At 60.0% G+C, this 93,279-nt stretch carries 78 protein-coding genes, 4 tRNA genes and 1 rRNA gene (2 of these 83 cut by a window edge); 44 read left to right on the top strand and 39 right to left on the bottom strand.

What is annotated here, in order from left to right; all coding sequences use genetic code 11:
- Positions 1-608: ribosomal RNA gene (locus K0P33_RS11500) — 16S ribosomal RNA — on the bottom strand (it extends 929 nt beyond the left edge of the window).
- A gap of 701 nt (positions 609-1,309) precedes the next feature.
- Here K0P33_RS11500 and rhtA point away from each other — a divergent pair.
- From rhtA to K0P33_RS11480, 4 genes are all read left to right on the top strand, one after another.
- Positions 1,310-2,197 carry a threonine/homoserine exporter RhtA gene (gene rhtA, locus K0P33_RS11495; protein WP_094953515.1) on the top strand — a complete coding sequence of 296 codons (888 nt, stop codon included), beginning with the start codon at positions 1,310-1,312 and terminating at the stop codon, positions 2,195-2,197.
- A 165-nt stretch (positions 2,198-2,362) separates the two neighbouring features.
- On the top strand, positions 2,363-2,644 hold the full coding sequence (locus tag K0P33_RS11490; protein WP_094953514.1) for a hypothetical protein: 282 nt from the start codon (positions 2,363-2,365) through the stop codon (positions 2,642-2,644).
- Between the two features lie 113 nt (positions 2,645-2,757).
- Entirely contained in the window at positions 2,758-3,489 is a 732-nt protein-coding gene (locus tag K0P33_RS11485) for an SDR family oxidoreductase (RefSeq protein ID WP_094953513.1), read from the top strand.
- A gap of 36 nt (positions 3,490-3,525) precedes the next feature.
- Positions 3,526-4,116, top strand: a complete 591-nt coding sequence (locus tag K0P33_RS11480; RefSeq protein ID WP_094953512.1) for a 2-hydroxychromene-2-carboxylate isomerase — start codon at positions 3,526-3,528, stop codon at positions 4,114-4,116.
- 91 nt (positions 4,117-4,207) lie between these two features.
- Here the strand turns inward: K0P33_RS11480 and K0P33_RS11475 are convergent, their stop codons facing one another.
- From K0P33_RS11475 to K0P33_RS11465, 3 genes are all read right to left on the bottom strand, one after another.
- Complete coding sequence (locus K0P33_RS11475; protein WP_094953511.1) at positions 4,208-6,016, bottom strand: aminopeptidase P family protein; 1,809 nt, start codon at positions 6,014-6,016, stop codon at positions 4,208-4,210.
- 49 nt (positions 6,017-6,065) lie between these two features.
- Positions 6,066-7,226, bottom strand: coding sequence for an aminotransferase class V-fold PLP-dependent enzyme (locus K0P33_RS11470; protein WP_242155273.1), 1,161 nt, complete (start codon positions 7,224-7,226; stop codon positions 6,066-6,068).
- Between the two features lie 233 nt (positions 7,227-7,459).
- On the bottom strand, positions 7,460-7,729 hold the full coding sequence (locus K0P33_RS11465) for a hypothetical protein (protein WP_094953509.1): 270 nt from the start codon (positions 7,727-7,729) through the stop codon (positions 7,460-7,462).
- Between the two features lie 400 nt (positions 7,730-8,129).
- On the opposite strand from K0P33_RS11465, the gene msuE reads away from it, so the two are divergent.
- The 4 genes from msuE (at position 8,130) to K0P33_RS11445 (ending at position 12,327) form a co-directional block, all read left to right on the top strand.
- Positions 8,130-8,693 carry an FMN reductase gene (msuE, locus tag K0P33_RS11460; RefSeq protein ID WP_242155272.1) on the top strand — a complete coding sequence of 188 codons (564 nt, stop codon included), beginning with the start codon at positions 8,130-8,132 and terminating at the stop codon, positions 8,691-8,693.
- A gap of 9 nt (positions 8,694-8,702) precedes the next feature.
- Complete coding sequence (gene ssuD / locus K0P33_RS11455; RefSeq protein WP_094953508.1) at positions 8,703-9,845, top strand: FMNH2-dependent alkanesulfonate monooxygenase; 1,143 nt, start codon at positions 8,703-8,705, stop codon at positions 9,843-9,845.
- 179 nt (positions 9,846-10,024) lie between these two features.
- Positions 10,025-11,212, top strand: a complete 1,188-nt coding sequence (locus K0P33_RS11450; protein ID WP_242155270.1) for an acyl-CoA dehydrogenase family protein — start codon at positions 10,025-10,027, stop codon at positions 11,210-11,212.
- 11 nt (positions 11,213-11,223) lie between these two features.
- Positions 11,224-12,327, top strand: coding sequence for a sigma-54 dependent transcriptional regulator (locus K0P33_RS11445; protein WP_094953506.1), 1,104 nt, complete (start codon positions 11,224-11,226; stop codon positions 12,325-12,327).
- Here the strand turns inward: K0P33_RS11445 and K0P33_RS11440 are convergent.
- Positions 12,316-12,681: an antibiotic biosynthesis monooxygenase gene (locus K0P33_RS11440; RefSeq protein ID WP_242155268.1), complete on the bottom strand. Its 366-nt coding sequence runs from the start codon at positions 12,679-12,681 to the stop codon at positions 12,316-12,318. The two genes, K0P33_RS11445 and K0P33_RS11440, sit on opposite strands and share 12 nt — an antisense overlap.
- Positions 12,682-12,781: 100 nt before the next feature.
- On the opposite strand from K0P33_RS11440, the gene soxR reads away from it, so the two are divergent.
- Both soxR and K0P33_RS11430 read left to right on the top strand, forming a co-directional pair.
- Positions 12,782-13,222: a redox-sensitive transcriptional activator SoxR gene (gene soxR, locus K0P33_RS11435; RefSeq protein ID WP_094953504.1), complete on the top strand. Its 441-nt coding sequence runs from the start codon at positions 12,782-12,784 to the stop codon at positions 13,220-13,222.
- Positions 13,223-14,015: 793 nt separating this feature from the next.
- Positions 14,016-14,804 carry an alpha/beta fold hydrolase gene (locus K0P33_RS11430; protein ID WP_347341852.1) on the top strand — a complete coding sequence of 263 codons (789 nt, stop codon included), beginning with the start codon at positions 14,016-14,018 and terminating at the stop codon, positions 14,802-14,804.
- 113 nt (positions 14,805-14,917) lie between these two features.
- On the opposite strand, the gene K0P33_RS11425 is transcribed toward K0P33_RS11430, so the two are convergent.
- From K0P33_RS11425 to leuC, 10 genes are all read right to left on the bottom strand, one after another.
- Entirely contained in the window at positions 14,918-15,328 is a 411-nt protein-coding gene (locus K0P33_RS11425) for a hypothetical protein (protein WP_242155266.1), read from the bottom strand.
- A gap of 316 nt (positions 15,329-15,644) precedes the next feature.
- Positions 15,645-15,836 (bottom strand): hypothetical protein, encoded by a 192-nt coding sequence (locus tag K0P33_RS11420; RefSeq protein WP_242155265.1) that lies wholly within the window; start codon positions 15,834-15,836, stop codon positions 15,645-15,647.
- A gap of 415 nt (positions 15,837-16,251) precedes the next feature.
- The gene (locus K0P33_RS11415; protein ID WP_242155264.1) at positions 16,252-16,605 is read right to left on the bottom strand and encodes a hypothetical protein; all 354 of its coding nucleotides are present in this window, start codon (positions 16,603-16,605) and stop codon (positions 16,252-16,254) included.
- Position 16,606: 1 nt separating this feature from the next.
- Entirely contained in the window at positions 16,607-21,400 is a 4,794-nt protein-coding gene (locus tag K0P33_RS11410) for an RHS repeat-associated core domain-containing protein (RefSeq protein ID WP_242156031.1), read from the bottom strand.
- A 193-nt stretch (positions 21,401-21,593) separates the two neighbouring features.
- Complete coding sequence (locus K0P33_RS11405) at positions 21,594-22,838, bottom strand: MFS transporter (protein ID WP_242155262.1); 1,245 nt, start codon at positions 22,836-22,838, stop codon at positions 21,594-21,596.
- Entirely contained in the window at positions 22,835-23,560 is a 726-nt protein-coding gene (locus K0P33_RS11400; RefSeq protein ID WP_242155261.1) for a 2OG-Fe dioxygenase family protein, read from the bottom strand. The genes K0P33_RS11405 and K0P33_RS11400 overlap by 4 nt, the downstream gene beginning before the upstream one ends.
- A 4-nt stretch (positions 23,561-23,564) precedes the next feature.
- Positions 23,565-24,926 (bottom strand): ATP-grasp domain-containing protein, encoded by a 1,362-nt coding sequence (locus tag K0P33_RS11395; protein ID WP_242155260.1) that lies wholly within the window; start codon positions 24,924-24,926, stop codon positions 23,565-23,567.
- Positions 24,927-24,956: 30 nt separating this feature from the next.
- A complete protein-coding gene (locus K0P33_RS11390; protein ID WP_242155258.1) occupies positions 24,957-26,111 on the bottom strand; it encodes a radical SAM protein in 1,155 nt (384 codons plus the stop codon).
- 430 nt (positions 26,112-26,541) lie between these two features.
- Entirely contained in the window at positions 26,542-27,156 is a 615-nt protein-coding gene (leuD, locus tag K0P33_RS11385; protein ID WP_094952093.1) for a 3-isopropylmalate dehydratase small subunit, read from the bottom strand.
- Positions 27,153-28,571: a 3-isopropylmalate dehydratase large subunit gene (gene leuC / locus K0P33_RS11380; protein ID WP_242155257.1), complete on the bottom strand. Its 1,419-nt coding sequence runs from the start codon at positions 28,569-28,571 to the stop codon at positions 27,153-27,155. Before leuC ends, leuD begins: the two co-directional genes overlap by 4 nt.
- 287 nt (positions 28,572-28,858) lie before the next feature.
- Between leuC and K0P33_RS11375 the strand changes: the two genes are divergently transcribed.
- Genes K0P33_RS11375 through K0P33_RS11340 form a run of 8 tightly spaced genes read left to right on the top strand, consistent with a single transcriptional unit; the run spans position 28,859 to position 35,030 of the window.
- Positions 28,859-30,061 (top strand): PepSY domain-containing protein, encoded by a 1,203-nt coding sequence (locus K0P33_RS11375; protein WP_094952095.1) that lies wholly within the window; start codon positions 28,859-28,861, stop codon positions 30,059-30,061.
- Entirely contained in the window at positions 30,058-30,597 is a 540-nt protein-coding gene (locus tag K0P33_RS11370; protein WP_242155255.1) for a thiamine pyrophosphate-binding protein, read from the top strand. Before K0P33_RS11375 ends, K0P33_RS11370 begins: the two co-directional genes overlap by 4 nt.
- Positions 30,594-30,923: a hypothetical protein gene (locus K0P33_RS11365; protein ID WP_242155254.1), complete on the top strand. Its 330-nt coding sequence runs from the start codon at positions 30,594-30,596 to the stop codon at positions 30,921-30,923. The genes K0P33_RS11370 and K0P33_RS11365 overlap by 4 nt, the downstream gene beginning before the upstream one ends.
- On the top strand, positions 30,920-31,480 hold the full coding sequence (locus K0P33_RS11360) for a DUF6162 family protein (protein WP_094952099.1): 561 nt from the start codon (positions 30,920-30,922) through the stop codon (positions 31,478-31,480). The genes K0P33_RS11365 and K0P33_RS11360 overlap by 4 nt, the downstream gene beginning before the upstream one ends.
- A gap of 19 nt (positions 31,481-31,499) precedes the next feature.
- The gene (locus K0P33_RS11355; protein WP_094952100.1) at positions 31,500-32,420 is read left to right on the top strand and encodes a metal ABC transporter substrate-binding protein; all 921 of its coding nucleotides are present in this window, start codon (positions 31,500-31,502) and stop codon (positions 32,418-32,420) included.
- Positions 32,417-33,163, top strand: coding sequence for a metal ABC transporter ATP-binding protein (locus tag K0P33_RS11350; RefSeq protein ID WP_094952101.1), 747 nt, complete (start codon positions 32,417-32,419; stop codon positions 33,161-33,163). Before K0P33_RS11355 ends, K0P33_RS11350 begins: the two co-directional genes overlap by 4 nt.
- The gene (locus K0P33_RS11345) at positions 33,160-34,059 is read left to right on the top strand and encodes a metal ABC transporter permease (protein ID WP_094952102.1); all 900 of its coding nucleotides are present in this window, start codon (positions 33,160-33,162) and stop codon (positions 34,057-34,059) included. The genes K0P33_RS11350 and K0P33_RS11345 overlap by 4 nt, the downstream gene beginning before the upstream one ends.
- Entirely contained in the window at positions 34,059-35,030 is a 972-nt protein-coding gene (locus K0P33_RS11340; RefSeq protein WP_094952103.1) for a zinc ABC transporter substrate-binding protein, read from the top strand. The genes K0P33_RS11345 and K0P33_RS11340 overlap by 1 nt, the downstream gene beginning before the upstream one ends.
- A 167-nt stretch (positions 35,031-35,197) precedes the next feature.
- On the opposite strand, the gene K0P33_RS11335 is transcribed toward K0P33_RS11340, so the two are convergent.
- The gene (locus tag K0P33_RS11335; protein ID WP_010211607.1) at positions 35,198-35,911 is read right to left on the bottom strand and encodes a UTRA domain-containing protein; all 714 of its coding nucleotides are present in this window, start codon (positions 35,909-35,911) and stop codon (positions 35,198-35,200) included.
- A gap of 525 nt (positions 35,912-36,436) precedes the next feature.
- Between K0P33_RS11335 and K0P33_RS11330 the strand changes: the two genes are divergently transcribed.
- From K0P33_RS11330 to K0P33_RS11305, 6 genes are all read left to right on the top strand, one after another.
- The gene (locus K0P33_RS11330; protein ID WP_094952105.1) at positions 36,437-37,504 is read left to right on the top strand and encodes an ABC transporter substrate-binding protein; all 1,068 of its coding nucleotides are present in this window, start codon (positions 36,437-36,439) and stop codon (positions 37,502-37,504) included.
- A 208-nt stretch (positions 37,505-37,712) separates the two neighbouring features.
- Entirely contained in the window at positions 37,713-38,519 is an 807-nt protein-coding gene (locus K0P33_RS11325) for an alkaline phosphatase family protein (RefSeq protein ID WP_094952106.1), read from the top strand.
- A 5-nt stretch (positions 38,520-38,524) separates the two neighbouring features.
- Positions 38,525-39,361, top strand: a complete 837-nt coding sequence (locus K0P33_RS11320) for an ABC transporter permease subunit (RefSeq protein WP_176462973.1) — start codon at positions 38,525-38,527, stop codon at positions 39,359-39,361.
- Positions 39,348-40,148 (top strand): ABC transporter permease, encoded by an 801-nt coding sequence (locus K0P33_RS11315; RefSeq protein WP_094952108.1) that lies wholly within the window; start codon positions 39,348-39,350, stop codon positions 40,146-40,148. The genes K0P33_RS11320 and K0P33_RS11315 overlap by 14 nt, the downstream gene beginning before the upstream one ends.
- Entirely contained in the window at positions 40,145-41,134 is a 990-nt protein-coding gene (locus K0P33_RS11310) for an ABC transporter ATP-binding protein (RefSeq protein ID WP_242155253.1), read from the top strand. The genes K0P33_RS11315 and K0P33_RS11310 overlap by 4 nt, the downstream gene beginning before the upstream one ends.
- A 29-nt stretch (positions 41,135-41,163) precedes the next feature.
- Positions 41,164-41,817, top strand: coding sequence for an HAD family hydrolase (locus tag K0P33_RS11305; RefSeq protein WP_094952110.1), 654 nt, complete (start codon positions 41,164-41,166; stop codon positions 41,815-41,817).
- 143 nt (positions 41,818-41,960) lie between these two features.
- On the opposite strand, the gene K0P33_RS11300 is transcribed toward K0P33_RS11305, so the two are convergent.
- Complete coding sequence (locus tag K0P33_RS11300) at positions 41,961-42,923, bottom strand: zinc-binding dehydrogenase (protein ID WP_242155252.1); 963 nt, start codon at positions 42,921-42,923, stop codon at positions 41,961-41,963.
- Positions 42,924-43,061: 138 nt separating this feature from the next.
- On the opposite strand from K0P33_RS11300, the gene K0P33_RS11295 reads away from it, so the two are divergent.
- Both K0P33_RS11295 and K0P33_RS11290 read left to right on the top strand, forming a co-directional pair.
- Complete coding sequence (locus K0P33_RS11295; RefSeq protein ID WP_176462974.1) at positions 43,062-45,143, top strand: carboxy terminal-processing peptidase; 2,082 nt, start codon at positions 43,062-43,064, stop codon at positions 45,141-45,143.
- Between the two features lie 118 nt (positions 45,144-45,261).
- On the top strand, positions 45,262-47,028 hold the full coding sequence (locus K0P33_RS11290) for a bifunctional diguanylate cyclase/phosphodiesterase (RefSeq protein WP_094952121.1): 1,767 nt from the start codon (positions 45,262-45,264) through the stop codon (positions 47,026-47,028).
- Here the strand turns inward: K0P33_RS11290 and K0P33_RS11285 are convergent.
- From K0P33_RS11285 to K0P33_RS11270, 4 genes are all read right to left on the bottom strand, one after another.
- A complete protein-coding gene (locus tag K0P33_RS11285; protein WP_005786715.1) occupies positions 47,025-47,396 on the bottom strand; it encodes a hypothetical protein in 372 nt (123 codons plus the stop codon). The genes K0P33_RS11290 and K0P33_RS11285 overlap by 4 nt on opposite strands.
- Positions 47,393-47,731, bottom strand: a complete 339-nt coding sequence (locus K0P33_RS11280) for a helix-turn-helix transcriptional regulator (protein ID WP_094952122.1) — start codon at positions 47,729-47,731, stop codon at positions 47,393-47,395. Before K0P33_RS11280 ends, K0P33_RS11285 begins: the two co-directional genes overlap by 4 nt.
- Positions 47,732-47,827: 96 nt before the next feature.
- Positions 47,828-48,283, bottom strand: coding sequence for a YkvA family protein (locus tag K0P33_RS11275; RefSeq protein WP_094952113.1), 456 nt, complete (start codon positions 48,281-48,283; stop codon positions 47,828-47,830).
- A 435-nt stretch (positions 48,284-48,718) separates the two neighbouring features.
- Positions 48,719-49,459 carry an FKBP-type peptidyl-prolyl cis-trans isomerase gene (locus K0P33_RS11270; protein ID WP_094952114.1) on the bottom strand — a complete coding sequence of 247 codons (741 nt, stop codon included), beginning with the start codon at positions 49,457-49,459 and terminating at the stop codon, positions 48,719-48,721.
- 247 nt (positions 49,460-49,706) lie between these two features.
- Between K0P33_RS11270 and K0P33_RS11265 the strand changes: the two genes are divergently transcribed.
- Positions 49,707-51,515: a di-heme-cytochrome C peroxidase gene (locus K0P33_RS11265; protein WP_242155251.1), complete on the top strand. Its 1,809-nt coding sequence runs from the start codon at positions 49,707-49,709 to the stop codon at positions 51,513-51,515.
- A complete protein-coding gene (locus tag K0P33_RS11260; RefSeq protein WP_242155250.1) occupies positions 51,512-52,675 on the top strand; it encodes a catalase family protein in 1,164 nt (387 codons plus the stop codon). Before K0P33_RS11265 ends, K0P33_RS11260 begins: the two co-directional genes overlap by 4 nt.
- Positions 52,676-52,919: 244 nt before the next feature.
- Here K0P33_RS11260 and K0P33_RS11255 read toward each other — a convergent pair whose 3' ends face one another.
- From K0P33_RS11255 to K0P33_RS11240, 4 genes are all read right to left on the bottom strand, one after another.
- Positions 52,920-54,200, bottom strand: coding sequence for an MFS transporter (locus tag K0P33_RS11255; RefSeq protein WP_242155249.1), 1,281 nt, complete (start codon positions 54,198-54,200; stop codon positions 52,920-52,922).
- A gap of 15 nt (positions 54,201-54,215) precedes the next feature.
- The gene (locus K0P33_RS11250) at positions 54,216-55,151 is read right to left on the bottom strand and encodes a LysR substrate-binding domain-containing protein (RefSeq protein ID WP_094952118.1); all 936 of its coding nucleotides are present in this window, start codon (positions 55,149-55,151) and stop codon (positions 54,216-54,218) included.
- Between the two features lie 83 nt (positions 55,152-55,234).
- Entirely contained in the window at positions 55,235-57,244 is a 2,010-nt protein-coding gene (locus K0P33_RS11245; protein WP_242155248.1) for a CocE/NonD family hydrolase, read from the bottom strand.
- Positions 57,245-57,329: 85 nt separating this feature from the next.
- Positions 57,330-58,913: a BCCT family transporter gene (locus K0P33_RS11240; RefSeq protein ID WP_094952120.1), complete on the bottom strand. Its 1,584-nt coding sequence runs from the start codon at positions 58,911-58,913 to the stop codon at positions 57,330-57,332.
- A gap of 732 nt (positions 58,914-59,645) precedes the next feature.
- Here K0P33_RS11240 and kdpF point away from each other — a divergent pair.
- From kdpF to K0P33_RS11210, 6 genes are all read left to right on the top strand, one after another.
- The gene (gene kdpF / locus K0P33_RS11235) at positions 59,646-59,744 is read left to right on the top strand and encodes a K(+)-transporting ATPase subunit F (RefSeq protein ID WP_053255293.1); all 99 of its coding nucleotides are present in this window, start codon (positions 59,646-59,648) and stop codon (positions 59,742-59,744) included.
- Positions 59,745-59,851: 107 nt separating this feature from the next.
- Positions 59,852-61,558, top strand: a complete 1,707-nt coding sequence (gene kdpA / locus K0P33_RS11230; protein ID WP_094953568.1) for a potassium-transporting ATPase subunit KdpA — start codon at positions 59,852-59,854, stop codon at positions 61,556-61,558.
- A 10-nt stretch (positions 61,559-61,568) separates the two neighbouring features.
- Positions 61,569-62,216 (top strand): K(+)-transporting ATPase subunit C, encoded by a 648-nt coding sequence (gene kdpC, locus K0P33_RS11225; protein ID WP_094953569.1) that lies wholly within the window; start codon positions 61,569-61,571, stop codon positions 62,214-62,216.
- Positions 62,217-62,228: 12 nt separating this feature from the next.
- On the top strand, positions 62,229-64,298 hold the full coding sequence (gene kdpB, locus K0P33_RS11220) for a potassium-transporting ATPase subunit KdpB (protein WP_242155247.1): 2,070 nt from the start codon (positions 62,229-62,231) through the stop codon (positions 64,296-64,298).
- A gap of 132 nt (positions 64,299-64,430) precedes the next feature.
- On the top strand, positions 64,431-67,082 hold the full coding sequence (locus K0P33_RS11215; RefSeq protein WP_242155246.1) for a sensor histidine kinase KdpD: 2,652 nt from the start codon (positions 64,431-64,433) through the stop codon (positions 67,080-67,082).
- A complete protein-coding gene (locus K0P33_RS11210) occupies positions 67,079-67,771 on the top strand; it encodes a response regulator (protein WP_242155245.1) in 693 nt (230 codons plus the stop codon). The genes K0P33_RS11215 and K0P33_RS11210 overlap by 4 nt, the downstream gene beginning before the upstream one ends.
- Here the strand turns inward: K0P33_RS11210 and K0P33_RS11205 are convergent.
- Positions 67,731-68,654 carry a LysR family transcriptional regulator gene (locus tag K0P33_RS11205; RefSeq protein WP_094953573.1) on the bottom strand — a complete coding sequence of 308 codons (924 nt, stop codon included), beginning with the start codon at positions 68,652-68,654 and terminating at the stop codon, positions 67,731-67,733. The two genes, K0P33_RS11210 and K0P33_RS11205, sit on opposite strands and share 41 nt — an antisense overlap.
- Before the next feature lie 105 nt (positions 68,655-68,759).
- On the opposite strand from K0P33_RS11205, the gene K0P33_RS11200 reads away from it, so the two are divergent.
- Positions 68,760-70,265, top strand: a complete 1,506-nt coding sequence (locus K0P33_RS11200; RefSeq protein ID WP_242155244.1) for an MFS transporter — start codon at positions 68,760-68,762, stop codon at positions 70,263-70,265.
- A 79-nt stretch (positions 70,266-70,344) separates the two neighbouring features.
- Here the strand turns inward: K0P33_RS11200 and K0P33_RS11195 are convergent.
- Together K0P33_RS11195 and K0P33_RS11190 are read right to left on the bottom strand one after the other, a co-directional pair.
- Positions 70,345-70,421 (bottom strand) — tRNA-Asp (locus tag K0P33_RS11195).
- Between the two features lie 19 nt (positions 70,422-70,440).
- Positions 70,441-70,516, bottom strand: a tRNA-Val gene (locus tag K0P33_RS11190).
- 200 nt (positions 70,517-70,716) lie between these two features.
- On the opposite strand from K0P33_RS11190, the gene K0P33_RS11185 reads away from it, so the two are divergent.
- The 3 genes from K0P33_RS11185 (at position 70,717) to K0P33_RS11175 (ending at position 74,737) form a co-directional block, all read left to right on the top strand.
- Positions 70,717-71,235 (top strand): sigma-70 family RNA polymerase sigma factor, encoded by a 519-nt coding sequence (locus K0P33_RS11185; RefSeq protein WP_242155242.1) that lies wholly within the window; start codon positions 70,717-70,719, stop codon positions 71,233-71,235.
- 7 nt (positions 71,236-71,242) lie between these two features.
- Positions 71,243-72,226 carry a FecR family protein gene (locus K0P33_RS11180; protein ID WP_242155239.1) on the top strand — a complete coding sequence of 328 codons (984 nt, stop codon included), beginning with the start codon at positions 71,243-71,245 and terminating at the stop codon, positions 72,224-72,226.
- Positions 72,227-72,304: 78 nt separating this feature from the next.
- Complete coding sequence (locus K0P33_RS11175; protein ID WP_277933790.1) at positions 72,305-74,737, top strand: TonB-dependent siderophore receptor; 2,433 nt, start codon at positions 72,305-72,307, stop codon at positions 74,735-74,737.
- Positions 74,738-74,880: 143 nt separating this feature from the next.
- Here the strand turns inward: K0P33_RS11175 and K0P33_RS11170 are convergent.
- Positions 74,881-74,957, bottom strand: a tRNA-Asp gene (locus K0P33_RS11170).
- 19 nt (positions 74,958-74,976) lie between these two features.
- A tRNA-Val gene (locus tag K0P33_RS11165) sits at positions 74,977-75,052 on the bottom strand.
- Positions 75,053-75,211: 159 nt separating this feature from the next.
- Here K0P33_RS11165 and rdgC point away from each other — a divergent pair.
- The 3 genes from rdgC to sugE all read left to right on the top strand — a co-directional run bounded on the left by rdgC (position 75,212) and on the right by sugE (position 77,721).
- Positions 75,212-76,132 (top strand): recombination-associated protein RdgC, encoded by a 921-nt coding sequence (rdgC, locus tag K0P33_RS11160; RefSeq protein WP_010567523.1) that lies wholly within the window; start codon positions 75,212-75,214, stop codon positions 76,130-76,132.
- Positions 76,133-76,335: 203 nt separating this feature from the next.
- On the top strand, positions 76,336-77,301 hold the full coding sequence (locus tag K0P33_RS11155) for a bile acid:sodium symporter family protein (protein WP_242155238.1): 966 nt from the start codon (positions 76,336-76,338) through the stop codon (positions 77,299-77,301).
- A 105-nt stretch (positions 77,302-77,406) separates the two neighbouring features.
- Positions 77,407-77,721, top strand: a complete 315-nt coding sequence (gene sugE, locus K0P33_RS11150; RefSeq protein ID WP_017136389.1) for a quaternary ammonium compound efflux SMR transporter SugE — start codon at positions 77,407-77,409, stop codon at positions 77,719-77,721.
- 1,156 nt (positions 77,722-78,877) lie between these two features.
- Here sugE and K0P33_RS11145 read toward each other — a convergent pair.
- From K0P33_RS11145 to K0P33_RS11135, 3 genes are all read right to left on the bottom strand, one after another.
- The gene (locus K0P33_RS11145; protein ID WP_242155235.1) at positions 78,878-80,752 is read right to left on the bottom strand and encodes an MFS transporter; all 1,875 of its coding nucleotides are present in this window, start codon (positions 80,750-80,752) and stop codon (positions 78,878-78,880) included.
- 67 nt (positions 80,753-80,819) lie between these two features.
- Positions 80,820-81,968, bottom strand: a complete 1,149-nt coding sequence (locus K0P33_RS11140; protein WP_242155234.1) for a TDT family transporter — start codon at positions 81,966-81,968, stop codon at positions 80,820-80,822.
- A 114-nt stretch (positions 81,969-82,082) separates the two neighbouring features.
- On the bottom strand, positions 82,083-83,270 hold the full coding sequence (locus tag K0P33_RS11135; RefSeq protein WP_242155232.1) for an MFS transporter: 1,188 nt from the start codon (positions 83,268-83,270) through the stop codon (positions 82,083-82,085).
- A 91-nt stretch (positions 83,271-83,361) separates the two neighbouring features.
- Between K0P33_RS11135 and K0P33_RS11130 the strand changes: the two genes are divergently transcribed.
- Positions 83,362-83,907 (top strand): TetR/AcrR family transcriptional regulator, encoded by a 546-nt coding sequence (locus K0P33_RS11130; protein ID WP_094953827.1) that lies wholly within the window; start codon positions 83,362-83,364, stop codon positions 83,905-83,907.
- 932 nt (positions 83,908-84,839) lie between these two features.
- Here K0P33_RS11130 and K0P33_RS11125 read toward each other — a convergent pair.
- The 5 genes from K0P33_RS11125 to K0P33_RS11105 all read right to left on the bottom strand — a co-directional run bounded on the left by K0P33_RS11125 (position 84,840) and on the right by K0P33_RS11105 (position 89,375).
- Entirely contained in the window at positions 84,840-85,781 is a 942-nt protein-coding gene (locus tag K0P33_RS11125) for an IS110 family transposase (RefSeq protein WP_094953916.1), read from the bottom strand.
- Positions 85,782-86,198: 417 nt separating this feature from the next.
- The gene (locus tag K0P33_RS11120; protein ID WP_094953721.1) at positions 86,199-86,978 is read right to left on the bottom strand and encodes an ABC transporter permease; all 780 of its coding nucleotides are present in this window, start codon (positions 86,976-86,978) and stop codon (positions 86,199-86,201) included.
- Complete coding sequence (locus K0P33_RS11115) at positions 86,975-87,907, bottom strand: ABC transporter ATP-binding protein (protein ID WP_094953720.1); 933 nt, start codon at positions 87,905-87,907, stop codon at positions 86,975-86,977. Before K0P33_RS11115 ends, K0P33_RS11120 begins: the two co-directional genes overlap by 4 nt.
- Before the next feature lie 134 nt (positions 87,908-88,041).
- On the bottom strand, positions 88,042-88,659 hold the full coding sequence (locus K0P33_RS11110; protein WP_094953719.1) for a glutathione S-transferase: 618 nt from the start codon (positions 88,657-88,659) through the stop codon (positions 88,042-88,044).
- A 56-nt stretch (positions 88,660-88,715) separates the two neighbouring features.
- Entirely contained in the window at positions 88,716-89,375 is a 660-nt protein-coding gene (locus K0P33_RS11105) for a transglutaminase family protein (protein ID WP_242155230.1), read from the bottom strand.
- A gap of 191 nt (positions 89,376-89,566) precedes the next feature.
- Here K0P33_RS11105 and K0P33_RS11100 point away from each other — a divergent pair, with 191 nt between their 5' ends.
- Positions 89,567-92,014 (top strand): acyl-CoA dehydrogenase, encoded by a 2,448-nt coding sequence (locus tag K0P33_RS11100; RefSeq protein ID WP_242155228.1) that lies wholly within the window; start codon positions 89,567-89,569, stop codon positions 92,012-92,014.
- An 89-nt stretch (positions 92,015-92,103) separates the two neighbouring features.
- Positions 92,104-92,511: a PA2817 family protein gene (locus tag K0P33_RS11095; RefSeq protein ID WP_083359297.1), complete on the top strand. Its 408-nt coding sequence runs from the start codon at positions 92,104-92,106 to the stop codon at positions 92,509-92,511.
- 127 nt (positions 92,512-92,638) lie between these two features.
- On the opposite strand, the gene K0P33_RS11090 is transcribed toward K0P33_RS11095, so the two are convergent.
- Positions 92,639-93,279, bottom strand: the 3' portion of a protein-coding gene (locus K0P33_RS11090; RefSeq protein WP_094953716.1) for a LysR family transcriptional regulator. Its footprint extends 292 nt past the window's final position; only the last 641 of its 933 coding nucleotides appear in the window; its start codon lies off the right edge, out of view — the gene reads right to left on this strand; the stop codon is at positions 92,639-92,641.

Below are 93,279 nucleotides of genomic sequence, written 5' to 3'. Positions count from 1 at the left end.
GGGGATTTCACATCCAACTTAACAAACCACCTACGCGCGCTTTACGCCCAGTAATTCCGATTAACGCTTGCACCCTCTGTATTACCGCGGCTGCTGGCACAGAGTTAGCCGGTGCTTATTCTGTCGGTAACGTCAAAACAATCACGTATTAGGTAACTGCCCTTCCTCCCAACTTAAAGTGCTTTACAATCCGAAGACCTTCTTCACACACGCGGCATGGCTGGATCAGGCTTTCGCCCATTGTCCAATATTCCCCACTGCTGCCTCCCGTAGGAGTCTGGACCGTGTCTCAGTTCCAGTGTGACTGATCATCCTCTCAGACCAGTTACGGATCGTAGCCTTGGTGAGCCATTACCTCACCAACTAGCTAATCCGACCTAGGCTCATCTGATAGCGCAAGGCCCGAAGGTCCCCTGCTTTCTCCCGTAGGACGTATGCGGTATTAGCGTCCGTTTCCGAACGTTATCCCCCACTACCAGGCAGATTCCTAGGCATTACTCACCCGTCCGCCGCTCTCAAGAGAAGCAAGCTTCTCTCTACCGCTCGACTTGCATGTGTTAGGCCTGCCGCCAGCGTTCAATCTGAGCCATGATCAAACTCTTCAGTTCAAACATCTTTGGGTTTTTAAGAAACCCTAAACTTGGCTCAGCAATCGTTGGTTACATCTTTGATTTCTCGCGGAGTAACTTGTGATGCTGATAATCTTGTTGACTATCAGTCTGACTCCACAAGCACCCACACGAATTGCTTGATTCAGTTGTTAAAGAGCGGTTGGTTAAGATCTTTCGTCTCAACCGAGGCGCGCATCCTACAGCAGCCTCACTTGCTGTCAAGTGATTATTTTCAGAAGTTTTCGAAGATTTCTTCAACAACTTCAACCACTTGCGCTTCCGATCTCTCGTTAGCGGGAGGCGAATTCTACAGCGTTACACGCTGCTGTCAACACCTCTTTTTCTCCGCTTTCGACCGAGAAGATCGAAACGTTAATAGAGCCAAACAACACTGCTCCACCAACTCCTTCTTGGCTTCGATGAACTGAAGCAAGCCGCTGTCGAATTCTGCATAACTCTTTGTTTACCAAGGAGTTTCCCGTTTCGACTGCGCCGGAAGTGGGGCGAATTATAGACTTCCAGAATCTGCCGTCAACCCTTAATTTGGATTTCCTATCAAACAGTCAGAAAACCTACACATCCCTTCTATATAGAGAGTCAAACAGAGCCAGCTGAGCAATATATTGCTCAAAACTCAACTGTTAAGCATCATAGGCCTTCTGCTTCTTCTCTACTATGACTTCGGACGAACACCCCCAATGAGCACCCCACCCCGCAGCCTGGCCTCGGCATTGTTTCCTGTCGGCCTGCTGTTGATCGCCATGGCCTCTATCCAGTCGGGCGCTTCGCTGGCCAAGAGCATGTTCCCCATCGTCGGCGCACAGGGCACCACGACCCTGCGACTGATTTTCGCCAGTGCGATTATGCTGCTTCTGTTACGCCCCTGGCGCGCCAAGCTGACGGCCAAGTCCCTGCGCACCGTCGTCATCTATGGCATGGCACTGGGCGGTATGAACTTTCTCTTCTATATGTCCTTGCGCACAGTGCCACTGGGCATCGCGGTAGCGCTGGAATTCACAGGCCCACTCGCCGTTGCTATCTACGCTTCGCGCCGAGCAGTGGACTTTCTGTGGATTGGCCTCGCAATCGCTGGCCTTCTTTTATTAATCCCAATTGGGGAAGCCAACAGCGGCATCGACTTGACCGGTGCAGCCTACGCACTGGGTGCCGGTGTTTGCTGGGCGTTGTACATCCTGTTCGGTCAGAAGGCCGGCAATGACAATGGCGTCCAAACTGCGGCTCTCGGTGTAATGATCGCCGCTTTGTTTGTCGCCCCCATCGGCATCGTGCATGCTGGCTCCGCTCTACTCACGCCCGCATTGATCCCCGTGGCTATTGGTGTCGCCATTCTCTCCACGGCCTTGCCCTACACCCTGGAAATGGTCGCGCTCACTCGCCTTCCTGCCCGCACCTTCGGCACCCTGATGAGTATCGAACCCGCATTCGGCGCGCTTTCCGGTCTGTTCTTCCTGCAGGAACATTTGTCCCTGGCACAATGGCTGGCCATCGCGTGCATTATTTTGGCCTCAGTAGGCGCCACACTGACGATGCGCAACGAATCCAAACCCTTGGTGCCGGCGGACTGATCATCTTTAAAGGTAGCTCTAGTATTTGCCGCTCATTTAGGCCATGTTTAAGTCGCAAACGAATGTCATTCATGGAGAGTTTCGACAAGGACGCCTGAACGCTACAATCGAGAGCGAGTAAAGCCTGCCTAGCGCCTTTTTGCGAAGCGGCTATTAAGGACGGGAATGAAGCGAATTTTGATACTGTTATTGGTCGTAGGCATTGCTGGCTGTGCAGCGACCACCAAAACAGAAGTGAAACGGGGCAAAAAAGGGCTGCATATCAACTGTTCCGGGCTGTCCTCCTCCTGGGACCAGTGCTACACCAGTGCAACCAATTCATGTGGTGCCAAGGGCTACCGGGTTATCGCCAAGTCGGGTGACAACTCCGAAGAACCTGGCGACTACCCTTTCGGCCTCAACCCTGCCGGCTATACCAGCCGCAGCATGATCGTCATCTGTAAATGACCGCCCGAGCAGTCAATTGCGACTGCTCCCCCTTCTAAAATTTCTGACATCGCCCCGGCCATTTTCGACGCTGCGTCTACACTCCTGCTCGACGACTGAGCAACGGAGTTACCATGACAGACAACCCGAAAATCGTACTGGTAGTGGGTGCCGGTGACGCCACCGGCGGCGCCATCGCCAAGCGCTTCGCCCGCGAGGGTTACATAGCCTGCGTCACCCGCCGCAGCGCCGACAAGCTGCAGCCCTTGGTGGACAGCATCCAGGCAGCGGGTGGCCAAGCTCATGGCTTTGCCTGCGATGCGCGCAAAGAAGACGACGTCATCGCGCTGATCGAGCAGATCGAAACCGAACTAGGCCCCATCGAAGCATTCGTCTTCAACATCGGCGCCAATGTGCCGTGCAGCATCCTCGAAGAAACAGCGCGCAAGTACTTCAAGATATGGGAGATGGCCTGCTTCTCCGGCTTCCTGAACGCGCGCGAAGTGGCCAAACGGATGGTCACGCGCAACCGTGGCACCCTCTTGTTCACGGGTGCGACAGCAGGCTTGCGCGGTAGTGCAGGTTTTGCTGCCTTCGCCGGCGCCAAGCACGGCATCCGAGCGCTCGCGCAAAGCATGGCGCGAGAACTCGGGCCCATGAATATCCACGTCGCCCATGTGGTGATCGACGGTGCCATCGACACGGACTTCATTCGCGACAATTTCCCACAAAAATACGCCCAGAAAGATCAGGACGGCATCCTCAATCCCGAACACATCGCCGACAACTACTGGTACCTGCACACCCAGCCCCGCGACGCCTGGACCTTCGAGCTGGACCTGCGCCCCTGGAATGAACCCTGGTAAGCACGCCTCCATAACAATAAGCAGCGAGCCTCGACCATGAGTAAAACCCTGGAATTCTTCTTTGACCTCGGCAGCCCCGCCACTTACCTGGCGTACACCCAACTCCCCGCCCTGTGCGCCGAAACCGGCACACAGCTGGTTTATCAACCAATGCTGTTGGGCGGCGTATTCAAAGCCACCGGCAATGCCTCACCGATCACCATCCCTGCCAAAGGTCGTTACATGTTTAATGACCTGGCGCGATACGCCCAACGCTACAACGTGACGCTCAAGTTCAACCCGCACTTCCCCATCAACACCCTGGTACTGATGCGTGCGGTGACTGGCATCCAAATGCGCCAACCCGAGCGTTTCCAAGACATCATCGACTGCCTGTTCCGCGCCCTATGGGTCGAAAGTCGTCACTTGGGCGATCCTGCTGTCGTGGCCTCGGTGCTGACCGAAGCGGGCTTTAACCCCGAAGAGGTGCTGGGCCTGGCGAATGACGAAAGCGTAAAAGCTGCACTCAAGGACACCACCGAACAAGCCATTCAACGCGGCGTGTTCGGTGCGCCCAGTATGTTTGTAGGCAACCAGCTGTTCTTCGGTCAGGACCGTCTGGATTTTGTGCGCGAAGCCCTCAGCTAGAGGTCGGCCAACGCAATCCAGATACCCGGGCCAAGGCGCTCGTCGAGTCTATCGTCGACGCCCTGGCCCAGCCCCCCCGAACTGCAGCCGATCAAATAGCCGCAGTACGCACCTGCAACCATTCCAGCGCGGCACCGCTGAGCAACGGGCTCAAACGCTCTCGGACCTCAGCGTGGTAGGCGTTGAACCACTCGCGCTCGTCCGCCGTCAGCAGCGACGGTTCCAGGCAACGGGTATCGATTGGGCACAAGGTCAGGGTTTCAAACTTGAGGAACTCACCAAACTCGGTCTTGCCCGCTTCACGGTTCAACACCAGGTTCTCGATGCGCACCCCCCAACGGCCTGGGCGATAAGTACCCGGCTCAATCGACGTAATCATGCCTGGCTGCATAGCCGTTTGCGGCGTAATGGCGGCCTGATAAGCGATCACCTGCGGGCCTTCATGCACATTCAAGAAATAACCTACACCGTGACCGGTACCATGGCCGTAGTCCACGCCTTCAGCCCAGATCGGCGCACGCGCAATGGCGTCCAGCAGTGGCGACAGAATGCCCTTGGGGAAGTGCGCGCGCGACAGAGCAATCACACCCTTAAGCACACGCGTGCAGTCGCGCTTCTGCTCTTCGCTCGGCGCGCCGATCGGCACCATCCGCGTGATGTCCGTGGTGCCGCCCAGGTACTGGCCGCCCGAGTCGATAAGCAGCAAGCCATCGCCTTCGATCAGCGCGTGCTCTTCTTCGGTGGCGTGGTAGTGCGGCATCGCGCCGTTGGCGTTGAATGCAGCAATTGTATTGAAACTCAGCGACACATAACCCGGACGACGGGTACGCGCGGCCGTCAGGTGTTCATCAATGGTCAGCTCGGTGATGCGCTCACGGCCCAGCGCACTGTCCAGCCAAGCGAAGAATTCGCACAACGCCGCGCCATCCTGCTCCATGGCTTGGCGGATATGCTCGGCGTCCGCCAGGCTCTTGCGCGATTTGGCCAGGGTGGTCGGGTTCAACCCTTCGACCAGCTTGACGCCGGCATCGAGGTTTTCCAGCAAACCGGCCGTCACCCGCGCCGGGTCGACTTGCAGGCTCGCGCCCTTCGGCACGGCACGCAGCGCATCCGCCACTTCGCTGTAGTCGCGCAGGGTTACACCGTCTTGCTCCAGCACCGTACGCAACTCGGCATCGACCTTACTAGGCGCCACAAACAAAGTGGCCTGCTGCTGGTTGATCAAGGCAAACGAGACAAACACCGGGTTGAACGACACATCGCCGCCACGCAGGTTGAACAACCAGGCGATGTCATCCAGGGTGGCGATGAAGTGCCAGTCGGCGCCCTTCTCTTTCAAACTGGCGCGCAGCGTGGCGAGTTTCTCGCCACGGCTGACGGTGGCCTGCGGCGGCAAGTGTTGATAGATCGGCTGGTTCGGCAATGCCGGGCGGTCTTGCCAGACCTCATTGAGCACATCGATATCGGTACGCAAACGCGCGCCGCGCTCTGCCAGCTTGCCGCCCAAAGTACGCGCCGAGGCCACGGCCATGACCGCGCCGTCCACCGCCACCACGGCGCCTTCCGGGGTTTGCTCGGCCAGCCATTCCAGCGGGCCGGGTTGGCCGGGCTGCAACTTCACCAACTCGATACCACTGCCCTTGAGTTCCTTGGTCGCCTGTTCCCAATAACGGCTATCGGCCCACACACCGGCGAAATCTGCGGTGACAATCAATGTGCCCACTGAACCATGGAACCCCGACAACCATTGTCGCCCCTGCCAGTAACCCGGCAAGTACTCGGACAAGTGCGGGTCGGCCGAGGGCACCAGCAGGGCGTGGATGCCCTCGCGGCGCATCAGTTCACGGGTATGCGCCAGGCGCTGGGGAACCGTTCCATGGGTCAAAGGCTGCGTACTCATTGTGTCTCCTGCTAACCACTAATAATTGTTATGGGTTGCGAATGTTAAATCAGACCGCCCAGAACGCCGGTGCACTGGCGAGGGCAGCCTTGATTAATTGCACCGCTTGGTCGATGTCCTGTTCGGTGGTAAATCGGCCCAGGCTCAAGCGAATGGTACGCCCCGCGCTGCGCGCGTCATGGCCTAGGGCCAGAAGCACGTGGGACGGCGCATTGCTCGCCGAGTTGCACGCCGAGGTCGCCGAGAAAGCGATGCCTGCACTCAGCGCGGCCGAATTGAATTCACCTTCACTGAACGTCAGGCTGAGAGTATGCGGGATACGCTGCGTGGCGCTGCCATTGAGGCGCACACCCGCCACCGATTCCAACTGATCGAGCAGACGCTGACGCAAGGCGACGATCGCGGCCTTTTCTTCAGCGAAAGACGCCGCTGCCAGAGCGAACGCAGTGCCCATGCCTGCAATCTGGTGCGTCGCCAGGGTGCCGGAGCGCAAGCCGCCCTCGTGGCCGCCGCCATGAATCTGCGCCAAGACTTTCTGCTGTGCCCGCGGGCCGACATACAGCGCGCCGATACCCTTGGGGCCATACAGCTTGTGCGCGGAAAACGACATCAAGTCCACCGGCCATTCAGTCAGGTTGATAGCCACTTTGCCGGCACCTTGCGCCGCGTCCACATGCAACAACGCGCCGTGTTCACGCACCCGCGCGCCGATGCCAGGAATGTCGTTCAAGGTGCCCAGTTCGTTATTCACCAGCATCAACGACACCAGAAAGGTGTCCTCACGCAAGGCTTCACTCACAGCCTCGGCGCTGATCAACCCATCGGCGTCCGGCACCAGGTAGGTCACGGCCACCCCGGCTTCCTGCAACTGCCGTGCGGTATCCAGCGTGGCTTTATGCTCGATCTGGCTGGTAATGATGTGCCCGCCCGCCACTCCACGCGCCTGGGCCACGCCCTTGATCGCAAGGTTGTTGGATTCAGTCGCACCGGAAGTCCAGACGATCTGCTCAGGGCTTGCCCCAACCAACTCGGCGACCTGGCGCCGCGCCTGTTCAACTGTTTGCCGGGCCGCTTGGCCGAACGCATGGGAACTGGATGCAGGATTACCAAAATTGGCATTGAAGCCCAGACACTCGACCATCACTTGGATGACCCGTTCATCCACCGGCGTGGTGGCAGCGTAGTCGAAATACAACGGACGTTTATTCATGACGTTTAAGACTCGCAGAGCGTATTCCCGAGAGCAACGTCTCAGGGGCATCAACCGGAACAGAGGTCGTCAGGTTTAACCGATCGAATGCCATTAAAGAAGGACCACTTTATTTAAATGTGCGTAGGAACGCTCCTGAAATTCAGCTTAACAGGCTGAAGTAGCCCCATGGCAAACAAAAAGCCCGAGGTTCCTTAAGGGAATCCTCGGGCTTTTTGCCGCTGAGCGCGGGCTCAACTGGGACGACCCTGCAGGGCCACACTGCGTTCGGCGTTCATTTCGCCATGGTGATCAAAGCCGAAGGGCTTGTGTGGCTGGCCCGTCAGTGCGGCACGCTGCTGTTGGTATTCATCAAATGACAGCCCGCGACGGCTCAGCGCCTCCAAGGCAAGCTGCTTGGTTTCTTCTGCGGTGTAGGGGCGCGACTCAGGTGACGGATGAGTCGCACAACCGGCGAGGACGGCGCTGACAACTATTAAGGAAACAGCCAGAAAGTGGTTCATGGTGAAGGCCCTGCGAAGGAGGTTTCGAGTCAATGAACACAGGCTACTCCCGCCCTTTCACAGTTAAAAATCATCGCCCGTGATAGTCGCTATCAACCGTTCAGACACCTGCGATAGCGAACCCTTGATATTCATTTAAGATCTATAAATATGGAAATACGTTCATTTACGGAATAACCGTAACCCTCTATAAATGGCCTCACGCCGAATCAACACTGTTCGCCACGCAACTGTTGCCCAGGCAACAGTCATTCAACAAAACACCAAGCAGCCAACAGCTTCACTTTTCAGCAGGGAACCTGCAGCCCACGCCAATCAAGGCTTTTAGCCGTTGGTACAGCTCTTGCTCAACACCTTGCACTGCACCCGCTACGTAGCCCTGTTGAAAAAGGAACTGTTCATGACCCGTCCCCTGAATGTCGTTGCCCTGTCCGGCGGAACCTGGCGCCCGTCGCGTACCCTGGTGCTGACCCAAGCCGTGCTGGCCGAACTGGCCACCCTGCTGCCGATCGAGACCACATTGATCGAACTGGGCGACATTGCCCGGCCCTTGGGCGGTGCCCTGTCGCGTGATGAGCTGCCGGCGCAGGTCGAATCGCAACTGTTGGCCATCGAACAGGCCGACCTGCTGATCGTCGCCGCACCGGTGTATCGCGGCTCCTACCCGGGCCTGCTCAAGCACCTGTTCGATCTGGTCGGTCTTAATTCGCTGATCAACACGCCAGTACTGCTCGCCGCAACCGGCGGCAGCGAACGCCACGCGTTGGTCCTCGATCACCAATTGCGGCCGCTGTTCAGCTTCTTTCAGGCACTGACCTTGCCAATCGGCGTGTACGCCACCGAAGCCGACTTCACCGACTACCAAATAACCAGTGAGCCCCTGAAGGGCCGTATACGCCTTGCCGCAGAACGCGCGGCGCCTTTGTTTGCCGCGCACTCTCCCTCTCTGCTAAAAATCGCTTAAGGATTTGTCATGGATGTTTTTTGGTTTCTGCCGACGCATGGCGACGGGCATTACCTGGGCACCACCCAAGGCGCGCGCCCGGTCACCCTCAATTATCTGAAGCAAGTCGCGCAAGCGGCGGACAACCTCGGTTACTACGGCGTGCTGATTCCTACCGGGCGTTCGTGCGAAGACTCCTGGGTGATCGCCTCGGCGTTGGTGCCGCTGACCGAACGTTTGCGTTACCTGGTCGCCATTCGCCCGGGCATCATCTCGCCCACCGTCTCCGCGCGCATGGCTGCGACACTGGACCGATTATCTAACGGCCGCTTGCTGATCAACGTGGTGACCGGCGGCGACCCCGACGAAAACCGTGGCGACGGCAGTTTCCTCGACCACAGCGAACGCTACGAAGTCTCCGACGAATTCCTGCAGATCTGGCGCCGCGTGTTGCAGGGCGAATCGGTAGATTTTGAAGGCAAACACCTGCGCGTGCAGAACGCCAAGGCCCTTTACCCACCGGTGCAGAAGCCGTATCCGCCACTGTACTTCGGCGGTTCTTCCGACGCCGCCCACGACCTGGCCGCAGAGCAGGTCGACGTGTACCTGACCTGGGGCGAGCCGCCCGCCGCCGTCGCGGAAAAGCTCGCGGATGTACGTGAACGCGCCGCACGCCACGGCCGCACCGTGAAGTTCGGCATTCGCCTGCACGTGATCGTGCGCGAAACCGAAGAAGACGCCTGGAAAGCCGCCGACAAACTGATCGAACACATCAGCGACGACACCATCGCCGCCGCGCAAAAATCCTTCTCGCGCTTTGACTCCGAAGGCCAGCGCCGCATGGCGGCCTTGCATGACGGGCGCCGCGACAACCTGGAAATCGCCCCCAACCTGTGGGCCGGCGTCGGCCTGGTACGCGGCGGCGCCGGCACCGCATTGGTAGGCAACCCACAGCAAGTGGCCGAGCGCATCAAGGAATACGCCGACCTGGGTATCGAGAGCTTCATCTTCTCCGGCTACCCGCACCTGGAAGAAGCCTATCGCTTTGCCGAACTGGTGTTCCCGCTGCTGCCGGAACCCTACGCGAGCCTCGCCGGGCGCGGCATCACCAACCTCACCGGCCCGTTTGGCGAAATGATTGCCAATGATGTGCTGCCAAAAACGAAGGCCTGAGTGCAGTGAAGCCTGCTTTATGTGGGAACTGCTTTTCTGTGGGAGCCGGGCTTGCCCGCGATGCAGGCGACGCGGTGTTTCAGTGAAACCGAGGTGACGCCATCGCTGCGGTGCGACGACTCGACAAGCCAGCTCCCACATTTGGGCTTCATTGCCAAATAGACATTGAGGAACACCGTGTGACAGCCAAACCCCACAGCGTCCTGCCCTCGCCGCTGCAAACCGCCAAACTGCTGGCCGCCGAGTTCGCCCTCACTGCCGTCGAGCGCGACGAGCGTGGCGGTACACCCAAAGCCGAACGTGACGCCCTGCGCCACAGCGGCCTGCTGGCCCTGAGCATTCCCACCCAATACGGCGGCCTCGGCGCGCGCTGGAGCGAAACCCTGGGCATCGTGCGCGAATTCGCCAAGGTCGACAGCTCCATCGCCCATGTCTTCGGCTTCCACCACTTGATGCTCGCCACCGTGCGCTTGTTTGCGCGCCCGGACCAATGGCAACCCTGGTTCGAACAGACCGCGCGTAAAAACTGGTTCTGGGGCAACGCCCTCAACCCGCTGGACACCCGTACGGTGGTCAAGGATTTCGGCGGCTGGCGTGAGTTCTCCGGCAAAAAAAGCTTCTGTTCCGGCGCCAGCGACTCGGAAATGCTCATTGCCTCGGCGGTGGATGAGAACGCCGGCGGCAAACTGCTGATCGCGGCCATTCCCAGCGGGCGCAGCGGCATCACCTTGCACAACGACTGGAACAACATCGGCCAACGCCAGACCGACAGCGGCAGCGCCAGCTTTGAACGGGTGCGCGTCGAGGAATCGGAATTGCTCCTCGACCCAGGCCCGCTGAGTACGCCCTTCGCCTGCCTGCGCCCACTGATCGCGCAACTGACGTTCACGCATATGTTTCTCGGGATTGCCGAAGGCGCCTTTGAAGAAGCACGCAATTACACCCTGACCGAAACCCGTTCGTGGCATAAATCCTCGGCCGTCGACGTGCGCCAGGACCCTTACGTGCTGCACCACTACGGCGAGTTCTGGGTCGCGCTGGAAGGCGTGCGCCTGCTGGTGGAACGCGCCGCCGAGCTGCTCGACCAGGCCTGGGCCAAAGGCCCCAACCTGAACGAACACGAGCGCGGCCAATTGGCGATTGCGATTGCCACCGCTAAGGTCGCCGCCACCCGCCAAGGCCTGGATTTGTGCAGCCGCCTGTTTGAAGTCACCGGCGCGCGGTCCACCCACGCCTCGCTGCGCCTGGATCGCCACTGGCGCAACCTGCGCACGCAAACCTTGCATGATCCGGTGGACTACAAACTCCACGAACTGGGGGACTGGGCCTTGAACCAGTCCCTGCCGATTCCAACGTTCTACTCCTAAGAGAGGTGCCCATGCAGCTGTTAACCCTACCGCCCTCGCCCGCCCTCGCGACCTCGATCCGCGCTACGGCCCAGGTCTTCGAAGACCCCAAATCCCAGGCGCTGCTCGACCACATCCAGCAAGTGGCGCCCAGCGAAGCCAGCGTGCTGATCATCGGCGAAACCGGCACCGGTAAAGAGCTGGTGGCGCGCCACATCCATAACCTCAGTGCACGGCGCAACCGGCCGTTTGTGGCGGTCAACTGCGGCGCGTTCTCTGAATCCCTGGTGGAAGCTGAACTGTTCGGCCATGAAAAAGGCGCGTTTACCGGCGCCCTCAGCGCCAAGGCCGGCTGGTTCGAAGAGGCCGACGGCGGCACCTTGTTCCTCGATGAGATTGGCGATTTGCCGATGGCGATCCAGGTCAAACTGCTGCGCGTATTGCAAGAGCGCGAAGTGGTGCGCCTGGGTTCGCGTAAGAGTATTCCAATTGATGTACGCGTACTGGCCGCCACCAACGTACAGCTGGAAAAAGCCATCAACGCCGGGCATTTCCGCGAAGACCTCTACTACCGCCTCGACGTGGTCAGCTTGGAACTCAGCCCGTTGCGCGAACGCCCCGGCGACATCCTGCCGCTGACTCGCCACTTCATCGAAGCCTACAGCCAGCGCTTGGGTTACGGCCCGATCACCATCAGCCGCGAGGCCGAGCACAAGCTCAAGAGCTACAGCTGGCCGGGCAATATTCGCGAGCTGGAAAACGTGATCCACCACACCCTGTTGATCTGCCGTAACGGCGTGATCGAACGCGATGATCTGCGCCTGTCGAACATGCGCATCGAGCGCCAGGACGACAGCCAGCACGGCACCGACAACAGCGCCGAAGCATTGCTGGCGCGCGCCTTTCAGAAGCTCTTCGAGGAACAGGCCGGCGCGCTGCATGAAAAGGTCGAGGACGCATTACTGCGCGCCGCCTACCGCTTCAGCCACTACAACCAAGTGCACACCGCCAACCTGCTGGGCCTGAGCCGCAACGTCACGCGCACCCGCTTGATCAAAATTGGCGAGTTGGCGGTGAACAAGCGCCGCCCCGGAGAAAACATGCAAGGCGAGCGCATGTTGCACCTATCCATTTAGGCGGCAGTGCAACGCATTGTCATGGCTGCGCTCAAAGCTGCGCAGCACTTGAAACGAACCGAAGGTCACCGCCGTGGCCTGATGGGCGCGGATCAGCGTCCAGAAGTCTTCCTCACCGTGCTCAAAGCATTTAAAGGCCGCCTCGCCCTCCTCGCGCGAGCGCCATTGCAGGTAATTGAGCACCCGCCGCCCGTCATCGCTGACCTGCACACTCGCATTGATAAAGCCGCCATGGCCCTGGGCCAGGCGCTCGCTTTGGGTCGACAACGCCGCCACCAGCGCCCGCTGCTGCTGGGGCTCGATCTGAAACTCGATCAATTGAGTGAAGCCGCGATTTTTCTCTGATACCTGCATGAACACTCCCCTCTTTCTGTAGGCAGAATCTTGCGATTCGATGCCACGCAGGGTAAAACCTCTAGTTAAGTCAAGGTCAAGCATTGTTTCGGAGTTTTTCATGCTCAACAAAGCACTCACCGTCGGCCAATTGGCCGCCCGCAGTGGCGTGGCCGTCACGGCCCTGCATTTCTATGAAGCCAAGGGGCTGATCAAGAGCAATCGCAATGCCGGCAACCAGCGGCGTTACCCACGGGATGTGTTGCGGCGGGTGGTGGTGATCAAGATCGCCCAGCGTTTGGGCATACCGCTGGCGACGATTGGCGAGGCCTTGCAAACGTTACCGAATGAACGCACGCCCACCGCTGAAGACTGGGAACGGTTGTCGGCCCTGTGGCGAGAGGACCTGGATCATCGCATCAACAAATTGATGCTGCTGCGCGACAAGCTCAGTGGCTGTATCGGGTGTGGGTGTTTGTCGTTGGAAGCGTGCCCGTTGCGTAATGAGGGGGATCAGCTCAGCGAGCGCGGGCCCGGGGCGCAGCTGTTGGAGCCCACCTAAAAACTGAAGTGAAAACCCAATCAATGTGGGAGCTGCCTTGTCGGATCGCCGCACCGCTGCGATGCAGACACCTCGGTCCATCAGGTACACCGAGTTGATGCCATCGCAGGCAAGCCAGCTCCCACATTAAATTGAGTTCAGTTTCAAATATCAGGTCGGCTGTCAGGCCGCCTTTGCTTTGCTTTTGATCTAACCACTCAGGTCGGCTACTAGGCCGCCGTGCTCTTGCTTTTGATCTTGATCTTGATCTTGATCTTAGGCGCCCCGTTAAACCACGCTGGCCGAACGCAGGCTTTGGAGCGTGGGTAAACCGGCAGGACGCCGGTTTAGCCGCGATGGGCCAAGGATGGCCCATCGCGGCGGCCCACGGTCCAAAGCCGGAGTGAGGGCATGCCGAGCCTAAGCGAGGCACCGAGTGGTGGGGCGAAGACTTTTTGGTTACTTTTGTGTCTTTACAAAAGTGACCCGCTGTAAGAGCGGAACCCATAGCAGCCGTTACCCAAATAACGGATATGTACCCAGCGCCCCCCCCCGCGACAACCAAAGCATTCAACCCCTAAAAAGATGTGTAGATACCTCCTATGCTGCGATGGCATCGCCACCGTGTATCTGTCAGACCGAGTAGTCTGCATCGCAGGCAAGCCAGCTCCCACATGAGTCCTCATTGTTTGAAATGATAGAGCCCGGCCTGCAGGCTCCTACACACTTCATGAACAACCCCTCCACGCTTTCCCCCTTGCCCCCGACGCCGGGTGATTCCAGGATGCAGCCAATCATCACAAGGAGCCATTCCATGTTCGCCGGATTCCAAAAAGACCAGTGCCACGTCAATGGCGTGGACATCAGCTACCGCCAAGGCGGTACAGGTCCCGGTCTGCTCCTGCTGCACGGGCACCCGCAAACCCACGTCATCTGGCACAAAGTCGCCGAACAGCTGGCCGAGCATTTCACCGTGGTCGCGGCCGACCTGAGCGGTTATGGCGACAGCAGCAAGCCGCCGGCCAATGACCAGCACACAAACTACTCGAAACGCGAAATGGCCCGCGACGGCGTCGAACTGATGCAGGCCTTGGGCTTCGATACGTTCTCGGTGCTGGCCCACGACCGTGGCGCCCGCGTTGCTCATCGCCTGGCGCTGGACCATCCAAAGGCGGTGCAACGCATGGTGTTGCTGGATATCGCGCCGACCCTATCGATGTACGCCCAGACCGATGAAGCGTTCGCCCGCGCCTACTGGCACTGGTTCTTCCTGATCCGCCCGGCGCCGTTGCCGGAAGCCTTGATCGAGAGCAACCCCGAGCTGTACCTGCGCAGCGTGATGGGCAGCCGCAGTGCCGGGCTCAAGCCGTTCACCGATGAGGCCTTCGCCGAATACCTGCGCTGCCTGCAACTGCCGGGCACTGCGCGCGGCATCTGCGAAGACTATCGCGCCGCCGCCGGCATCGACCTTGAGCACGACCAGGCGGACATCGACGCCGGCAACCCCTTGAACCTGCCGTTGCTGGTGATGTGGGGCGCCGAAGGCACCGTCGGGCGCTGTTTCGAGCCGCTTAAGGAGTGGCAGAAAGTCGTATATAGATAAAGCCCCCAATGCGTGGGAGATATTAGGGATGTAAGGTGTGCCATGAGGTGGAGTTTTTAACACTGTTTCGCCTCAGCGTGGACATCGGTGGATGGCCCATCATCATCTCTCTATCAAGGCTGTATGAAATACAAATTGGACATGGAACCGGGGATTTTTTTGGCTTTTTCCAGTTTCAAGTACTCGTTGAATTCATGATCCAAAGCCTCTTTGCTGGTGTATTTTTTGTGTCTTTTCGGCAACTCACATGCGTATATGTACAGACGCCATGCGTCGAAGCCGTCGACCCTTCCGTCAGGGCCATAATCAAAGTCGATACATATTCCGGATAGGTAAACACAGCAGCCAATTCCGTGCAGCTCGTAGGTGACATCACCAATAACCATACCGCACCGCGGTTTTTTTTGGATTCGCCACAGTCTGAGAATATTTTTAGTACCACATGAGTACTCAAGCAAGTCAGTCGCCTTTTTTACTTGCTCTAAATACTCAGCGATCAAATTTTCAAGCGTATGAGCTTTCATCGTCTTGGCCTATCCAACCTATCCAGTCCAACTGTATTTGACGCTTCCACCACGTCCTTGATGCTATTAAACACGCTTTGTGGCTTTCTATATTCTCAATCAATTTTATGGTGACGACCGTATGTGTTTGCCTTGCGGCTGCAGTTCGATGGGCCTTCAAGACTGGCTTTTTGGAGGTCGTCTTTCTAAGACTCGCTGGCTAATCGGTAGATATTGGCGAGATACTCACGAGGAAGTATTATTCCAGTTTCCGAAACGAACGCTGACTCATTAGTTTTTATTCACAAATATTTGCGAAGTCAATATCGCCCTCAAATTAAAGGCATGCGATCCATGTCATCGGTTCCGGCACGATGTAGGTGTGCTGAGGAAATTCGGAGATGATTTTGACCGCCTGACGCAGGTCTTCATGATCGACTGAATAACCCTTCGAGCATGCGTCGCCGACGAAGTACAGCTTATCGTTGGTTACTTTGTTGATCTCTTCGGTCAGTAACGATAGGGCCACGTCTGAGGTTTGACGTCCAAAGTTGATGCTGTTTTTTTAACGTGCTCCAGGCAATTTGGCTCCCTGAGAAAGGCATTGTCTCATTGATGCAATCGACTATCGCATCATGCTCAGCCTCAGAAAGAACGGTGAATTTTATATTGAGTTTTTTAAAGCCTTTAATCAGTCACCCATCAAAATAGTTCATTTTTTTCGCGCCTTTTGGTCAGTTTATGTACCATTTTTTAGTTTGCACTTAAGAGATAATTCGGCATTTTCTGCTTGGCAGACCAGACATTTATATGAGTGCCACCTCTATCGTCTCGCAGCAGCCCCAGAACTATCGAAGCGGTTTTGGCTGTTCAAACGCGAGGCCCTTATTGGGGCTGCTTCGCAGCCAAGCACGAGCACACTCGTTGTGCCCACAGTTTACGATTTATTCGGTTATTTCTAAGTTGTAACGCTTAAGGCACTCCAGCAGCACTTTCATAAATTGTCTTTTATCAAAGATTTCATCATTAAAATAAGTGTCAAAAAGATAAAATACAGATTCGAAATCTTCATCTGCATCTAGAAAACGGCTTAGCGTGTCGACATACCATTGACGATCCTCTGGCTTATAAGATAAGTACTCTGGCTTAGTTAGCCCATCAAAAAGCTCAGACAGTTCTTTTTCATCGTTTATGTCTTTTGAGACGATGAAACATTCTCTGTCTGGGTCGTCGTAATTCTCAATGCAATAAGTGAAAAGTAAACTTCTGAGTATTGACAGCTTTGGTGGTCGCTTCATATTAGAACTCCGTGAACGCGGTAATTGGATTTCCATCTTTATCTAGAATTACTCTGGCTTTCGTTTGCTTCCCATATTGAAGGTTTTGTTTTTTGTAGCCTTCTCCAATTATTCTTCCCATTTCCATGGGCTCTCGGGAGGTTTCTAGATTGGTGCGGCGGAAAATAAGTTGTGCGCGATAGATCGCATTTAGCTGGTCCCTATGGCTGAGGAATCGAGTTGCTGCACTCGGTATTTTGGGTTCCCCTTTCTTTTTGCCATCTAAGTATCTTTCGATTACCCCTGTGCTAGGGTTTTTTGCCGTTTGCACCCTTTCATGTTGAGAGTCCAGCGTAGTTTGTGCCCCATGCTTTTCCAGAAAGTGCGCGTTTGGATGTGCTGTTTCAATTTCTTCTAAACGCCGGTGCGCGCTTTTTTCTGCAATCTCATCAATTCTCGCCTGTCGCTCTACGCGTGTCAGCTGCGGTAAAGCGGGTTCCCCGTGTTCAACCCCTGCTTTCGGATTTTGAACAGAACTGTCTGGCTTGCATCCATCCGCGCCGGGACATGTGTTCAGGCCTAGCGGATCTACCCATCCCGTAGGGTTGGGCACGTACTGGTATGCGTTGATCCCACCTGCCAGCTTCACCGGGTCGGGAGTCAGGTAACGACCAATATCTGGATTGTAGTAGCGATGGCGGTTGTAGTGCAGCCCGCTTTCCGGGTCGAAGTATTGGCCTTGGAAGCGCAGCGGGTTGTCGACTTTATTTATGTCGAGGCGACTGATTTGGCCATAGGCGCGGTAATGCGCGGACCAGACGATTTCGCCGTCAGGTGCCGTGAGTTCTTGCGGGGTGCCAAGGTGGTCGAGTTGGTAGTGGAAGGGCTGGGTGTCTTTTGGACCAAAGCCTTCCAGCAGTGCCAGCGGACGGAAGCTGTCCGGTTCGTAGAGGTAACTGCGATGGCGATCTGCGTGATGTTCCGCAATCAGCTTGTCGCCTTGCCAGAAAAACTCTGTGGTTATGCCGTCAACAGTTTTGCTGATACGCCGACCAAACGGGTCGTAGCGGTAGCTGGCGGTTTGGCCCTTAGGTTGAGTGATACCAATCAGCCGGTGTTGGCAGTCGTAGCGGTACTCGGTGACGAGTTTGTGGCCCTTACCGCGCCTTTGGCGGATGAGGTTGCCAAAGGCGTCATAGTCGTAATGATGATCGCCCTGGATCATCAACCGATTCCCCGCCACGATGTCCGGGCCGGGGCGGTCTTGCATTAGCAAGTTGCCCGCCGGGTCATGGCCGAAGCGTTCCTGCACGTCTTGCGAGTGGTCGGCCCGAGTCAGGCGGGCGAGCGGGTCGTAGTGGTAGTGGTGTTCTCCTTTGCGCGTATCTAGCAGGCGGGTCAGGTTGCCGGTTTTGTCGTAGTCGTAGTGGCGACGGTAGAGGTCATGGTTTTCTTGAGTCACCGCGTGGGCGTGCAGGCGGTTTTGCTCGTCGTAGTGGTAGTGGCTGAGGAGCTGGCCTTGTTGGCGTTGATGCTCGCGGCCGGTTTTGAACAGGTGTGAGGTGAGGGTTTTGCCATTCAGCTCGACGGTGGCGAGGTGGCCGCCTTTGTCGTGGTTGAAGGTGAGGCGGTTGTTGTCTGGTAGGCGCAGGCTTTTCAGCTGGCTGCAGGCGTCGTAGCCGTAGCGCAAGGTGCCCCAGCCTTGGTGTTCGGCGGTGAGGCGGTTTTGCGGGTCGTATTCGTAGGCTAGCGCCCAGTGGCCGTCGTCGACGCTGAGGAGGTTGCCCTGGCGGTCGTAGGCATAGTCAACAACACAGCCGTCGGGTAGGGTTTTTCGTACGAGGCGGCCGGAAGGGTCGCGCTCGTAACGGGTAAGAAGCTGACTGCCGTCGTCGCCGTGTTCGGTCTTTTCCAGCAGGTTGCCGTTGAGGTCGTAGACGTAGGTCGTGCGCTGGCCGTCAAAGCCGATTTCTTGCTGGATCAGCCCGTTGAGGTGGTAATCAAGCTGGTAGGTTTCGCCAACTTCATTTTCGATCTCTGTCAGCAGCAACCGGGCGTTGTCGTAGCGGTATTTGACCTGGGTGCCGTCAGAATTAATGCGCCGGCTTATCAGGTGCAGGCCGTCGGCGTATTCGTAGCGGGTGACGTGGCCGAGTTCATCGCGTTCGGCGGTGATTTTTCCGTAGGGGTTGTAGCTGTATTCCCGCGTGGCGCCGCCTGGAAGTAGGACGCGAATCAACCGACCTACACCGTCCCGTTGATACTGGGTCAGGGCGCCATGTTCGTCCTCAAGTGCCGTCTGTCGCCCAAGATCGTCATAGCGATACCGCTTGATACCGCCATTCGGCAGTTGTTCTTCAACGAGCTGCCCACGCTCATTCCAAACCAGCCGGTGACAACCGTTATCTGGGTACCAAACCCCAATCAGTTGCCCGTGTTTGTTGTACGTATAGTCCGTAACGTGGCCATCAGGATCAGCCTTACGCGTAATGTCGCCCTGGTCATTACGCTCATATTTCCAAACCGCTTCACCACGCCGTACGACCCGTACGAACCCGTTGTCATGCTCGTAGGAAGTCGGCTCATCCTCTCCAGGAAACATCGCCACCAAGCGTCCGGCTTCGTCGTATTGATACGCCGTCACCGCCCCCAGCGGGTCCTGCTCAACCGTCAGCCGGCCCTTGGCGTCATAGGATTTGAAATGCTCAGCGCCGTCCGGATCAATGCGCTGCACCAGCCGCGCCCACTGGTCATGGACATAAACTTCCTGGCTACCATCCGCGTTGTGAACCGTAACCTTGCCGCCGTCTTCCCACACATACCGCGTGTCCATCTGCGAAAAGCTGGCCCAATGCCGGACACACCGCGCCGCTTTACCAGCCCGTTCCCACTCCCAAAAGAAACTCGCCCCACCGGCCAACTGCCGCTCAAGAATGACGTGCTGATCGTCGTACCGATAAACCTCGCTTTCACCTACGGCATTGGTCGCTGAAACCAGTCGTCCAGCCTCGTCATAACCGTAGGAAACGACGTTCTGCTCGGTCACCCAAACATACGGCTCACGCCCTTTGGCACGATGAACCTGATAGTCAACGGCAACAATGCGACCGAGTTCGTAGCGTAGAAATAGCGACCGACCCGCACCGTTATCCAGCCGCTCAACCCGCCCCAAGCGATCACGAGAAATCCGCAGCCGGTTGTCATACGCATCGCTGATCGCCGTCAGCACACCGCCGCGAAAGTGATAAAACCGTGACGCCTGAGCCAGCACCAATTCATCAGGCAGCGACCCCAAGTAAATCGCCGCTTCCGCCAAGCTGTTGGTAATCGCGGGCCTAGCCACAGTAGGCAACGGAAACTCAGTACTGCGGTTCTCATGATCCGTCCAAACCACCGAATCACCGTCCACCACCAACCGCTGCGCCAGCGAGTGACTCCAACCAAACCCCAACCCACAATCCACTTCCACCGCACTGGTGCGGTACAGCCGGGTCCACTCAAATGGCAAAATCCCATCCAACGCGCCATCGGTAAGGGTCAGCAATTCCTCGCCGGTCACCATCGACACTGGGCAGCCATTAGTGGCCGTTTTATCCGCAGGCGCCGCCGCATCTCCCTGCGGATTCTTCGCAGCGACAGGCACATCATCGACATGTTCCTGGCGCACCAACGCCGTCTTCTGCGTCTTGCTGCGAACCGCTGGCACCGCGTTCGTAACCAGGTTCTCCCCAGCCTTCAACGGCGCACCCGCCACCGTGTTGATCGACGTCGCCGGCCCTGCGAGCAATATCGGCTTAGCCGCCTCAACATGGGCATCCAGGCGAGATTTGCTGAACTGGCTGGCCATGTGTTCCAGCCACTCGCGCGCTCGGCGAGACTTGATGCCGCCCAGCACCTTGGTGCTCAGGCGTATCACAATACCCATGCCGGCAGTCGCAAGGCCCAGCAGCACGTTGATCAGTACTTCGACGCTGATCGACCCCAGCAACTCATTCATATACGGCGGCGGCATCATCCGCATCCAACTGACCATGGCCGCCAAGTAGATGAACAGCAGCGGCTCATCGCTCAGCACCAGCAGGCCTTTGGCGAGGGTTTCGGCGCTGACCCTCAGCAGTTTTTCGAGCTCGGCCTGTGACAGGTAATGCAGCAGCTTTTCGGCGTTCGCCAGTGGGTGAGCCAGCCACTCAACCAGCTGTTTGAGCGTGTCCCAAAGCGAGTACAGTGCATCGCCAAAGCCTTTGGCATACGCCTGGTGCAGCGAGAGATAGCGTTTGAGGAAATTTGCCTCGGCGTAGTTCTTCCACAGCGGCGCAAAGGTGCCGTTCCACTCACTGCGCAGCCAATCTTCCAGCGGTGCAATGACCGACTGATAGGAGGCATGCAGCGCCTTGAAGTGTTCTTTGGAAACGTTGGGGTAAAAACTGACTCGGTACTTCTGGTTACGATCACACTCGGTGATTTCCAGAATGCCGCTGGGCCCGATGGTTTTATGGATGGGTTCGCCCAGCGGGCCACCGTTGGGGTCGACACGTTGTAACACCACGGGCGTGTTGCCAATGGGCACGAATCGAGCACTCTGGAACATATGCACCAAGGTCAAGGTGCCGTCTTGCTTGCACGCTGCAACGGTGGTGCTGGGCAGGATAGAGCGATCGATCGGCGCGACGAGCGCCACCTCATTCCCGACTTTGAATACCTGCTCGACATCCAATGCCGAAAAGCTGAAAAAGCTCTCCGCCCAGGCGTCGTAGGTATTGAGGCAGCGTCTGAAATCGCTGAGAACGGATTCGACGTCGCGCGTCTTTGAATCCATGGCGGCCAGCACCAGAAGGCCAATAGCTTGGCTGGTGGCGGCGATCAAAAGACAGCCCCAAAAACTAGGGCTTTAACGGAAAAAACCATCTGCAATCCCTCGCACTGTGTGATCAGGCGAAGGACTTTGCAGAGGTTTTCAGGCGGTATCTGTAGAGCTTATCCGGTAGTTATGTGGGATGTTTCAGTAGTCCCTATCCTCTCCCGTCGCAACGCAAAACTGCACTGCGACGATAAACGCTGTACCCCAGCCATATACCCATGACCAACAAAGCGGTCAGCGGCAGCCCATGGAACAACACGATAACCTGCGCCGGCGTCCACGTCAGGTAGAACGGCCCCACCACCAACATGCCCACGCCGAAGCCAGCCATCTGGATCAGGGTCAATAAGCTGAACAGCGGCAGGCGCAGGCTGTCTGGCTCGCTTTGCGCACGGGAGATCAACGCCACTTCGGACACGCCGTCGCCCAGCCCCGCCCACACCACCAACAGCAGTGCCAACCACAGTTCGGTTTGCTGGAAGGTCAGGATGAAGCCGCTGGACATCAGCGCCACGCCCAGCATGAACAGGCGTTCCATGGCTTGGGTGCCACGGCCTTTGAGCAACGCACTGGCGATTCGCGCACCGACGAACTTGCCGCACGCCCAGACCGCCAGCAGATACCCCATGACGGTCTTGGCTGTGTCCGGCGAAATGTACTGCGACAGCACCGGCCAGCCGACGTTATGCGCAGCGCTACCGAGGGTGTCGAGCATGCTGATCAACAACATCGCCGCCAGCACCGGCGCGCCCCGCAGCCCTTGGGTCAGCTCACGCCACTCCGCCGAGAGCCCGCGGTGCACGGCAACGGTGACCGAATATAAGGCGCGCAACGGCATGATCAGGCACGCAGCCAGGACGTAGGTGCCGATGTTGACGGCAAACACCGCCTCGAATCCTCCCGTGGCAATCAGCAACCCGGACAGCAGGCTGCCGAACACCGCACCGGTGGCCGCCGCCGACGTGATCCACGCATTGGTGCTCACCCGCTGTTCAAGCGCGACCCACGTCGGCAACTGGCTGTTCAGGCCAATCGCAAACAGCGAATTGCATAGGCCGATACCAAACGCGATAAAGGGCAGCACGCTGAGCTGATGCGCCGGTATCAGCACCAGCAGCGGCAACAGCAGCAATGCTCTGGCCAGGTCCAGCCCCGCCAGGGTGCTACGCCCTGGAAAGCGCCGAAAAAACGTAATGCCGAACAAGCTGGCGACAATCCCGCCGGTGACGCGGCACGCCAGGAAAATACTGACAAACACCACGCTTTGGCTGAGCCAGTAAACGTAGGTGGACAGCGCCACCATATTGAGGAACGCGCCAAAGTCCGAAACGCCACGGGCAAAGATGATCAAGCGCGCGTTGCGGGTCGACAGGGTCAGCTGCGGATCTTGGCTCATGCAGGCAGCGCCTCTTCGTCAGTCGGCACGCCGCGCAGGCTCACCAGCAGCAAGTCGCGCCAGGCCGGCGCGGAATCGGCCTGGGGCCGTACATCGCCAGCGCGGTGGTAGAGCCCTCGGTCGTTGATCACGATGGTTTCCAGAAACTGCTCCATCGCCAGGTTCAACACCCGGCTTTGCTCGGCTTGCGTGGTAAATACCTCCGAAACCACCGGCACCGTATTGCTCTGGCCAATGAAGTGCATGAACACCCAATCCAGACCATCCTGGTGAATCCCCGAGGTCGTCGGGCTGCTCGATTGCGCATCTGCGCGGACGCGGAACTGGTGGATATCGATCGTATAGGTCTGCTCGCCAAGATGCGGGGCAATCACCGCAAGATCGGTGGCCAGCAGTTTCTGCATCAGCGGGTGCTCGATAAAGCCGTCCTCGCAATAGCTCAAGTGGTTCACTCCCTGTCGATACTTGATGGCGTAGGTGACCGGCGACTTGAACGCGGCATCCCGGTCGATCTGCAATTGCCGCGATGGCAATAAACGATAGCGCAGAATGCGGCGTTCGCGGTGGGTGTATTCCTTGAACGCCTCGTCTCGTACCAGGTTTGCCCAGTAGGCGCGAAAGCTTTGCTCTTCGCCGGGCTCAACCGCGATCAACTCGCGAAAGTCGCGGCGGTGGCAGTAGTGATGGTCGCGCAAATGCGCGGAAATCTGTGGGATGTCCATATCGCTAAACCTTATTCTCGATGATCACGTGCAGGTTTTGCCTGATCGCGTCATGCAAGGCATGAGCATCGGCGGCATCGTCGACCTTGGCCCAGCACTTGAGCAGGTAGTGCTCTTCAATATCGGCGTCGATGTAGTGACCGGCGTCCTGTTGCGCGTACTCGAGCACCGACGCGTGATGCTCCAAGAACTGCAGGCCCTCGATGCCCTTGAAGTAGCCACTGCGCTCCGGGTAAACCGCCAGCATCGCGTAATGTTGGTCGCCGTTGGCGACCTTGTGCGCGCCAGCCTCAAGTTGCGCATTGAGGCCCGGCTCGCCCAGCAGCAGCTGCATATACAGCTGATGCGGGTTGATCGCAGCAAGGTCACGCAACGCCGCGTTGACATACAGCCCGCCCACGCGCGGGTTGATCTCAATGACCACAGGCCCGGCATCGGTCATGCGGAATTCGAAATGCACCACCGCGTTGGTCAGCCCGACTGCGCGCAAACATGCAGCGGCGTACTCGCGGATCTGCTCGCACTGCTGCGCCGTGAAAGAGGTCGGCGGAGAAATCAGCAGGTTCTCCAGGACAGTGCCGCTGCGCTCGGTCAGCAGCAGTTTTTCGTTGATCAGCAGCGCATGAACGCGCTCGCCGATCACCACGCATTCCACGCTGCCTTCAACGCCGGGGATATAGCCTTCCAGAAGGATACTGCGCCCTGGAATGTATTCGCGCCGCTGTCCGTCTGCTTCGGGCAAGCTGTGCGCGTAGCCATAAAAATCAGCATAAGAGGCTGCGCCGTGATCGCTCAGGAAATGTGCGTAATGGCTGCGCAGCTGCGCCCAGTTGGAACACTTCGTGATAAACGCCGAGGCACCACCAAAGGGCGGTTTGGCGATCAGCGGATAACCTACCCGGTCGGCGCCCGCCTGGAGTTCCTGCTCGTTATTGCACAGCGCGAACGGCACCGAACGCAGCCCCTGTTTTTTCAACATGCGGCGCATCAGGTACTTGTTATTGCACGCGGCAATCGCCTCCGGGCAGCTGTACACCAGGCCCAGGCGCTTACAGGTGTGTGCAACGATGCAGCCGACTTCGCCCTGTGCAGACGGATGCCCGGCATGGCAGAAAATCGCGCGAATCTGGTAGCGCCCATCCAGCCGGCCCACCAAGTCCAGAATCGACTGTTCAGTTAACGACTCGAGCAGGAACACTTCATCACTGTCGTCCCGCAGCCGCTGCAGGTGATGACGCCCCGCGACCCCAGCGGTCAAACAGACCAGGCCTTGTGCACGCGCGACAGCAAAGTGGGGCTCGCGGTAGCTGTAACGCACCGAAACACTGTCATCGACATCAATAAAAAGAATCGCATCTTGCTTCATAACTGACACAGCCTCTTGCCGTAAGTTAATTCAGGCATCCTGCCAACTGCACCAGTGCCCTTCCCAGTTACGGAAACGGTAATGACGCAGCCCATCACGCACTTCAAAATGCGGCAAGTCTTCAGGCTTTTCAAAATCCAGCAACGGCACGGTGAACTTACCCTGTGCATGCGGCAGTACATATTCGGGCATGGCAATGTTGGACACGCGCCGTTTGAGGCGATCCATAATAGCGATGGCTTGGCTGATCGAGGCTTTATACTCCGACGCACCCGGTGAGAACGGCATAAAGTGATACAAGTAATACGGCTTTACACCCAGGCGATAAAGATCAATAAACAGTTTATGCAAGGTCGCTTCATCGTCATTCACGCCGCGCAACAGTGGCATGTTAGAAAATACAATGGGCACCACGTTCTGGATACGTTTTACCGCTGCTGCAAAATCAGCCGTCAGTTCAAGCGGGTGGCAAACATGCACACCAAACGCGTTGACGTTGTACTTCTCGAGCATCGCCACCAATTCGTCGGTGACGCGAAACGGGTTGAAACTCAACGCCCGTGAATGAATACGAATCAGCAGGTCGTCACTGATTGAACGCAACGCCGCCAAGTTTTCTTCCAGCTTGCGGTCGGCCAGCATCAACGGGTCACCGCCGCTGAGGATCACTTCTTCAATCGCCGGGTTATTGCGGATGTATTCCACTGAATCCTTGAAGGAGTCGGTGCTGGCGTTGGCTTTCTCGGTACCAACCTGCAAGGTGCGCAGTGCCTCGAAGCAAAACTGGCAATAGGCATTGCAGGTGTTGGTCATGCGCAGAATCACGCGATTGTCGTACTTGTGCTGGCAAATCGGCGTTTTCATTTCATGCCCGAGTTCCCAGTTCTCGGACGTGCCGTCGTAATCGCCCGCGACCTGCTCACTCCAATACGGCACCACTTGGCGCCATAACGGGTGGTCGGTTATCGGGCCGCCAGTGAGTGAGCGCTTGATCAAATCAATATAATAAGGCGTGATCTGCATCTTGCGGTCTTGCAAGTTGTGCTCGATATGCGCTGTTATTTCTTCACTCCAACCACCGCACGCATTGCGCAGTGCAGGTTCATCGCGCAGGGCATTCTTTTGCTGCCAGCGCCAGTCTTGCCATTGTACCGAGCGGTACGTTGCTTGATCAAAAATCGACATGAGTAGGTACTCTCTGTTTTTCAACTTATATTAAGGACATATCAATGCGTGCCGTTCCATGACCGGAAAGGCATTAATATCCGCAATAAAGACAATCGTTTACAGGCGAGCGCTGCCGATCAGGTTATCAGCGTGATCACCGGCACCAGAGAGGTGTAACAACTCACTAATTCATCGGTCATAGCATCAACTTCCTTTTCTTATAATGTGCTGACTTTCCAAGTCAGCCCTCACTTAAGCCGATGATCTACAACGTGTCAACCCAATAACCCTTTATGTTTCCCGGAATTAATCCTTTCGCACGCCACGGCCCCAGCAATGAGTGAGGAAACCCGCTTTTAACGCCGACTATTTGAAAAGTAAATAACACAACAAAACGCCCTCTTATTAAATAGAGGGCGTTCTTTCTACGTATATAACTACGTAATTCTCAACTTAGCCAAGGGTAGGCAGCCAAATGCCTGCGCTCAAACGCTTTGATTTGCTCACTGCGCTGCAAGGTGCTGCCAATCGCGTCCAGGCCGAGCAACAGCGCGGTTTTGCGCAAGGTATCGAGCTGGAACGGGATGACCTGGCCATCGGCCAGCCGAATCTGCTGTGCCTCAAGGTCTACGCTGATCTGCGCCTGGGCAGCCTGGCTGACGGTCTGCCCGAGTTTCTGCAATATCGCCTCGTCCAAGGTAATCAACAACACCCCGTTACGCTGGCAGTTGTCATAGAAAATCCCGGCAAAGCTGCTGCCGATCAGCGCGCGGATGCCCATTTGTTTCAAGCCCCACACCGCGTGTTCGCGGCTGGAGCCACAGCCGAAGTTCGGCCCAACCACCATGAAGCTCGCACCCTGCCAGGCCGGCTGGTTCAGCACGAACGCTGGGTTGGGCTGGCCGGACGCTAGAAATCGCAGGTCGAAGAACAGCCCACGGTCCAGACCGCTGCGGTCGATGCCCTTGAGAAACTGCTTGGGCATGATCACGTCGGTGTCGATATTCGCCGCCAGCATCGGCGCGGCTTTGCCGGTGACCAGAGTGAACGGTTGCAGGCTCATACACGGTCTCCAAAGTGGCGAATATCGGTGAGGCGGCCCGTGATCGCGGCGGCGGCCACCATCGCCGGGCTCATCAGGTGCGTGCGTGCACCCGCGCCCTGGCGGCCTTCGAAGTTACGGTTGGTGCTGGAGGCGCAGCGGTCGCCGGCGGCGAGCACATCGTCGTTCATCGCCAGGCACATCGAGCAGCCGGACTGGCGCCATTCGAAACCGGCGTCGATAAAGATCGCCGCCAGCCCTTCGGCCTCGGCCTGGTCGCGCACCTCGGTGGAGCCGGGCACGATCATCGCCCGCACGTGGTCGGCCACGTGTTTACCGCGCACCACGCTGGCGGCGTCGCGCAGATCTTCGATGCGGGCGTTGGTGCAGGAGCCGATAAACGCATGGCTGATGACGATACCGCTGAGCGGCATGCCGGCTTCCAGGCCCATGTAGTTGAGGGCCCGACGCATGTCCTGGCGCAGGATCAGGTCGCTGACGTCCTGCGGGTCGGGCACCCGAGCGCCGATAGGCGCGGCTTGGTCGGGGCTGGTGCCCCAGGTGACCATCGGCGCCAGGGTGTTGGCATCCAGATACACTTCGCGGTCGAACACGGCGCCTGCGTCCGAATGCAGTTGGCGCCAGCCCACCAGTGCCTGCTCCCACAGCTCGCCCTGCGGCGCGCGGGGCTTGCCCTTGAGGTAGGCGAAGACTTTTTCGTCCGGCGCCATGAAGGCGCCACGCGCACCGGCTTCCACCGCCATGTTGCAGATGGTCATGCGCGCTTCGACGCTCAGCGAATCAATGGTGGAACCGCGAAATTCGATGGCGTAACCGGTGGCACCGGACGCACCGATCTTGCCGATCAGCGCCATGATCACGTCTTTGGAGGTCAGGCCTGGCGCCAGCGCCCCTGTGACCGTCACGCGCAGGCTTTTCAGGCGCTTGTAGACCAGCGTCTGCGAAGCCAGCAGGTGCTCGATTTCCGAAGTGCCGATGCCAAACCCGAACGCGCCGAGGGCGCCGTAGGTGGTGGTGTGGCTGTCACCGGCGGCGATCACCATGCCCGGCAGGATGAAACCCTGCTCCGGGGCGATCACGTGTTCGATGCCTTGGCGCTTGTCGAGGATATCCAGCAGCTCAATGCCGAAGTCGCGGCAGTTTTGCGCCAGATACGACACCTGCCGCGCCCCGCCCGCATCCGGCATCGCCGCGATGCGCTTGGGCGTGGTGGGGTTTACATGGTCGACCACCGCCAATGCCGTGCCGGGGCGCCACACCTTGCGCCCAGCCTCGCGCAGGCCGCTGAAGGCCTGGGGGCTGGTGTATTCGTTGATCACCTGACGGTCGATATAAAGCAGCACATGGCCCTGGTCATCCAAGGGGCACACCGTGTGGGAATCGATGTGTTTGTCGTAGAGGGTTCTGGCAGTCATTTTTCTTAGGGCTCACGTTCTTGGGGCTGGCTCAACGGCATACACCCATCCTACGCAGCCACCCCGCCTCATCAATGGCGCCAGGGTGATGGCTTGGAACATGTTTCGTGTTCGATCTGCACCTCAAAGCACTGCGAATGTGAACCTGAAACATTTTCTTTCATATCTGACTTAGGGATTTCTGATTCTCATCCGTCTTAACTTAGATACAGCCCGTCGCGTCAGCAAAAGCTACGACCGGCCTTTTCCGGGCCTCTTTCGCCCCTCCGATCAAGATCCTCATTCACATGTCGAAGAAGTCGCGCTCCAAACTCTGGTTTCTCGTGCATAGCTGGCTGGCATTGCCCATCTGGTTCTTTGTGCTGATTGTCTGCGTCACCGGCACCCTGGCGGTGGTCAGCCAGGAAATCGTCTGGCTGGCCAACCCGGACATCCGCGCCAGCAAACCATCGGATGACGCCGAACTGCTGAGCTTTGACCAGGTGATCGCGGCCATCAAGCGCGACGAACCCCAGGCAATCGTGCAGTCCATCGTGCGTCCGGATGAATCGCACTTTGCCCTCAGTGTCGACCTCAGCTACCCCGACGGGCGCTCCGTGGAGGTCTACGTCAACCCGTTCACCGGCGCGATCCAGGGCATCAGCCCGTCGTTCAACTTCAAGCAATTTACCCGCGCCCTGCACGGCTGGTGGCTGGTGCCGTTCACCAATGGCTTCAGCTGGGGCTGGTACCTGGTCTCGGCGCTCGGTCTGCCGTTGCTGGCGTCGCTGGTCACCGGGCTGGTGGTCTACAAGCGCTTCTGGAAGGGCTTTCTGCGCCCTACGCTGCGCATCCGCCACGGCGCGCGGATCTTCTGGGGCGATTTCCACCGCCTGAGCGGTATCTGGTCGATCTGGTTTATTGCGGTGATTTCCATCACCGGCACCTGGTTCCTGATCCAGGCGATCCTGGGGGACAACCAGATTTCCATCTCCAGCGAACCGATCGTGCCGGTGATTGCCCGCGAGAAGGTGCCGACGTCTGCGCCCGGCGTGCCGGCACCGATGATCCCGCTGGACGACGCCATCAAGATTGCCACCCAACGCATTCCCGGGCTGGACGCCACGTTCGTGTTCCTGCCGCTCAATGCCTACAGCCACCTGCAGATTGGCGGGCGCGGCTGGTACCCGCTGATGTTCCAGACCGCCCAGCTCAACCCATACAGCGGCGAGATTGCGGTGTCGCACTTGCTGTCCGACCGCTCGACGCTGGAGTTCGTCACCGAATCCATGCGCCCACTGCATACCGGCGACTTTGGCGGGCTGTGGATCAAGCTGATCTGGGCATTCTTCGGCCTGGTGCTGAGCATGATGGTATTGAGCGGCCTGCTGATCTGGACCAAGCGCACCGCCCTGGCCACCCTCAACGCCCTCAAGCGCGAAGCCAAGACGCAACGTGCGCCGGCTTCCATCCCAGCCATGCACGCTGAAACCTCGCAGGCCCACTCATGAGCAAGGTCGCTCGCGCTACGCCCCCTTCGCCGCTGCGCGCCTTTTGGCTGAAATGGCGGTTCCACATCAACATCCTGCTATTGCTGGTGCCGCTGGGGTTCATGCCCAAATACTTTGCCGATGCCGCGTTGTTTCGCGGCGACAGCGGCATTGGTGAGCGGGTGGTCGGGGACGTGCAGGTCGGGCCCTGGAGCCTGAAGCTCGCCGAGTTCCGCAATGAAGGCCCAAGCCCGGACCCGGCCGGCCCGATGAAATTCTTCAACGCCGCCCTGTGCGACACCTGCGCCGGGCAGGTCAAGGCCACCTACCTGCGCATCGGCAAACCGCGCAGCCTGCGCGCCGCCGGGGTGATCTTCTTTGGTACGCCGTACCGCATGGGCGCCGCCTTGCCGGTGCCGGAACGCACGCCGGCCGACGCCGAACTGTGGGTCACCATGGAAGGCTGGGACGGCACGATGCACCAGGGTTCCATCCCGCTGAGCCAGGCCTCGCCTGCCACCATTGCCTGGCTGAACAAGCAAGGAGTTAAACCATGACTTTCAAGCGCCTGACCCGCGCCTGCGCCGCACTGTTGCTCGGCGCCGGTTTCAGTACCGTGGCCCTGGCCCACAACCCGATGTGCGAATGCAAAGAGATCCCCGGCGAGCAGATCCAGTGCACCGGCGGTTTCTCCGACGGCAGCGGCGCCCCGGGTGTGACCCTGGACGTGATCGGCTACGACGAAACCATCCTGCTGCCCGGCAAACTCGGCCAGGACTCAACCCTGACCTTCAAGAAGCCTGCGGCCGAGTTCTATGTGCTGTTTGATGCAGGCCCCGGCCACGTCGTGGAAATCGACCAAGCGGATATCCAACCTCAATGAGTACCACACAGGTAGTCCGCCCGGCCGGTGCCGGCCACGAAACCCTCTACGTGCTACTGCTGTGCCTGATCATCCTCGCGGTGGCAGGCTCGGTGATTGCCCTGCACGGTGAAACCCAGGAAGTTGCGGCGCTGCCCAGCCACCAGTTGGATGCGCGCCGCGACCTCAGCGCCGCCGAGCAAGGCATCTACGCCGACCTGCGGGTGACCCTGGATGAGATCCAACTGCTGCAACAGGAGCAAAGCGCGCTGCCGACGCCTGAGCAACTGGCCGAAGAAGGGTTTGCGCCGTTTGCCCAGGACGCCAGTTCGGTCAGCCGTGGCGACCATCGCTGGCAGTTGCTGGCGCCGTCGGCCTATGTAGGTCTAAGCCAGACGCCCAGTGCCAGCGGCTCGCTGCTGATGCGCGTGCACGGCGCCGAGCCGGATATCTGGCTCAACCGCCAAGCCAACCTCGCCGCCCCTTCCGACCTCACTGACCAGGCGCTGATCGCTGCCGGCTGGCAACAGGTGGTCGCGCAATTCGATGCCGGCGTTACGCGCCAGCACCGTCACTGACCGAGAAGACCGATTGCCCATGTCTATTTCATCTCCCCTGTTGCGCCTGTTGCTGGTCAGCCTGTTCAGTTTGATGCTGGCACCTTTGGCGAACGCCGAGGCAGCCAAACGCCTGCGCATCGGCATCACCCTGCACCCTTATTACAGCTACGTCACCAATGTCGTCGGCGACAAGGCCGAGGTGGTGCCGTTGATTCCGGCCGGTTTCAACCCGCACGCCTACGAGCCGCGCGCCGATGACATCAAGCGCATCGGCACGCTGGACGTGATCGTGCTCAACGGCGTCGGCCATGACGATTTCGCCGACCGCATGATCGCCACCAGCGAGCGCCCGGGCATCCCGGTGATCGAGGCCAATGCCAACGTGCCGCTGCTGGCCGCCACCGGCAATGCCGCGCGCGGTGCGGGCAAAGTGGTCAACCCGCACACCTTCCTGTCGATCAGCGCCTCGATTGCCCAGGTCAACAACATCGCCCGAGAGCTGGGCAAACTTGACCCGGACAACGCCAAGACCTACACCCAGAACGCCCGCGCCTACAGCAAGCGCCTGCGCCAGATGCGCGCCGACGCCCTGGCCAAGCTGACCAGCGCGCCCAACCCGGATCTGCGCGTAGCCACTGTGCACGCGGCCTATGACTACCTGCTGCGCGAGTTCGGCCTGGAAGTCACCGCCGTGGTCGAGCCGGCCCACGGCATCGAACCGAGCCCCAGCCAGCTGAAAAAGACCATCGACGAACTGCGCGCCCTGGACGTGAAGGTGATCTTCTCGGAGATGGATTTCCCATCCACCTACGTCGAGACCATCCAGCGTGAATCCGGGGTCAAGCTGTACCCGCTGTCGCATATCTCCTACGGCGAATACACGCCTGAAAAGTACGAAGTGGAAATGACCGGCAACCTCAACACCGTGGTGCGGGCGATTCAGGAGTCGGGGGCATGACGGCGGCAGAACACCTGAAGGTGGCCAGCATTGGCCCGACCCTCGACTTCGACAAGGTCTCGCTGACCTTGGGCCGCACCGTGATCCTCGATGGCGTGAGCTTCCAGGTCCAGCCGGGCAGCATCCACGCATTGGTCGGCCCGAATGGCGGCGGTAAAAGCTCGCTGATCAAGACCCTGCTGGGGCAAACGCCACACCAAGGGCAGTTGCGCCTGGAGTGGCCGACCACACCCGGCACCGTCGGCTATGTACCGCAGGCGTTGGAGTTCGACCGGGGATTGCCGATGACTGTCGACGACTTCATGGCGGCCATGTGTCAGCGGCGCCCGGCGTTTCTTGGTTTGTCCAAGCATTACGCCGGGGCAATTGGCGAGGCGCTGGAACGGGTGGGCATGCAGGACAAACGTAAACGCCGCATGGGTGCGTTGTCCGGCGGTGAGCGTCAGCGCGTGTTGCTGGCCCAGGGTCTGATCCCGGCACCGCACCTGCTGGTGCTGGATGAACCGATGTCGGCCCTCGATGAAGCCGGCATCCAGGTTTTCGAAAGGCTGATCAATGACTGGCGCCTGGCCGGGATCACCGTGCTGTGGATCGAACACGACCTGGACGCCGTGGGCCGCCTGGCCGACCGCGTTACCGGCCTGAACCGCCGCGTGCTGTTCGACGCCACGCCCAAAGAGGCGCTGACCCCGGATCGCCTGTTGACCCTGTTCTCCACTCACCCTCGGAGCCCGGCGCAATGAGTTATGAAGCGTTTCGTTTGATGGTCCAGGGCTGGGCCTCTTCCGGCTATCTGCCGGAAGCGCTGGCCTATGGGTTTGTGGTCAATGCCTTGCTCGCCGGTTTGCTGATCGGCCCGGTACTGGGCGGCCTGGGCACGCTGGTGGTGGTCAAGCGCTTTGCGTTTTTCTCCGAAGCGGTCGGGCATGCCGCACTGACCGGCGTGGCCGTGGGCATTCTGTTGGGTGAACCCTACACCGGGCCGTATGGTGCGCTGTTCGGTTACTGCCTGTTGTTCGGCATCCTGCTCAACTACCTGCGCAACCGCACCGGCCTGGCGCCGGACACCTTGATCGGCGTGTTCCTCTCGGTGTCCCTGGCGTTGGGCGCGAGCCTGCTGCTGATCCTGGCGGGCAAGATCAACGTGCACATCCTCGAGAACGTGCTGTTTGGGTCGGTATTGACGGTCAACGGCAACGATTTGCTGGTACTGGCCGTGGTTGGCTCACTGGTGATGGCCCTGGCGCTGCCGCTTTACAACCGCATCATGCTCGCCAGTTTCAACCCGCAACTGGCCGCCGTGCGCGGTGTGGCCGTGAAGACCCTGGATTATTTGTTTGTGATCCTGGTGACGTTGATCACCGTGGCGGCGGTCAAGGTGATCGGCGCGATTCTGGTTGGCGCGCTGCTGGTGATTCCGGCAGCCGCCGCTCGCCTGCTGAGCCAGTCGCTCAAAGGCTTTTTCTGGATCTCGGTGGTGATCGCCACGGTGAGTACGCTGTGCGGCATCCTGCTGCCGATCATCTTCGACCTGCCTATCCCGTCCGGTGCCGCGATCATTCTGGTGGCCGGTATCGCCTTCGCCTTCGCCGCCATCGCGCGCGGCACCGTGCCCAGCCTCAAAGGGAATCTTGGATAATGCGCCCTGTCTTTCGCCCACTGGCCTTGGCCATCGCCTGTTTGCTCAGCACCTCGGCGCTGGCCGCCGTCGACGGTTTTAATCCCAACGAGTTCAAAGTCAACCAAGGCCTCGGCCATGCCGCCCTGACCAAGGCCAAGAAGCCGGTCAAGGTTCTGGCCTCGCTGCCCATCACGTACGGCTTGGCCGAGGTGCTGCTCAAAGGTACCGACGTGAAGCTTGAGCGCGCCGCGCCGCCCAACCTGCCCGGCTCGCGGCAGGTGTCCTACTTCACCGGCCGTGGCGCGCAGGCGTTGAACAGCCTGGCCCAGGACGCCGACGCCACCATCGGCCTGCGATCGCTGTGGGCGGATGACCCGCTGTACCCGGTGGCGCGGCGCAGCAATATCCGCATCATCGAAGTTGACGCCGCACGCCCGGTGGACGGCGGCTTGCCGGGTATCGCCGTGCAGCCGGGCAGCACCGATGGACTGAACAGCCAGCCGTGGCAGTCGAGCAACAACATGGGGCGCATGGCCGACGTGATGGCCGCCGACCTGAGCCGCCTGGCGCCCAGCGCCAAACCAAAGATCGACGCCAACCTCGCCGCCCTCAAACAGCGCCTGCTCAAACTCAACGCCGACAGCGAAGCGCGACTGGCCCAGGCGGACAACCTGAGCGTGGTCAGCCTGAGCGATCACTTTGCGTATCTGATCAGCAGCTTGAACCTGGAAGTGGTCAGCACCGATGCACGGCCGGATGCCGATTGGACGCCTGAGGCGTTACAGGCGTTAACCGCCAGCTTGAAGGGCAGCGACGTGGCCGTGGTGCTGCATCACCGCCAGCCGAGTGAAGCGGTGAAAGCGGCGGTGACGGCATCCGGTGCGCAGTTATTGGTGTTGAACGTCGACAGTGCCGACCCGGTGGCGGAGTTGGAAAGCAATGTGGATCAGGTGCTCAAAACACTGATGCCTGACTCAGAGTTCTTGTGACAAACAGGCTTGCTGTGGCGAGCGGGCTTGCCCCGCGTTGGGCTGCGCAGCAGCCCCAATAAGACCGCCGCGTTCTTTCAGACAAATCACCTTCGAAGGTTTTGGGGCTGCTGCGCAGCCCAACGCAGGGCAAGCCTGCTCGCCACAACAAGCCCGCCCCCGCAGCGTCACACCACATCCACCCCCACATGAATCGCATCATGCCGCCAAAACTCCAGGTCGCAGTCGATCAAACGCTGGTGCTGGTCATAATTGACCCGGGCAATGCGCAGGCCTGGGCTGCCCACCGACACGCGCAACGCGGCGGCGGCCTCCACCGGCAGTGACGTCGGCACAATCTCAAAACGCACGCGCCCGTAATGCAGGTCGTACTTGCGCGCATACAGCTCGGTCATCGACTGATTCAAATCACACGCCAGAATCCCTGGAAAATACTGCGGGTTCAGGTAGTGCTCCACATACAACACCAAGCGCCCATCAATCCGCCGGCCCCGGCAGATCTGGATCACACTCGACAATGCCGGCAACTGCAGCCAGGCACACACCGCCGCCGACGCCGGTTGCAGCCGCGCCGAAATCACCTCCGTAGACGCCACCCGCCCCTGGTCGCTGACCATCGCGTGAAAGTGGCTGCGCTGCATCAGGTTATAGGCCAGGCGTGGCGGCGAAACAAACCAGCCACGGCGCTCTTCGCGATAAATCTGCCCTTGGGCTTCCAGCTGTAACAAGGCTTCCCGCACGGTAATGCGCGTGGTACCAAACAACTCGCTGAGCTTGCGCTCGGCGGGCAACTTACTGGCAGGTGGCAGCAGGCCATGGTCGATCTGCTCTTGCAGCGCCAGGCCGATGGATGTCACCGCCTTGATTGCCTCATCACGCATTAACGTTACCTATCTGGACTAGACCAGCACCGTTCAGGTGCACAAACCGCGCTGTATTCGGGCGTCTGCTGTTGCTTGCTAGCCTAGGCATAACAGATGACCGACAGATGACAGTCCCTGTCCACACCCGCCTCCATACCCTGCAATACATCGGCCAAGTCCAGGGCCTGCGGGTACTTGAGCATGGTCTACGCTGAGTCTGGAATGAGCGACATAAGCGATTTAAAAACGACATCGACATGAAACTGTCATCCAGCGAGCCTAGATTGGCTCAGGTATTGCTCTGACCTAGACCAAACGGGGCGATTCATCACTGATTTCTTGGGGCGCGCCGGGCCCTTCGGGTTGTGCCTGAAAGCCAGCCATGCTGTGTTGCAGTCCTTGGCAAGGAAACGACCCTTACCTGCGGACTGCGCCTTGCCTGGCCGGCTTTCAGGCGCAACGCGCCCCAAGAAATCAGTGATGAAACGCCCCCCGCACACGTTCATAAAAACGCCGCGTTGAAAACGCCCAAAGGAGCTTCGGATGAAAAAGCTTTTCCTGGCATCACTGTTAGGCTCGACCATTGCCATGTGCACCGCCGCCATGGCCGCTGACACCGATTTGAAAACTTTGGAAGCCGCCGCGAAAGCGGAAGGCGCCATCAACAGCGTCGGCATGCCCGATGACTGGGCCAACTGGAAAGGCACCTGGGAAGACCTGGCCAAGACCTACGGCCTCAAGCACATCGACACCGACATGAGCTCGGCCCAGGAAATCGCCAAGTTCGCCGCCGAGAAAGACAACGCCAGCGCCGATATCGGTGACGTCGGCGCCGCCTTCGGCCCGATCGCGGTGAAACAGGGCGTGGCCCAGCCGTACAAACCGACCACTTGGGCACAAGTGCCGGATTGGGCAAAAGATAAAGACGGCAACTGGGCACTGGCCTACACCGGCACCATCGCCTTTATCGTCAACAAAAAACTGCTGCACGGCTCCGAAGCCCCGAAAAGCTGGGCTGATCTTAAGACCGGCAAATACAAAGTCTCCATCGGTGACGTGAGCACCGCCGCCCAAGCCGCCAACGGCGTGCTGGCTGCAGCCTTGGCCAACGGTGGCGACGAGAAGAACATCCAGCCTGCGCTGCTGATGTTTGCCGAGATCGCCAAGCAAGGCCGCCTGTCGCTGGCCAACCCGACCATCGCCACCATGGAAAAAGGCGAAGTCGAAGTGGGCGTGGTTTGGGACTTCAACGGCCTGAGCTACAAAGCCAAGATGGCCAACCCGGATGACTACGTGGTGCTGATCCCCTCGGACGGCTCGGTGATTTCCGGCTACACCACCATCATCAACAAATACGCCAAGCACCCGAACGCCGCAAAGCTGACCCGCGAGTACATCTTCAGCGACGCCGGCCAGACCAACCTGGCGCGCGGCAACGCTCGGCCTATCCGTGCCGAGCACCTGACCCTGCCGGCCGATGTACAGGCCAAGCTGCTGCCGAACGAGCAGTACAAGAAAGTCACGCCGATCAAAGATGCCGACGCTTGGGAGAAGACCTCCAAGGCACTGCCGCAGAAGTGGCAGGAAGAAGTCATTATCAATATGCAGTAAGGCCTGAGCTGTAAACACGGTCAGTGTAGGCGCTGGCTTGTGTGGGAGCCGGGCTTGCCCGCGATGCAGACGACTCGGTGTTTCATGTGATCCGAGGTGATGCTATCGCAGGCAAGCCAGCTCCCACACAGGCCCGCTCCCACATTTTTCACTCAGTTCCCCCCAGAACACCGAACCAAGTCTAATCCGTTGCGGAGCCCCAGCCCCTATGAAGCACAACGTCATCCTTGTGGTGCTCGACGGCCTGAACTACGAGGTTGCCCGCCATGCCATGGGGCATCTGCAGGCCTATATCGGCGCAGGACGCGCAGCGCTTTACAAACTGGACTGCGAACTGCCGGCCCTGTCCCGGCCCTTGTATGAATGCATCCTCACCGGCGTGCCACCGATCGACAGCGGCATCGTCCACAACCATGTCTCGCGCCTGTCCAACCAGCGCAGCATTTTCCATTACGCCACCGACGCAGGTCTCACCACCGCGGCGGCGGCTTACCACTGGGTCAGCGAGTTGTATAACCGCACACCCTTTATTGCCGCGCGTGACCGTCATACCGACGACAAGGCGCTGGCGATCCAGCACGGGCATTTCTACTGGAATGACCACTACCCGGACTCGCACCTGTTTGCTGACGCCGAGAGCCTGCGCCACAAACACGCGCCGAATTTCCTGCTGGTGCACCCAATGAACATTGACGACGCTGGCCACAAGCATGGCCTGGACACCGCGCAATACCGCAACAGCGCGCGCTCGGCCGACATCATCCTTGCCGACTACCTGCAAGGCTGGCTCGACGCCGGCTACCAGGTGCTGGTGACCGCCGACCACGGCATGAACAACGATCGCTCGCACAACGGCCTATTGCCGGAAGAACGCGAAGTACCGCTGTTCGTGCTGGGTTCGGCGTTTAACTTCGACCCCGCTGCCAGCCCTAAGCAAACCGACCTGTGCGGCACCGTCTGCGAGCTGCTGGGTGTGCCCCATGACAAACCTGTATGCCGGGAGCTGTTGAAGTGAACGCCATGACCCGTAGCAAATGGCTGGCGATCCTGTGCCTAGTGCCCTTTGCGCTGTTCTTTATCGTGTTTGAAATCGCCCCGCTGGTGTGGGTAATGATCAACAGCCTGCAATCGGAAGAGTTCGGCTGGGGCCTGGCCAACTTCACCAAGATCTTCAGTTCGAAGTTCTACCTGCAGGCCATCCAGTACAGCCTGGAGATCAGCTTCTACTCCAGCGTGTTCGGCATCCTCATCTCAGTGCTCGGTAGCTATTCGTTACGCCGCGTCGATGGGCGGTTGCGCAATTTCGTCACCGCCTTCGCCAACATGACCAGCAACTTTGCCGGTGTGCCACTGGCCTTCGCCTTCATCATCCTGCTGGGCTTCAACGGCAGCATCACTATCATGCTCAAGCAGGCCGGAATCATTCAGGACTTCAACCTGTACTCCAAGACTGGCCTGATCATTCTTTACACCTACTTCCAGATTCCACTGGGCGTGCTGCTGCTCTACCCGGCCTTTGATGCGTTGCGCGAAGACTGGCGCGAATCGGCCTCCCTGCTTGGCGCCAGCAGCTGGCAGTTCTGGCGGCACATCGGCCTGCCGGTGCTCACCCCGGCACTGCTCGGCACCTTCGTGATCCTGCTGGCCAACGCCCTTGGCGCCTATGCCACGGTGTACGCGCTGACCACCGGCAACTTCAACGTATTGCCAATCCGCATCGCGGCGATGGTCTCCGGCGACATCTCCCTGGACCCGAACATGGCCAGTGCCCTGGCCGTGGTGCTGGTGGCGCTGATGACCGTGGTCACCGTGGTCCATCAACTGCTGCTCAAGAGGAGCTACCATGTCTCGCGCTGAAGCCGGCTCGGCCGCCCTCTACCATCGCGTAGTGGTGTACCTGTTGTTTGCGATCCTGGTGTTGCCGCTGGTGGGCACCTTTGTCTACTCGATTGCCAGCAGTTGGTCGGCGACCATCCTGCCCTCCGGCTTCACGCTGAAATGGTACGTGCAACTGTGGAGCGACCCGCGCTTTTTGGCCGCTTTCGGTCAGTCGCTGCTGGTATGTGTGGGCGCGTTGGTCCTGTCGGTGGTGCTGATTCTGCCGCTGCTGTTCGTGGTGCATTACCACTTCCCCCGACTCGACGCGCTGATGAACATCCTCATCCTGCTGCCCTTCGCGGTGCCGCCGGTGGTGTCCTCGGTGGGCTTGCTGCAACTCTACGGCTCCGGGCCGCTGGCGATGGTGGGCACGCCGTGGATCCTGATCGGCTGCTACTTCACCGTGGCGCTGCCGTTCATGTACCGCGCGATCACCAACAACCTGCAAGCGATCAACCTGCGTGACCTGATGGACGCCTCGCAGCTACTCGGCGCCAGCACCTGGCAGGCGGCGATCCTGGTAGTACTGCCGAACCTGCGCAAAGGCCTGATGGTGGCGCTGCTGCTGTCGTTCTCGTTCCTGTTCGGCGAGTTCGTGTTCGCCAATATCCTGGTGGGCACCCGCTACGAAACCCTGCAGGTGTACCTCAACAACATGCGCAACACGAGCGGCCACTTCACCAGTGCCATCGTCATTTCCTACTTCTTCTTTGTGCTGGTGCTGACCTGGGCCGCCAATATCTTGAACAAGGACAAAAGCCAATGAGCTTCGTCAGCGTCCAACACCTGCAAAAAGGCTACGCCGGCACCCCGGTGTTCAGTGATATCAATTGCGAGATCGCCAAGGGCGAATTCGTCACCCTGCTCGGCCCGTCCGGTTGCGGCAAGTCGACCTTGCTGCGCTGCATCGCCGGCCTCACCTCGGTGGACAGTGGCCAAATTCTGCTGGATGGCCAGGACATCGTGCCCCTGAGCCCACAGAAACGGCATATCGGCATGGTGTTCCAGAGCTATGCGCTGTTCCCCAACATGACCGTGGAACAGAACGTCGCCTTCGGCCTGCGCATGCAAAAGGTCAACGCCGACGACAGCCACAAGCGCGTGCAGGAAGTGCTGCAATTGGTGGAACTCAAGGAGCTCGCTGGCCGTTATCCGCACCAGATGTCCGGCGGCCAGTGCCAGCGCGTGGCCCTCGCCCGCTCCCTGGTGACTCGCCCGCGCCTGTTGCTGCTGGATGAACCGCTGTCGGCGCTGGATGCACGGATTCGCAAGCACCTGCGCGAGCAGATCCGCCAGATCCAGCGCGAACTGGGGCTGACCACGATTTTCGTGACCCATGACCAGGAAGAAGCACTGACCATGTCCGACCGCATCTTCCTGATGAATCAGGGCAAGATCGTACAAAGCGGCGATGCCGAGACCCTTTACACTGCACCGGTGGATGTATTCGCCGCCGGTTTTATCGGCAACTACAACCTGCTCGACGCCGACAAGGCCAGCCAGTTGCTGCAACGCCCGATCAGCGGGCGCATCGCGATTCGCCCGGAGGCCATCGAACTGAGCCGCAGCGGCGAGCTGGACGCACTGGTGCGCAGCCACAGCCTGCTGGGCAACGTGATTCGCTACCGCATCGAAGCGCGCGGCGTGGAGTTGGTGGTGGATGTACTCAACCGTTCGGCCGACGACCTGCACCCGGATGGCCAGCGTTTGGCACTTTCCATCGACCCCAGTGCGTTGTGTGAAGTAGCCTGACGCGACGATTTAATGAGAGAGCATGACGGATGGCATTGGTAATTTTTGATTTGGACGACACCCTGATCCACGGCGACTGCGCCACCCTGTGGAGCGAGCAGATGGGCCGCCTGGGCTGGGTCGACCCTGAGTCGTTTATGCGCAAGAACAACGAATTGATGGACGCCTACAGCCAGGGCAAGCTGCGCATGGAAGACTTCATGGCCTTCAGCCTGGAGCCGATGATCGGCCGCACGCCGGAAGAAATCGAGCACCTGGTGGAACCCTGGGTCGAGGACGTTATTGAGCCGCTGATCTACAGCGACGCCACCAAGACCATCGCCCGGCACCGTGCGAATGGCGACCGGGTCCTGGTGATTTCCGCCTCGGGCACGCATTTGGTCACGCCAATTGCGGCACGCATCGGTATCGACGAAGTGTTGGGAATTGATCTTGACGTCAGCCATGGCGCGTACAGCGGCCGTACCGTGGGTGTACTGACTTACCGTGAAGGCAAGATCACGCGGTTGCTCGAATGGTTAGAGCGCGAAGGCGAGACGCTGGAGGGTGCGTATTTCTACTCGGATTCGCGCAATGATTTGCCATTGCTGCTGAAGGTCGATCACCCGCAGGTGGTGAACCCGGACCCGGTGTTGCGCGAGCATGCCGAGAAGGCCGGCTGGCCGATCCACAACTGGGTGTGACCCCGACTTATTTGAATTGAAATCCAATCCACTGTGGGAGCGGGCTTGCCCGCGATAACGGTGTATCAGATGAAACATTCTTCACTGAGACACTGCTATCGCAGGCAAGCCAGCTCCCACATTGAACGCATTCCAGTTCAGAGTCAGGCCAAACTGTCGTCAATCACCAACACCAACTTCCCGGAGATCTGGTTGGTCGCCAACTCGGCAAACGCCGCCTCGGCATCCTTGATCGGGAAGGTCTTGGCCAGTTGCGGGCTCAAGCGCCTCTCGGCAAACAGCGGCCATACATGCTGGCTCAAGTCACTGAACAGGTCCGCCTTGAACTGATCACTGCGGCTGCGCAGGGTTGAGCCGAGCAGCTGGATACGCTTGCCCAGCACCTGCGCCAGGTCGAGTTGCGCGTCGCGCCCGCCCATCAAGCCAATCAACACCCAGCGACCGTCCAGGGCCAGCAGCTTGAGGTCCAGCGCCGCATAGTTGCCACCCACCGGGTCGAGGATCACGTCAAACGGCCCGAAATCGCGCAGCCCTTCAATCCCGTCAGTACGTACAACGCCACCCTGGGCGCCGAGTGCTTCGCAGTAGGCCAGGCGCTCCGCCGAGCCGACGCTGACCCAGCACGGGCTGCCAAACGCCTTGCACAGCTGGATCGCCGCCGAGCCCACGCCACTGGCGCCGGCATGCAGTAATACTTTTTCACCGGGTTTTAGACCCGCCAGCTGGAACAGATTCAGCCACGCCGTGCTGTACACCTCAGGCAACGCCGCTGCTTCGGTCAGCGACAAGCCTTCCGGCACTGGCAGCACGTGGCGCGCATCCACCACCACTTCTTCGGCCATGCCGCCACCGGCCAGCAGCGCGCAGACGCGATCGCCGACCTGCCAGGACGACCCCGGCCCCACTTCGCTGATAATCCCGGAACACTCAAGACCGAGCACAGCGCTGGCCCCGGGCGGTGGCGGATAGAGCCCCGCGCGCTGTAATAAATCGGCGCGGTTGAGGCCCGCAGCCGCCACACGAATGCGAACTTGGCCTACATCGCAGGTAGGACTGGGTTCTGTCAGCCACTCCACATGACCTTCAACGCCTTGCAATGCTTTCACAGTGCCTCCATAGTGAGTCTGGACTGAGCCCGTTGCTGTAGCGCCGGGCTTTTTGCATTATGCGACCGGATCATATGGAACCGGCTCCCTCAAAGACGGCCTAATATGCGTTATCAATTGCCCCCGCGTCGAATCAGCATGAAGCATCTGTTCCCCAGCACCGCCCTCGCTCTTTTCATTGGTCTCGGCTTCGCGTCGATGTCGACCAATACGTTCGCAGCCAATAGCTGGGACAACCTTCAGCCTGATCGCGATGAGGTGATTGCCAGCCTTAACGTTGTCGAGTTGCTCAAGCGTCATCACTACAGCAAGCCGCCGCTGGACGACGCTCGCTCGGTGATCATCTATGACAGCTACCTCAAGCTGCTGGATCCGTCGCGCAGCTACTTCCTGGCCAGCGATATCGCTGAGTTCGACAAGTGGAAGACCCAGTTCGACGACTTCCTCAAGAGCGGCGACCTGCAGCCCGGTTTCACCATCTACAAGCGCTACCTGGACCGCGTCAAAGCGCGTCTGGACTTCGCCTTGGGTGAGCTGAACAAAGGCGTCGACAAGCTCGACTTCACCCAGAAGGAAACCCTTCTGGTGGACCGTAAGGACGCGCCTTGGCTGACCAGCACCGCCGCCCTTGACGACCTGTGGCGCAAACGCGTCAAGGACGAAGTGCTGCGCTTGAAGATCGCCGGCAAAGAGCCCAAGGCCATTCAAGAGCTGTTGACCAAGCGCTACAAGAATCAGCTGGCACGTCTGGACCAGACCCGTGCCGAAGATATCTTCCAGGCCTACATCAACACCTTCGCGATGTCCTACGACCCGCACACCAATTATCTGTCGCCAGATAACGCGGAAAATTTTGATATCAACATGAGTCTGTCGCTGGAAGGCATCGGTGCCGTCCTGCAAAGCGACAATGACCAAGTCAAGATCGTACGTCTGGTGCCGGCAGGCCCTGCCGACAAGACCAAGCAGGTCGCCCCGGCCGACAAAATCATCGGCGTAGCCCAGGCCGACAAAGAGATGGTCGACGTGGTCGGCTGGCGCCTGGACGAAGTGGTCAAGCTGATCCGTGGGCCGAAAGGCAGCGTGGTGCGCCTGGAAGTGATTCCGCACACCAATGCACCGAACGACCAGACCAGCAAGATCGTGTCCATCACCCGTGAAGCGGTGAAGCTCGAAGACCAGGCCGTGCAGAAGAAAGTCCTCAACCTCAAGCAGGATGGCAAGGACTACAAGCTGGGCGTGATTGAAATCCCGGCCTTCTACCTGGACTTCAAGGCGTTCCGCGCTGGCGATCCGGACTACAAGTCCACCACCCGCGACGTGAAGAAAATCCTCACCGAGTTGCAGAAAGAGAAAGTCGACGGTGTAGTCATCGACCTGCGCAACAACGGCGGCGGTTCTCTGCAGGAAGCCACCGAGCTGACCAGCCTGTTTATCGACAAGGGCCCGACCGTGTTGGTACGCAACGCTGACGGCCGTGTCGACGTGCTCGAAGACGAGAACCCAGGCGCCTTCTACAAAGGCCCGATGGCGTTGCTGGTCAACCGTCTCTCGGCTTCGGCCTCGGAGATTTTCGCCGGCGCCATGCAGGACTATCACCGTGCGCTGATCGTCGGTGGCCAGACCTTCGGCAAAGGCACCGTGCAGACCATTCAGCCGCTGAACCATGGCGAGCTGAAACTGACGTTGGCCAAGTTCTACCGGGTATCCGGGCAGAGCACCCAGCATCAGGGCGTGCTGCCGGATGTCGACTTCCCGTCGATCATCGATACCAAGGAAATCGGCGAGAGCGCCCTGCCCGAGGCCATGCCGTGGGACACCATCCGCCCTGCGATCAAGCCGGCGTCGGACCCGTTCAAACCGTTCCTGACGCAGCTTAAGGCTGACCACGACGCCCGCTCCGCCAAGGATGCCGAGTTCGTGTTTATCCGCGACAAACTGGCCCTGGCCAAGAAGCTGATGGAAGAGAAAACCGTCAGCCTCAACGAAGCGGATCGCCGTGCGCAGCACACCAGCATCGAAAATCAGCAGCTTGTGCTGGAAAACGCCCGCCGCAAGGCTAAAGGCGAAGACCCGCTCAAAGAGCTGAAGAAAGAAGATGAAGATGCACTGCCGGCCGAGCCTGAAAAAACCAAGCCGGAAGACGACGCCTACCTGGCCGAAACAGGTCGGATCCTGCTGGACTACCTGAAAATCAGCAAGCAGGTGGCGAAGCAGTAAATGATGGCAATTTAATGTGATCGCTCCTCAGAGTGTCATCATATAGACATCATTCTGTCGTGAAATGAAGGACCGCCGGCGTTGAGCCTGCGGTCCTTTTTTTTCGATCGAGACCGACATGACCATGACCGAACAGCTGAATGCATTGGGCTCTATCCTGGCTCAAGGCAGTTTGCACAGCCTGTTCCAACCGATCATTTGCCTGTCCGAACGACGCATCCTGGGCTACGAAGCCCTCAGCCGTGGCCCGTCCAACAGCCCGTTGCACTCCCCAGTAGCCCTGTTCACAGTCGCCCGCCACGCCGGGCGCCTCAGCGAATTGGAAATGGCCTGCCGTGAAAGCGCCTGCCGACGCTTCAGCGAGCAAAAACTGCCGGGCAAGCTGTTCCTGAATATCTCGCCGGAATCCTTGATGGAAACGGCGCATCAACCGGGGCGCACCCTGCAACTGCTGCGCGACTTCGGCATTCCGCCCAGCCAGGTGGTGATCGAACTCACCGAGCAGACCCCCACCGACGATTTCAACCTGCTGCAAACCGCGCTTCATCATTACCGCGACATGGGCTTCGCCATCGCTCTGGATGACTTGGGCGCCGGGTATTCCAGCCTGCGCTTGTGGTCGGAGCTGCGCCCGGATTACGTGAAGATCGACCGGCACTTTATCGACGGCATCCATCAGGACGCACTCAAGCGCGAGTTCGTCGGCTCCATCCTGCAAATCGCCAGAGCTTCGCGCGCCCAGGTGATTGCCGAGGGCATTGAGCTGCCGGAAGAACTGGCGGTATTGACGGAGATGGGCGTTGACCTGGTGCAGGGCTACCTGCTTTGCCGTCCGCAAGAACACCCACCGCAGGAAGCACGCCTGATGCTGCCCAAGCAAGACAACGCCAACATCGCCCTCAACGAGGAAGGCAGCGACCTCAGCGCTCTGCTCAACGAGCAACCGGCGGTGCACCAGGACACCGCCACGGCGCTGGTGTTGGAGTCGTTCCGCCGCCAGGCTAACCTCAACTCACTGGCGGTACTGGACGGGCGCGGCCATCCGGTCGGCATCGTGCATCGGCACTCGTTGTCCGACGCGCTGCTCAAGCCGTTCGCCACTGACCTGTTCGCGCGCAAGCCAATCAGCCGTTTGATGAGCGATGACTTTCTGGCAGTGGAGCTGAGCCAATCCCTGCAGCAAGTCAGCCGACTGTTGACCAGCCGTGCGCGGCAACGGATTGAGGAAGACTTCATCATCACGCTCAATGGCGATTACCTGGGGCTGGGCCGGGTGATCGATGTGCTCAAGCTGATCACCGAGCTGAAAATCCAGCAGGCACGTTACGCCAACCCACTGACCCTGCTCCCCGGCAACGTGCCGATCCAGCAGTGCCTGACGCGGCTGTTGCAGCAGCAAAGAGAGTCGGTGATCTGCTACGTGGATATCGACAGTTTCAAGCCGTTCAATGACATCTACGGCTATGGACGCGGGGATGAGGTGTTGCTGTGCCTGGCGCAGTGCCTCAACGACCGGGTCGACCCCAGCCGCGACTTTGTCGGGCATATCGGCGGCGATGACTTTTTGCTGGTACTGGGCCCACAGGATTGGCGCAAGCGGCTCAACCAACTGCTGGATGATTTCCACACCCAGTGCCGACGTTTCTATCGCGCCGAACACCTCGATGCCGGCTGCTTTGTGGCGTTGAGTCGCCAGGGTGTGCGCCAGGAGTATGCCTTGCTGTCACTGTCGATCGGCGTGGTGCATTTATATCCGCAGGCCTGTGCACAACTGGATGCCAGCCAGTTGGCGGAGCTGGCCTCGCAGGCCAAGCACCATGCCAAGGATGTGGCTGGCTACAGCATTCATGTGATCGACAGCCTGGACATGCTGGGCCAGGCTTAGGCCTCGGCGGATTCCGGGTACTCGTACTCGAACACCCGCACCACTTCCGAAGCGTGCCAGGATGCGGCGGCCACGCCATCGGATGGCCCGCTGAAACGCCCCAAGCGCTCCACACATTCAAAAAAACCGGTGCGCGGCAGGCGGCTGGCGCCCTGGCTGATCACCAGCGAGCTACGCAATGGCTGCTCGGCCTTGGCGTCCAGCGCGGCCAGGTGCTCCAGGGCGGCGGCCAGGGTCTGCATCGCCGGCGTGGGGAATTGCAGGCGCTCCAACAGCGCGCGGTAAGTCAGCAGGTGGCGCTGTCGGCGCGCCTGGTCCAGTTCGTTGAGTAACCCGTCCCAGTGTTGACGGCTGATACGTAGGCTCAAGATTCATCCCTCCATCCTGCAACGCCCAACTCCCAGGCCAGGCTGCGGCGTATGGCGGCATCCGGCTGGCGTTCACCACTCTCAATCAATCCCAGGTACGAGGGGCTGATACCCACGGTGCGGGCCAGCGTTTCGATGGCCAGGCCCTTGGCTTCACGCAGGCCGCGCAGGTCCGCGAGCGGGCGCAAGGCCTGATCGGGAGCGACCTGGGCGGTAGAAGTAGGCGTTGGCACTGGTTGTTGCTGACCGGCGGCTTTTAGTAGCGCCTGGTACTGGTCCCATGGCAACACCGCGTATTCGGGTTCGCCATCGCGTGAAATTATCTGAATATCCATGACCGCCCCGTAGGATAACAACACTCACTAAGTAAGCACTTTCCTTAGGAGTGTAATCCTAACAGCCACAAAGGTCGCAGAGGGATATAAGCGTCGTCAGTTTTTTTGCGGGTTTTCCTCGGCCAACAGCGCAGGCGTCGCTGGCAGGCGCTCAACCACGGCGAGCTTTTCCGGACGCTGGGCGTCGCGCCAGGCGCGGAAGGCGCTCATTTCGCCGTCCAGGGTCTTCATGACCCATGCCAGCACGGCAATGTCGTCGAGCATACCGAACACAGGAATAAAGTCCGGGATCGCGTCAATCGGGCTCAAAAAGTACATCAGCCCCGCCACCACCGAGATCAGCGCCTTGGGGCTGATCGCCCGGTACTCACCGCGCCAGTAGGCCAGACACAGAGCCTGAAGCAATTTGAGATCATCCTTGAGCTTACCCAGCCGGTTACCTTGGTTTGAGCCTTTGGCGGCGACGGCAAACAGCAGGGTCGGCAACCGCCCACGGCCGAGCAAGCGGGCGGCCATGGGCAGGAAACGGGTGAAATTGAAGGGTGGTTTCATTCGTCACTCCAGTTCCAGACGACATAAAAGGTTATCCACACAAATTGTGGATAACCTTGTGAACAGAGCCTGTTTTATCGGCTGAAAGCCACGGGATACAAGGCTTTCAGTCAGATCGGGCGTTTTTTGCGCACATAAAAAAAACCCAAGATTTCATTGACTTGGCGTTGATGTGCCGCTACCCGTGCTCGAGTCTTATATCAGACTGTTTCAGGTTGCAGGGGTTCGTTTGGATTTGCTGCGGGTTCAACGTGAAGTGAGCTGAATACTCCTCTGTGGCAGCTGGCTTGCCTGCGATAGCATCACCGCAGTGTGAGCGACACACCGAGTTGCCTGCATCGCAGACAAGCCAGCTCCCACATGAACACTCATTTATGCCGACACCAGATACGACAACGCCCCGTCGAAACGGGGCGTTGTCTGTTCAGGCGCCGATTACTTCTTGGCAGCTGGAGCCGCAGGTGCGTCAGGGGCTTCAGCCTTGGCTGGGTCCTTGATGGCCAGCAGTTCCAGGTCGAATACCAGCACGGAGTTGGCTGGAATCGCTGGGCTCGGGCTCTGTGCGCCGTACGCCAGGTCGGACGGGATGTACAACTCGACCTTCTCGCCAACGTGCATCAGTTGCAGGCCTTCGACCCAACCTGGGATCACGCCGCTGACCGGCAGGTCAATCGGGCTACCGCGATCCACGGAGCTGTCAAAGGTAGTACCGTTGGTGAGCTTGCCGGTGTAGTGAACGGTCACCACGTCGGTCGGCTTAGGCTGTGCGCCATCGGCCTTCTTCACGATCTTGTACTGCAGACCCGAAGCTGTGGTGACTACACCGTCTTTCTTGGCGTTTTCTTCGAGGAATTTCTTGCCGGCGGATGCCGACTCTTCACTCATTTTGGTCATACGTTCTTCTGCACGCTTCTGCAGTGCGGCAAACGCTTCAACCAGTTCGTCGTCTTTCAGCTTCTGTTCTTTCTTACCGACGGCATCTTCGATGCCCTGGGCTACCGCTTTGGAGTCCAGGTCATCCATACCTTCTTGAGCAAGGCTTTTGCCCATGTTCAGGCCGATACCGTAGGAAGCTTTCTGCGCCGGGGTTTTCAGCTCTACGCTGGTCTGCGAATCACAACCCGCAAGTACCAGGCTAACCAGGGCCACCGCCGCCGCCAACCGATGCTGTTTCATGCTATTTCCTTGTTCATGCGCCAAAAGGGCAATCGAATAAAGTCGCGAGCTTATCAGGCGGCCACGACCAATGGCTACCGGCATGTGAGCAGGAAACTTCTGATAAGTTCACGTGTTTAAAAGCATTTTCATTCATTATGAAGGCCCGCGAAGGATCGCGGGACCCGCTGCAACCAGACTGCTGGCCACTTGCCGCACCTGTGACGCAGTGGCATAAGAACGCTACAACTCGACAAGGATAGTTATCTTGCGCATTTTTTCCCGTGTTTTACTCCTGATATTGATAGCGCTCGGCCTGCTCCTGGCCGTGGTGCTCTATTACACCGTCAACCCCAAGCTGCCGGACTATGTGCCCGTGGAGCAAGTGCACTACCAGGACCAATGGAGTGCCGCCGACCGCCAGACCTACTACTTCACGCCCCAGGGCACCCAGGTAAAAGGCCTGCATTACGCCTGGTTCACCGCCCTGGAACTGCCGTTCTCCGACCAGCGTTTTGCCACGCCCGAGTACCTCGCGCGCTTCGGTTTCTTGGTGGACCCCAAGCAAGTCCCCACCGCACAAAACCCCGGCAACCTGCCAGTGGGTTTCACCCGGCACCAGAACGCCGGCAGCCCGGTTGAATACCTGGACATCACCTGCGCCGCCTGCCACACCGGCGAGCTGCACGTTAAGGGCCAAGCCCTGCGCATCGATGGCGGTTCGGCCCAGCACGTGCTGCCCTCAAGCGTGCCCACGTTGCGCGGCGGCAGTTTCGGCCAGGCGCTGGTGGCCAGCCTGGCCGCCACTTATTACAACCCGTGGAAATTCGAACGCTTTGCCCGCCACGTGCTGGGCGATCGCTACGACGCCGAGCACAACCAACTGCGCCAGGACTTCAAGCAGTCGCTGGATAGGTTTTTCACCGTCGCCTGGAACGACACCCATCGTGGCCTCTACCCCACCGAAGAAGGCCCGGGCCGCACCGACGCGTTTGGCCGTATCGCCAACGCCAGCTTCGGCGACGCCCTCTCCTCGGACAACTACCGAGTCGCCAACGCGCCGGTGGACTACCCCTACCTGTGGGATATCTGGACCTTCAACTGGGTGCAATGGAACGGCTCGGCCCAGCAGCCCATGGCGCGCAATATCGGTGAGTCCCTCGGTGTCGGCGCGACGTTGGATTTCTTCGACAGCGCCGGCCAACCGCTTCAGGGCGATGCACGCTACCCCTCCAGCGTGCGCGTGCGTGACCTCAACCTGCTCGAAGAAACCTTGCAACGCCTCAAACCGCCCACCTGGCCGGAAGACCTGTTCGGCGCTGTCGACAAGCCCCTCGCCGCCCAAGGCCGCGCGCTGTTCTCCGAGAACTGCGCCGGCTGCCATGTCCCCGCCGTCAGCCAGGCCAATGGCCGCCCGGTGCAACAACTGAAAATGCTCCCCGTGGAGTACATCGGCACCGACCCCGGCGCCGCCAGCAACATCGCCGACCTGCGCTATGACCTCAGCGCCCTGCAATGGGACCCGGCGGAACTGGCCAAGCTCAACGTCGAGCTGCACCCCACACCGACCGCACCGCTGGACCTGCACAAAATGTCCGTGGCCCAAGGCCTGGCCTACATCACCGCCTTCGTCGAAGACCACGCCTACCGCGCCGCAGGTGTAACCCCGGCCGAGCGCCAGCGCCTGAACGGTTTCGGCCTGCCCATCGGCGTACGCGAGTTGCGCGCCTACAAAGCGCGGCCATTGGCCGGCGTGTGGGCCACACCGCCGTTCCTGCACAACGGCTCGGTGCCGACGATCTACCAATTGCTCTCGCCCCAGGACGAGCGCAGCACCACCTTCTATAAAGGCACGTTCAACTATGACCCGCGCCACCTGGGGTTTGAGACCGGCGCGTTCAAGAATGCCTTCCTGTTCGATACCCACATCACCGGTAACCACAACAGCGGCCATGAATTCCGTGCCGGCCAGCGCGGTAATGGCGTGATCGGCCGCGGCCTGCTGCCGCAAGAGCGCTGGGCGTTGTTGGAATACCTCAAAGTGCTGGGCGGCCCGCTGGAGCAACAGTTGCCATGATTATCCGATCTCACAAGGAACCTTCGATGCTCGCACGTCTGTGGCTGCGCCTCGGCGCATTTCTGGGTAAAGCCCTGCTGTGGCTGGTGGGCTTGGGCCTGCTGGGCTGGCTGATCGCCACTGCCTGGTTTGCCTGGCAACACAGCGGCCCGGTGTCGCCGGATGAGCAGATCCCACCCGGTGAAGCGGCTATGACCCAGGGCATCATCCAAACGGCGGTGCGCATCGTCGATCAGCACCGCGAAGGCACGCGCTACCTGCGCGATGCCCATGCCAAGGCCCATGGCTGCGTGAAGGCTGAAGTCAGCGTAGTGGCGGATCTCGACCCGGCATTGCGTCAGGGCGTGTTCGCCGAGCCGGGCAAGACCTGGCAAGCGCTGATGCGCCTGTCCAACGGCAACGCCTACCCGCAGTTCGACAGCATCCGCGATGCACGCGGCATGGCGCTCAAACTGCTGAGCGTACCGGGCAAACAGCTGCTGGACGACCAACAAACGCGCACGGAACAGGACTTCGTGATGTTCAGTCACCCGAACTTTTTCGTCAGTGACGTGGCGGAGTACGCGCAGAACATCGGCGCTCAGGCGGACGGCAAGAAGGTCCAGGCATTCTTCCCCAAGGCTGACCCACGTAGCTGGCAGGTGCGTCACTTGTTTATCGCCCTGGCAACGTTAGCCCCCGCACCCACCAGCCCGACGCAAACCACCTACTTTTCGGTATCGCCCTATAAATTCGGCACGGCTAACGCCAAGTTCCGAGTTGCGCCCGACCCACAAAACTGCCCGGAATACGCAGTGCCCGAGCAGAACCAGGACCTGCCGAACTTCCTGCGCAGCGCCTTGAATCAACAACTGTCGATTGATCGTGCACCGGCTTGTTTTGTGCTGCAGATTCAGCGGCAGAATCCACAGAAATTTATGCCGATCGAAGACACCAGCATTGAATGGAAGGAGAGCGATGCGCCGTATGAGACCGTGGCCAAGGTGCGGATACCCGCGCAGGATTTTGATACGCCCGAACAGAACCTGGCGTGCGACAACCAGTCTTTCAACCCTTGGTTCGGCGTCGCCGAGCATCGCCCCATCGGCGGTATAAACCGCTTGCGCAAGGCGGTATACGAAGCGGTCAGCGATTACCGCCACAGCCGCAACACCCCGTAAATAGTGCGTAACAATGGGCCCGGCGCCGTAAGGTTTGCGTCGGGTCTATTGAGCAGCTTTCGCCGTACCTCTACCGTAATTGCCTACCCCATCACGTAGGAAATCACCGTGGAAAGCTCAACCCTCGGCATGCTCGTACTGACCGTTATCGCCGTATTCGGCACCGCCGCGTTTTGCTTCGAGCACTTGGCTACGCGCCAGCCGCGCAAGAAAAAAGCCAAATAGCTATCAAGCCAAGCAGCCTTCACGGCTTGCTCTCGGGCGCGGGGTCGTTGATCACCAGTTCCTCGGGAATTTCGTCCACCCGAGGGTCGAGTACCACCGCCATGCCCCCCATCGGATGTTCGGGCATGGCCACGTGGTGCAGCGGCGCCCCTTCGACAAGGTATTCACCCGTGACCTTCTTGGGTTGCACACGCCAGATCAGCAACAGCGCACAGGCCGAAAACAGCATGTAAAACGCGCCATGCCCGTAGCTGTTCATCAGCGCGCCGCTGAGCATCGGGCCCAGGCTGGCACCGATGCCGTGGGTGGCGAGCATCATGGCACTCAAGGGCACACGCCGGGGCTGTTCGACGTTGTCATTGGCCAGCGCCACCGCCAGCGGGTAAAGGGTGAACAGCAGCAAACCGCTGAGAAAGCCGAACACCAGCAACAAGGTATACGGCAGTTGCACCAGCCCCCACAGCGGAATCACCACCAGGCCCAAGGCCAATGCGCAGGCGCGAATCAGCCGCGAGCGATCGATGCGGTCCGACAGCCAGCCTATCGGCCACTGGCCACACAGCCCGGCAAAGATCGACACCGCGACAAAGGTACTCGCCTGGGCGGTGCTCAGGCCGTTGCGCGTGGCGAATACCGGGGCCAGCGCATAAAACGCGCCGATCATAAGGCCCGTCACAAATACCGTGGTCAGCGCCTGGGGCACCCGTTGCCAGAAAAACCCCACTTCCAGCGGCGCTGCCACCAGCTTGGCCGGGTGCAGGCGCCGGGTCATGGTCACCGGCAACAGGCAGGCGGCAAAGCAGATCGCGACGATCACCAGGGGTTTAAAGTCCAGCTCCGGGCGCCAGATCAACACGCCCTGCCCCAGCATCAGGCCCAAAGACACCGCCACCATGTAGCCGGCAAATACCGCACCGCGCTGGTTGTTTTCCGCCTGCTCGTTCAGCCAGCTTTCGATGACCATGTATTGGTTCATCATCACCAGGCCCATCACAAACCGCAGCACCAGCCAGAACTCCAACTGCTCGAACAGCACATGCAGCAACACGATGATGGTGGCGGCCCCGGCACACGCCACATACGAGCGCACATGCCCGACGCCGGCAATCATGCAGTGACCGAACTTGGCGCCGCAGACCATGCCGGCGTAATACGCCGCCGTCAGCGCGCCGATCCACACCTCGTTGATGCCCTGGCTGCTCAGGCGCAGGCCGATAAAACTGAAAAACAGCCCGTTGCCGGTGAGCATCAAGATGGTGGCGCTGTACAGCGCAGGAAAGGTCAGGAATGTCAGGCTCATGAGAACAGTCGGTGGTTAAGGGGAGGCATTCAAGCGGCTGGTGTGAGCCAGCAACCATTGGCGAAAACTGCGCGCCGCCGACGGCGGGTTGCGGTGATGAGGTTGCATCAAGTGCAGGCGGCCACGGCTGTGCAGGGTGTGCGGCAGGGCCATTTGCAGGCGCCCGGCGGCCAGTTCACCCGCCAGCAGGCTCTTCCAGCCCAGGGCGACGCCGTGCCCCATGACCGCCGACTGCATCAACAGTTGATAGCTGTTGGTGCGCAGCGCATGGCGCGGGGTGTGGTACTGGGCACCGACATCGGCAAACCAGTCGGTCCAGGTCAGCCAGTCGTTGTGATGGTCCTCAACGATCAGCAAGGTGTGGGCGTGAAGCAAGTGTTGCAGGTCGTGAATCGGCCCGTGACGCTCGATATAGCCAGGGCTGCACACGGTAATCACCTGCTCGCTGTCGAATACCGGCGATAACTCCAGGCCGAGGGGCGGCGGCAGCTCATCGAGGTGATAGAACAAGCCCAGGTCATATTCATTCACATCCAAATGGCTGGGGCTTTCGCTGCACAGAATGCGGATATCCAGGTCTGGGTGCTCGCGCTGAAATTGCGGCAGCAGGCCAGCAAGCCAGATGGTACTGATGGTGGGCGTACTGGCCAGGGTCAACTGGCGGTCGGCACCGCGACGGCGCAACTCGGCGGACTCACGGTCGAGTTCGCGCAACAGGCGCTGCACGGTGCGAAAGTAGCGCAGCCCCGCTGGCGTCAGGCTCAGCCCCAGTGCCAGCCGGTAAAACAGCGGGCGGGCCAGGTCTTCTTCCAGGCGCTTGACCTGTCGGCTGACTGCGCTTTGGGTCAAGTTCAGTTCATGGGCAGCCTGGGTAAAACTCAAATGGCGGGCAGCCGCTTCGAAGGTCTGCAAGCAGTTGAGCGGCGGAAGATCGACGTTTCGGCGCGACATGAATAGCCCCAATAGCAGAAACGGGCCCAGGTTTACCCAGGCCCGTGGAGATCACGTTGGCAAGCATCCTGCCAGTTGCTTACTCACAGCGCGACCCTGGCCACGCGTTTGCTCCATTGCCGACGATGTTCCAGCTGGCCATTTTCCCAGGCCGTCTGTTCCGCTTCCACGTAGAACCACTCGGCGTCGGCGTGCACGCTCAGGCTGCTTTCCACCTCCACGGCCCAGGCATCGCGGCTGACACGGTAATGCCAGTGGATATCGGCACGGGTCGACAGCGGGTCCCAAGGCAACGTGCGGTATTGCTCGGTGCAGCGCTGATCTACAGATAAGCCATGATCGGTAAAGCGCACCGCGCCGAGGTCGTCCTCGATCTTCACACAGACTTCGCCACTGCCCACGTCTTCGATCAAGGTGCGTTTCGGCGCGGCGGCACGCAGGACTTCCAGCGCAGCCGGGGTTGCCGCTTGCGGCGCATCGAATGGGCATGCCACTGCATCGCCGGTAAAGATCGGCAGTTGCAGGCGTTGCAGGCTCGGCAGCAGGGTCAGGGTGGTCAGCTCGCGGCTCGGCCACAGCAACGGGAAACTGGCGGTACTCAGGGCCAAGCGCAAACGATAACCGGCGGGCAGGCGCATGCCGATATGGTCCAGGTTCAGGTGCACGTCCATCGGTTCGCCTGGCACAACCGGCGTGACGCGGGAAAAGTCTTCGCGAAGATTGAGATTCAGCACGCCGTAACTGATCTGCGTGACTTGCCCATCCGGCGCCACCGCATTCAGTCGCGCCACCAATTGCCCACAGGCGGTGTCACTGGCCAGGCGCAGCGTGAGGCGCGCATCCCCCAACAGCGCCAGGGTTTCGGTCAGCGGCGGGGAGTCGAAGCACAGCGAGTGGGCATCATCGCGGCGCTGGTCCGTCGGCCCGTCAGGGCCAAACCAGATGGCGCAGTATTCGCCCTGATGCAGGCCGGTGGTCAGCGGCGAACAAATGCTGCGCGCAGCGACCAGCGCCTGGTTGCCGGGGTTGAGGCCGCGCTCATCGAGGCTGAAATCGGTCCACTGCAACTGCGGGTCCGGCCACCCGGACGTCTGCACCCAGATGCCCGGCCGCTCAGCATAACTGCCCTTCGGCGACAGAATGTCCTGTAGGTAAAAAGTGCAGGCAGCGTCATCCATCACCCCATTTTCGATGCCCTTCAGCCAGTGATCCCACCATCTTTTTGCTTCTTGCAGGAAGCCGATGGCCGGATTGGGCACGGCGAAATGCGGATACTTGTGAATCCACGGGCCGATCATGGCTTTCTTCGGCCCCGGCAAGTGCTCCATCATGCGCGACACCGTGTTGCGGTAGGCATCGCCCCAGCCGCCCACGGCGTAGACCGCCGCCTTGATCTTCGAGTAGTCCTCGCACACCGAACCGTGGCGCCAGTAGTCATCGCGGGTCTGGTGATGCAGCCAGGTTTCGGCGAGCAGCGGCATGGCGTCCAGGCGTTGCTGCCAGAGGGTTTTCCAGGCGTCGCCGACCAGCACCGGGTCGGGCACCGCAGCGCTGAAGTTGAGCATGGTCGCGGCCCAGCCGAAGTTCTCCATCAGCAGGTTGCCGCCTTTGTAGTGGATGTCGTCGGCATACCGGTCATCGGTGGAGCACAGCGTGATGATCGCCTTCAGTGCCTCGGGCTGGCGTGCCGCCACTTGCAGGCCGTTAAAGCCGCCCCACGAGATGCCCATCATGCCGACGTTGCCGTCGCACCAAGGTTGCTGGCACAGCCAGTCGATGACTTCGAGGGCGTCGTCCTGTTCCTGCAGCAGGTATTCGTCGGCCATCAGCCCCTGGGATTCGCCATTGCCACGCATGTCCACGCGCACACAGACATAGCCCTGGCCCGCCATCCACGGATGGGTCAGCGCATCGCGCACCGCAGTGCCGTCGCGCTTGCGGTACGGCAGGTATTCCAGGATTGCCGGGAAGGTCTGCCCACCGGCGATATCGGGCAGCCAGATGCGCGCGGCCAGTTGGGTGCCGTCCTTCAGGGGGATCAGGCAATGCTCGATTTCACGGACCTTGTAGGCAAATTCGGTAACGATTTTCATCGGTAACTCCAACACATTTATTGCGAACAAACGGCTCCCCTGCGCTCGGCAGGGAGCGCGCAGGGAGACACACAGGATTCATGCTTTAGCGGGCAAATTCCGCAACGGGGCTCGCACCAAGTGAGCCGGGCTCGGCGGCCGGCTGCAGGCTTTTCACATCGAGCAGCGCCGGGTCCTTCAGCCAGAAGATCAGCGAGGTACTGGCCAGCAGCACCAGGATCATTCCGGGTAAGCCACCGAGGTTGGAGAGCATTTTTACCCCGTCGATGCCGACAAAGGCGACCATCACCCACGACACCGTGCCAATGATCACGCCCCACACAATCTTCAACATTGGGTTGCCGTCCAGGTCGGAGTCGGCGGTCACACCTTTGCTGCACAGGTTAGCGATCACATCGGTGCTGGAGTCCGCTGCCGTCACAAATGTGATGAACGCCACAAACAGCAGGAACGCGATCATCACGCCGCTGGCCGGCAATTGCTGGAACATCTGGTACAGCACGTGCTCCACGCCCTGCTCGTTCAGCACCCGGTTGAGGCTGCCCTCGCCCACGGCGTCGAAGTACAGGCTGGTGCCGGAGAAGATGCAAATCCAAACCGCAGTGAACAATGCCGGGTACAGCATGTTGATATGGATGAACTCACGCACGGTGTAGCCACGGCCGATCTTGCCAAGGAACATCGCACTCACCGGTGCCCAGGCAAACCACACCGACCAGTAGAACACCGTCCAGCTCTGCGGCCAGGTGTCGCCACTGGCGGTGCCGGTGAACAGGCTGCGGCTGAAAAAGGTGTCGAGGTAAACGCCCAGTGATTCCACACCCAGGCTGAACATGTACAGGGTCGGCCCGCACAGCAGCACGAACAGCCCCAGGGCCAGCATGATCCAGGTGTTCAACGACGACAGCCTCACGATGCCACGCTGTAAGCCGCTGGCCGCCGAGGCGACAAAGGTGAGCACAATGATCGCGATGATGATCGCCAGGCGCAAAGGCGTGGTTTCACCGCCGATGTATTGGCTCAGGCCGCCCGACAAGGTCAGCGCGCCCGTGCCCAGGGACGAGGCCATGCCGGCCACCAGGGCGAACATCGCCAGGGTGTCGATCAGCCCTGCGTAGCGCCTGACCCGTGCTTCACCCAGCAGCGGCTCAAGCATGGCGCCGATGGAGAAATGACTGCGACGGTTATAGAACACCAGCGCAAACACCAGCGAAGGCACCAGGTAAATGGCATAGGGCGTGAGGGTCCAATGCAGGAACATCGTCGACATGGCGAAGCTTTTTGCGGCGCCGCTGCCCGCTTCGATCGGCAGGCTGCTGGGCGGCCCGTACAGGTGATAGAGCGGCTCGGCGGTGGTCCAGAACAACACACCCACCGCCAGCGTGGTGCACAGCGCGACCATGAACCAACGCCATTTGCTCAGCAACGGCTGGGCGTCTTTACCTCCAATGCGCACCGTGCCCAGGGGCGAGAGATAGACGATAGCGGTCAACACCACCATGGCAAACGCGCCGGCACTGAACAGCCACGAGAAGTTCTTGAGGATCACACTGTTGAGCTGTTTGCTGACCGCAAGGAATGCATTCAGGTCAATGTAGCTGGCGATCACCGCCGCCAGCAGAATCAGAAACGTTGGCCAGAACACCCACGCACGTAAAGGATATTTCATAGATTGCCATTCCCCTTGCAGACTATTTTTATCGCCTCGAAAGGCTATTAGAGAGCGGGCACTGCAGCGTCCTGCTGCCGGAAGCCCGCCTGGAAGTCTTCGCGTGGCTATAGATAACCGTTTAAGCGGCAAGTGGCGCAATTGACCAATGAGCATGGGGGTATTCCCCCACGTCATGACGCCCCAGCACAGTTCAGTTGATCTTCGCTGCTATGAGCATTGCGCTCCAAGTTACCGAACAGTGCGCAGCGCGCGGGTGCCTTAATCCGTAATGGGCGCGCGCCCGTGACCGCCAAATCGCTGATCATCCGTAAAGAATGCGTATAGATAGCCTATTCGCCATAACGATTACGTCGCCTCTATTGAGCAACTAACCCCGCACCCTCTACCGTCACGTCCTGCCCTAATCACCCGTAGGAAGTCATCGTGGAAAGTTCAACGTTAGGCATGGTCGTCCTGTCAATGATTGCGCTCTTCGGCACCGCTGCGTTTTGCTTCGAGCACCTCGCCACCCGTGGCGAAAAGAAAAAGAAAGCCAAATAAGCTGATCAGCGAAATCAGCAGAACCCCAGACTTTCAAGGGATACCCCAGCACCGGGCTATCCCTTGTTTTCGTTCGCCCGGCAAAAACCCATCTATATACCGTCTTAATACCGCCCCCCGTAATCAGTGCCCGAGCTTGATACCCAAGCGCTTAACCTCGCCGGCTTATTCAACAAGGGGAGTTACACCGTGCTCACACTGACCTTCATTTATGTCGCCAGCGGTTTATGTGCCGTCGGGCTGTTCGCTTACTTGGGCTACGCCCTCATTCGCGCCGAAAAGTTCTAGGGAGCTCGCCATGTACGACGTGATGTTTATGGGCCTCTCCCTGGTGTTCTTTAGTGCGACTGCCATGGCCATTGTCGCCATGGGCAAGATTTGAACGGAGCCACGACATGTTAAGCACTTTGCTGGAATTTGCGCTGGTCCTGGGGTTGATGACCGCGCTCGCCGTGCTGATGGGCAAGTGGCTGACCCGGGTATTCACCGGGACCCACCACGCCCTGCCGGAACGCGGTACCTATCGCCTGCTGGGCATCAACCCGTTAGAGACCATGGGCTGGGCCCGCTATGGCTCAGCGTTGCTGCTGTCGAACGCGGCAATGATGCTGCTCGGCTATATCGTCCTGCGTTTGCAGGCGGTGATGCCCATCAACCCGCTGGGGCTGGCCGCACAAACCCCGGACCTGGCGTTCAACACCGCCGCGTCCTTTATTACCAACACCAACTGGCAGGCGTACTCGGGCGAAACCAGCCTGTCGAACTTCAGCCAGATGGCGGTCATCACCTTTCTGATGTTTGTCGGTGCCACGTCCGGCGTGGTCGCGGCGGCAGGTTTTATTCGTGGATTGAGCCGTTCGAGCTCAGCCGATATCGGCAACTTCTGGGTCGACTTCACCCGCACCCTTTACCGGGTGATGCTGCCGCTGTGCGTGGGCATGGCGCTGGTGTATGTGTGGCAAGGCATGCCGCAGACCTTCGCCTCTCAAGCCTTGGCAACGACGCTTGAGGGCGCGCAGCAACAGTTGATTGTCGGCGCAGTCGCCAGCTTTGAATCGATCAAGCATATCGGCACCAACGGCGGCGGCTTCTTCAGCATGAACGCCGCGCATCCGTTCGAAAACCCGACGCCGCTGACCAACATCCTGCACATCCTCAGCATGCTGTTGATCCCGTCGGCACTGACCTACACCTTTGGCAGCATGCTGGTGCAACGCCGTCAGGGCTGGGTGTTTTTCGGCACCTTCCTGGTGATGTTTATCGGCTTCCTCGCGCTAGTGTATGGCGCCGAGCAAACCGGCAACCCGCTGCTGACCCAGGCCGGCGCCAACCAGACGCTGTCGATCGAGCAAAGCGGCGGCAACATGGAAGGCAAGGAATTGCGCTTTGGCATCGCCGACAGCAGCCTGTTTATCGCCACCACCACCGCCGCCACTACCGGCTCAGTCAACACCATGCATGACTCGCTGACGCCCATGGGCGGCTTCGTGCCCCTGGCGCAGATGATGCTCAACTGCGTGTTCGGCGGTGACGGCGTGGGCTTTATCAACCTGATCCAGTACGCGCTGCTCACCGTGTTCCTGGTGGGCATGATGATCGGCCGCAGCCCGGAATTCCTCGGCAAGAAAATCGAGGCCCGCGAGATGAAACTGGTGATGCTCTCGGTGCTCGCGCACCCCATCAGCATTCTCGGTTTCACCGCCCTCGCCGCCCTGTGGCCGGACACCCTGGCCAGCCTCAACAACCTCGGCCCCCACGGTTTCAGCGAGGTGCTCTACGCCTACACCTCGGGCACCGCCAACAACGGTTCGGCGTTTGCCGGGCTGAACGCCAACACGCCGTTTTTCAATACCACCATTGGCCTGGCAATGTTGATCGGGCGCTTCTTCACCATGCTGCCGATGCTCGCTGTGGCTGGTTCCCTGGCGATGAAAAAGACCGTACCGGCCGGCGCCGGCACCATCCCCACCGCGACCCCGCTGTTCATGCTGCTGGTGGTGTTCGTGGTGCTGGTGGTCGGTGGCCTGACCTTCTTGCCGGCGCTCGCGCTCGGCCCGCTGGTGGAGCAACTGCAGTTGCTGTCCGGCCAGACGTATAACTAAGGACATGTTGATGACGACTCAATCGATATTCAAAGGGCTGCTACGTCCGGTGCTGGTGTCGGCGGTGTTTTTCATGCTGCTGACCGGGCTGGCGTACCCCGCCTTCACCACCCTGGCCGCGCAACTGTTGCTCCCGTATCAGGCCAATGGCTCGCTGATTGAACGCGACGGGCTGGTGATCGGCTCGGCGTTGATCGGCCAACACTTCACGAAGCCTGAGTACTTCCAGGGCCGCCCGAGCATGACCCTTGGCGCCGATCCGCAAGACCCGAGCAAAAGCATTTCGCAGCCGTACAACGCCGGTTCCAGCGGCGCCAGCAATTTGGGTCCGACCAGCCAGAAACTGCTGGACCAAGTGGCGGCGCGGGCCAAGGCCTATCGCCAGGCCAACGGCCTGGCCGCCGATGCCCAGGTGCCAGTGGACGCAGTCACCGCCTCCGCATCGGGCCTCGACCCACATATCTCGGTGGTCAACGCCCGGCTGCAACTGGCCCGAGTAGCGCGCCTGCGGCACATCCCCGAAGCCGAGCTGCTGCAACTGCTCAACGACCACACCGCCGCGCGCACCCTCGGCTTGCTTGGCGAGCCACGGGTGAACGTGCTGCAACTCAACTTGGCGCTGGATGCACGTCAGCCCTCTATTGCGGTCAGTGAGTAAGAGATTGCCCTCATGAAGAATGCTCGTTTACCCCTGTTTGACCGACGCATCGTGCTCACCGCCGGCGTCGATGCGTTGAAGAAACTGCTGCCCCAGGCCCAATGGAAAAACCCGGTGATGTTCGTGGTGTACCTGGGCAGCATCCTCACCACTCTGCTGTGGTTCCAGTCCCTGGGCGGCAAGGGTGAAGCGCCCAGCGGTTTTATCCTCAGCATCACCTTGTGGTTGTGGTTCACCGTGCTGTTCGCCAACTTCGCCGAAGCCCTGGCCGAAGGTCGCAGCCGCGCCCAGGCCGCCAGCCTGCGCGGCATGAAACGCCAGACCCTGGCCAAGTTGCTGCAGCAGCCGCGCCACGGTGCGGCCTGGTTGCCGCTGGAAGCCAGCCTGCTGCGCAAAGACAACGTGGTGTTGATCGAAGCCGGCGACCTGGTGCCGCTGGACGGCGTGGTGATTGAAGGCGTGGCCTCGGTGGATGAAAGCGCAATCACTGGCGAATCGGCGCCGGTGATTCGCGAGGCCGGTGGCGACTTTTCCTCGGTCACCGGCGGCACGCGGGTGCTGTCGGATTGGCTGGTGGTGCGCATCAGCGTCAACCCCGGCGAATCGTTCCTGGACCGCATGATTTCGATGGTTGAATCGGCCAAGCGCCAGAAGACCCCCAACGAAGTCGCGCTGACGATTTTACTGGTGGGCCTGACCCTGTTGTTCCTGCTGGTGATCGCCACGCTCAGCCCTTACTCGATTTTCGCCGTGGCCATGAGCGGCAGCGGCAGCGTGATCAGCGCCACGGTGTTGGTGGCATTGCTGGTGTGCCTGATCCCCACCACTATCGGCGGCCTGCTCTCGGCCATCGGCGTGGCGGGCATGAGCCGGATGATGTCGGCGAACGTCATCGCCACCTCCGGCCGTGCGGTCGAGGCGGCGGGCGATGTCGACGTGTTGCTGCTGGACAAGACCGGCACCATCACTCTGGGCAATCGCCAGGCCAGCAGCTTTTTGCCAGCCCCGGGCGTGAAAGAAGCCGAGCTGGCCGATGCCGCGCAGCTCGCGTCGCTGGCGGATGAAACCCCGGAAGGCCGCAGCATCGTGGTGCTGGCCAAACAGAAATTCGACATCCGCGCGCGGGACATCAACGCCCTGGGCGCAAGCTTTGTGCACTTCACCGCGCAAACCCGCATGAGCGGCGTAGACCTGCCCGAAGGCCGGGCGATTCGCAAAGGCGCGGCGGATGCGATTCGCAGCCATATCGAAGCCCAGGGTGGGAGTTTCCCGGCGGCGTTGCAGGCCAAGGTCGATGAAGTGTCACGGCGCGGCAGCACCCCGCTGGTGGTGTGCGACGGTGCCAAAGCGTTGGGCGTGGTAGAGCTCAAGGACGTGGTCAAAGGCGGCATCAAGGAGCGCTTCGCCGAACTGCGGCGCATGGGCATCAAGACCGTGATGATCACCGGCGACAACCGCCTGACCGCCGCCGCGATTGCGGTGGAAGCCGGGGTGGATGACTTCCTCGCCGAGGCCCGCCCGGAAGACAAGCTGCAACTGATCCGCGACTACCAGGCCCAGGGCAAGCTGGTGGCCATGACCGGCGACGGCACCAACGACGCACCGGCGCTGGCCCAGGCCGACGTGGCGGTGGCGATGAACAGCGGCACCCAAGCGGCGAAAGAGGCCGGCAACATGGTCGACCTCGACAGCAACCCGACCAAGCTGATCGAAGTGGTCGAGGTCGGCAAACAGATGCTGATGACTCGTGGCGCCCTCACCACCTTCAGCGTGGCGAATGACGTGGCGAAGTACTTCGCAATTATCCCGGCGGCGTTTGTTGCCACCTACCCGCAGCTCGGCGCGTTGAACGTGATGCACCTGAGCAGCCCCAACTCGGCGATTCTCAGCGCGGTGATTTTTAACGCGCTGATCATTGTCGCGTTGATTCCGCTGGCGCTGCGCGGGGTGACCTACCGCGCGATCGGTGCGGCGGCGTTGCTTAACCGCAACTTGCTGATCTACGGCCTGGGCGGGGTGTTGGTGCCGTTCGCCGGGATCAAGTTGATCGACATGCTATTGACCGGATTAGGTCTCGTGTAGCACCGAAGCCCAATGTGGGAGCTGGCTTGCCTGCGATAGCGGTGGGTCAGCTAGCCCTGTACTGACTGACTCGCCGCCATCGCAGGCAAGCCAGCTCCCACAGTTAAATGTGTTGTATTCAACAGGAATGACATGCCCGCATTAAACGATGACCGCCCCGACCCCGACGCCCTGCTGGCACGGGTACAGCTGGAAGAACAGGCCGCCTTGCGCGGCAAATTGCGTATCTACTTCGGCTCCAATGCCGGGGTGGGCAAGACCTGCGCCATGCTCGCGGCGGCACAACGCGAAGTCGCCCTGGGCCGTGACGTCCTTGCAGGCGTGGTGGAAACCCATGGCCGCGCCGAGACCGCCGAGCTGCTCGACGGCCTGGAACAACTGCCCCGTGCCGCCCTGTTGCACCGCGAGTTCGCCCTCAGCGAATTCGACCTCGATGCTGCCCTGCGCCGGCACCCCGCCGTGGTGTTGGTGGACGAACTGGCCCACAGCAACGTGCCCGGTTCGCGCCACCCCAAGCGCTGGCAAGACGTTGAAGAACTGCTCAGCGCCGGCATTGATGTGTGGACCACCCTCAACGTCCAGCACCTGGAAAGCCTGAATGATCTGGTCAGTGGGATCATCGGCATTCGCGTACGCGAAACGGTGCCGGATCATGTGTTCGATAACGCCCACGAAGTGGTGGTGATCGACCTGCCGCCCGATGATCTGCTGCAACGCTTGAAGGACGGCAAGGTGTACCTGGGCCCACAGGCGGAGCGCGCCTCGCGGCATTTTTTCCGCAAGGGCAACCTGTTGGCATTGCGTGAGCTGGCGCTGCGCCGCACGGCCGACCGCGTCGATACGCAAATGCGTGTGTACCGCCGTGAACGCTCGATCAGTACCTTGTGGCCGGCCCGCGAACGGCTGCTGGTTGGCGTGGCGGGCGATGCCGGCGATGAGCGTTTGGTGCGCGAAGCGGCGCGCCTGGCGCAAAAACTCGAAGCCGACTGGATCGTGGTGCACGTGGCCGCGCACCAAGGCCGCGGCGCCAGGCGCTACCTGACCGCGATGAAAACCTTGGCATTGGCCGCCGAATTCGGCGCCGACACCGCAACGCTGCCGGGCATGGACGTGGCCGAGGCGCTGGCCGCCTGCGCCCGCGAGCACAACGCCAATCGCCTGGTGCTCGGCCACCATCCGCGCCAGGCGTGGCGGTTCTGGCACCAGTCGGTCAGCGACCGGATCAGCCGGCACCATCCGCAAATCGATCAGATCGTGATTGCTCATGGGCTGTTGCCGGGCAAGCCGCCGCTCATCGAAAAAACTGCACCGGCTGCCGGTACAACGCTGGCGTATCTGTGGGCCAGCCTGGCGTGTTTCGCCGCCAGTGCCGTCGCCGCCCTGCTGCTGCAGGTGTTCGACCTGGCCAACGTGGTCATGCTGTTTTTGCTCACGGTGCTGCTGGTGGCCCTGCGTTTAGGGCGCGGCCCCGGCGTATGGGCGGCGATGCTCGCGGTGCTGTGTTTCGACTTCTTTTTCGTGCAGCCGCGCTACTCGTTCACCGTCAATGACACCCAGTATTTCTTCACCTTTGCATTGATGCTCGGCATCGCCCTGATCACCGGGCAACTCACCGCGCGCCTGCGCCACGAAGCACGCACCGCCGCCGCCCGCGAACGGCGCGCCACCTCATTGGCGCGGCTGGCCCGCGACCTGTCGGCGGCGCTGACCGTGGAGCAAATCAGTGAAGTGGCCCTGCGCACCTTCAGCGGCGTGTTCGAAGCGCGGGTCGGCCTGGCGCTGCCGGATGCCGCCGATGGCGTGCACAGCGTGAGTGCCAGCGGGTTGCCGATCGACGACAGCATCGCCCAATGGACCTACGACCATGGCCAAGCCGCCGGCCACGGCACCGACACCTTATCGGCGGCCAAGGGCTGCTACTGGCCGCTCAAAGCGCCGATGCGCGTACGCGGCGTACTGGTGCTGGAACTGGCGCAGAGTGAACGCTTGAGCGACCCGCAGGAACGCCGGCTGCTGGAAGCCTGCATGAGCCAACTGGCGATTGCACTGGAGCGCGTGCACTTCGTCGAAGTGGCGCAAAGCACGCTGGTACAGATGGAAGGCGAGAAAATGCGCAACACCTTGCTCGCGGCGATTTCCCACGACCTGCGCACACCGCTGACCACACTGATCGGCGCCGCCGACACCGCCCTGCCCCATGCCCCGCCCGGTCCGCTAACCGAATTGCTCACTGGCATTCATGAACAGGCCACCTCCATGCAGCGGCTGATCGAAAACCTGCTGGACATGGCGCGCATGCAGGAACGCGGTGTGCGCCTGAACCGCCAATGGCATTCGCTGGAAGAAATCGTCGGCAGTGCGCTGCGCCAACTGCGTGAGCCACTGGCGCGCCACCGCCTAAACACCCCACTGGACCCGCAATTGCCGCTGGTGGAAATCGACGCGCTGTTGATCGAGCGCGTGCTGGTCAACCTGCTGGACAACGCCGCCAAGTACACCCCGCCGGGCACCCGCATTACCGTCGCGGCGCGCGCCGTTGCCGACACCATCGTGCTTGAGGTCAGCGACAACGGCCCAGGCAGCGCCCCGGCCAATCTGTTCGAACCCTTCACGCGCGGCCAGCAGGAATCGTCCGTCGCCGGCATCGGCCTGGGCCTGGCGTTGGCCAAACGCATCGTTGAAGCCCATGGCGGGCGCATCGAAGCCAACCCCGGCCACGCGGGCGGCATGCACTTCATCATTATCTTACCGGCGGGCACCCCGCCGCTTATGGAAGCCCTATGAGCACTGCACGCATTTTGATTGTTGAAGACGAAGCCAATATTCGCCGCTTCGTCGGGATCGCCCTGCAAGACGAAGGCTTTCAGGTGTTTGAGGCCGACAGCGTCAAACGTGCGCTGATCCATGCCGCCAGCCGTCAACCGGACCTGGTGATCGTCGACCTCGGCCTGCCGGACGGCGATGGCAAGCAACTGATCAGCGAACTGCGTGGCTGGCTGGCCGTGCCGATTCTGGTGCTGTCGGCGCGTGATCGCGAGGAAGAAAAAGTCGCCGCCCTGGACGCCGGGGCCGATGACTACCTGACCAAGCCGTTCGGCGTGCCCGAGTTGCTCGCCCGCATCCGCGCGCAACTGCGCCGGCATGGGCAGACCGGCGCCGTGGCGGCCACCAGCAAAGTCGCGTTTGGCGAGATTGAAGTCGACCTTGCAACCCATGAGGTATGGCGCCAGGGGCAGCCGGTGCACCTCACGCCCATCGAGTACCGCTTGCTCTGCGCGATGATTCGCGGCCAGAGCCGTGTACTGACGCACCGTCAATTATTACTGGAAGTGTGGGGCCTGGATTACGTGGATCGCGCGCACTATTTGCGCGTGCACATGGCGCACTTGCGGCAAAAACTAGAAGCAGATCCGGCGCAACCGCAGCATTTTATTACCGAGTTGCAGGTGGGCTACCGGTTGATGGGGGTGTGAACAGATGCTCGGCGGCAAAGTCCACAAACACGCGGATTTTTGGCGACAGATGCCGACTGGACGGCCACAGCGCCCAGAACTGGCCCTGATCATCAGCGTGCCCGTCCAACACGGTTTCCAACTGTGCTTGAGCCAGCGCCTCACGGGCCAGAAAGTCCGGCACGTAGGCAATGCCATGGCCATCAATCGCCGCCCTGAGCATGGCTTCCATATTGTTCAAGGTCAGTGCGGTGGGCAGGCGCAACTGAGTGATCGCCGGGTTGGCGGATAAGCTCCAGTCCATGATTTTGCCGGTGGTAGCGAACCGATAACGCAGGCATTGGTGGTGTTCAAGATCACTGAGGGTTGCTGGGCGGCCATTAGCCCGCAGGTACGTTGGGGACGCACACAGTACAAACCTGAACGGCCCGAGCTTACGCGCCATCAGCGTCGAGTCGGCCAGGCCGCCGCTGCGGATCACCACGTCGAAACCCTCCTCGATCACGTCCACTAGGTGGTCGTTGAAATCCAGTTCCAACTCAATCTCCGGATAGGCTTGCCTGAATGCGAGCATATGGGGAAAGAGGAAGCGATAGCCGATGGTGGGCAGGCTGACCCGCAGCTTGCCACGCGGTGCCTGCATGGCATGGGAGAGCATGGCGCGGGCGTCCTGCAGGTCATCGAGGATTTTGCGACTGCGCTCATAGAACAGCTGGCCCTCGGCGGTGAGGCTGACTTTGCGAGTACTGCGGTGCAACAGCCGCACCTTCAGTTCGGCCTCCAGCTTGGCGACGTTTTTGCCGACCGCCGAAGCGGAAATACCCATCGCCCGGGCAGCCCCGGTAAAGCTGAGGGCTTCTGCCGTTTTGACGAAGGCGACCACACCGTTGAGATTGTCCGCCACGTCATTGCATCCTTTTAGTCCGCTATGAGCGGAATGTAAGCCTGTTTATCGATGATTACATCCTAATTAGAGTCTTTATCTCGATAGATCAACGGGACATTCCCCATGAACGCAGCAAACCACTCCACGCATGGCCGCTATGCGATCGCCGCCGCGATCTGCCTGGCGGCCCTGGTGCTGCCCATGAGTTTTACCGGAGGCGCGGTGGCCACGCCCTTTATCGGTCAAACCTTCGCAGCCCATCCCACACAGCTGGCGTGGATCACCAACGCATTCATGCTCAGTTTCGCCAGCCTGTTGATGGCCGCCGGCACCCTCGCTGACCGCTATGGGCGCAGGCGTTTGTTCTTGTGGGGAATGGCGCTGTTCAGCCTGGTTTCCCTGCTGTTGGCCGTGGCGCCGGGCATACTCTGGCTGGATATATTGCGCGGGGTGCAAGGCGTTGCAGCGGCGACAGCATTAGCCAGCGGCTGTGCGGCATTGGCCCAGGAATTTGACGGCCATGCCAGAACGCGCGCCTTCAGCCTGCTGGGCACGACCTTTGGCGCCGGCCTAGCGTTTGGCCCGCTGCTGTCGGGGTGGCTGATCGAACAATGGGGCTGGCGCGCGATTTTCCTCGCCACCGCCTTGCTGGCAGGCCTCTCGCTATTATTTGCCGCGCCCACAATGCGTGAGAGCCGCGACCCGTACGCACTGCGCCTGGATGTGGCCGGGGTGTTGACGTTTTCAGCCATGCTGGTGAGCTTGACCACGGCGGTGATCCTGTCACCGGAACAGGGTTGGAGCTCCTTCACGACCCTCTCTTTGCTGGTGGCGACGGTGGTGTTTTTACTGGCGTTTATCCTGGTTGAAAACCGCGCAAGCCAACCGATGTTGGACCTGCGGCTGTTTCGCTTTGCGCGCTTTCTTGGCGTGCAGTTACTGCCGATTGGCACCTGTTACTGCTACATCGTCTTGATTGTGCTGCTGCCGCTACGGTTTATCGGTGTGGAAGGCGCCAGTGCATTTGACGCAGGCTTGATGATGCTGGCGCTGTCGGCCCCGATGCTGGTGGTGCCGATCATTGCCGCAACGCTGACGCGCTGGCTGTCGCCCGGCGTGTTGTGTGCCATTGGCCTGCTGATCGCGGCAGCAGGTCTGTACGGGTTGAGCCGGGTCGAGGTCGGCCAGCCGCTGCAGGCTGTGGCCGCGATGCTGGTCATTGGGATGGGTACGGGGTTGCCGTGGGGTTTGATGGACGGCCTGGCAATCAGCGTGGTGCCAAAAGAACGCGCAGGCATGGCGGCAGGGATTTTCAATACAACCCGGGTCGCCAGTGAAGGTGTAGCGCTGGCGATCACCATGGCGGTGTTGAGCGCGTTGATCGCGCAGCATCTACCAGCGAGTACTGCTCAGGATGTTTTAGTGGTTGCCCAGCAGTTGGTCATGGGTGATGCCCGACACGCCAGTACGAACATTCCACTGGATGTGCTGCGCACGGCTTACATCGCCGGGTTTACTACGTTGCTGCAATTTTTGGCCGGGCTCACCTTGCTTACGGCGGTGGTGGTGTGTGTGTTCTTGGGCCGACGCGATGTCGCGCCGATGCGCGCCGTTGAGTCGCCCTGCTGAATCGCAGGCAAAAAAAAGCCCGCTCAATGAGCGGGCTTCTTGTGATGACCTGGCGTTCAGCATTCCAGGTTACCGAATATGGCGCAGCGGACGGGACTCGAACCCGCGACCCCCGGCGTGACAGGCCGGTATTCTAACCGACTGAACTACCGCTGCGCGTAACACTTGAAGCGAATGGTGGGTGATGACGGGATCGAACCGCCGACCCTCTGCTTGTAAGGCAGATGCTCTCCCAGCTGAGCTAATCACCCTTCGTTTCGGTGTGGGCGGCATCATACACCAAAAATCCGCAATGTCTTGATTTAAATGCAATTTATTTAAAATAATTTCTTCAGGACGACGCACACCCCGAAAAATGGGGCTTCTCGCCCTCAAACGCGAGTCTATTGCGTTTACCCAGCGCTTGGCCGCACAATTAAAAACCATTCTCAATAACGCCTGAGCCACGCTTATGTCTGTGGGTGAACCGCCATTTCAACGGGAAATAACCCTGCTCTACAGCGAGCATCACGGCTGGCTACTCACTTGGCTGCGGCGCAAGCTGGGTTGCCGCCAGGATGCGGCTGATCTGGCGCAAGACACCTTTGCACGTATTCTAAATGCTCGCGAATCGGTGGCGAGCATTCGCGAGCCGCGGGCGTATTTGAGTACCACTGCCCGGCGCCTGCTTATCGATCAGGCCCGGCGCAAACAGATTGAACAGGCTTACCTGCAAGAACTGGCACTGACGGTAGACGTACTTGAGGGGTTCCAATCGCCAGAGCAAATCCACACCACGCTCGAGGCGCTTGAGCACATTGCGTTTATCCTGGAAGGCATGCACGAATATTCACGCCAGGCGTTTGTGCTGTATTACCTCGAAGAGCTGACCCAACAGCAAATCGCCCGGCAGCTCAAGCTGTCGGAACGCACCGTGCGTAAGTACCTGATCCGGGCGCTGGTGCATTGTGGCCACAGCATGAACACCTGACCCGCCCATGTCCGACACCCACTCACAGATAGAGGAACAAGCAGCCGAGTGGATGCTGCGCCTGCACGAAGGTGATTTGAGCGAGGCTCAGCGCATGGCCTTCGAGTGCTGGAAACAACAAGGCCCGCACTACGCGGCTGCGGCCGAACGGATGGAAGCCGTCATTTCACGGATGCAGGCCCTGCGCGGGAAAAAATCACCGGCGCGGGCAGCGTTGAACGCGGCGTTTACCCATCAGACGTCACGACGCAGCAAGCATAACCTACGCGCTCTGGTGCTGGCGTGCAGCCTGGCGATTCCTGCCGCCGCGCTGCTCACCAGCCCTTACCCGCAACAGTGGATGGCCGATGTGCGTAATGGTCCTGGCCAGTGGCAAACCCTGCAACTGGCGGACGGTTCGACGCTGACCTTGAACGGCACCAGTGCGGCAAACCTGCATTTCGATCAGCAGCAGCGACGCATTGAACTGCTGCAAGGCGAGATCCTGGTGGACGTCGCCCACGACAGCGCGCGGCCATTTATCGTGCAGACTCCCCAAGGCACCTTGCGCGCACTGGGCACGCGGTTTGTGGTCAAGCGCGAGGGTGATGTCACCGTACTGAGCATGTTGCAGTCACGCGTGGCGGCGCACAGTGCCAACAGCCAACAGACCGTGGAAGTGGATGCCGGCTCCCGGGCCTTGATGAGTTCGAACGAGGTACGCCTGAGCGACAGCATTGACCCGGCCAGCATCAATGAAGCCTGGCGCCGCCATCAGTTGGTGGTGGAAAACCGGCCGCTGCCCGAGGTGCTGGATGAAATCGCCCGCCATCGGAGCGGCCACCTGCAATTTGATCGCGCAGCCCTGCAAAACCTGCGGGTTTCGGCGGTAATTGCGCTGGATGACAGTGATCATGCCCTGCAATTGCTGGCAAAAAACTTGCCGATCAAGGTCCGCAGCTTCACGCCGTGGCTGATGGTCGTGAGCCCCGAAACAACGTCCAATAAATAATTATTCGCATTTGCTTCCGGTTTTTTTGCAGTTACCCGTCAAGCAAGGTAATTCGACTCATAAAGGATTGCCCTGTCCATGTACACCCCTTCTGATCCACGCGCACGCTTCGGCCTACTGAAAAGTGCGCCGCTTTCCTTGGCCCTTTTCACCGCGACTGCGATGGGCACACACCTTGCCCAGGCGGACACGGTCAACGTCGCCGCCCAAACCTACGACATCCCCGCCGGGCCGCTGGGCACCTCGCTCAACCGATTTGCCCAGCAGGCCGGCGTGGCCATTGTGTTCCAATCCCAGGCACTTGAAGGCCTCCAGGGCCCGGGCCTGAAAGGCAACTACGCCACACAGGACGGGTTTGATCGGTTGCTGCAAGGCAGTGGTTATCGCGCCGTCAAAGGCGCCCAAGGGTACGCGCTGCACGTCATCCCGACTGCCAGCAACGGCGCCATGGAGCTGGGCCCCACCGCGGTCACCGCCACCCAGTTGGGCAACGTCACCGAAGGCACCGGTTCCTACACGCCCGGCACCATCGCCACTTCCACCCGGCTAATACTGACCCCCAAGCAAACCCCGCAGTCCGTCAGCGTGGTCACCCGCCAGCACATGGATGATTTCGGCCTGAACAACGTCGATGACGTGATGCGCCATACGCCGGGTATCACGGTGTCGGCCTTCGACACCGAGCGCAGCAACTATTATGCGCGAGGCTTTTCGATCAATAACTTCCAGTACGACGGCATTCCTTCGACGGCGCGTAACGTTGCCTACTCAGCGGGCAATACCCTGAGCGACATGGCGATCTACGACCGCGTCGAAGTGCTCAAGGGCGCCACCGGCCTGCTCACCGGCGCCGGTTCGCTGGGGGCGACGATCAACCTAGTGCGCAAGAAACCCACCGCGGACTTCCAGGGTCACGCCACCCTCGGCGCGGGCTCGTGGGACAACTACCGCAGTGAACTGGACGTCAGCGGCCCAATGACCGACAGCGGCAATGTGCGTGGCCGCGCGGTTGCGGCCTATCAGGACAAGCGCTCGTTCATGGACCGTTATTCGCGCAAGAGCCCGACGTACTACGGCATCATGGAGTTCGACCTGTCACCCGAAACCTTGCTGACCGTAGGCGGCGACTATCAAGACAGCCTGCCGACGGCCTCGTCGTGGTCCGGCAGTTTCCCGTTGATCAACTCCAAGGGCGATCGCAACAGTGCGAAGCGCTCGTTCAACAATGCTGCCGACTGGAGCAGTTGGGAGCAATACACCCGCACGGTGTTCGCCATGCTGGAACATGATTTGGGTGATGGCTGGATCGGCAAGCTGCAACTGGACCACAAGATCAATGGCTATCATGCGCTGATGGGCTCGATCCAGGGCGACCAGCCCCAACCGGACGGCACGGCAAACCTCACTTCCGGCAAGTACACCGGCGACACCGTCAGCGACTCGGCCGACCTGTATGTAAGCGGCCCGTTCAGCCTTGGCGGTCGCGAGCACGAGCTGGTGCTGGGCGGCTCTATCAGCGCCTCGCAATGGAAAGGCAAAGGCTACTGGAACCTCGCCCCGAACACCGTCGACTTCAATAACTGGCACGGCCACGCCACGATTCCGGATTGGGGCCAGGCACAGTCATTGACCGACGACACCGTGCGCCAGACTGGCGCCTACATGACCACGCGCCTGAACCTCGCCGACGACCTCAAGCTGCTGCTGGGCGGCCGCGTGGTCAACTACCAAGTCACCGGCAACAACCCGAGCTACCGCGAATCCGGGCGATTCGTGCCATATGTGGGCGCCATCTACGACCTGAACGATACCTACTCGGTCTACGCCAGCTACACCGATATCTTCATGCCGCAGGAGAACTACAACCGCGACCGCGACAACAAGCTGCTTGAGCCGGATGAGGGCCAGAACTGGGAGTTGGGCCTGAAAGCCGATTTCCTCGACGGCCGCTTGAACGCCAGCGCGGCATACTTTGAAATCCACGAATCCAATCGCGCGCTCTCCGACGACGCGTACAACAACCAGACGCCAATACCGTCCAACTACGCCTACAAGAGCAGCAAGGCGGTGACCAAGGGCTATGAAGTGGAAGTGTCCGGCGAGATTGCCCCAGGCTGGCAACTCCAGGCTGGGTACACCCACAAGATCGTGCGCGACGACAAGGACGTAAAGATTTCCACTTTCGAGCCTGAAGATCAGGCCAAGCTCTATACCACCTATAAACTCAAGGGCAACCTAGACAAGTTGACCGTCGGCGGCGGCGTACGCTGGCAGAGCGTGGGCTGGCAAGACATCTACAACACGCCCCATAAAGGCTATGAAGAGTTCTCCCAAGACGCCTATTGGCTGGTGGATCTGATGACACGCTACCAGGTCACCAAGAACCTGTCGGCGACGCTGAACGTCAACAATATCTTCGACAAGTCCTACTACACCAATATCGGTTTCTATAACTCTGCCGCTTATGGCGAACCCCGCAATGTGATGGTCACCACGCGCTGGGATTTCTGATCCGCCCATAGAAAACGCCGCCGATCATCGGAAATGATCGGCGGCGTTTTTTGGGTTTTTACAAACCCCAGACAGCAAAAAGCCCGCTCAATGAGCGGGCTTCTTGTGGTGACCTGGCGTTCAGCATTCCAGGTTACCGAATATGGCGCAGCGGACGGGACTCGAACCCGCGACCCCCGGCGTGACAGGCCGGTATTCTAACCGACTGAACTACCGCTGCGCGTAACACATGAAGCGAATGGTGGGTGATGACGGGATCGAACCGCCGACCCTCTGCTTGTAAGGCAGATGCTCTCCCAGCTGAGCTAATCACCCTTCGTTTCGGTGTGGCGCGCATTCTACGGAGCGACCTTAGGTCTGGCAAGCACTTTCTTAAATCTTTTTTTTCAGCCCTTCCAATGGCTTAGGCAGGGTTGGCCTCAGGCGATATCAAGAGAATAATGCCCCCCTTTGTATAAAGGAGAGACTCACCCCATGTGGTTCAAGAACCTGCTTATCTATCGCCTGACCCAAGATCTGCCTGTTGATGCCGAGGCGTTGGAAGCGGCCATGGCCACCAAACTGGCGCGCCCTTGTGCCAGCCAGGAGTTGACCACTTACGGTTTCGTCGCCCCTTTCGGTAAAGGTGAAGACGCTCCCCTGGTTCACGTCAGCGGTGACTTCCTGCTGATCGCCGCGCGCAAGGAAGAACGTATCCTGCCGGGTAGCGTGGTGCGTGACGCACTCAAAGAGAAAGTCGAAGAGATCGAAGCCGAGCAAATGCGCAAGGTCTATAAAAAGGAACGCGACCAGATCAAGGATGAAATCATCCAGGCCTTCCTGCCGCGCGCCTTTATTCGTCGCTCGTCGACCTTCGCCGCCATCGCGCCGAAACAGGGTCTGATCCTGGTCAACTCGGCCAGCCCCAAGCGCGCCGAAGACCTGCTGTCGACCCTGCGTGAAGTGATCGGCACCCTGCCGGTTCGCCCACTCACAGTAAAAACTGCGCCAACCGCGATCATGACCGACTGGGTCACGACCCAGAAGCCGGCCGATGACTTCTTCGTCCTCGACGAATGCGAGCTGCGCGACACCCATGAAGACGGCGGCATTGTGCGTTGCAAGCGCCAAGACCTGACCGGCGAAGAAATCCAGCTGCACCTGACCACCGGTAAAGTCGTGACCCAATTGTCCCTGGCCTGGCAGGACAAGTTGTCCTTCATGCTCGACGACAAAATGACCGTCAAGCGCCTGAAGTTCGAAGACCTGCTGCAAGACCAGGCAGAACAGGACGGCGGCGACGAGGCCCTGGGCCAACTGGACGCCAGCTTTACCCTGATGATGCTCACGTTCGGCGAGTTCTTGCCGGCGCTGATCGAAGCACTGGGTGGTGAAGAAACCCCACAAGGCATCTAAAGCCATGTGAAGATCAAAATGTGGGAGCCGGCGTGTGTGGGAGCTGGCTTGCCTGCGATCGCATCATCTCGGTACAACTCAAGGCCCGAGGTGCCTGCATCGCGGGCAAGCCCAGCTCCTACGCACGCCCGCTCCCACATTTGATTGGGTTTCCAAGCAGGCATCGGCGTTACCGAACTTAACTAATAACAAGGACATCCCCCATGCGCGCACTCGCCGCCTTGAGCCGCTTCGTCGGCAATACCTTCGCCTACTGGGTGTTGATTTTCGCGGTGCTCGCCTTCCTCGAACCCGGTTGGTTCATCGGCCTCAAAGGCGCCATCGTGCCGCTGCTGGGCCTGGTGATGTTTGGCATGGGGCTGACCCTCAAACTTGAAGACTTCGCCGAGGTCGCGCGCCACCCGTGGCGCGTGGCCCTGGGCGTGGTCGCGCACTTTGTGATCATGCCGGGCGTGGCCTGGTTGCTGTGCCGGGTGTTCAACCTGCCACCGGAAATTGCCGTCGGCGTGATCCTGGTCGGTTGCTGCCCAAGTGGCACTTCGTCCAACGTAATGACCTGGCTGGCCCGCGGCGACCTGGCGCTGTCGGTGGCGATTGCCGCCGTCACCACCCTCCTCGCCCCGCTGCTGACGCCGGCACTTATCTGGCTGCTGGCCTCGGCCTGGCTGCCGGTATCGTTCATGGAATTGTTCTGGTCGATCCTGCAAGTGGTGTTGCTGCCGATCGTGCTGGGCGTGGTCGCGCAACGCGTGCTTGGCGAGCGTGTCCGCCATGCGGTGGAGGTACTGCCCTTGGTGTCGGTGGTGAGCATCGTGATCATCGTCGCCGCCGTGGTTGCCGCCAGCCAGGCGAAGATCGCCGAGTCGGGCCTGTTGATCATGGCCGTGGTAATGCTGCACAACAGCTTCGGCTACCTGCTGGGCTACTTCACCGGCCGGCTGTTCAAGCTGCCGTTGGCGCAGCGCAAGTCGCTGGCGCTGGAAGTGGGCATGCAGAACTCCGGGTTGGGCGCTGCGTTGGCCAGTGCGCACTTTTCGCCATTGGCGGCGGTGCCGAGTGCGCTGTTCAGCGTCTGGCACAATATTTCCGGGGCGCTGCTCTCGACTTACTTCCGCCGCATGAGCGAAAAGGAAGACCGCCGCGTATTGGAGAACACGCCGCAAACTTGATCGCCTGATCAATTTTCGGCACTCTACCGAACTTCGCGGGGACGACCCCGCGACGCTGTCGAGCGCTTTCCAGGGGACGACCCCACTTTTAGAAGAGAGGTCATCATGTCCTGGATCATCCTGTTTTTTGCCGGGCTGTTTGAAGTGGGCTGGGCGGTCGGTTTGAAGTACACCGACGGCTTCAGCAAACCGCTGCCCACCGCCCTGACGATTGCCGCCATGGCCATCAGCCTCGGCCTACTGGGCCTTGCCATGAAAGAACTGCCGCTGGGCACGGCCTATGCGATCTGGACGGGCGTGGGCGCAGTGGGCACGGTGATCGCCGGGATTATCCTGTTTGGCGAATCCATGGCGCTGTTCCGGTTGGCCAGTGTGGCGTTGATAATTTGCGGGCTTGTTGGGCTCAAGATCAGCGCCTAAGCCACAACCGCTATCGCAGGCAAGCCAGTTCCCACACTCGACCGCGTTCGCCTGAACACCTCGGTCACCTGTGGAAGCTGGTTTGCCTGCGATGGGCATAGGTATCTACGCAACTTCTTGTGTCGTGCTAGGCCGATGACGGGTTTTTAGGTAGATATGGGTACATATCCGTTGCTGCGGTAACGGCGGCTATTGGTTCCGCCCTTACGGCGGGTCACTTTTGGAAAAGAGCCCCAAAAGTAACCAAAAGGGCTCTTGCCCCACCACTCGGTGCCTCGCCTAGGCTCGGCATGCCCTCACTCCGGCTTGAATCCGTGGGCCGCCGCCATGGGCCATCCTTGGCCCATCGCGGCTAACCCGGCGTCCTGCCGGGTTACCCACGGATTCAAGCCTGCGTTCGGCCATCGTGGTTAACGGGGCGCCTCAGATCAAGATCAAAAGCAAGAGCACGGCGGCCTAGTAGCCGACCTGAGTGGTAGAAGCAAAAGCAGGGCAGAAGCACAGCAGCACACTCTCTGTCTGATGTACCGAGATCCAACTGTGGGAGCGGGCTTGGCTGCCAGCACCGCAGTGCTCTGCTTTTCTGTGGGAGCTGGCTTGCCTGCGATGCAAGCACCTCGGTGTGTCAGGCATAACCAGCCGATGCCATCGCAGGCAAGCCAGCTCCCACATTAGATTGAGTTCAGTTTCAAATATCAGGTCGGCTGTCAGGCCGCCTCGGTTTTGCTTTTGATTTAACCACTCAGGTCGGCTACTAGGCCGCCGTGCTCTTGCTTTTGATCTTGATCTGCTTTTGATCTTAGGCGCCCCGTTAAACCACGCTGGCCGAACGCAGGCTTTGGAGCGGGGGTAAACCGGCAGGACGCCGGTTTAGCCGCGATGGGCCAAGGATGGCCCATCGCGGCGGCCCCCGCTCCAAAGCCGGAGTGAGGGCACACCGAGCCTAGGCGAGGTGCCGAGTGGTGGGGCAAGAGCCCTTTTGGTTACTTTTGGGGCTCTTTTCCAAAAGTGACCCGCTGTAAGAGCGGAACCCATAGCAGCCGTTACCCAAATAACGGATATGTACCCCGCGCCCCCGCGACAACCAAAGAACTCAACCCATAAAAAGATGTGTAGATACCGATGCTGCGATGGGGCCCGAACAGCCAGCAGAAAACTACCTGACACTCCCGCGCAACACGCCTACGCGTTCCTGCAACTGCGCAGGTGTCGCCGCCTCGGCCGTCACCGGCTCACCCGCCACCAACGTGACATGCGACCAGATCCGGTGAAAGAACCCCTTGCTCGGATCGCGACTGAAAAAACTCCCCCACAAGCCCTGCAACGCCATCGGAATCACCGGCACCGGCGTCTCCTCCAAAATGCGCGTCACGCCACCGCGGAACTCATTCATCTCGCCGTCCCCGGTCAACTTGCCTTCCGGGAAGATGCACACCAACTCGCCTTCCTTCAGGTACTGGGCAATGCGTGTGAAGGCCTTTTCGTAGATCTGAATATCCTCGTGACGCCCGGCAATCGGAATCGCCCCGGCGGTGCGGAAGATAAAGTTGAGCACTGGCAAGCGGTAGATCTTGTAGTACATAACAAAGCGAATCGGCCGACGCACCGCGCCGCCAATCAACAAGGCATCGACAAACGACACGTGGTTGCACACCAGCAACGCCGCGCCTTCATCCGGAATCAGCTCAAGGTTGCGGTGTTCCACGCGGTACATGGAATGGCTGAGCAGCCAGATCATGAAACGCATGGTGAACTCGGGGACGATTTTGAAGATGTAGGTGTTGACTGCGATGTTGAGCAGCGACACCACCAGAAACAACTCAGGGATCGACAGCTTGGCCACGCTCAGCAGCAGGATCGACACGATGGCCGAAACCACCATGAACAACGCATTGAGAATGTTGTTGGCCGCGATCACCCGCGCGCGCTCGTTCTCGGCGGTGCGCGACTGGATCAGCGCGTACAACGGCACGATGTAGAAACCGCCGAACACGCCCAAACCCAGGATATCGAACAACACCCACCAGGCCTGGCCGTAACTGAGTACGGCCAACCAGTCGTTGGCCTGGACGTTCTGCGGGAAGCCGCCGGAGTGCCACCACAGCAACAGCCCGAACACGGTCAGGCCGAATGAACCAAACGGCACCAGGCCGATTTCGACCTTACGCCCGGAGAGCTTTTCGCAGAGCATCGAACCGAGGGCGATACCCACGGAGAACACCGTGAGAATCAGCGTCACCACGGTTTCGTCGCCGTACAACCATTCTTTGGCGTAGGCCGGGATCTGCGTGAGGTAGATCGCGCCGACAAACCAGAACCACGAGTTGCCGACGATCGAGCGCGACACCGCAGGCGTCTGCCCCAGGCCCAGGCGCAAGGTGGCCCAGGACTCGCTGAAAATGTTCCAGTTCAGGCGCAGCCCTGGCGTAGACGCCGCCGCGCGCGGAATGCTGCGGCTGGCCAGGTAACCCAGCACCGCCACGCCGACAATCGCCACGGCCACTATCGGTGCGTAATGGGTAGACGACATCATGACCCCGGCGCCAATGGTGCCGGCCAGGATCGCCAGAAACGTGCCCATCTCCACCAGGCCGTTGCCGCCCACCAGCTCATCGTCCTGCAATGCCTGGGGCATGATCGAGTACTTCACCGGGCCGAACAGCGCCGAGTGCGTGCCCATGGCAAACAGCGCCAGCAGCATCAACTCCAGGTGATTGAACAAAAAGCCCGTGGCGCCGACGGCCATGATCACGATCTCGCCGATCTTGATCGCGCGGATCAGCGCGTCCTTGTTGAATTTCTCGCCAAACTGCCCGGCCAGCGCCGAGAACAGGAAGAACGGCAGGATAAACAGCAAGGCGCACAGGTTGACCCAGATGGAGCGGTCACCGTCGATGGTCAGCTTGTAGAGAATGGCCAGGATCAGCGATTGCTTGAAGATGTTGTCGTTGAAAGCGCCCAGTAACTGGGTAATGAAAAACGGCAGGAAGCGCCGTGTGCGCAGCAAGGTGAATTGTGAGGGGTGGCTCATCGTCCGTGTTCCTGCGTGGCCTGTAGGCTATTGTTGATTTTCAGGCCACGACTTTACCTAATCCCGCTTACTTATTCCCTAGTCCTGCAATGCAAGGCGATACAAAAAGCTCACCTTTATAGGCGCCCAGCACGGTGCGCGTGGCGACGAGCAGCCACATCAGCGCCAAGGCCACCACCAATACGCAGCCAAACAGGCTGAAAAAACCCAGGTGCAGCACGCTCGCAAGCTTCAGCGTGGCCAAGGCGTAGACGCCCAAGGGGAAGGTAAAGCCCCACCAGCCGAGGTTGAACGGGATACCGGCGCGCAGGTAACGCAGGGTGATCAACACGGCGATCAGCATCCACCACAAGCCGAAGCCCCACAGGGTGATGCCGGCCACCAGGCCGAGGCCGTTGGCCATCTCGCCTACGCCTGGCAACCCATTGGCCGCGAAGATCGCCGGCGCGTCGCCGCCCAGCAACAGCATGCCGAGGGCACCGGTGCCGATAGGCCCGAGGGCCAGCCAGCTCGACGCGGCCATGTTGGCGTGGGGCAATTTGTGCAAGGCCATGCGCAGCATCAGGATGGTCAGGATGCTGAACGCCACCGGCAGCGAAAACGCCCACAGCACGTAGCTGGTCACCAGCATCACCAGTTGCGAGTGAGCATCGGCCAGGTGCGGCGCCAGCAGGCCACCGCTGGCGGCGGCGACTTCAGCGGCGACTACCGGCAACAGCCACACGGCGGTCATCTGGTCGATGCTGTGTTCTTGGCGTGTGAACATCATGAACGGGATCAGCACGCCACAGGCCAACGCCATTGCCACGTCCAGCCACCATAAGGCTTCGGCCAACGGCACCACATCGGCGCCCCAGCGCGGCAGCCCGAACAGCAGCAAGCCATTGATAATCGTCGCCAAGCCCATGGGAATGGTGCCGAAGAACATCGACACCGTGGAGTGCCCGAAGATGCGCCGCGCCTCGTGGAAAAACATCAACCAGCGCGCCGCGTACAACACGCTGAACAGCACAAACAGGCCGATGGTGAACAGCCACAGCCCTTCGGCAATCGCCTGCAGGCCGGGCAGATTGATCGGCAATTGGGCCAGCGCAAGGGCCAGCACGCCGGTGCCCATGGTCGCGGCAAACCAGTTGGGGGTGAACTGGCGTATCACTTCCCGTGGGCGGGTCAGGTGACTGAAGGGTTTGTAAGTAGCGGTATTAGAGCAAGTCATGTTGGTAATCCTCTTCCTCGCATGAGGTTGAGATCATCATAGAACCTGAACGAATATCTATATAACGGGTAATATCTCTAACTGTTATCTACTTTACCAATATAGAGACACTGACTAGGCCGCCGCCTTGGCCTGCGCCGAATCCTGCAGCAGCAAACCGGCCAAGGCACTCAGGGCCAGCACGATGAGCACGGCGCCGTAGCCATCGGTAGTGGCGATCAGGCCAAACACTCGGCTTAGGTTACCCGCCAGCAGCGCGGGCACGCAGAACGCCAAGTAGCTCAGGACATAAAACGCCGACATCAACCCCGCCCGCTCATGAGGCAATGCCAAGCTCACGATACTGCGCACACTGCCCATGAACCCGCCGCCGAAGCCCAAACCTGCGATCACACTGGCAGCAAAGAACAGCCACAGGCTGGCGCTCTGCACTGCCACTAGCAGCAACGCCACGCCCACCGCCAACAGCACCGCCGAGAGGCGCATGACCTTGTCTGCCGGGCGATCACGCAGGCTGTAGATCATCACCGCACCGCTCAAGGTCACGACCGCCACCAGGCCGCCGCCGATCAGGTGCGAGGTCGAGCCGGTGGCGGCGCGCACCAGCGAGGGCGCCAACGAGGAAAAGAACCCACCCAGTGCCCACACCGCCACATTCAGCGGCATCACCAGCCACAAGCCCCGGCGCGCTTGCGCGGGCACATGCAGGGTGGGCGCCAGCGACTTCAGGGCACCCGGAATGCGGCTGACGGTTTCCGGCAAGCGCCACACATAAAGCGCCTGCAGCAGCATCAAGCCCAGCAGCGTGAAGTAAATCAATTGGGTCGGGCGTGGGCCGTACTCCACCAGCAAGCCGCTGCCCAAGGCGCCACTGGCCATGCCCAGCAGCGGCGCGAGGCTATTGAGCATCGGGCCGCGCAGGCGGTCGGTGTCCAGCAGCGTTGCCGCCAGCACCGCGGTTGCCGTGCCGGTGGCGAAACCTTGCAGCGCTCGGGCGGCTATCAGGTAGGCGGTGCTGTCAGCGTTGATAAACAACAGCATCGACACAATATTGAGGATCAGTGCGACGAAAATCACCGACTTGCGCCCCACATGGTCCGACAACGAACCGACGGTCAGCAGCGCCGCCAGCAAGCTCACGGCATACACGCCAAAGATCACCGTCAGCATCGCTGCGGAGAAATGCAGGTTGTCCTGGTAAACCTGATACAGCGGCGTCGGCGCGCTGGACGCAGCGAGGAAGGTCAACATGGTGATGACCAGGAACGCCAGGCTGGAACGTTGAGAAATGACGCTAGGCATGTGCACACTCCACTAAAGCTAATATTTTGCTTTTGCGGAGTGTGCTACCGGCAAGCGCTTAAAGCAAATTCTTTGTGTTAAGGTTTTACGCATGGCGATTAAAGAAGGCCTTCGCCCGGGGGGCCGCAGTGCCCGGGTTCAAGAATCAGTGCATAACGCCGCGCGCGAACTGCTGGAAGCCCATGAGCGTTCCAGCGTTACCGTGCCGATGATTGCTGCGCGCGCGGGCGTTACGCCCTCGACCATCTACCGCCGCTGGGGCGACTTGGCTGCCCTGCTCGCCGACGTGGCGCTGGAGCGCCTGCGCCCGGACACCGAGCCCGCCAACACCGGCACCCTGCGCGGTGACTTGCGCGCGTGGGGGGAGCAATACCTGGATGAAATGAGCTCTGAGCTTGGGCGCAACATGATGCGCGACGTGCAGTGCAGTCATCCCAAGGACTATTGCAGCAACATTCTGATGGGCCAGTTGCAGATTATTCTCGACCGTTACCAAAGCAGCATCGACGTGCTGCCGACGCTGGATCGGTTGCTGAATTTGATCGCGGCGCCCACGGTGTATCGCAGCCTGTTTGCCAGTGCGCCGTTGCCGGTTGAAGAACTGCATGAATTGATTGAGCTGGCACTGAAAGGCTAAGAGCCCAACACCGATAAAACTGTGGGAGCTGGCTTGCCTGCGATAGCGGTGGGCCAGGTAACATTTCATCGCTGACATACCGCTATTCCAGCATAGGTATCTACGCAACTTTTTGTGTTGCTTTTAGCCTGTGATGGTTTAGGTAGATTGAGTACATATCCGTTGCTGCGGTAACGGTGGCCATTGGTTCCGCCCTTACGGCGGGTCACTTTTGGAAAAGAGCCCCAAAAGTAACCAAAAGGGCTCTTGCCCCACCACTCGGTGCCTCGCCTAGGCTCGGCATGCCCTCACTCCGGCTTGAATCCGTGGGCCGCCGCCATGGGCCATCCTTGGCCCATCGCGGCTAACCCGGCGTCCTGCCGGGTTACCCACGGATTCAAGCCTGCGTTCGGCCAGCGTGGTTAACGGGGCGCCTCAGATCAAGATCAAGATCAAAAGCAAGAGCACGGCGGCCTAGTAGCCGACCTGAGTGGTAGAAGCAAAAGCAGGGCAAAAGCACAGCAGCACACTCTCTGTCTGATGTACCGAGATCCAACTGTGGGAGCGGGCTTGGCTGCCAGCACCGCAGTGCTCTGCTTTTCTGTGGGAGCTGGCTTGCCTGCGATGCAAGCACCTCGGTGTGTCAGGCATAACCAGCCGATGCCATCGCAGGCAAGCCAGCTCCCACATTAGATTGAGTTCAGTTTCAAATATCAGGTCGGCTGTCAGGCCGCCTCGGCTTTGCTTTTGATTTAACCACTCAGGTCGGCTACTAGGCCGCCGTGCTCTTGCTTTTGATCTTGATCTTAGGCGCCCCGTTAAACCACGCTGGCCGAACGCAGGCTTTGGAGCGGGGGTAAACCGGCAGGACGCCGGTTTAGCCGCGATGGGCCAAGGATGGCCCATGGCGGCGGCCCCCGCTCCAAAGCCGGAGTGAGCAACCGTGTCGAAATTCAAGCCATTTCAGCGAAATGCTTTTGATCGCGCACCATCGCATTCAAGATCGTCAGCAGCTTTCTCATGCATGCAACCAGCGCTACTTTCTTCGTCTTTCCTGCAGCAAGCAGATGGTTGTAGAACCTCTCGATCACCGGGTTATGGCTCTTCGAGGACAAGACGGCCATGTAAAGCACACTTCGAACCTCAGCTCGACCACCCCATATCCGTCTACGCCCTTTGTAGAGGCCGCTATCGCAGTTAAAAGGCGCCACACCAACCAAGGCAGCCACTTGTTTGCGATTAACCTTGCCCAGCTCCGGAACCATCGCCAGCAGCGAAAGTGCGAGCACGTTGCCAACACCAGCGACCTCGCGTAGCAAATCATAATTGGCCTTCCAGACCGGGGAAGCCTTGATGGCTTCGTGCAAGTCATCGTCTGTGCTTTTAAGCCGCTTTTGAAGCCAGGTGATATGTGCCTTGATGTCTCTTCGAAGTGCCTTGAATACCGCCTGCTTCAGCCGAGACTCCTCCGCCACGATCATGTCGATGAGTTGGCGGCGTCGAGTGAGTAGATCTGCCAGCTCACGAGTGTGTTCATCTGGCATCTCTCGAATCTCGGGTTTGACCGCCTGGGCAAACTCCGCAATCACCTGGGCATCCAGAGCATCGGTTTTAGCCAACCGACCGGTAGCTTTGGCGAAATCACGCACCTGGCGGGGGTTGACGACAACGACTGGCAGTCCCGCAGCGCAAAGCTCCGCAGCCGCAAGCCGCTCATATCCCCCAGTTGCTTCCAACACCACCAAAACCGGCTCCTGAGCCTTGAGATGTTTAGCTAAACGCTGGATATCTTCTTGAGTATTGAAAAACTGTTCGACTTGGCCAGTGGTGCTGACAAATGAGTCGAGCTTGTTTTTGGAAACATCAATTCCGACAAACGCAGAGTCATGGTCCATGGTGTTTTCCTCACGTCCAACCTTGCAGAATCGGGCTTCGCGCCCTGGCAACCGTTCGGACTAGTTTAGGAAGGAATCTGCTTCGACCCACGCTCACTCACGATCTCGAAATCCGAGGGCATAACGGTCTGAAGCAGATGAAAATCATCTTACAAGGGCACACCGAGCCTAAGCGAGGTGCCGAGTGGTGGGGCAAGAGCCCTTTTGGTTACTTTTGGGGCTCTTTTCCAAAAGTGACCCGCTGTAAGAGCGGAACCCTACGAAGCCGTTACCGCAGCAACGGATATGTACCCAGCGCCCCCACGACAACCACAGTACTCAACCAATACCTATGCTGCAAAACTCCCCCATTAGTTCCGCGCACCCAATAAAAAACGGCCTCATCAAGAGGCCGTTTCTTTGCAACCGACTAACTACTTACGTACGCATCCCACGCCCGCTCACCAGCAACCGCGCGCAACCGATATACAGCACCACGGTGGCCACCAGCATAAAGGTAATCGCCACGCTGATCTTGATATCCGACACACCCAGGATGCCGTAGCGGAAGGCATTGACCATATGCAGCACCGGGTTGGCCAGCGACACGGTCTGCCAGAACGGCGGCAACAAGGTGATGGAGTAGAACACCCCGCCCAGGTAAGTCAGCGGCGTCAGCACGAACGTCGGAATGATCGAAATATCATCGAAATTGCGCGCAAACACAGCGTTGATAAAGCCCAGCAGCGAGAAGATCGTCGCAGTCAGCACCACCACCAGAATAGTAACCCCAAGGTGATGCACTTGCAGGTGGGTAAAGAACAGTGACAGCAAAGTCACGATCACGCCGACCATCAAGCCACGCAGCACGCCGCCCAAGGTGTAGCCGATCAGAATCGTGTGCGGCGACACCGGCGACACCATCAGTTCTTCGATGGAACGCTGGAACTTACTGCCGAAGAAACTGGAGACCACGTTGCCGTAGGAGTTGGTGATCACCGACATCATGATCAGGCCCGGCACGATGTACTCCATGTAGGTGAAGCCACCCATGTCGCCGATCTGACGGCCGATCAAGTTACCGAAAATCACAAAGTACAGGACCATGGTGATCGCCGGCGGCAGCAAAGTCTGCGGCCAGATCCGGGTAAAGCGCTTCACTTCACGGTAGACAATCGTCTGCAGCGCGACAATGTTGGGTTGCAGTTCAGAACTCATACCGCCACCTTCGCCAGATTTTTCTCCACCAAGGACACGAACAACTCCTCAAGGCGATTGGTTTTATTACGCAGGCTCAGCACTTCGATGTTCTGGGCGGCCAGTTGGGTAAACAACGCAGTGATGCCCATGGCTTTGTCCACCTGGACTTCCAGGGTGTGGGCGTCGACCAGGCGGCTTGGGTAGCCAAGCAGTTGCGGCGCCACCGGCAGATTGTTTTTCACGTCGAGCAGGAAAGTTTCCACATGCAACTGGCCCAGCAAGTTACGCATGCTGGTGTTCTCGACGATGGTGCCATGGTCGATGATGCCGATGTTGCGGCACAGTTGCTCAGCCTCTTCCAGGTAATGAGTGGTGAGGATGATGGTGATGCCCTTCTCATTCAGCTCGGTGAGGAAGGTCCACATCGAGCGACGCAGCTCAATGTCGACACCGGCGGTCGGCTCGTCGAGGATCAGCAGGCGCGGTTCGTGCACCAGTGCGCGAGCGATCATCAGGCGGCGCTTCATGCCACCCGAGAGCGAACGCGAAGGCACGTCGCGCTTGTCCCACAGACCCAACTGGGTCAGGTACTGCTCGGCGCGTTCCTTGGCGATTTTTGCCGGGATGCCGTAGTAGCCGGCCTGGGTGACGATGATGTCGAAGGTCTTTTCAAACTGGTTGAAGTTGAATTCCTGGGGCACCACGCCGATGGAACGCTTGAGCGCCGCCGGGGACTTGTCCAGGTCATGACCAAAAATATTCACCGTGCCGCTGGTCTTGTTGACCAGGGTCGAGAGAATGCCGATGGTGGTGGATTTGCCAGCGCCGTTGGGGCCGAGCAAGGCGAAGAAGTCACCTTCGGCAACGTCCAGATCGATACCACTCAGGGCCTGGAAACCGTTGCCGTAGGTTTTGGTTAGCTGCCGGATGGACAGAGCGGAACTCATATCGGAATACGCACCAAAGAAGGGAATAGGAACAGTAGATGAGGGCGCAGCCCAGGTAGTTCAACGGCGGCGCATGGCAGGCATGTTGCTTGCCCGCGCCGCACAAGTACAGTCACCCGTATTAATAGTGGGTATTAAGTCAACGCGGTCATCACGGCTTTGCGGTAGGCCGGGCGCTGTTGCAAGCGTTGGTACCAGGCCTCTAAATGGGGCATCGACGGGCGTTCGATGGGCATTTCAAACCAGGCATAAATGAAGCTGCCCAGCGGGATATCGCCCATGCCGATCGCGTTGCCCGACAGATACGGCTGCACGGCCAGTGCCTGCTCGACGGTGTGGAGCACATCAATACACGCCTGACGCCCGGCGTGGATGGTGTCCCAGTTCTGTTTTTCCGCCGGGGTGCGCAGTACGCCCCAGAACACGATCTTGAACGGTTCGGCGAAGGTGGACGTGGTCCAATCCATCCACTTCTCGGCATTCGCCCGCGCTTGCAGGTCGCTTGGGTACCAGTTCGACGCCTGCTTGGCGCAGAGGTAACGCACGATGGTGTTGGATTCCCAGAGCACAAAGTCGCCGTCTTCGATCATCGGCACCCGGCCATTGGGGTTCAACGCTCGGTATTGCGGCGTGTCGACCACACCAAAAGCTCCGCCCGCATCAATTGCTTCATAGTCCAGGCCGAGCTCCTCGGCGCACCACAGTGCTTTCCTGACGTTTGATGAATTTTTACGACCCCAGACTTTCAGCATGACCGCGCCTTATCGTTGATGAACATGGCTTGATGAACGCAGCAGCATACGCCGGTTCATGCGCGGCTTAAATCGCTCTGCAGGTCCCCCAGCAGGATCGGCATGTCCTCGGCAAACAGGTGCGGGTAACACTGCTGAATATGCGCGAAGAAAAATGCCTCCGGCACGTCGGAAAACTGCCCGTGGTCCAGCACATATTCCATCGAGCGCTGGCCCTGGCGATTGAACGCATGGAACACGCTGTCGTTGAGGCCATCGAATTCCAGCGGCGGTACATCAAACAATTCGCACAGCTGGCTGTTGAACGCAGGCGTGGCTTTGATCCAACGCCCGCGCAGGTACAACTCGGTATAGCCGTGCATGGCGAACACATCGCTTTTGAGCAAAGCGATCAGGCGTGGCGTCGAGAGATGATTGCGCACATCCGCCAGGCCGATGCGCGCCGGAATGCCGCAGTGGCGGGCGCAGGCGGCGAGCAAGGTGGCCTTGGGCACGCAGTAGCTCTCACCGGCAGCCAGGGCGAAGCTGGCGCTCAGGGTGCCTGGGTCGCGGCTGAAGGTGTAGGGGTTGTAGCGAATCGCCTCACGCACGGCGTAATAAAGACTGACTGCCTGGTCACGCAAATCCGCGCTGGGACCGCGATGTTTTTCCGCGAACTCCACCACCGCAGGGTGGTCACTATCGATGAAGCGGCTGGGATGCAGGTACGTATCCATGAGCGTTATCTCCGGAGGAAGCCTTGAGTCTAACGACAGGTCTGCCCTTGCGATAACGACGATTCGGCCAAATGTCGGCGCCTGGTGATCGGTGCTTCCTGTACAACTCGTTACACGCTCATCACCGCGCTTTTTCGGATGCCGACTAAGCTCCATGGTGGTTTCGCCCCTGGTTTCACGGAGGATTGAATATGCTGTTGTTGTGGATACTGGTTCTGGTGGTCGGCATTGCCTACCTGGCACACCGCCGCACCGCGCCCCTGCCCGCCCTGGGCGTGGTCGCCGTTTACCTGCTGGCGATGGGCGCCTGGAGCCACGCACCGGGTTGGCTGCTGCTGATCCTCTGGGTGTTGATCGCCCTCGTGGCCGCGCCCCTGCTGCTGCCCGACCTGCGCCGCCAATACTTCACCAAGCCGCTGTTCAGCTGGTTCCAGAAAGTCCTGCCGCCGATGTCCGAGACCGAGCGCGACGCGATTGATGCCGGCACCGTATGGTGGGATGGCGAACTGTTCAGCGGTCGCCCCGACTGGGACAAGTTACTGGCCTACCCCAAGGCGCAACTGACCGAAGAAGAACAGGCCTTCATCGACGGCCCTACCGAAGAACTCTGCGCGATGGTCAGCGACTGGGAAATCGGCCAGGCCATGGACCTGCCGCCCGCTGCCTGGGAACACATCAAGACCCACGGCTTCTTTGCCCTGATCATTCCCAAGGAGTACGGCGGCAAGGGCTTCTCCGCCTACGCCCACTCCCAGGTTGCCATGAAGCTCGCGACCCGCAGCGGCGACCTGGCCTCCACGGTGATGGTGCCCAACTCCCTCGGCCCGGCTGAATTACTGCTGCATTACGGCACCGATGAACAACGCAACCACTACCTGCCGCGCCTGGCGCGTGGCGACGATATTCCGTGCTTCGCGCTGACGGGCCCGCTGGCCGGCTCCGACGCTGGCGCCATGCCCGACACCGGCGTGATCTGCAAAGGTGAATGGGAAGGCAAGGAAACCCTTGGCCTGCGCCTCAACTGGGAAAAACGCTACATCACGCTCGGCCCAGTCGCGACCCTGTTGGGGCTCGCGTTCAAGGCGCATGACCCGGACCACCTGCTGGGCGATAAAGAAGACTTGGGCATCAGCCTGGCGCTGATCCCCACCGACACCCCTGGCGTGGAAATCGGCCGCCGCCACCTGCCACTGGGCGCGGCGTTCATGAACGGCCCCAACTCGGGCAAAGACGTGTTCATCCCCCTGGAATTCCTCATCGGTGGCCAGGAGATGCTCGGCAAGGGCTGGATGATGCTGATGAACTGCCTGTCGGTGGGCCGCTCGATCTCCCTGCCCGCGGTGGGCACCGGCGCGGCCAAGTTCACCAGCCTGGTGACCGGCCAGTACGCCCAGGTGCGTGAGCAGTTCAACGTGCCGCTGTCGGCCTTCGAAGGTATCCAGGAAGCCCTGGCGCGTATCGGCGGCAATGCCTGGCTGATGGACAGCGCACGCATGCTCACCGCCAACGCGGTGGACCTGGGGGAAAAACCCTCGGTGCTGTCAGCGATCCTCAAGTACCACCTCACTGAGCGCGGCCGCGAGTGCATCAGCCACGCCATGGACGTACACGGTGGCAAGGGCATCATCATGGGCCCGAACAACTACCTGGGCCGTAACTGGCAAGGCGCGCCGATCTTCATCACCGTGGAAGGCGCGAACATCCTGTCGCGCAACCTGATGATCTTTGGCCAGGGCGCGATTCGCTGCCACCCGTTCGTGCTCAAGGAAATGGCCCTCGCCGGCCGTGAAGACCATGACCAGGCACTCAAGGAGTTCGACGGCTTGCTGATGCAACACATCGGTTTCGCCGTGAGCAACGCCGCCAGCACTTTGGTGCTGAACCTGGGTGTTGGCCACTTCGAGAAAGCCCCGGGCAACCGCCTGAGCCAGGGTTACTTCCGTGCGCTTAACCGTCAGGCAGCCGCATTTGCCCTGCTTGCCGACTTGAGCATGATGCTGCTGGGCGGCGAGTTGAAACGTCGCGAACGCCTGTCGGCGCGCCTGGGGGATGTGCTGAGCCACATGTACCTGGCGTCGGCAGCGCTCAAGCGCTATCACGACCTGGATTCGCCGGACCATCTGGAACCGCTGTTCGCCTGGGCCATGGAAGAAAGCCTCGGCGAATCGGAACGCGCGCTGGATGAGCTGCTGAGCAACTTCCCGAACAAGGTGCTCGGCTGCCTGCTGCGGGTGATCGTGTTCCCGTTCGGGCGTCGCCATACCGGGCCGTCCGATGCGCTGGATGCCGAAGTAGCCGCCGTCATCGGTCGCGCCAAAGGCGACCCGACCCTCGAAGAACTGCTGGCCGGCTGCTACCGTCCGCAATCGGCAGAAGACCCGGTCGGCGCCCTGCAACATGCCTACGACTTGCTCGGTGCCAGCCAACCGCTGCAGAAAAAGCTGCACGCCGCGCTGAAAAGCGGCCAAGTCAAACCGAGTGCCGGTGAGCATGCCATCGATGCCGCACTGCACGCCGGAGTGCTGCAACCGGCCGAAGCGCAAACCCTGCGCGACGCCGAAGCAGCGCGGCGCAAGGTGATCGACGTGGATGATTTCAGCAAGGAAGAGCTGACCCAGGCTGAGGGTAAAGTCCGCTGATCACCCACGCCCTATAAGCTAAGGTGATATAAATACGGGCGCGAGAGGCATATACTCTCGCGCCCGTTTTTGCTTTGAGGACTTATCTCGTGTCCAACGTCGTTGCCGATCATCTCGTCTTGCTCGACCACTTGCGCAGCATCCTGGTTGCCGTCGGCGAAGCCGAACAGGTGCCCGAGGAAAGCCATACCCTGTTCCTGGAGCGTTTCGACGAATTGCGCGCCCTGCTGCCGATCGACCCGATCGAAAGCCAGTACCTGGGCCAGGACATAATGAGTCAGGTTATCCTGCGCTACCCGCAAATCGCCCACTTGGTGCCGCGCGACCTGCTGTGGTTCTTTGGCGGTGACTGCCTGCACTTCATGCCGGATGAAGAACTGGACCTATACCAGGCCTTGGAAGAACGTCGTTTCGAAGCTGAACAGAACGACGAACCGTTTGACTGGAACCAGGAAAAACAGCTGCTGGCCATGCCGCAGGATCAAAGCAAGCACTGATCCCAGCGAACAAACGCTCTTCTATGGGAGCTGGCTTGCCTGCGATGGAGTCGCCAAGGTTTTGACTTCCAGACCGAGTCGCCTGCATCGCAGGCAAGCCAGCTCCCACATGAGCCAGCGCCTACAATCAGCGTCGACGCAACGTCGGCTCCTTCGCCATACACGCCACCAGATAATCAATAAACACGCGTAACTTCGGCGGCAGATACCGCGTCGGCGAATGCAGCAACCACGCCTCGCCATGGTAGGACGCAATAAAATCCCACGCTGGCAACACCTGCACCAACCGCCCCTGCTCCAGCGCATGCCGCGCGGTGAAATACGGCAAGCTGCCAATCCCCACATGCTGCAACACCGCGTCCAGCCTCACCCCAGTGTGGTTCGCCGCATAGCGACCGCGCACCCCGACCGTCACCGCCTTGCCGCCCTGGCGGAATTTCCAGCGTGAATCGCCCGGCGTTTCGCCGAGGTAAATACAACTGTGCTCAAGCAAATCATGCGGATGGTCCGGCGTGCCGTGCTCGGCCAGGTACTGCGGGGTGGCGCACAGCAAGTGTTCGATGGGCAACAATTGTCGGCCAACCAGACCGGGCGGCGGGCTGTCGGTGATGCGAATACTCAGGTCGACGTTGTCGTCGATCAGGTCCACATGCCGGTCCTCAAGAATCAACTGCACATCCACCTTCGGATAACGCCGCAAAAACTCAGGCATATGCGGATGCACCACAAACCGCCCGACTGCCTTGGGCACGCTGACCCGCACCAACC

The organism is Pseudomonas sp. ArH3a, from assembly GCF_022648765.1.
In the GTDB taxonomy this organism is placed as follows: domain Bacteria; phylum Pseudomonadota; class Gammaproteobacteria; order Pseudomonadales; family Pseudomonadaceae; genus Aquipseudomonas.
Note: the sequence above shows the minus strand (reverse complement) of the source record. Positions and strands in the feature narration are given on the sequence as shown.

What these genes read in the sequence shown, in the direction of transcription:
- rhtA (WP_094953515.1), top strand. Translation starts at nt 1,310, where the DNA reads ATGAGCACCCCACCCCGCAGCCTGGCCTCGGCATTGTTTCCTGTCGGC.
- K0P33_RS11490 (WP_094953514.1), top strand. Translation starts at nt 2,363, where the DNA reads ATGAAGCGAATTTTGATACTGTTATTGGTCGTAGGCATTGCTGGCTGT.
- K0P33_RS11485 (WP_094953513.1), top strand. Translation starts at nt 2,758, where the DNA reads ATGACAGACAACCCGAAAATCGTACTGGTAGTGGGTGCCGGTGACGCC.
- K0P33_RS11480 (WP_094953512.1), top strand. Translation starts at nt 3,526, where the DNA reads ATGAGTAAAACCCTGGAATTCTTCTTTGACCTCGGCAGCCCCGCCACT.
- K0P33_RS11475 (WP_094953511.1), bottom strand. Translation starts at nt 6,016, where the DNA reads ATGAGTACGCAGCCTTTGACCCATGGAACGGTTCCCCAGCGCCTGGCG.
- K0P33_RS11470 (WP_242155273.1), bottom strand. Translation starts at nt 7,226, where the DNA reads ATGAATAAACGTCCGTTGTATTTCGACTACGCTGCCACCACGCCGGTG.
- K0P33_RS11465 (WP_094953509.1), bottom strand. Translation starts at nt 7,729, where the DNA reads ATGAACCACTTTCTGGCTGTTTCCTTAATAGTTGTCAGCGCCGTCCTC.
- msuE (WP_242155272.1), top strand. Translation starts at nt 8,130, where the DNA reads ATGACCCGTCCCCTGAATGTCGTTGCCCTGTCCGGCGGAACCTGGCGC.
- ssuD (WP_094953508.1), top strand. Translation starts at nt 8,703, where the DNA reads ATGGATGTTTTTTGGTTTCTGCCGACGCATGGCGACGGGCATTACCTG.
- K0P33_RS11445 (WP_094953506.1), top strand. Translation starts at nt 11,224, where the DNA reads ATGCAGCTGTTAACCCTACCGCCCTCGCCCGCCCTCGCGACCTCGATC.
- K0P33_RS11440 (WP_242155268.1), bottom strand. Translation starts at nt 12,681, where the DNA reads ATGCAGGTATCAGAGAAAAATCGCGGCTTCACTCAATTGATCGAGTTT.
- soxR (WP_094953504.1), top strand. Translation starts at nt 12,782, where the DNA reads ATGCTCAACAAAGCACTCACCGTCGGCCAATTGGCCGCCCGCAGTGGC.
- K0P33_RS11430 (WP_347341852.1), top strand. Translation starts at nt 14,016, where the DNA reads ATGTTCGCCGGATTCCAAAAAGACCAGTGCCACGTCAATGGCGTGGAC.
- K0P33_RS11425 (WP_242155266.1), bottom strand. Translation starts at nt 15,328, where the DNA reads ATGAAAGCTCATACGCTTGAAAATTTGATCGCTGAGTATTTAGAGCAA.
- K0P33_RS11415 (WP_242155264.1), bottom strand. Translation starts at nt 16,605, where the DNA reads ATGAAGCGACCACCAAAGCTGTCAATACTCAGAAGTTTACTTTTCACT.
- K0P33_RS11410 (WP_242156031.1), bottom strand. Translation starts at nt 21,400, where the DNA reads ATGGATTCAAAGACGCGCGACGTCGAATCCGTTCTCAGCGATTTCAGA.
- K0P33_RS11405 (WP_242155262.1), bottom strand. Translation starts at nt 22,838, where the DNA reads ATGAGCCAAGATCCGCAGCTGACCCTGTCGACCCGCAACGCGCGCTTG.
- K0P33_RS11400 (WP_242155261.1), bottom strand. Translation starts at nt 23,560, where the DNA reads ATGGACATCCCACAGATTTCCGCGCATTTGCGCGACCATCACTACTGC.
- K0P33_RS11395 (WP_242155260.1), bottom strand. Translation starts at nt 24,926, where the DNA reads ATGAAGCAAGATGCGATTCTTTTTATTGATGTCGATGACAGTGTTTCG.
- K0P33_RS11390 (WP_242155258.1), bottom strand. Translation starts at nt 26,111, where the DNA reads ATGTCGATTTTTGATCAAGCAACGTACCGCTCGGTACAATGGCAAGAC.
- leuD (WP_094952093.1), bottom strand. Translation starts at nt 27,156, where the DNA reads ATGAGCCTGCAACCGTTCACTCTGGTCACCGGCAAAGCCGCGCCGATG.
- leuC (WP_242155257.1), bottom strand. Translation starts at nt 28,571, where the DNA reads ATGACTGCCAGAACCCTCTACGACAAACACATCGATTCCCACACGGTG.
- K0P33_RS11375 (WP_094952095.1), top strand. Translation starts at nt 28,859, where the DNA reads ATGTCGAAGAAGTCGCGCTCCAAACTCTGGTTTCTCGTGCATAGCTGG.
- K0P33_RS11370 (WP_242155255.1), top strand. Translation starts at nt 30,058, where the DNA reads ATGAGCAAGGTCGCTCGCGCTACGCCCCCTTCGCCGCTGCGCGCCTTT.
- K0P33_RS11365 (WP_242155254.1), top strand. Translation starts at nt 30,594, where the DNA reads ATGACTTTCAAGCGCCTGACCCGCGCCTGCGCCGCACTGTTGCTCGGC.
- K0P33_RS11360 (WP_094952099.1), top strand. Translation starts at nt 30,920, where the DNA reads ATGAGTACCACACAGGTAGTCCGCCCGGCCGGTGCCGGCCACGAAACC.
- K0P33_RS11355 (WP_094952100.1), top strand. Translation starts at nt 31,500, where the DNA reads ATGTCTATTTCATCTCCCCTGTTGCGCCTGTTGCTGGTCAGCCTGTTC.
- K0P33_RS11350 (WP_094952101.1), top strand. Translation starts at nt 32,417, where the DNA reads ATGACGGCGGCAGAACACCTGAAGGTGGCCAGCATTGGCCCGACCCTC.
- K0P33_RS11345 (WP_094952102.1), top strand. Translation starts at nt 33,160, where the DNA reads ATGAGTTATGAAGCGTTTCGTTTGATGGTCCAGGGCTGGGCCTCTTCC.
- K0P33_RS11340 (WP_094952103.1), top strand. Translation starts at nt 34,059, where the DNA reads ATGCGCCCTGTCTTTCGCCCACTGGCCTTGGCCATCGCCTGTTTGCTC.
- K0P33_RS11335 (WP_010211607.1), bottom strand. Translation starts at nt 35,911, where the DNA reads ATGCGTGATGAGGCAATCAAGGCGGTGACATCCATCGGCCTGGCGCTG.
- K0P33_RS11330 (WP_094952105.1), top strand. Translation starts at nt 36,437, where the DNA reads ATGAAAAAGCTTTTCCTGGCATCACTGTTAGGCTCGACCATTGCCATG.
- K0P33_RS11325 (WP_094952106.1), top strand. Translation starts at nt 37,713, where the DNA reads ATGAAGCACAACGTCATCCTTGTGGTGCTCGACGGCCTGAACTACGAG.
- K0P33_RS11320 (WP_176462973.1), top strand. Translation starts at nt 38,525, where the DNA reads ATGACCCGTAGCAAATGGCTGGCGATCCTGTGCCTAGTGCCCTTTGCG.
- K0P33_RS11315 (WP_094952108.1), top strand. Translation starts at nt 39,348, where the DNA reads ATGTCTCGCGCTGAAGCCGGCTCGGCCGCCCTCTACCATCGCGTAGTG.
- K0P33_RS11310 (WP_242155253.1), top strand. Translation starts at nt 40,145, where the DNA reads ATGAGCTTCGTCAGCGTCCAACACCTGCAAAAAGGCTACGCCGGCACC.
- K0P33_RS11305 (WP_094952110.1), top strand. Translation starts at nt 41,164, where the DNA reads ATGGCATTGGTAATTTTTGATTTGGACGACACCCTGATCCACGGCGAC.
- K0P33_RS11295 (WP_176462974.1), top strand. Translation starts at nt 43,062, where the DNA reads ATGAAGCATCTGTTCCCCAGCACCGCCCTCGCTCTTTTCATTGGTCTC.
- K0P33_RS11290 (WP_094952121.1), top strand. Translation starts at nt 45,262, where the DNA reads ATGACCATGACCGAACAGCTGAATGCATTGGGCTCTATCCTGGCTCAA.
- K0P33_RS11280 (WP_094952122.1), bottom strand. Translation starts at nt 47,731, where the DNA reads ATGGATATTCAGATAATTTCACGCGATGGCGAACCCGAATACGCGGTG.
- K0P33_RS11275 (WP_094952113.1), bottom strand. Translation starts at nt 48,283, where the DNA reads ATGAAACCACCCTTCAATTTCACCCGTTTCCTGCCCATGGCCGCCCGC.
- K0P33_RS11270 (WP_094952114.1), bottom strand. Translation starts at nt 49,459, where the DNA reads ATGAAACAGCATCGGTTGGCGGCGGCGGTGGCCCTGGTTAGCCTGGTA.
- K0P33_RS11260 (WP_242155250.1), top strand. Translation starts at nt 51,512, where the DNA reads ATGATTATCCGATCTCACAAGGAACCTTCGATGCTCGCACGTCTGTGG.
- K0P33_RS11255 (WP_242155249.1), bottom strand. Translation starts at nt 54,200, where the DNA reads ATGAGCCTGACATTCCTGACCTTTCCTGCGCTGTACAGCGCCACCATC.
- K0P33_RS11250 (WP_094952118.1), bottom strand. Translation starts at nt 55,151, where the DNA reads ATGTCGCGCCGAAACGTCGATCTTCCGCCGCTCAACTGCTTGCAGACC.
- K0P33_RS11245 (WP_242155248.1), bottom strand. Translation starts at nt 57,244, where the DNA reads ATGAAAATCGTTACCGAATTTGCCTACAAGGTCCGTGAAATCGAGCAT.
- K0P33_RS11240 (WP_094952120.1), bottom strand. Translation starts at nt 58,913, where the DNA reads ATGAAATATCCTTTACGTGCGTGGGTGTTCTGGCCAACGTTTCTGATT.
- kdpA (WP_094953568.1), top strand. Translation starts at nt 59,852, where the DNA reads ATGTTAAGCACTTTGCTGGAATTTGCGCTGGTCCTGGGGTTGATGACC.
- kdpC (WP_094953569.1), top strand. Translation starts at nt 61,569, where the DNA reads ATGACGACTCAATCGATATTCAAAGGGCTGCTACGTCCGGTGCTGGTG.
- kdpB (WP_242155247.1), top strand. Translation starts at nt 62,229, where the DNA reads ATGAAGAATGCTCGTTTACCCCTGTTTGACCGACGCATCGTGCTCACC.
- K0P33_RS11215 (WP_242155246.1), top strand. Translation starts at nt 64,431, where the DNA reads ATGCCCGCATTAAACGATGACCGCCCCGACCCCGACGCCCTGCTGGCA.
- K0P33_RS11210 (WP_242155245.1), top strand. Translation starts at nt 67,079, where the DNA reads ATGAGCACTGCACGCATTTTGATTGTTGAAGACGAAGCCAATATTCGC.
- K0P33_RS11200 (WP_242155244.1), top strand. Translation starts at nt 68,760, where the DNA reads ATGAACGCAGCAAACCACTCCACGCATGGCCGCTATGCGATCGCCGCC.
- K0P33_RS11185 (WP_242155242.1), top strand. Translation starts at nt 70,717, where the DNA reads ATGTCTGTGGGTGAACCGCCATTTCAACGGGAAATAACCCTGCTCTAC.
- K0P33_RS11180 (WP_242155239.1), top strand. Translation starts at nt 71,243, where the DNA reads ATGTCCGACACCCACTCACAGATAGAGGAACAAGCAGCCGAGTGGATG.
- K0P33_RS11175 (WP_277933790.1), top strand. Translation starts at nt 72,305, where the DNA reads ATGTACACCCCTTCTGATCCACGCGCACGCTTCGGCCTACTGAAAAGT.
- rdgC (WP_010567523.1), top strand. Translation starts at nt 75,212, where the DNA reads ATGTGGTTCAAGAACCTGCTTATCTATCGCCTGACCCAAGATCTGCCT.
- K0P33_RS11155 (WP_242155238.1), top strand. Translation starts at nt 76,336, where the DNA reads ATGCGCGCACTCGCCGCCTTGAGCCGCTTCGTCGGCAATACCTTCGCC.
- sugE (WP_017136389.1), top strand. Translation starts at nt 77,407, where the DNA reads ATGTCCTGGATCATCCTGTTTTTTGCCGGGCTGTTTGAAGTGGGCTGG.
- K0P33_RS11145 (WP_242155235.1), bottom strand. Translation starts at nt 80,752, where the DNA reads ATGAGCCACCCCTCACAATTCACCTTGCTGCGCACACGGCGCTTCCTG.
- K0P33_RS11140 (WP_242155234.1), bottom strand. Translation starts at nt 81,968, where the DNA reads ATGACTTGCTCTAATACCGCTACTTACAAACCCTTCAGTCACCTGACC.
- K0P33_RS11135 (WP_242155232.1), bottom strand. Translation starts at nt 83,270, where the DNA reads ATGCCTAGCGTCATTTCTCAACGTTCCAGCCTGGCGTTCCTGGTCATC.
- K0P33_RS11130 (WP_094953827.1), top strand. Translation starts at nt 83,362, where the DNA reads ATGGCGATTAAAGAAGGCCTTCGCCCGGGGGGCCGCAGTGCCCGGGTT.
- K0P33_RS11125 (WP_094953916.1), bottom strand. Translation starts at nt 85,781, where the DNA reads ATGGACCATGACTCTGCGTTTGTCGGAATTGATGTTTCCAAAAACAAG.
- K0P33_RS11120 (WP_094953721.1), bottom strand. Translation starts at nt 86,978, where the DNA reads ATGAGTTCTGAACTGCAACCCAACATTGTCGCGCTGCAGACGATTGTC.
- K0P33_RS11115 (WP_094953720.1), bottom strand. Translation starts at nt 87,907, where the DNA reads ATGAGTTCCGCTCTGTCCATCCGGCAGCTAACCAAAACCTACGGCAAC.
- K0P33_RS11110 (WP_094953719.1), bottom strand. Translation starts at nt 88,659, where the DNA reads ATGCTGAAAGTCTGGGGTCGTAAAAATTCATCAAACGTCAGGAAAGCA.
- K0P33_RS11105 (WP_242155230.1), bottom strand. Translation starts at nt 89,375, where the DNA reads ATGGATACGTACCTGCATCCCAGCCGCTTCATCGATAGTGACCACCCT.
- K0P33_RS11100 (WP_242155228.1), top strand. Translation starts at nt 89,567, where the DNA reads ATGCTGTTGTTGTGGATACTGGTTCTGGTGGTCGGCATTGCCTACCTG.